The sequence below is a fragment of the Kitasatospora sp. NPDC051853 genome, assembly GCF_044452665.1.
Lineage (GTDB): Bacteria > Actinomycetota > Actinomycetes > Streptomycetales > Streptomycetaceae > Kitasatospora.
Window position 1 is genome coordinate 1 of record NZ_JBITBY010000011.1, and the last position, 115343, is coordinate 115343.

Below are 115343 nucleotides of genomic sequence, written 5' to 3' on the forward strand. Positions count from 1 at the left end.
GGACTCCCCTTCGTCGTCGCCCTCAACGGCTTCGACGGACACCAGCCCCACACCCCCGACGAAGTCCGAGAAGCACTCCAACTCGGCCCCGACACTCCCATCATCACCCTCGACGCACGCCGCCGGGACAGCGCCAAGAGCGCCCTCATCACCCTCGTCGAACACGCCCTCCTCGCCCGACTCCGCTGATGGGGGCACGGAAAAGGGCCCACCACCCCCGTGGCGGGCCCTTTCTGACTCCTTGACGTCCGGCTGACGGCCGGTCAGCCCTCCGGGTCGAGGCCGGCCCGGATCAGGCCGTAGGTGTAGGCGTCCTCCAGGGCCAGCCAGGAGGCGCCGATCACGTTGTCCGCCACGCCCACGGTGGACCAGGTGGCCACCCCGTCGGTGGACTCGATCAGCACCCGGGTGCGCGAGCTGGTGCCGTGCGCGCCCTCCATGATGCGGACCTTGTAGTCCACCAGCTCCATCTTGGCCAGCGGCGGGTAGATGTGCTCCAGCGCCGTACGCAGCGCCTGGTCCAGCGCGTGCACCGGGCCGTTGCCCTCACCGGTGGCGATCCTGCGCTCACCCTGGGCCCAGAGCTTCACGGTGGCCTCGTTGCCCGGGGTGCCGTCCGCCAGCTGCTCGCTGATGGTCCGCCAGGACTCCAGGGTGAAGAACCGCACCTTGGCGCCGCGCACCTCGTCGCGGAGCAGCAGCTCGAAGGAGGCGTCGGCCGCCTCGTAGGTGAAGCCGAGGTTCTCCTGCTCCTTGACCTTGGCCACCACCCGGCCGACCAGGTCGCGGTCGGCGGAGAGGTCGTAGCCCAGTTCCTTGCCCTTGAGCTCGATCGAGGCCCGGCCGGCCATGTCGGAGACCAGCATCCGCATGGTGTTGCCGACCAGCTCGGGGTCGATGTGCTGGTAGAGGTCCGGATCCACCTTGATCGCGGAGGCGTGCAGGCCGGCCTTGTGCGCGAAGGCCGAGAAGCCCACGTACGGCTGGTGGGTGGAGGGCGCGAGGTTGACCACCTCGGCGATCGCGTGCGAGATCCGGGTCATCTCGGCCAGCTTCCCGGCGGGCAGCACCCGGCGGTCGTACTTCAGCTCCAGCGCGCCGACCACCGGGAAGAGGTTGGCGTTGCCGACCCGCTCGCCGTAGCCGTTGGCGGTGCACTGCACGTGGGTGGCGCCGGCGTCCACGGCGGCCAGCGTGTTGGCCACCGCGCAGCCGGTGTCGTCCTGGGCGTGGATGCCGAGGCGGGCGCCGGTCTCGGCGATCACGTCGGCGACGATCTCCCGGACACCGCCGGGCAGCATCCCGCCGTTGGTGTCGCAGAGCACCACCACGTCGGCGCCGGCCTCGTGCGCGGTGCGGACCACGGCGAGCGCGTAGTCGCGGTTGGCCTGGTAGCCGTCGAAGAAGTGCTCGCAGTCGATGAACACCCGGCGGCCCAGGGCCTTGAGGTGCTCGACGCTGTCCCGGACCATCTCCAGGTTCTCGTCCAGGGTGGTGCGCAGGGCCAGCTCGACGTGCCGGTCGTGCGACTTGGCCACCAGGGTGACCACCGGGGCGCCGCTGTTGACCAGCGCGGCCAGCTGCGGGTCGTCGGCGGCCTTGCCGCCCGCGCGGCGGGTCGCGCCGAAGGCGACCAGCTGGGCGTGCCTGAGGTCCAGCTCGGCGGCGGCGCGGGCGAAGAACTCGGTGTCGCGCGGGTTGGCCCCGGGCCAGCCGCCCTCGATGAAGCCGACGCCGAACTCGTCCAGGTGCCGGGCGATGGTCAGCTTGTCGGCCACGCTGAGGTTGATGCCCTCGCGCTGGGCGCCGTCGCGCAGCGTGGTGTCGAAGACGTGGAACTCGTCGTTGGGTCGGCTGCTGGCGTTGCTGGCCTCGGTCATGGCCGTCGGTTCTCCGTTTCGGGGAGGTACTGCTCGGTTGGTTGCCGGGATACGAATCCGGCTCCACTGTCCAGCATCCCGCGCGCCTCCCGGTGTCCCCGAGCCCCCTCGTGAGGGGCCGGTGGCCGGTCCGGGAAAACGAAAAGACCCCTCGCGGGTGCGAGAGGTCTGCGCGCGGGTCTGGACGCTGGTGGGCGCTCCGCGTGGTGGTGGTACGGGAGCGGTCACTGCGGACCGGCGCGCCTGCTGCTAATAATCAGCGAAAGCGAGGACACGTTCGCAGTCTGGCACACCATCCGCGATCCGGCCCCCGCGTCTCGCCATCCGGGACGTGTCAGGTCAGCCGGGGGGGCGGATCGAGGTCACCGGAGCCAGGGCGCCCCGGGGAGGGGCGCCCTGAGGGTGGGTCAGAGGATCTTGTGGAGCCAGTTGTGGGTGTCGGGGAGCTGGCCGCCCTGGAGGGCGAGGAGGGTCTTGCGGAGCTCCATGGTGACGGGGCCGGGCTCGCCCTTGCCGACGGTCCAGTCGGCGCGGGCGGACTTGACCGAGCCGACGGGGGTGATGACGGCGGCGGTGCCGCAGGCGAAGACCTCGGTGAGGGTGCCGTCGGCGTTGGCCTCGCGCCACTCGTCGGTGGAGATCTTCCGCTCCTCGACGGCGTAGCCGAGGTCGGCGGCGAGGGTGAGGAGGGAGGCCCGGGTGATGCCGGGGAGCAGGGCGCCGGAGAGCTCGGGGGTGACGATCTTCGCGTCCTTGCCCTCGCCGAAGACGAAGTAGAGGTTCATGCCGCCCATCTCCTCGATCCACCGGTGCTCGGCGGCGTCGAGCCAGACGACCTGGTCGCAGCCCTTCTCGGCGGCCTGGGCCTGGGCGACCAGCGAGGCGGCGTAGTTGCCGGCGCACTTGGCGGCGCCGGTGCCGCCGGGCGCGGCCCGGACGTACTCCTCGGAGAGCCAGACGGAGACCGGCTTCACGCCGCCGGGGAAGTAGGCGCCGGCCGGGGAGGCGATGACCATGAAGAGGTACTCGTTGGCCGGGCGGACGCCCAGGCCGACCTCGGTGGCGAACATGAAGGGCCGCAGGTAGAGGCTCTGCTCGGCCTCCTCGGGCACCCAGGCCTCGTCCTGGCGGACCAGCAGGTCGACGGCCTCGACGAAGGTCTCGACCGGGAGCTCGGGCATGGCCAGGCGGCGGGCGGAGGCGGCGAAGCGCTCGGCGTTGGCGGTCGGGCGGAAGGAGGCGACCGAGCCGTCGGGCTGGCGGTAGGCCTTCATGCCCTCGAAGATCGCCTGGCCGTAGTGCAGGGTCATGTTGGCCGGGTCGATCTCCAGCGGCGCGTAGGGCGTCAGCTGGGCGTCGTGCCAACCCCGGCCCTCGGTCCACCGGATGGTGACCATGTGGTCGGTGAAGACCCGTCCGAAGCCGGGGCTGGTCAGCCGGGCCGCGCGCTCACCGTCGGAGAGCGGGTGCGCGGAGGGCTTGAGGTCGAACGTGATGGGCGCCTGGGTGGGCGTACTCATGACTGTCTGTCCTTCACCGTGGGGTTGGTCCGGGCCGGTACCCACCACTGTGAATGAACACACGAAGGCACGGCCCACTGTCGATACTCGCATCCAGAGGGCCGTGCCGAACAGCCGGTCGGGCTGTGGTTCGTCTGGTTCCGGCCCGTCAGCCGGATACTCGGGCGGCGAGCGCGTCGCCGACCTCGCTGGTGGAGCGGGCACCCGAGCGCTCGGTGAGGTCGGCGGCGACGGCGGCCTCGACCTTGGCGGCCTCCTCGGCGAAGCCGAGGTGGTCCAGCAGCATGGCGACCGAGAGCACGGTGGCGGTCGGGTCGGCCTTGCCCTGGCCGGCGATGTCCGGGGCGGAGCCGTGCACCGGCTCGAACATCGACGGGAAGGCGCCGGTGGGGTTGATGTTGCCGGAGGCGGCCAGGCCGATGCCGCCGGTGACGGCCGCGGCGAGGTCGGTGAGGATGTCGCCGAACAGGTTGTCGGTGACGATCACGTCGAAGCGCTCGGGCTGGGTGACGAAGAAGATCGTCGCCGCGTCCACGTGCAGGTAGTCGGTGGTGACCTCGGGGAACTCCTGGCCGACCTCGGCGAAGATCCGGGACCAGAGGTGGCCGGCGTGCACCAGCACGTTGTTCTTGTGCACCAGGGTGAGCTTCTTGCGCGGGCGGGCGGCGGCGCGCCTGTAGGCGTCGCGGACCACGCGCTCGATGCCGAACGCGGTGTTCAGGCTGACCTCGGTGGCCACCTCGTGCTCGGTGCCGGTGCGCAGGGTGCCGCCGTTGCCGACGTACGGGCCCTCGGTGCCCTCGCGGACCACCACGAAGTCGATCTCCGGGGCGCCGGCCAGCGGGCCCTGGACACCCGGGAAGAGCTTGCCCGGGCGGAGGTTGATGTGGTGGTCGAAGGCGAAGCGGAGCTTCAGCAGCAGACCGCGCTCCAGCACGCCGGACGGGACGCTCGGGTCGCCGATGGCGCCGAGCAGGATCGCGTCGGCGCCCTTGAGCTCCTCCAGCACGGCGTCCGGGAGGGTCTCACCGGTGCGGTGGTAGAGACGGGCACCGAGGTCGTACTCGGTGGTCTCCACCTTGACGTCGGCGGGGAGGGCGGCGGCGAGCACCTTGAGGCCCTCGGCCACGACTTCCTGGCCGATGCCGTCACCGGGGATCACTGCGAGACGAAGGCTGCGAGACATGCGCTCGACAGTACTCCGCGTCCCAAGCGGTGACATCCGATGTCCACCATTCGGACGGCGCTTGGCGGGCCGGTCCGGGCCCCCGCCGCCCTATGCTCGGATCCGGACAAATCATGACGGAACGTCAGGGGTGCCTGGTCGGTGAGCGGCTGGACATCGGCGCGTGGGCGCCGTGCGGAGCTGGGGGCCTCGGGGCTGACGGCGGCGGCCTACACGGCCGCCGTGGCCGCGCGGCAGGAGTACCCGTTCGGCCCAACGGCGGTGGCCGGGGCGGAGTCGGTGCCGTACCACGCGCACCTGCGGGACCTGCTGCACGGCTCCACCACCGGGGACCTGCTGTTCAACTGGGGCAGCGGCTACGGCGCCCCGTTCCTGCCCGACCTCGCCGCCTACCTGGCCAACCCGTTCTCCTGGCCGGCCGCCGCCCTGCTCCCCCGGGGCTCGATCGCGCTCGCCGCCTTCCTGGTCCCGCTGCTCAGCCTGGGCCTGGCCGCCGCCCTGACGACCCGTCTGCTCGGACGGCTGCACCCCGGGCCCGGCTGGCAGCGGGCCCTGCTCGGCGCCGGGTACGGGCTCTGCGCCTGGGTGGTCCAGGACGGCGTGACCACGCCCGCCTGGCTCTGGGGCACCGTCTCGCTGCCGCTGCTCTGCCTGGCCGGGGACTGGTGCCTGCGCGGCCGCCACCGGCTGGTCGGCATCCTGGCGGTGACCGTCGCCCTGGCCGGGAACCTGCCGACCGGAGTGGCCGCCATGGCGGGCGCCGGGCTGGTGCTGCTGCTCCAGCTGGTGCTGACGGACCGTCCGCCCCGGGCCCGGCTGGGCGCGCTCTGGCGGGCCGGCTCGGCCGGACTGCTCGGGGCGCTGCTGGCCGCGCCGGTGGTGACGGTGGGCCTGAAGGCCGCCCGGGCCGCCCAGCCGGGGCCGCTCACCGGCTACCGGGGCGCGCCCGGCCTCGCCGATTACCTGGGCCAACTGCTGCCCGGCGGGCGCCCCGGGCTGCCGCTGCCGGACGTCTCGGTGGGGATGCTCGGGCTGCTGCTGGCGGCCACCCTGCCGTTCAACCGCGGGCTCGCGCGGCGGGAACGGATCGGCTGGCCGCTGCTGCTGGTGCTCGCCGGGGCCGGGCTGGTCTGGCGGCCGGAGGTGCTGCTCTGGCACGACCCCGGGCTGACCACCGGCACCGGCACCCCGTACCTGGCCGCCTTCGTGCTCAGCGGACTGCTGGTGATGGCGGCCTGGGTCTCGCTCTCCCGGCCGCCCGACCTGCCCGCGCTGGCGGGCGGGGCGGGGGTGGTGGCGGTGGTGGTGACGGTGGCCCAGGTCGGGGGCGGCGGGCTGACCGGGGCCACGTGGGTGCTGGTCACGGCGGGCGGGGCGGTGGTGGCCGCCGGGCTGTGGCTGCTGCGGCGGGGCGGGGCCGAACGGGCGGTGGCGGCCGGGCTGACGGTGGCGGTGGTGGCGGGGGCCTCGTACGCGGCGTACGCGGGCGCTCCGACCGGCGGGGCACAGGTGGACGCGGGGCAGGCGCGGGAGGCGTACCGGGTCCTGCGGGCGGAGCGGACCTGGCCGGACGGGCGGGCCGACCCCGGGCCGCACGCGTTCACCGACAACGACCCGATGCTGCTGGACGGCCAGGGCGGCGGCTACCGCTCCGACCGGCTGCCGCGCGTCACCGCGGAACTGCTGCACGACCTCGGGGCCGGCTGGTACTCCGGCGGGCGGCAGACGCTCAGCCCGGCGGACCCGGTCGGGCGGGCGGTGTTCGGGGTGCGGACCTTCCTGGCGGACGGGGGCGGCGGGTTCGTGGTGGGGCGGGCGGGTGCCGCGGCGCCGCTGGTGACGGTGCGGGCGGGGGTGCCGGTGGTGGACGGGTCCTCGGTGTGGGCCCGTCAGGGATCGCTGCTCGATGCCCGGAACCTGTACGAGGTACCGGAGTTGACGCCGGTGGGGGGTTCCGCCGGGCCGACCCCGCACGGCAGCAGCGGGTGGTCGGTGCCGGCCGGCGGGGCGGGGTTCGAGGCGAGCTGCTCCCCCGGCTCGACGGCGTACTTCCACGGGCCCTGGTACGCGGGGACGGTGAGCGCCCTGGGCACCGAGTACGTCAGCGCGGGGCAGCAGCCCGTGGTCTCGGAACCGGTGCACCCGCTCGGGACCGTCCCGGGTGACGGACGGATCCGGCTCCTCCTGCGGGCCGGGGCGGTGACCCAGGTCCCGGAGCGGCCGCTCGGGTGCCTGGCGCCGGGAGCCCTGGAACGGGCGGTGGCGGGACTGACCGCGGCGGAACGGGTGACGGCCGGCGGGCACACCCTGACGGCCGAGCTGCCGGTCGGGGCCATCGGCACCGCGGTGGTCGCCGCCCCGGCGGTGGAGGGCTGGACCTGCCGCGTGAACGGCGGGCCGGAGCGGGTGCCCGGCTCCTACCTCGGCCTGATCGCCGTCCCCCTCGGCGACGCCGCCACCACCGTCTCGTGCTCCTACCGCCCACCGGGCCTCACCGACGGCCTGGCCATCAGCGCGGCCGCACTGGCCGTGCTGGCCGCGGTCGTCCTGCTCTCCCTGGCCCGGCGGCGCCCGCAGCGGAACCGCCCGGAGGGCGAATAGGGGCGCGGGGAACTGCGCGCTGCGGAAGGACGAAACCCGTGTGCCGGGTACGGACAGCCACTTGCAAGTGAGCCTCCGTACCCGGCACACGGGTCGTCAACTTCCGATTCGCGCAGTTCCTCGCGCCCCTGGGTCGCCGCCTTCCGGCTGCCCGGAGGGTCTCACCAGCGATGCTCCACCTACCGAAGCCGGACCACCTCGGTGCGGCGGCCGTCGGGGTTGAGGTGGTGGAGCAGGAGGAGCCGGTCCGCGGCGGGGTTGCGGCGGCGGATCTCCAGGGCGGTGCCGGGCTGTTCGGGGGTGGCGACGGCGGCGGGGCCGGCCGCGCCCGCGCGGATGTCGAGGGCGGGGGCCAGGACGTCGAGGGCCAGGGTGGGGCGGCCGTCCTTGAGGCCGATCGAGGAGAGGGCCTCGGCCGCGTCGGGCAGGCCGGGGGCGGCGAAGCCGGTCCAGAGGGCGTAGCGGATCCGGGAGGTGGACTGCCGCAGGCCGGGGAGTTTGGCGAGCCGGACGGGGAGGACCAGGGCGTCGGTGTCGAGCAGGTCGGTGTCGGTGTCGCCCCAACGGGCGTTCAGCGGCTGGACGTCGAGCTCCTCCCCGCTCTTGGCGTCGTAGGTCCGGGCGACCAGGACGTCGCTGCCCTTGAGGCGGTCGGCGGCGACCACCACGTCGGTCTGCTGGTCGCCGTCGGTGTCCAGCGAGGCCCGGACGGCGAACTGGCCGACGGGGGTGGGGGCGGCGGCCCAGAGCGCGGCGGCCAGGTAGAGGGTGCCGTTCTCCAGGGGTTCGCCGCCGACCGCGGGGGCGTCGCTGGCGGCCCCGGCGGCCCGGAGGTTGGCCGCCCGGTCGGCGGGTCGGGTGACGCAGAGGTCCGGGCTCACGTCTTGTTTGACCGCAGCCTGCTCGGCGGCGGCCCCGGGCGGGCAGTCCGGCCAGCGGGGGGCCTCGCCGCCGAGGGCGAAGGCGGAGAGCAGGCCGCCGACGGCGGCGGGTGCCGCGGTGCCGGTGAGGGTGAGCAGGGAGCTGGTCCGGCCGAGCCGGGCCTGCTGACCGGCCGTCAGGTCGGAGGCGGCGCGCGGCGCGGCGAACAGCGGCACCCGGAGCTCCGGCGCCGTGCCCTCCGCGGGGGTGAGCAGCAGGCGGCCGGAGAGCTCGCCGCGGTAGCTGCGGGCCTTGCCGCCCTGGATGAGGTCCAGGGTCGGGTCCGGTGCGCGGTCGAGCCGGCCGGGCACCCGGAGGGTGACCTTGACCCGGGCGGTGCCGCCGGCCGGGACGGTCACCCGGGCGGGGGTCAACTCGAAGGCGGTGCCGGGTACTTCGGTGGCGGCGGCGTAGCCGGTGCGGTACTCCAGCGGGCGGTCGGCGAAGCTGTGCAGCTCCACCTCGCGGGTGAGCGCGGTGGGGCCGGTGACCGGGACGGGGCCGAAGGAGAGGCCGACCGCGCCGTCCACCGCCTCGCCGGCCGCGTAGGCGACCACGGGGGTGGCGACGGCCCGGTCGACCCGGACCCGTCCGGCGCCGGTGCGTTCGGGGCCGTGGACCGGGCCCGACTGCCCGTCACCGAGCCAGGTGTCCCCGGCGGTGTTCATCAGGGCGGCCTTGACCTGGGCCACCGTCCAGTCGGGGTGGACGTCGCGGACCAGGGCGGCCAGGCCGGCCACGTGCGGGGAGGCCATCGAGGTGCCGTCCTCGCGCATGCCGCCGGAGCCGGAGCCGACCTTGGCGGACCAGATGGTCTCGCCGGGGGCGGCGAGGTCGGGCTTGACCAGGCCGGGCAGGCCGATGCCGCGGGAGGTGAAGGAGGTCAGGGTGTCCGTGCGCTGCGGCTGCTCCTGGGCCACCGCGCCGTGCAGGGGGTTGCCCGGGGTGGCCAGCTGGACGGTGACCGGGCCGGCCTCGGCGGCCTTGCGCAGGCGCTCGCCGTCGGCCCTGGCCAGGATGGCGGCCGGGATGCGGTCGTTCCCGGCGATCTCGCCGAGGTGGTCGCCGTCGGCGGCGAACAGGGTGCCGACGGCTCCGGCGTCGGCGGCGTTGTTGGCCCGGGGCGCGGAGCCGCAGGCCCGGTCGGGCTCGCGGGTGCTCCAGGCCAGCACGGCGATCCGGTCCTTGAGCCGGGCCGCGTCGGCGGCGGAGAAGGGCTTGCAGCCGTCCGACTGGTCGGCGGGCAGGGCGAGTTGCCCCTGCACCTCGCGGTCGTCCCAGTGCTGGTACTTGGCGCTCCAGTGTGCCGGGACGAGACCGGCCAGGGATTCGGGGGCGAGCACCCGCAGGCCGTCGGCGTCGCCGTGCGGGTCGACCGAGGCGGCCACCGTGAGCACCCGGGGGGCGGTGCCGGGGCTGCCGCCGATGGCGTACACGTCGCCCTCGTTGCCGGCCGCCGCGACCACCACGGTGCCGAGCGCGGCGAGCCGGTCGGCGGTGAGGGCGTCGGCGTCGTCGGGGCCGCCGAACGGGCTGCCGAGCGAGAGGTTGACCACGTCCAGACGGTCCGTCAGGTCGCCGTCCTGGTCCGGGTCGGCGGCCAGGTCGAGCGCCTCGGTGAGCTGGTCGGTGGAGCCGGAGCAGCCGAAGACCCGGATCGGGTAGAGCCGGGCCTCGGGGGCCGCGCCGGGGCCGACCTTGAAGCCGGCCGGGTCCAGGCCGGGCCGGTACGGGCCGTGGTAGGTGGCGCCGGCCGAGGTGACGCCGTAGCCGGCGGCGGTGCCGGCCACGTGGGTGCCGTGGCCGTTGAGGGCGCAGTCCAGCGGGTTGTCGTCGGGCACCGGGTGGCTGCCCTCGTCCGAGGAGGGGTCGTAGGCGTCGCCGACCAGGTCCTTGCCGCCGAAGACCTTCTCGGTCGGGAAGAGCTCCTTCGGTGCGGTCCTGGCGCCGTCGACGGCCTTGAACGCCGCCTCGGTGCCGGGGCCGCCGAAGTCCGCGTGGGTGTAGTCCAGGCCGGAGTCGATGATGCCGATGCTGACGCCGCGTCCGGTGGAGCCGGTGGAGCCCTCCGGGCCGGCCCAGACGGCGGGGGCGCCGGTGAGCGGGACCGAGTGGGAGTTGACCCGTTCCTTGAGTGCGATCGGGTGCACCGCGCGCACCCCGGGCAGCCGGGCCAGGCCGGGCACCGCGGCGGCGGGCACGTTCACCGCGATCCCGGAGAGCAGCGTGTGGGTGCGGTAGAGCTCGTGCGCCGCGGGCACCGACCGCCGTACCGCGTCGGCCAGCCGGCCGGCCGCGCGGTCGGTGGCGCGGCGCCGTTCGGCGCCGGCCTCGGCCCCGGCCCGGCGGACCGCCTCGGGGCCGCGGCGCTGGCGCCGGGCCTCCGCGGTGGCCTGCTGCCAGGCCGCGGCGGCGGACTCGGTGTCGAGCTCCAGCAGGACGCTTCGGCGGCCCGCCGGGTCGTGGTCGGTCGTGGCGCGCTCGGCCGCCGCACCGGAGAGCGGTACGGCGGCGAGGGCGAGCGAGCCGGTCAGCAGCAGGGTGCCGAGCCGGACGAGGGTGGTGGTGCGCAAGGGCCTGTCTCCCCCGGCAGGGGTTGCGGTAGGCCCGCGCCGTGCGGAGCTCGATCACCCTTCCGGAGGCACCAAATTAGGATCATCGCGCCGGGTCCGGCGAGCACCGTCCCTCCTTGGAGTCGCGGTTGCACTCCTGTGGGTGACGGATCGTCAGGCGTTCGGCGCAGCGCCCGTGACCTGCGGCGCGACCCGGCGCTGCGACCGGCTCGCGGGGCTCAGTGCCCGGTCGAGCCGCCGTTGTCGCGGCGGTCCAGCGAGCGCTGCAGGGCGGCGTTGGCGCGGGGGTCGGACTGGGCGCGGCGACGGCGGCGGGGGGCCGTGGTCTCGGCGGCGGAGGCGTGGCGGTCGGTGGTGGTGGGCATACCGAACTCCTTGAGTCGTACGCGTGGGGTGAGGGATTTCGGGTACGCCGGGCAGGGGTCGCCTGCCATGGGTGCGTACGGACACACGGGCCACGCACCCTCGTTGGAGGGGTGGCACACCGTATGACTCCTTCACGGTACGACGCCCGGCGGTTCCTGTCTGCACGGATAGTTGGATTTCCTAGTATCTGAGACGGGACTCACCCGGGAGACGGAAAGGGCCCGGTCCGCCGCAGCGGACCGGGCCCTCTGACGTGCTGTCAGCCGAGGTTCACCGAACGGGCGAAGCGCGCGCCGATCGCCGTGGAGATCTCGGCCAGGACCTCCTGGGAGACCTCGCTGTCCACGGTGATCGAGGCGAGCGCCTCGGAGCCGTCGCGGGCGACCTGCATGCCCGCGATGTTGATGCCGGCGTCGCCGAGGATCTTGCCGAGGGTGCCGACCACGCCGGGGCGGTCCTCGTACTTGAAGAAGGCCATGTGGTCGGTGAGCGCGACGTCCACGTCGAAGGCGTCCACGCCGACGATCTTCTGGGTCTGCTTCGGGCCGGCCAGGGTGCCGGAGATGGCGACCTCCGAGCCGTCGGACAGGGTGCCGCGGACGGTGATCACGTTGCGGTGCTCGGGGGACTCGCTGGAGGTGGTGAGGCGGACCTCGACACCGCGCTCCTGGGCGAACAGCGGGGCGTTGACGTAGGACACCGTCTCGGCCACCACGTCCTCGAACACGCCCTTCAGGGCGGAGAGTTCGAGCACCTTGACGTCGTGCTGGGTGATCTCGCCGCGCACCTCGACGTCGAGGCGGACGGCCACCTCGCCGGCCAGCGCGGTGAAGATCCGGCCGAGCTTCTCGGCCAGCGGCAGGCCCGGACGGACGTCCTCGGCGATCACGCCGCCCTGGACGTTGACCGCGTCCGGCACCAGCTCGCCCGCGAGGGCGAGGCGGACCGACCTGGCGACGGCGATGCCGGCCTTCTCCTGGGCCTCGTCGGTGGAGGCGCCCAGGTGCGGGGTGGCCACCACGTTGTCGAAGCCGAACAGCGGGGAGTCGGTGCACGGCTCCTTGGCGTAGACGTCCAGGCCGGCGCCGGCCACCCGGCCGTCGCGCAGCGCGGAGGCCAGGGCCGCCTCGTCCACGATGCCGCCGCGGGCGGCGTTGACGATGCGCACGCTCGGCTTGACCTTGTGCAGCGCCTCGTCGCCGATCAGGCCGATCGTCTCGGGGGTCTTGGGGAGGTGCACGGTGATGAAGTCGGAGACCTCCAGCAGCTCCTCGAGGGAGAGCAGCTTGACGCCCATCTGGGCCGCGCGGGCGGCCTGGATGTAGGGGTCGTAGGCCACGATCTTCATGCCGAAGGCGGACATCCGCTGGGCGACCAGGACGCCGATCCGGCCGAGGCCGACCACGCCGAGGGTCTTCTCGCTCAGCTCGACGCCGGTGTACTTGTTGCGCTTCCACTCGCCCTGCTTGAGCGCGGCGTTGGCGGGCGCGATGTTGCGGGCGACCGAGATCAGCAGGCCGCAGGCGAGCTCGGCGGCGGTGACGATGTTGGAGGTCGGGGCGTTCACGACCATCACGCCGGCCTTGGTGGCGGCGGAGACGTCCACGTTGTCCAGGCCGACGCCCGCGCGGGCGACCACCTTGAGCTTCTTGGCGGCGGCCAGCGCCTCGGCGTCCACCTTGGTGGCGGAGCGGATCAGGATGGCGTCCACGTCCGCGATGGCGGTCAGCAGCTCGGTGCGGTCCGCGCCGTTGCACTGCCGGATCTCGAAGTCCGGGCCCAGCGCGTCGACGGTGGCGGGAGACAGCTCTTCGGCGATGAGTACTACGGATTTGCTCACGACAGTGTTGTCCTTAACTGTCCGGTTCCCAGGGCCCTCACGAAGGTGGCGTGGCAGGGCGGGGGAAGGTGGCATGCCGCGTAGGTAGACGCACGACGCTGTGGGCCTGACGCGCACTCGGAAGTGTATCGACGGTGATGCGCATCGGCTGCTCCCGTCCGGCGAAATCACCCGGACGGGAACAGCCGTTGTGTACAAGCGGGTTGTGCGGGTTACGCGTTCTCGTCGACCCAGCTCATCAGCTTGCGCAGCTTCTTGCCGGTGGTCTCCAGCAGGTGCTCGGAGTCGGCGTTCTTGTACTCGTTGTACTTCGGCAGGCCCGCCTTGTACTCGGCGATCCAGGTGTTGGCGAAGGTGCCGTCCTGGATCTCCGCGAGGACCTTCTTCATCTCGGCCTTGGTGTCGGCGGTGATGATGCGCGGGCCGGTGACGTAGTCGCCCCACTCGGCGGTCTCCGAGATGGACCAGCGCATCTTCTCCAGGCCGCCCTCGTACATCAGGTCGACGATGAGCTTCAGCTCGTGGAGGCACTCGAAGTAGGCGATCTCTGGCTGGTAGCCGGCCTCGACCAGGGTCTCGAAACCGGCCTTGACCAGGGCGGCGGTGCCACCGCAGAGGACGGCCTGCTCACCGAACAGGTCGGTCTCGGTCTCCTCGGTGAAGGTGGTCTTGATGACGCCGGCCTTGGTGGCGCCGATGCCCTTGGCGTAGGAGAGCGCCAGGTCGAAGGCCTTGCCGGTGGCGTCCTGCTCGACGGCCACGATGGCGGGGACGCCGCGGCCCTCCTGGTACTGGCGGCGGACCAGGTGGCCCGGGCCCTTCGGGGCGACCATGCAGACGTCGACGTCGGCCGGGGGCTTGATGAAGCCGAAGCGGATGTTCAGGCCGTGGCCGAAGAACAGCGCGTCGCCGGCCTTCAGGTGCGGGGCGATGTCCGCCTCGTAGACGTCGGCCTGGATCGGGTCCGGCACCAGGATCATGATGACGTCGGCCTCGGCGGCGGCCTCGGCGGCGGTGACCACGCGCAGGCCCTCCTCCTCCGCCTTCGCCTTGGAGGAGGAGCCCTCCTTGAGGCCGACCCGGACGTCCACGCCGGAGTCGCGCAGCGACAGCGCGTGGGCGTGGCCCTGGCTGCCGTAGCCGATGATCGCGACCTTGCGGCCCTGGATGATCGAGAGGTCGGCGTCGTCTTCGTAGAACAGCTCGGCCACGGGGGCACATCTCCTTGCGTGGTGGTGATGCCGGGTCCTGCAGGTCCTACCGTACGTGGACCCGGCGGGGGTGTGGGGCGGTGCTTCAGGGTGTGAGACGACGGGTCGTCAGAGGTCTTGCGGGGCCGGTCAGGCGCTGCGGTCGAGCGCCCGGAGCGAGCGGTCCGTGATCGAACGGGCGCCGCGGCCGATGGCGACCAGGCCGGACTGCACCAACTCCTTGATGCCGTACGGCTCCAGCATCTTGAGCATGGCCTCCAGCTTGTCCGAACTGCCGGTGGCCTCGATGGTCACCGCGTCCGGCGAGACGTCGACCGTCTTGGCGCGGAACAGCTGGACGATCTCGACGATCTGCGAGCGCGACTCGGCGTCGGCGCGGACCTTCACCAGGACCAGCTCGCGCTGCACGGCGGCGGCCTGGTCGAGTTCGACGATCTTTATCACGTTGACCAGCTTGTTGAGCTGCTTGGTGACCTGCTCCAGCGGGAGGTCCTCCACGTTGACCACGATGGTCATCCGGGAGATGTCCGGGTGCTCGGTCGGGCCGACCGCGAGCGAGTCGATGTTGAAGCCCCGACGGGAGAACAGGGCGGCGATGCGGGCGAGCACGCCGGGCTTGTTCTCGACCAGGACGGAGAGGGTGTGCTTGGACATGGTGGTCATGGACTCTCTATCGGTTGGTCAGGGCAGTCAGTCGAGGTCGTCGCCGAAGTCCGGGCGCACGTCCCGGGCGGCGAGGATCTCGTCGTTGCTGGTGCCGGCGGCCACCATCGGCCAGACCATGGCGTCCTGGTGGACGATGAAGTCGATGACGACCGGGCGGTCGTCGATCGCCATCGCCTGCTCGATCACCTTGTCCAGGTCCTCCGGGCGCTCGCAGCGCAGGCCGACGCAGCCCATCGCCTCGGAGAGCATCACGAAGTCCGGGATGCGGGTGCCCTGGGCCGGCGCCTCGATGCCGTCGTGCTCCGGGCCGGAGTGCAGCACGGTGTTGGAGTAGCGCTGGTTGTAGAAGAGGGTCTGCCACTGGCGGACCATGCCGAGGGAGCCGTTGTTGATGACGGCGACCTTGATCGGGATGTTGTTCAGCGCGCAGGTGACCAGTTCCTGGTTGGTCATCTGGAAGCAGCCGTCACCGTCGATCGCCCAGACCGTGGTGTCCGGCTTGCCCGCCTTGGCGCCCATCGCGGCCGGGACGGCGTAGCCCATGGTGCCCGCGCCGCCCGAGTTGAGCCAGGTGGCCGGCTTCTCGAACCGGATGAACTGCGAGGCCCACATCTGGTGCTGGCCGACGCCCGCCGCGTAGATGGCGTCCGGGCCGACCAGCTGCCCGATCCGCTCGATCACCTGCTGCGGGGACAACCCGCCCTCGGGGGCGGCCTCGTAGCCCAGCGGGAAGGTGGTCTTCCACTCGTTGAGCTTCTCCCACCAGGCGGTGTAGTCGCCCTTGTGGCCGGCGTCGAACTCGGCCTGGACGGCGACGATCAGATCGGCGATCACCTCGCGGGCGTCACCGACGATCGGCACGTCGGCCGGGCGGTTCTTGCCGATCTCGGCCGGGTCGATGTCGGCGTGCACGACCTTCGCGAACGGCGCGAAGCTGTCCAGCTTGCCGGTGACCCGGTCGTCGAAGCGGGCGCCCAGGGTGAAGAGCAGGTCCGACTTCTGCAGCGCGGTGACGGCCGGGACGGAGCCGTGCATGCCGGGCATGCCCAGGTGCTGCGGGTGGCTGTCCGGGAAGACGCCGAGCGCCATCAGGGTGGTGACCACCGGGGCGCCGGTCAGCTCGGCCAGGATCCGCAGCTCGGCGCTGGCCTGCGCCTTGAGCACGCCGCCGCCGACGTAGAGCACCGGGCGCTTGGCGTTGACCAGCAGCTTGGCGGCCTCGCGGATCTGCTTGGCGTGCGGCTTGGTCACCGGGCGGTACCCGGGCAGCGAGGTCTCCACCGGCCAGCGGAAGGTGGTGGTGGCCTGCAGCGCGTCCTTGGCGATGTCGACCAGGACCGGGCCGGGGCGGCCGGTGGCGGCGATGTGGAAGGCCTCGGCGATCACCCGGGGGATCTCGGCCGGGTCGGTCACCAGGAAGTTGTGCTTGGTGATCGGCATCGTGATGCCGCAGATGTCCGCCTCCTGGAAGGCGTCGGTGCCGATCGCCTTGGAGGAGACCTGGCCGGTGATCGCGACCATCGGGACGGAGTCCATGTAGGCGTCGGCGATCGGGGTGACCAGGTTGGTCGCGCCCGGGCCGGAGGTCGCCATGCAGACGCCGACCCGGCCGGTGGCCTGCGCGTAGCCGGTGGCGGCGTGGCCGGCGCCCTGCTCGTGCCGGACCAGGATGTGACGGACCTTCTGGGAGTCCATCAGCGGGTCGTAGGCGGGGAGGATGGCGCCACCCGGGATGCCGAAGACGGTGTCCGCGCCCACGGCCTCGAGCGAGCGGATGAGGGACTGCGCACCGGTCATGGTCTCGACCACGCTGGGCGCGGGAGCGTGGGCGGCCGGGGTGTCCCCGCGGCGGGGGGCGGCGTGCTCGGTCATCTGCCTGTCTCTTCTCGGGTTCTGCCGTCCGCCAGGTGAGGGACCTGGTGGCGGTCGCCGGTCCTGCCTCCATCGTCCACCCGGCCCGTGTGAGGGGCTCGTACGTGGGCGAATCGGCCGGGGTATTGCCTCTTCGAACAGTTCCAGTGCAACAAAAAACCCCTCGTGCCAAGGGCATGCGAGGGGTGGCGCGTCGGTCTCTCCCGAGCGGGGCGTGGTGTGCCCGCTCTAGCCGACGCGCCCGCCAAGTACGAGAATTCGGGTGCGCATGGCACCGACCTTCCTCCTCGGCGGGGTGACGTGTCAAGCAGGTGGGACGGAGGTCTCATCATGCGGACGGGCCCATGGACCGGGCAGCGGGAGGCGTCCGGGCAGGTCGGAGACGTTCTGGTGGTGCGCGGGGCGGCTCCCGGTGATCTCCGGGTGGCCACCCGAACGGGCGTCTGCGGCCAGGTAGGCGCGGCGCGCGGAGAGCGGGCCGAGCGGCTTGGGCAGCGGGTAGACCCGGCGCAGCAGCGCCCGGCGCAGCCGGTGCTCGTCCAGCGGCTGGGAGAAGGCCAGGCCCTGCCCCTGGCGGCAGCCCAACTCCTGGAGCACGGCGACCTGGCGCGGGTGGTCCACCCCCTCGGCGGAGGTGACCAGGCCGAGGTCGCGGCCCAGCCGGAGCGCGTGCCCGGCCAGCGCGCGGGTGAGCGTGGAGTCGGCCACGTCCTGGACCAGCGAGCGGTCCAGCTTGAGCGCGTCCAGCGGCAGCCGGGCCAGCGCGCCGAGCGAGCCGCCGCCGGCGCCGAAGCCGGCCACCGCGGTGGACACCCCGTGCCGGCGCAGCGCGTCGAGCCGGCGGCCCAGCTCGTCGGCCTGCGCGTCGGGCCCGGTGCGGGCCAGCTCGATCACCAACTGCTGGGCGGGCAGGCCGGTTTCGCGGAGCACCGCGACCACCGCCTCGTACATGCCGGGGGCGCACAGCCGTTCGGCCGAGAGCCGGACCGCGACCGGGACCGCGACCATCCGCGGCCCGCCGCGGCGGGCCGCCGCGGTGACCGTCTCGTGCAGCATCCAGCGGGCGAAGCGGGTGGCCGCGTCGCCCTGCTCGGCGGTGCGCAGGAACTCGGCGGGGGTGAGCAGCAGGCCCTGGGCGGAGCGCCACCTGGCCTGGGCCTCGACGCCCGTCACGGCGCCGGTGGCGAGGTCCACCAGGGGCTGGTGGAGCAGGGTGAAGGTGCCCTCCCGGACGGCCAGCCGCAGGCGGTCCTCCAGCTCGGTCCGGCGCTCCAACTCGGCCCGCATGGCCGGGTGGTAGAGCACCACCCGGCCCTTGCCCTCGGACTTGGCCCGGTACATCGCCAGGTCCGCGTCGCGCATCAGCTCGTCGGCCCGCAGCCCGTCCGGCCCGTGCTCGTGGGCACCCGGGGCCGGGGGGGCGAAGGCGATGCCGATGCTGGCCGCCACGCCGAGCTCGGCGCCGCCGATCCAGTACGGCTCGGAGAGCGCCGAGCGCAGCCGGTCGGCCAGCTCCTGCACCTGGACCCGGCCGAGCCGGCCGGAGACCAGCGCGGCGAACTCGTCGCCGCCGAACCGGGCCACGGTGTCCCCGGCCCGGACGGCGCCCTGGAGCCGCCGGGCGGCCTGCACCAGCAGCTCGTCGCCGACCTGGTGCCCGGCGGAGTCGTTGACCGCCTTGAAGCCGTCCAGGTCGAGGAAGAGCACCGCGACCGTCTCGCCGTCCTGGCCGCCGGCCAGGGCGGCTCCCAGGCGCTCGGTGAACAGCGCCCGGTTCGGCAGGTCGGTGAGCGGGTCGTGGAACGCGTTGTGCTGCAACTGGGCCTGGAGCATGACCCGTTCGGTGACGTCCCGGCTGTTCAGGATCAGCCCGTCCCGGTACCGGTTGACGGTGGACTCGACGTGCAGCCACTCGCCGCCGCCGGAGCGGACCCGGCACTCGACCCGGGCCGAGGGCTCGGAGATGCCGTCCGGCAGGCCCTTCATCAGCCGCTTGACCTCGGCCAGCACCCGGTCGACGTCCTCCGGGTGGACCAGGTTGAGCAGGTTCCCGCCGACCAGGTCCTCCGGGTCGCGGCCGTAGACGCCGAGCGCGGCCGGGGAGACGTAGGAGAGCACGCCGGTGCCGCCGGAGATCATGATGACGTCGCTGGAGCCCTGCACCAGGGAGCGGAAGTGCGCCTCCTTCTGGGCCAGCTCCTGGGCCAGCGAGAGGTTGTCCAGCAGGGTGACGCCCTGACGGAGGATCAGCGCCAGGCCGACGGTGCAGGCCGCGGCCACCACCACCCGGTCCAGGTGGTGGCCGCCGAGCGCGTTGTAGAGGATGCCGACGGTGCAGACGGCGGCCGCCACGTACGGGGTGAGCGCGCTGAAGGTGGTGGAGACCCGGCGGCGCGGGGCGCCGCCGACCGAGGGGTGCAGGCGGCTGGGCGCGCCAGCCCCCCGGGGTGCCCAGGGGGCCCAGGCCAGCAGCACGCTGCCGGCGAACCAGCCGGCGTCCAGCAGGCCGCCGGAGTGGTAGGTGCTGCGCAGCTCGGGCGAGGTGAACAGGGCGTCGCAGACCACCGTGAGGGCCAGGCCGACCATCGCGGTGTGCACCGCCGCGCGGTTGCCGTCCCGGCGGCGGAAGCGCAGGCCGACCACCAGGCTGACCAGCAGGATGTCCAGCACGGGGTAGGCCAGGCCGAGGGCCAGCTTGAGCGGGTCGTCCCCCTCCCCCGCCGCGACCCGGCCGAGCGCCAGGCTCCAGCTCAGGGTGAACAGCGAGCCGGCCACCAGCCAGCCGTCCAGCAGCAGGCAGAGCCAGCCGGCCGCGGTGCGCGGGCGCTGGGCCAGTACCAGCAGGCCGGTGATGGCGAGCGGGGCGAAGAGCAGGAAGGCGTACTCCGCCAGCGAGTCCGGCGGCAGGGTGGTGCCGAGCACCACCTCGTACCAGCCCCAGGTGCCGTTCCCGAAGGCGACCATCGAGGAGGAGAGGCCGAACAGCAGCCAGGCCGGGCGGGCCGGGCCGGCCGTGGTGCAGGCGTGCAGCAGGCAGGAGAGCGCGGCGGCCAGCGCGGCCCCGGCGAGGCCGAAGTCCCCCATGAACAGGGCGAGTCGGGGGGAGCCCCAGCCGAGGGCGGCACCCACCGCGTACCCGAGGCAGAGCACCGCCAGCAGGGCGCCGGGGGGACGGACCGCGCGGAAGTTCACTCGACCTCTCCCCCACGCCGTACCGGTGTTCCCGGTCCGGACCCTACACCAATTCCGTCACTCAATGACACGCACACTCCACTTAGAGTAATGGCGGCGGGTGACGACGTGTCGCGTTTCGGGACGGATCGCCCCGGTTGGCCGCAGCGCACGAGGGGCGCACGGGGCTCCGCGCCCCCGTGCGCCCGAGGTCCGGGCCGGCTGTCAGGCGCCCTGGCCGAGGAGTTGGAGCCGGTGCGCCAGGGCGGCGGCCTCGCCCCGGCTGCCGACCGAGAGCTTGGCCAGGATGTTCGAGACGTGCACGCTGGCGGTCTTCGGCGAGATGTAGAGCTCCTCGGCGATCTGACGGTTCGTCCGGCCCAGCGCCAGCCGGTCCAGTACGTCGCGCTCGCGCGGGGTGAGGCCGAACTCCTCGGCGGGATCGGCCGGTTCGGCGGCCCGGGGCACCGGGACCGGGCGGGCGGCGGCCAGGCCGGCCCGGGCGGTGAGCAGGGCCGCGTCCTGCCGCAGGTAGCGCCCGGAGGTGACCAGTTCGTCCACCTCGCGCAGCAGCCCGGCGGCCTCCTCCCGGCGGCCGGCCGCCAGCAGCGCCTCGGCCTGCCGGTAGAGCGCCTGCCCGAGCGGGCAGCCCAGCCCGAGGGCGCGCAGCGAGCCGACCGCCGCCGCCCACTGGCCGGGGCTGTCGGCGCCTTCGGCGCGGGCGAGTTCGGCCGCCAGCAGCTCGCTCCAGGCCCGGTGCAGCTCGGTGCCGGGCCGCAGTCCGGCGGCCACCTCGGCGATCCGCCGCAGCACCACCGGGCGGCCGAGGTCGGCGCTGGGCACCCCGCGCGAGTCCGCCTCGGCGGCCGCGCCCTCGACCAGCACCGGCAGCAGTCCGTTGACGCAGCCGTCGGAGAGCCCGACGTCGCCCGGGCGGTCGGCCAACCCGTCGAGCACCGCGAGCAGTTCGGCCCTGGCGTCGAGCGGGCGCCCGGCCCGCATCGCGAGCCGGATGGCCAGCCGGGCCACCGGAAGGTCGTGCTGCGGCTGCTGGACCACCTTCCCGGCCTGCCGGGCCCGCTGGAAGTACTCCTCGGCAGCCGCCAAGTCGCCCCGGTCCAGGGCGAGTTCGCTGCGCAGCCGGTCCAGGAAGGCGTGGAAGGTGCCGGCCCGGGAGTCGTCCCACTCGGCCAGCAGCTCCTCGGCCTCCTGGCGGCGGCCGAGCACCAGCAGCGCCTCCACCAGGTTCCCCGCCAGGATGGCGCCGGTGTTGGCCAGCAGCCCGTTCCCCTGCGCCACCGCCAGCCCCTCCCGGGCCAGCGCCGCGGCCTCCTCGGCCCGGCCGAGGCTGAGCTCCATGCTGGAGAGGTTGTTGAGCGCCCGGCACAGCACGTCGACCACCCCGGCCGGCCGGGCCCGCTCGACCGCCTCGTGCAGCAGCGCCAGCCCGGCCTCCGGGTCGCCCAGGTTGGCCCGGAGGGTGCCCAGGGTCGTCAGCGCGTGCAGCTCGACCATCGGGGCGTCCACCGCGCGGGCCAGTTCGACGGCCCGCTCGGCCATCGCCATGTCCCCCGCCGACGGGTCCAGCAGCATCACGTGCCCGACCGCCAGCGCCAGCACCTCGGCCTGCACCGGGGACGGCCGCAGGCCCGCCACCAGCTGCTGGGCCCGGTCGATCTCCTCCTGCGCTCCCCCGCGCCGCAGGTGACCGAACATCTGCGCGCGCTGGATCAGGAACCAGGCGGCCCGCTCCGGCTCGGCCTCCTCGTCCACCAGCTTCAGCGCCCGCTTGGCCAGGCTCAGACCGCGGTCCCGGTCCCCGCTGCGGCGCGCGGCGGTGACCGCCTCGGCCAGCACGTCGACCAGGTACAACCCGGCACAGTGCGCGCCGTCGCAGCCGCAGGCCGGGAAGGTGCCGGCCCAGTCGTGCGGCCGGACGGTGGTGTCGCGGATCTCCTCCGGCACCTCGTCCCAGAGCTCCAACGCGCGTTCCAGCATCCGCAGTTGCTCGGCGAAGGCGTTGCGGCGGCGGGCCGCCCGGGCCGCCTCCAGGGCGGTCGGCAGGGCCTTGGCGGGCTCGTGCGCCTGGTACCAGTAGTTGGCCAGCCGGGCGGCCAGCCCGTTCCCGCAGACCAGCTCGCCCTGCTGCTCCAGCACGGTCGCGTACCGGCGGTTGATCCGGTACCGCTCGCCGGGCAGCAGGTCGTCGGAGACCGCCTCGCGGACCAGCGCGTGCCGGAACCGGTACCCCTCGCCGTCGGTGTCCGGGCGCAGCACGTTGGCGCCGACGGCCGTCCGCAGCGCCTCGGTCAGCGACTCCTCGCCCTCGTCCAGCACCGCCTCCAGCAGGCCGTGCTCGACGTAGCTGCCGCCCTCGGCGGCGATCCGCAGCACCCGCTGGGTCTCGTCCGGCAGCGCCTCCACCCGGACCAGCAGCAGGTCGCGCAGCGATTCGGTGAGGCCGGTGTGGCAGCCCTCCTGGTGGGCGGTGGCCAGCTCCTCGACGAAGAACGGGTTCCCCTCGGAGCGTTCGTGGATGCGGTCCACCAGCGACCGGCCGGGGGCCTCGGTGCCGAGGATGCCGGCCAGCTGCGCGGCCACCTCGGCCCGGCCGAACCGGGCCAGCTCCAGCCGCTGCACGGTGCGCAGCCGGTCCAGCTCGGCCAGGAAGGGGCGCAGCGGGTGGCGGCGGTGCAGGTCGTCGGTGCGGTAGGTGGCGACGATCAGGACCCGGGCCCGGTGCAGGGTGCGGATCAGGTAGGCGAGCAGCTCGCGGGTGGAGCGGTCGGACCAGTGCAGGTCCTCGATCGCCAGCACGATGGTCTGCCCGTCGGACAACCGCTCGAACAGCCGGGCGGTGTGCTCGAACAGCCGGGCCCGGCCGAACTCGTCGTTGGGCTCGGCGTCGTCGGCGCCGAAGTCCGGGAGCAGCCGGGTGAGATGGCCCTCCATCCCCTCGGCGGCCCGTTCGAGTTCGGCCCCCAGGCCGCGGTGCAGCCGGCGCAGTGCGGTGGCCAGCGGTGCGAACGGCAGGCCCTCGGCACCGACCTCCAGGCAGCCGCCCAGGGTGGTCACCGCGCCGCCCCGGCAGGCGCTGCCGAGGAACTCCTCGATCAGCCGGGTCTTGCCGACCCCGGCCTCGCCGCCGATCAGCACCGCCTGCGGCTTCCCCTCGTCCGCCCGGCGCAGTGCCGCCTCCAGCGCGCCGACCTCGGGGCCGCGACCGACGAAGACCGGGCTCACCGATGTCTGCTCCATGGCGCTGAGCATGCCACAGGCCGCCGACGCGGTCCGAGCGAGTATCTCGCGGTTCGGACCGGGCGTCGGCGGCCTGTGACGGTCTGTCAGCATTTGCTCTGACTCAGCTGTGCTTGAGCTGCGGGCGCGGACTCAGCGCCCGTACCCGGCGCTGTCGCAGCGCCCTCAGCAGGCCCAGGCGCAGCGCCGGGGCGGCCTCCCGGTCGGCCTCCAGGGCCTCCCGGACCAGCGCGTCGTGGCGGGCCTGGCGCTGCAGCTCCTGCGAGCGGGCCTGGATGAGCTCGTACTCGAACATCGTGGTCTCCCCTGGTTTCCCTTGCGGGCTCTTCGTCCTGGGTAAGAGCTTCCTCCGGTAAGGGGGGTGGCCACATCGGGAGCATGCCGCATCTCCCGGGGCGTCAGGTCCTTAGACGCCGACTGCCCGCCCCGTGGGTACGGAGCGGGCAGTCCTAGGTACTTAGGTACCCGGGGTCACTCGGGCGAGACGCCGAGCTTCTCGAAGATCATGTCCTTGACCTTCGCGGCGTCGGCCTGGCCACGGGTGGCCTTCATGACCGCACCCACCAGGGCGCCGACCGCGGCCACCTTGCCGCCGCGGATCTTGTCCGCGACGCCGGCGTTGTCCGCCAGGGCCTGGTCGATCGCCGCGCTGAGCGCGGAGTCGTCGGACACCACGGCGAGGCCGCGGGCCTCGATCACGGCGTCCGGCTCGCCCTCGCCGGCCAGTACGGCCTCGATCACCTGACGGGCCAGCTTGTCGTTGAGCTTGCCCTCGGCGACCAGCGCGCAGACCCGGGCCACCTGGGCCGGGGTGATCGGCTGGTCGGCCAGCTCGGTGCCGGTCTCGTTGGCCCGGCGGGCCAGCTCGCCCAGCCACCACTTGCGGGCCTGGTCGGCCGGCGCACCGGCCGCGATGGTGTCCAGGATCGGCTCCACCGCACCGGCGTTCAGGATGGACTGCATGTCCTGGTCGGACACGCCCCACTCGGCCTGGAGGCGGGCCCGGCGGACCCGGGGCAGCTCGGGCAGCCCGGCCCGCAGCTCCTCGACCCACTCGCGGCTCGGGGCGATCGGGACCAGGTCGGGCTCCGGGAAGTACCGGTAGTCCTCGGCGTTGTCCTTGATCCGGCCGCTCGTCGTGGTCCCGTTGTCCTCGTGGAAGTGCCGGGTCTCCTGGACGATCGTCCCGCCGTCGGTGAGCACCGTGGCGTGCCGCTGGATCTCGAACCGGGCGGCCCGCTCCACGCTGCGCAGCGAGTTGACGTTCTTGGTCTCCGAGCGGGTGCCGAACTTCTCGGTGCCGTTCGGACGCAGCGACAGGTTCACGTCGCAGCGCATCTGGCCCTTGTCCATCCGGGCCTCGGAGACGCCCAGCGCCCGGATCAGCTCGCGCAGCTCGGCCACGTACGCCTTGGCCACCTCGGGGGCGCGCTCGCCGGCGCCCTCGATCGGCTTGGTGACGATCTCGATCAGCGGGATGCCGGCCCGGTTGTAGTCCAGCAGCGAGTGGGTCGCACCGTGGATGCGGCCGGTCGCGCCACCGACGTGGCTGGACTTGCCGGTGTCCTCCTCCATGTGGGCGCGCTCGATCTCCACCCGGAAGGTCGAGCCGTCCTCCAGCTGCACGTCGAGGTAGCCGTTGAAGGCGATCGGCTCGTCGTACTGCGAGGTCTGGAAGTTCTTCGGCATGTCCGGGTAGAAGTAGTTCTTCCGGGCGAACCGGCACCACTCGGCGATCTCGCAGTTCAGCGCGAGACCGATCTTGACCGCCGACTCCACGCCGATCGCGTTGACCACCGGCAGCGAGCCGGGCAGGCCGAGGCAGGTCGGGCAGGTCTGGGTGTTCGGCTCCGCGCCCAGCTCGGTCGAGCAGCCGCAGAACATCTTGGTCTTGGTACCCAGCTCGACATGGACCTCAAGGCCCATCACCGGGTCGTACGAGGCGAGTGCGTCCTCGTACGAGACCAGGCTAATGACGCTCACAGCGTCCCCTTCACTTGAGTCTTGGCGGTCCGTCAGCCCAGCAGCACGTCGTCGTCGCCGAGCCGCTTGAGCTCACGGACGAGGAGCGCGGTGCCGGTGATCAGCGCGGCGGCACCGACCAGGGCGTTGAGGAGCAGGAGGTTGTCGTTCTCGGTCCGGGCCTTGCGGATGTCCTTGGAGATCGAGATCGCGCCGAACGCGCTGGTCCCGATGGACAGCCAGAGGCCGGGCTTGGACTTCTTCCAGCCCTTGATTGATGAAGACTGGGCCTTGGCCTTCGCGATGCTGCTCACAGTGCCGGTGCCTCCTCGAGCAGGGGGTGTCCCCACTTGTCGTTGAGCGCGGCCTCGACGGCGCCGCCCACGCGGTACAGGCGGTCGTCCGCCATCGCGGGGGCGATGATCTGCAGGCCGACCGGGAGATTGTCCTCCGGGGCCAGGCCGCAGGGCAGCGACATGGCCGCGTTGCCCGCGAGGTTGGACGGGATGGTGCAGAGGTCGGCCAGGTACATCGCCATCGGGTCGTCGGCGCGCTCGCCGATCGGGAAGGCGGTGGTGGGGGTGGTCGGCGAGACCAGCACGTCGACGTCGGCGAAGGCCGTGTCGAAGTCGCGCGAGATCAGGGTGCGGACCTTCTGGGCCGAGCCGTAGTAGGCGTCGTAGTAGCCCGAGGAGAGGGCGTAGGTGCCGAGGATGATGCGGCGCTTCACCTCGGGGCCGAAGCCGGCCTCGCGGGTGAGGGCGGTGACCTCCTCGGCCGAGCGGGTGCCGTCGTCGCCGACCCGCAGGCCGTACCGCATCGCGTCGAAGCGGGCCAGGTTGGAGGAGGCCTCGCTCGGGGCGATCAGGTAGTAGGCGGGCAGCGCGAGGGTGAAGGACGGGCAGGAGACCTCGACCACCTCGGCGCCGAGCTCGCGCAGCAGCTCCACGGACTCGTTGAACCGCTGCATCACGCCGGCCTGGTAGCCCTCGCCGGCGAACTCCTTGACCACGCCGATCCGCATGCCGCGGACGTCGCGCCGCTTGGCGGCCTCGACCACGGCCGGGACCGGGGCGTTGATGGAGGTGGAGTCCAGCGGGTCGTACCCGGCGATGGCCTCGTGCAGCAGCGCCGCGTCCAGCACGGTGCGGGCGCACGGGCCGCCCTGGTCCAGCGAGGAGGAGAACGCGACCAGGCCGTAGCGGGAGACCGAGCCGTAGGTCGGCTTCACGCCGACGGTGCCGGTGACGGCGCCGGGCTGGCGGATCGAGCCGCCGGTGTCGGTGCCGATGGCCAGCGGGGCCTGGTAGGCGGCCAGCGCCGCGGCCGAGCCGCCGCCGGAGCCGCCGGGGATGCGGGACAGGTCCCACGGGTTCCCGGTCACGCCGTAGGCGGAGTTCTCGGTGGAGGAGCCCATCGCGAACTCGTCCATGTTGGTCTTGCCGAGGATGACCACGTCGGCGTTCTTCAGACGGGCCGTCAGGGTGGCGTCGTACGGCGGGACCCAGCCCTCGAGGATCTTCGACCCGCAGGTGGTCGGGATGCCCTCGGTGGTGAAGACGTCCTTGAGCGCCAGCGGCACGCCGGCCAGCGGGCTCAGCTGCTCGCCGGCCGCGCGCTTGGCGTCCACCCGGCGGGCGGCCGCGAGGGCGCCCTCGGTGTCCACGTGCAGGAAGGCGTTGACCTTCTTGTCGGTGGCCTCGATCCGGTCCAGGTGGGCCTGGGCGACCTCGACGGCGGAGACCTCTCCGGCCGCGATGGCGGCGGCGGTCTCGGCGGCGGTCTTCTTGATGAGCTCGGTCATGGGATCAGTCCTCCCCGAGGATCTGGGGGACGCGGAAACGCTGCTCCTCGGCGGCCGGCGCACCGGCCAGGGCCTGCTCCGGGGTGAGCGACGGGCGCACCTCGTCCGCCCGCATGACGTTGGTCAGCGGAAGCGGATGGGAGGTCGGCGGGACGTCCTGTCCGGCGACCTCGGAAACGCGGGCGACCGCGCCGATGATCACGTCGAGCTGCTCGGCGAAGTGGTCCAACTCTTCGGCCCGCAGCTCCAGACGCGACAGCCGGGCGAGGTGGGCGACCTCCTCGCGCGTGATGCCAGGCATGCAGCGATCCTCAAGGGTGAGTTCTGGTCAGACCGCCACGAGACATGTGTGACGGCCCATCTTTCCAGGCCCATCCTATGGGCAGCGCCGGGCGCCTGAGCTCGTCGCGGCTCAGGCGCCGTGCGCCGCTAGAGCAGTTCGACCTCGGGCGCGCCGGTCCGGTGGACCATCAGCCAGGCGGTGGCCTGGTCCGCCGGGAGGGCGGCGGAGACCAGCCAGCCCTGCACCGCGTCCACCCCGAGGGAGTGCAGCCGCTCCCAGGTCTCGTCGTCCTCGACGCCCTCGGCGACCACCGTCAGGCCGAGCGAGTGGGCCAGCTCGACCGAGCAGCGGACCACCGCCGCGTCGTGGTCGTCGGCCACCATCCGGGAGACGAAGGACCGGTCGATCTTCAACTCGCCGACCGGCAGCGAGCGCAGCCGCACCAGCGAGGAGTGCCCGGTGCCGAAGTCGTCCAGCGACATCCCGACCCCGTAGCGGCGCAGCTCGGCCAGGGTGTCGGCGGCCAGCCGGGAGTCGTCCAGCAGCAGCCGCTCGGTGATCTCCAACTGGAGCGCCCCGGCCGGCACCTGGTGCCTGGTCAGGTGGCCGGCCACCCGGTCGGCGAAGCCCGGGTTGAGCACGTCCCGGGGCGAGACGTTGACCGCGACCTGCACCTCCAGGCCCTGCGCGCGCCAGAGCGCCAGCTGGCCGACCGCGGCCTCCAGCACGTAGTCGGTCAGCCGGGGCATCAGCCCGCTGGACTCGGCCAGGCCGATGAACTCGTCCGGGGGCACCCGGCCCTGGCCCGGCCGCTCCCAGCGCAGCAGCGCCTCCAGGCCGACCACCCGGCCGTCGAAGGCCACCTTCGGCTGGTAGTGCAGCTGCACCTCGCGGGTCTCCAGGGCCCGCCGCAGGTCGCCGAGCAGGCCGATCCGGTACGGGGTGTCCAGGTCGCGGGTCTCGTCGTACTGCTCGACCCCGCTGCGGCGGCGCTGGGCGTGGCCCATCGCCACGTCCGCCCGGCGCAGCAGCGCCTCGGCGTCCTGGGCGTGCGCGGGGTAGACGCAGACCCCGGCGCTGGCCTCCAGCACCAGCAGCAGCCCGTCCAGGCGGATGGGCGCGGCGAGTTCGGCGATCAGCGCCTTGGCCATCCGCTCCAGGGTGTCGGCGCGGCCGACCCCGGGCAGCAGCACGGCGAACTCGTCGCCGCCCATCCGGGCCACCACCGGGCGGTGGCTGCGCTGGATGGAGACCGGGAGGGAGGAGAAGACGTCGTCCGGATCGTCCCGCCCCGGGTTGTGCGTGCCGGAGCGCAGCGCCCGGTGCAGGCGGCGGGCGATGTGCACCAGCAGCCGGTCCCCCGCGGTGTGCCCGAGCGCGTCGTTGAGCGAGCGGAAGCGGTCCAGGTCGAGCAGGATCAGCCCGACGTTCCAGTCCTCCTCGCCCTCGCCCTCGGCGATCGCCTCCTGGGCGGCCAGCAGCAGGGCGTGACGGTTCGGCAGGTCGGTCAGCGGGTCGGTCAGCTGGTCCCGGGCCCGGTCCCGGGCGATCCGCCAGGCGGCCACCAGGACCGCCAGCGGCACCGCGAACAGCGGCAGCAGCTCTGGCTCGTGCCGGTAGACCAGGACGGCGAGCGGGATGAGCGGCGCTGCCCCGGCCAACAGCACGCCGAGCAGCAGGACCGCACCCGCCACCCCCTGCGGCGGGCGTGTGGGCGCGCCGCCGGTCGTACGATCCATAAGCCCTGTCCTCCGTCGGGCCCGCCCCGTTCAGGCCGCCTTTCGGTACGACACCCCCGGTGCGGTGGAGGTCAGCGTGCGGGCTTCCCCGTCGGCCCCGGCTGGTGCTCCCGGGGCCGGCCACCCTTGCTGACGCAGTGTCGACCCAAGGGTATGCCCGCCTCCGACCCGTGAGGCGGACTTTCGGACAACCTTGGGCGCCGCACCGGCGGAACATCCTTTCGGACTGCCGCCCAGTGACAGAATGCCCGGTTTCTTTCGGACAGACCCCGCTGACGAGGCATCAGGAAGGTAACGGAGTATCAGCCCTCCTCGGTCGGCTCGGCCGCCGGAGCCTCCTCCGCCACGATCGGCTCGATCCCGAGGTGGGCCCGGGCCGCGTCGGGGCCCTGCTCCAGCAGGACGGTGAAGCCGGCGTCGTCCAGCACCGGCAGGCCGAGCTGGACGGCCTTGTCGTACTTGGAGCCGGGATTGTCACCGGCCACCACGAAGTGGGTCTTCTTGGAGACCGAGCCGGTCACCTTGGCACCGCGCGAGGTGAGCGCCTCCTTGGCACCGTCCCGGGTGTGGCCGGCCAGGGTGCCGGTGACCACCACGGTGAGGCCCTCCAGCGGACGCGGGCCCTCGTCCTCGGCGGCCTCCTCGGTGAAGCGCACGCCGGCCGCCCGCCACTTCTCCAGGATCTCCCGGTGCCACTCCTCCTCGTACCACTCCTTCACCGCCCTGGCGATGATCGGGCCGACGCCCTCGGTGGCGGCCAGCTCCTCCTCGGTGGCGGCGAAGATCCGGTCCAGGTCGCGGAACTCGCGGGCCAGCGCCTGCGCGGAGACCGGGCCGACGTGACGGATCGACAGCCCGTTGAGGTAGCGCCAGAGCGGACGGTCCTTGGCCTTGTCGAGGTTCTCCAGCAGCAGGGTGGCGGACTTCTTGGGCTCGCCCTTGAGGTTGGCGAAGAAGGTGACCACCTTCTCCTTGCCGGTCCGGTCGTCCGGCTTGGGCATGCCGGTCTTCGGGTCCAGCACCTTGGCCTTGATCGGCAGCAGCTGCTCGATGGTCAGGGCGAAGATGTCCCCCTCGTTCCCGACCGGCGGCTCGGCGGGCTCCAGCGGCTGGGTCAGCGCGGTGGCGGCCACGTAGCCGAGGCCCTCGACGTCCAGCGAGGAGCGGCCGCCCAGGTAGGCGATCCGCTCGCGGATCTGGGCCGGGCAGAACTGCGCGTTGGGGCAGCGCAGGTCGATGTCGCCCTCGCTCATGGCGCGCAGCGGGGTGCCGCACTCCGGGCAGTTCTCCGGCATGGTGAAGGCGTAGGCGTCGTCCGGGCGCAGCTCCTCGACCGGGCCGAGGATCTCCGGGATCACGTCACCGGCCTTGCGCAGCACGATGGTGTCGCCGATCAGCACGCCCTTGGCCTTGACCACGTCCTGGTTGTGCAGGGTGGCGTACTGGACCATCGAGCCGGCCACCTTCACCGGCTGCTCCAGCACGGCGTACGGGGTGGCCCGGCCGGTCCGGCCGATGCCGATCTTGATCTCGGCGAGCTTGCCGTTGACCTCCTCCGGCGGGTACTTCCAGGCGATCGCCCAGCGCGGGGACTTGGAGGTGGCGCCGAGCCGGCCCTGCAGGGCGATCTCGTCCACCTTGACCACCACGCCGTCGATCTCGTGCTCGACCGAGTGGCGCTGCTCGCCGTACTGCTTGATGAAGGCCCGCACCTCGTCCAGGGTGCCGACCACCTTGTTGTGCCGGGCGGTGGGCAGGCCCCAGTCGTGCAGCAGCTGGTAGGCGTGCGACTGGCAGTCGATGTCGAAGCCCTCGCGGGCGCCGATGCCGTGCACCACCATGTGCAGCGGGCGGGAGGCGGTGACCTGCCAGTCCTTCTGGCGGAGCGAACCGGCCGCCGCGTTCCGGGGGTTGGCGAAGAGTCTGACCAGGGCCATCGGGCGCTTGCCCTCGGCGGCCCGCTCCTCGTTGATCCTCTCCCGGCGCTCGTTCTCGGCCGCCAGCGAGGCGTTCAGCTCGGCGAACGCCTCGGTCGGCAGGTAGACCTCGCCGCGGATCTCCACCAACGCCGGGATGTTCTCGCCCTGGAGCTGGTGCGGGATCTCCTTGATGGTGCGGACGTTGGGCGTGATGTCCTCGCCCACCCGGCCGTCGCCGCGGGTCGCGGCCTGCGTCAACTGCCCGTTCTCGTAGGTGAGGTTGACGGCCAGGCCGTCCACCTTGAGCTCGCACAGGTAGTGGTACTCGATGCCGTCCAGCTCGCGGGCGACGCGCTCGGCCCAGGCGGCCAGCTCCTCGTCGTCCATCGCGTTGTCCAGGCTGAGCAGCCGCTCGCGGTGCTCGACCGCGGCGAACAGCCCGGTGGGGGCACCGCCGACGTTCTGGGTCGGCGAGTCCGGGGTGACCAGGACCGGGTGCGCGGCCTCGATCGCCTCCAACTCCCGCAGCAGCAGGTCGAACTGGGCGTCGGTGACGATCGGGGCGTCCTGCTCGTAGTACCGCACCCGGTGGCCGACGATCTCGTCCGCCAGCTCGGCGTGCCGCTCGCGCACCTCCGCCGGTACGTCCGCCCAGCCCTCGACCGCCACCGCGACCTCCCAGTCCACTACTCCGGGTTGTCCACCAGACTCTGCGCGGCCCTCGCGCTGAGTGACAGCGCCTTGCGGGCGTACGCGGGCGAAGCACCCGCCAGACCACAGGTCGGTGTCACCAGCACGCGGTGGCCGAGCAGTTCCGGGGACAGCCCCAACCTGCGCCACAACGTCCTGACACCCTGGACACTACCGGCCGGGTCCGTCATTCCCGTGTCCGTGGAGGGCACCACACCGGCCAGGAACACCGTGCCCGCCTCGACCGCCTCACCGATCTCGTCGTCCTCACGCTCCGTCAGCAGACCGAAGTCCAGCGAGATCCCGGCCACCCCGGCCCGGCGCAGCAGCGCCAGCGGCACGTCCGGGGCGCAGCTGTGCACCACCACCGGGGCGTCCAGGCCGCGGACCAGCTCCCGCAGGGTCTCCTCGGCGTGCTGGCGGTCCACCGCGCGCAGCCGCTGGAAGCCGCTGGCGGTCTTCACCGAGCCGGCCAGCACGGCCGGAAGTGACGGTTCGTCGAGCTGGAGCACCAGCTCGGCACCGGGCACCCGCTTGCGGACCTCGGCCAGGTGGCGGCGCAGGCCCTCGGTGAGGGACTCCGCGACGTCCCGGCAGGCGCCCAGGTCGGAGAGCGCCTTCTCGCCGTGCCGGAGCTCGATGGCGGCGGCCAGCGTCCACGGCCCGACCGCCTGCAGCTTGAGCGCGCCGGTGTACCCCTGGGTGAACTCCTCCAGGGCGTCCAGGTCCTCGCCCAGCCAGGAGTGCGCCCGCCGGGTGTCCCGGCCGGGGCGGTCGGCGAACCGCCAGCCGCTCGGCTCGGTCTGGGCGAACAGCTCCACCAGCATCCCGGCCGAGCGCCCGATCATGTCGGCGCCCGGGCCGCGGGCGGGCAGCTCCGGCAGGTGCGGCAGGAACTCCAGCGCCCCCACCGAGGTCTTCGCCGCCTCCCGGGCGTCCGTCCCGGGCAGCGAGCCGACCCCGGTGGCGGCACCGGTCAGCTCGGGAAACACGTGTCCAGTCACGCGACGAGCCTAGTGCCCCCGTCGGCTGCCGGGGTCAGCTGCCGGGACGGACGGTGATCTCGGTGAGGGCGGCGTCCCGGGGCAGGTCGATCGCGGTGACGATCGCGGTGGCGACCGACTCCGGGGCGATCCAGCGGGTGGGGTCGTACTCCTTGCCCTCCTGCTGGTGGACCTTCACCTGCATCGGGGTGGCGGTGCGGCCCGGGTAGACGGTGGTGACCCGGACGCCGTGCGGCTGCTCCTCCAGGCGGAGCGAGTCGGCCAGCGCGCGCAGGCCGAACTTGCTGGCCGCGTAGCCGCCCCAGGTGGCGTCCGCCCGCAGGCCCGCACCGGAGTTGACGAAGACCACGTGGCCCCGGGCCAGCCGGACCGAGGGCAGCAGCAGCCGGGTCAGCTCGGCGGGCGCGACCAGGTTGACGTTCAGCTGCTCCTGCCAGGCCTTGACCGGGAGGTCGCCGATCTCGCCCAGCTGGACCACCCCGGCCACGTGCAGCAGCGAGTCCAGCTCCACCGGCAGCTCCTGGTGGCCGAAGGCCCAGGAGAGCTTGGCCGGGTCGGCCAGGTCGCCGACCAGGGTGCGGGCGCCGGGGAAGCGCTCGCGCAGCTGGGCCGCCCGCTTGGCGTCCCGGGCCAGCAGCCAGAGCTGCTCGCCGCGCGCGGACAGCCGCTCCGCGACCGCCTCGCCGATGCCGGAGCCTGCCCCGGTGATCAGGTGAGCACCCATCAGTTCGTCCTCTCCAGAAGTGCGATCGCCTCGGCCGGGGTGGCGGCGAAGTGCACCAGCTCGGCCAGCGGCCGGGGCAGGAAGCCCTCGGCGTCCATCCGCTCCAGCTGCACCCGCATCCCGGTGTAGAAGCCCTCGGTGTCCAGCACCACGACCGGCTTGTCGTGCCGGGCGTGCTTCTTGAGCTCCAGCACCTCGGTGATCTCGTCGAGCGTGCCGAGGCCGCCGACCAGCACGGCCAGCGCGTCGGCCCGCTCCAGCAGCTGGGCCTTGCGGGTGGCCAGGTCGGGGGTGCTGACCATCTCGTCGGCCCCCTCGTACGCCTTGTGCGCGAGGAAGTCGACCGAGATGCCGACCAGCCGGCCCCCGGCCTCCTTGACCTCGTCGGCCAGCAGGCCCATCAGCCCGGCGTGCGAGCCGCCCCAGACCAGGGTGTGCCCGCGCTCCCCCAGCAGGCGGGCGAACTCGGCGGCGGGGGCGGTGTACCGCTCGTCGAGCGAGTACGCGGAACAGAAGACGGTGATGTTCATAGTGCCCCCAGGTCTACCAGGTCACCGCCGCGGGACGCCCACCGGTTTATCCGGCCCGCACCGCGGTGGCCTCCTCGAACCGGGACACCTCCCGCAGGGCGGCCGGCCCGGTGGCCCGCCAGGCCCACGCCAGCAGACCCGCCGTCAGCAGCGCCCCCGCCCCGACGGAGGGCGGCGTGAGGGCGTCCAGCCAGCAGAGCGGCAGCAGCCAGAGCGCGGTGCCGGCCAGGGCCGCCACGAACGGCCCGGCGGACGGCCGCCGCCGGGTCGGCGGGCGCCGGCGGTGGCGCAGGCAGAGCGTCAGCTGGGCCGCCGAGTACCCGGCCGCCAGCCCGAGGACCGCGGCCGCCACCCGGTCACCGGCGGCCTGCCGGGCCTCCGTCTCGATCCCGGCGATCCAGGCCACGCCCGCGGCGGCGGCGCCCAGCACCAGCAGGTGGACCAGGTACGCCGTCGCGGTGCCCGAGCCGTAGAACCGGCTGACCTCGGAGAGCGCGGCCGGGGCGGGCAGCGGGCCGGAGCCGCGGTGCTGCCGCCAGTACCCGCGCAGCGCCCGGACCTGGCTCTCGAAGTCCTGCCCGCCCGTCTGGTGGGGGCGCGGCTGCGGCAGCAGCAGTTCCCGGCCGTCGGTCAGCACCACCGCCACCCGCAGGAAGTCCCCGCCCCGGAGCTGCTTGACCCGGACCACCCGGAAGTCGGCGAGCTCGTCCCAGGACAGCACCCGTTCGCGGAGCGGGCTGCGCAGCCGCAGGGCGTCGGGCTCCGCCCTGGTCCAGGAGGCGTTGGCGAACGCGGAGTAGAGCAGCACCACCCCGCACACCAGGGCCGTGACGGGCCACGGCCCTGGGCCGGAGGCGACGGCGATCCACCAGCCCAGGCCCCCGACGGTCAGCACCGCCCCCAGGACCAGGGAGACCGGGGTCATGTGGGGGTGGCCGGAGCGGTAGATCAGTTCGTTCACGAACACGAGGATGCCAGCCCGGAGCAGGTGCCCCGGCACCGGAGGTCAGACCGTGACCTGCCGCCGCTCGGTGGTGGCGATGGTGGCCGAACCGACCACCCGGGTCCCGTCGTAGAGCACGACGGCCTGCCCCGGGGCGATGCCGCGGGCCGGGGCGGCGAGCTTCACGTGGAGCTGACCGTCGGTCAGTTCGGCGGTGACGGGCACCTCTTCGCCGTGGGCGCGCAGCTGCGCGGTGTACTCCCCCGGGCCGGCCGGGGGCTCGCCGCACCAGCGGGGGCGGATGGCCGTCAGACCGAGGACGTCCAGGCCCTCGGCCGGGCCGACCGTGACGGTGTTGTTCACCGGCGAGATGTCCAGCACGTAGCGGGGCTTCCCGTCGGCCGCCGGGCGGCCGATCCGCAGGCCCTTGCGCTGGCCGATGGTGAAGCCGTAGGCGCCCTCGTGCTCGCCGAGCTTGGTCCCGTCGGTGTCCAGGATGTCGCCGGTGGCGGTGCCGAGGTGCTTGGCCAGGAAGCCCTGGGTGTCGCCGTCGGCGATGAAGCAGATGTCGTGGCTGTCCGGCTTCTTGGCGACGGCCAGACCGCGGCGCTCCGCCTCCTCGCGGATGACGTCCTTGGTGGTGTCGCCGAGCGGGAAGAGCGAGTGCGCGAGCTGGTCGGCGTCGAGCACGCCGAGCACGTAGGACTGGTCCTTGGCGGCGTCCACCGCGCGGTGCAACTCCCGCTCCCCGGTGGGGAGATCGACGATCCGGGCGTAGTGGCCGGTGCAGACCGCGTCGAAGCCGAGGGCGATCGCCTTGTCCAGCAGCGCGGCGAACTTGATCTTCTCGTTGCAGCGCAGGCAGGGGTTGGGCGTGCGGCCGGCCGCGTACTCGGCGACGAAGTCGTCGATCACGTCCTCGCGGAAGCGCTCGGCCAGGTCCCAGACGTAGAACGGGATGCCGATCACGTCGGCGGCCCGGCGGGCGTCGCGGGAGTCCTCGATGGTGCAGCAGCCGCGGGCGCCGGTCCGGAAGGACTGCGGGTTCGAGGACAGCGCCAGGTGAACGCCCGTCACCTCGTGACCGGCCTCCGCCGCGCGGGCGGCCGCGACGGCCGAGTCGACGCCGCCGGACATCGCGGCGAGCACGCGCAGCCGGCCGCTGCCGGGCGAGGACGGGGCACCAGGGAAGTCAGTCATGATGCGACCAGCGTACAAGGCGAAAGCGGTTACCCCGGGGGCGCGGGGAACTGCGCGCGGGGGAACGGCAACGCGTGCAACTGGCTCGCCTGCCCCGACCTCACGCTGGTCCGCCTTCCGTACTCGCGCAGTTCCCCGCGCCCCCGGCGTGGCCACTAACGTCGCGCAGCAGCTGCCAATCCCGCGTTGCGGGAGCGGTGGACGGCCGGGGCGATGGCGGTGGCGAGGGCGGCGACGTCGGCGGGGGTGGAGGTGTGGCCGAGGGAGAAGCGGAGGGAGGCGCGGGCCAGGAGGGGGTCGGCGCCCATGGCGAGGAGGACGTGGCTGGGCTGGGGGACGCCGGCGGAGCAGGCGGAGCCGGTGGAGCACTCGATGCCCTGGGCGTCGAGCAGCATCAGCAGGGCGTCGCCCTCGCAGCCCGGGAAGGAGAAGTGGGCGTTGGCGGGCAGCCGTCCCTCCCCCGACGGGTCGCCGTTGAGGACGGCGTCCGGCACCTCGGCCAGGACGGCCGCGACCAGCGAGTCCCGCAGGGCGCCGACCTCGGCCGCGTACGGGGCCCGCCGCCCGACGGCCAGTTCGGCCGCCGCCGCGAAGCCGGCCGCGGCCGGGACGTCGAGGGTGCCGGAGCGGACGTCCCGCTCCTGGCCGCCGCCGTGCAGCAGCGGGACGGGGCCGACGCCGCGCCCGAGCAGCAGGGCGCCGACCCCGTACGGGCCGCCGATCTTGTGCCCGGTGACGGTGAGCGCGTCCAGTCCGGAGTCGGCGAAGGAGACCGGGACCTGCCCGAGCGCCTGCACCGCGTCCGCGTGCATCGGGATGCCGAACTCCCTGGCCACGTCGACCAGTTCGCGAATCGGCTGGATCGTGCCGACCTCGTTGTTGGCCCACATCACGGTGATCAGCGCGACCGACGCGGGGTCACGTTCGACGGCCTCGCGCAGCGCGTCGGGGTGCACCCGGCCGTACGCGTCCACCGGCAGGTACTCGACCTGGGCGTCCTCGTGCTCGGAGAGCCAGTGCACGGCGTCCAGCACCGCGTGGTGCTCGACCGGGCTGCACAGCACCCGGCGGCGGGCCGGGTCGGCGTCCCGGCGGGCCCAGTAGAGGCCCTTGACCGCGAGGTTGTCGGACTCGGTGCCGCCGGCGGTGAGCACGATCTCGCTGGGGCGGGCGCCGAGGGAGGCGGCCAGCGATTCACGGGACTCCTCCACCACCCGGCGGGCCCGGCGTCCGGCCGCGTGCAGCGAGGAGGCATTGCCGACCACCCCGAGGTGCGCGCTCATGGCGGCGATCGCCTCGGGCAGCATCGGAGTGGTGGCCGCGTGATCCAGGTATGGCATAGCGGCTCAAGTGTAGGGGCCGGGCGGGCACCGCCTTGCCGATCGGCCGTGCAGTATCACGATTTGGCCATTGCACCCCGTGCAACGCGCCGTTAGCCTCCTGCGGCATCCGGGCACACGCCAGCCCGTTCAGGGAGGGGCTGCCATGTCGCAGACGGTGGACCGGGCACTGACCATCCTGGCCTCGCTCGGCCAGGGTCCTGCCTCGCTGGAGCAGGCCGCGTCCCGGATCGGGGTGCACAAGTCGACCGCGCTGCGGCTGCTGCGCACCCTCCAGGAGCACGGCTTCGTGCACCGCCAGTCCGACCAGCGCTACCGGCTCGGCGGGCGGCTGTTCTCGCTGGCCCAGCAGGCCCTGGACGGGATCGACGTGCGCCAGGTGGCGGCCCCGTACCTGGCGGCGCTGAACGAGCGGTACGGGCACACCGTGCAGCTGGCGGTGCTGGACGAGGGCGAGGTGCTCTACCTGGACAAGGTGGAGAGCCGCCACTCCGACCGGCCCGGCTCCTGGGCGGACCCCTCGGTGCGGATCGGCCGCCGGGTGCCCGCGATGACCACCGCCGTGGGGAAGGTGCTGCTGGCCGATCTGCCGGAGGATCACCTGACGGCCTTTCTGGACGGGCAGGACTTCACCGCCAGGGCCGGCCGTCCGCTGCGCACCGCCGAGGAGCTGCGCACCGAGCTGGCCTCGGTGCGGCGCCTGGGCTGGGCGGTGGACGAGGCCGAGTACCAGGAGACGGTGAACTGCATCGCCGCCCCGATCGTCGGCACCGAGGGCACCGCGATCGCCGCCTTCTCGATCTCCGCCGCGGCGGGCAGCACCCCGGTCACCGAGCTCGGCAAGCTGGTGCCGGAGCTGCTCTGCACCGCCGAGGCGATCTCGCTGGCCTACGGCGGCTCCCCTACTCCTCGCTGGTGCGAGAACCGTTGCGGTGCCAAGCACGCGGCGCCCGCCAGCCGAACTTGAGCGCCAGCATCCGCAGCACGAAGGCGGTCAGCGCGGCGGCCGTGCCGGTCGCGGTGGTGAGCGTGCCGGTGGCGGTGAGCACCGCGACCATGGCCGCGCCGACCAGGGCGGGCACCGCGTAGATCTCCCGGTCCCAGCGCAGCAGCGAGGGCGTCTCGTGCGCCAGGACGTCGCGGATCACCCCGCCGCCGGCCGCGGTCAGCATGCCGAGGGCGACGGAGGAGACCGAGCCGAGGCCGTAGTCGTGGGCCTTGGCCGTGCCGGTCACGCAGAACAGGCCGAGACCGAGCGCGTCCAGGGTCTGCACGCTGCGGTTGATCCGCTCCACCTCGGGGTGGAGGAAGAAGACCACCAGGCCGGCCAGCAGCGGGGTGAGGAAGTACCCGAGGTTGGTGAAGGCCACCACCGGGGTGGCCCCGATCACCAGGTCGCGCATCACGCCGCCGCCCAGCGCGGTGGCCTCGGCCAGCACGCAGATGCCGAAGATGTCCATGTTCTTGCGGACGGCCAGCAGACCCCCGGACAGGGCGAAGACGAAGATGCCGATCAGGTCCAGGGTCTGCTGCACGTCGGGCGGGAAGAGCTGCGAAGTCACCGTCAATTCTTACCGCGCCGTCACCCGTACGAGGACGAGCCGCCCCGTAGGTCAGTCGGCCGCCACCCGGCCGACGGCCAGCAGGGCGGCCACCGGGAGCTCCACGGTGCCGTCCCCGGCCTGGTACTCGGCGGCCAGCCGCAGGTACGCCCGTTCGATCCGGGCGGCCGTCTCCGGGGGCTGACCCTCGATCAGGGAGGAGGTGAGCACGGTGCCCTCCAGTACGTCCTTCCACCAGCGGCCCGGCTCGACCCGGTGGGTCCAGCCGACCCGGTGCACCGCCACCTCGGTGAGCCCGGCCGAGCGGAGCAGCTCCGCGAAGGGCTCCGGCGCGGCGTACGGGGCGAACGGGGCGTCACCCGGCAGACCGGCGGGGCGGGTGGCCCCGGCCTCGGCGAAGGCGTCGAAGAACAGGCCCTGGGCCCGGTTGGCCGCCAGGGAGTCCCAGCAGGACAGGGCGATCCGGCCGCCGGGGGCCACCACCCGGGCCAGGTCGCGGACGGCGGCCGGCGGATCGGGCACGTGGTTGATCACGAAGGCGCCGACCGCGGCCTCGAACTCCCCCGCGCCGAACGGCAGTCCGGGCAGCCCGGCGGTGACCGCCCGGGACAGTACCCGGGCCGCCTCGGCCACCATCTCCTCGACCACGTCGGTGGCCGTCACCTCGGCCCCGAGCCGCATCGCGGCCAGCCCCAGCCGACCGGTCCCGCAACCCACTTCGAGCACCTTCACACCTGCGCCGACGGCGGCCTCGGCGAGCAGGCGGGAGTGCAGTCCCGCCGTCATCACACCGAAGCCGCCGTCGTAGGTACCGCTGCGCCGCGCCCAGCCGCCGCGCTCGAACTCCTGGAAATCCACCACGTGTTGAACAGCCCATCTGTGACCGGAGTGACCCGGCCGTGCCGACGGGCAGTCTAGGCGGAAACGATCAGGAGTTCTCGGGGCTCTACCCGTTGTCCCCTTCGGGGAAGTGGCAAGCCACCTGGTGCCCGGCCTTGGGCGCGACCAGGCGCGGCTCCTCGGTGGCGCAGATGTCCTGGGCCTTCCAGCACCGGGTGCGGAAGCGGCAGCCGCTCGGCGGGTTGATCGGTGACGGCACGTCACCCGTCAGCCGGATCCGCTCGCGCTGCTCCTTGCGCCGGGGGTCCGGCACCGGGACGGCGGACATCAGCGCGTTGGTGTACGGGTGCATCGGCGCCGAGTAGAGCGAGTCCCGGTCGGCGATCTCCACCACCTTGCCGAGGTACATCACCGCGACCCGGTCCGAGACGTGCCGGACCACCGAGAGATCGTGCGCGATGATCAGGTAGGTCAGGCCGAGCTCGTTCTGGAGGTCGTCGAGCAGGTTGACCACCTGGGCCTGGATGGAGACGTCCAGGGCCGAGACCGGCTCGTCCGCCACGATCATCTTCGGCTTGAGGGCCAGCGCGCGGGCGATGCCGATGCGCTGGCGCTGGCCGCCGGAGAACTCGTGCGGGTAGCGGTTGTAGTGCTCCGGGCTGAGGCCGCAGAGCTCCAGCAGGTCCTGCACCGCGCGCTTCACGCCCTGCTCGGTGGAGACCTTCTGGAGCCGGAACGGCGCTCCGACGATGGTGCCCACGGTGTGCCGGGGGTTGAGCGAGGAGTACGGGTCCTGGAAGATCATCTGGATGTCGCGGCGGAGCGGACGCATCGCCGAGACGCCCAGGTGCGTGATGTCCCGGCCCTCGAACTCGATCTTTCCGCCGGTCGGTTCGTCCAGCCGGGTGACCAGGCGGCCCATGGTGGACTTGCCGCAGCCGGACTCGCCGACCACGCCGAGGGTCTCCCCGGCGCGCACCTCGAAGTCGATCCCGTCCACCGCGCGGACGGCGCCGACCTGACGGCGCAGCAGCCCCTTGGTGATCGGGAAGTGCCTGGTCAGACCGGTCACCCGGAGCAGCGGCTCACGGTCGGAGGCCGGCGCGGGAGCGGGCACGGTCGCCGCCGTCGTCGATGAGTCCGTCATGGGGTCTTCTCCTGAGGGGTGGTACGGACGACGCTCACAGCCGGGGCGCGATCTCTTCGGTGAAGATGCGGTGCCGCTCGGCGATCGGCAGGTGGCACGCGGCGTGGTGGCCGGGTGCGGCCTCGGCCAGCTTCGGCACCTCGGACGTGGAGCGGCCGTCGGTGCGGTCCGCGTACGGGCAGCGCGGGTGGAAGGCGCAGCCGGAGGGCACGTTGATCAGGCTGGGCGGGGTGCCCTTGACCGGCACCAGGCGCTCCTGGAGCGGCCGGTCCAGGCGCGGCATCGAGCCCAACAGGCCCCAGGTGTACGGGTGTTCGGGAGACTCGAAGAGGGTCCCGGCCGGCCCGCGCTCCACGCACTTGCCGCCGTACATGACCAGGATGTCGTCGGCCAGCTCGGCCACCACGCCCAGGTCGTGGGTGATGATGATGACCGCGGAGCCGAACTCCTTCTGCAGGTCCCGGATCAGGTCCAGGATCTGCGCCTGGACGGTGACGTCCAGGGCGGTGGTGGGCTCGTCCGCGATCAGCAGCGAGGGGTCGTTGACCAGCGCCATCGCGATCATCGCGCGCTGGCGCATGCCGCCGGAGAACTCGTGCGGGTAGGCGTCCACCCGCTTGTCCGGCTGCGGGATGCCGACCCGGTCGAGCATCTCGATCGCCCGGGTGCGGGCCTGCTTCTTGGAGGTGCCGGGGTGGTGGGCGCGGTAGCCCTCGATGATCTGGGCGCCGACCGTGTAGTACGGGTGCATCGCGGTCAGCGGGTCCTGGAAGATCATCGCCATCTTCTGGCCGCGCAGCTCGCGCACCCGGTCCGGGCCGGCCGCGATCAGGTCCTCGCCGTCCAGCCAGACCTGGCCGGTGATCCGCGGCGCACCGCGCTTGCCCATCCGGTGCAGGCCCATGATGGAGAGCGAGGTGACGGACTTCCCGGAGCCGGACTCGCCGACGATGCCGAGGGTCTTGCCCTTCTCCAGCGAGAAGGTGAGCCCGTCCACCGACTTGACCAGGCCGTCGTCGGTGGGGAAGTGCACCCGGAGGTCCTTGACCTCCAGGTAGGCCGAACCGGGCTTCACCGAGGCGGACTTGTCGATCTGGATCTCGGTCATGCGAGCCTCACCCGGGGGTCGACAGCGGCGTACAGGATGTCAACCAGCAGGTTGGCCAGGATGATGAAGAAGCCCGCGAAGAGCGTCACGCCCATGATCACCGGGAGGTCGCTGGCGGCGATCGAGGAGACCGCCTCGTAGCCCAGGCCACGGAAGTTGAAGGTGGACTCGGTGAGCACCGCGCCGCCGATCAGGCCGCCGAGGTCCATGCCGAAGACGGTCAGGATCGGGGTCAGGGTGGAGCGCATCGCGTGCTTGCGGATGACCGTGCCCTCGCCGAGGCCCTTGGCCCGGGCGGTGCGGACGTAGTCCTCGCCCAGCACCTCCAGCAGCGTGGCCCGGGTGAGACGGGCGTAGTTGGCCGCGTAGAGGAAGGCCAGGGTGACCCAGGGGAGCACCAGGTTCTGGAACCAGGCGACGGGGTCGTCGGCGAACGGCACGTAGTCGTTCGGGAAGACGCCCAGCTGGTACACGAAGACCGCGCTGGCCAGCATGCCGGTGAAGTAGATCGGCAGGGAGACGCCGGCCAGGGCCGTGGTCATGGTGAAGCGGTCGAGCAGCGAGCCGCGCTTGAGCGCGGAGATCATGCCGGTCATGGTGCCGAACAGGACCCAGATGATCGAGGCGCCGAGGGCCAGCGAGGCGGTGACGCCCAGCCGGTCCAGGAGCACCGGGAAGACCTCGCGCTCGGTCTTGAAGGAGTAGCCGAAGCAGGGCGCGGAGCAGTGGGTGACGTCCACGCCGGTGCTGTAGTCGCGTCCGAGGACCAGACCCTTGAGGAAGAGCCAGAACTGCTCGATGACGGACTTGTCGAGGCCCATCTTGTGACGGATGCCCTCGATCGCCGCGGGGTCGGCGATCTTGCCGACGTAGAGCAGCGCCGGGTCGCTCCCGGTCAGTTTCGGCACCATGAAGAAGATGCCGAAGGTGACGGCCGCAACCACCACCAGCATGGCGACGACGTTGACGAGTCGTCGGATGATGTACACGAGCACTGCGGTCGACGCCGCCCCCGGGCCGGGCGCCCTCGTGGGGCGCCCGGCCCGGGCGGCGTCTTCACCTGCCCTTCGGACTAGCTGTGCGAACTACGGGACTGGGCAGGTCACTTGCCGTCGTTGGTACCGAGGGCCTGGAAGTCGACCATGCCGAACGCGTCGTTGATGAACACGTTGGTCAGGCGCGGGTTGCGGTAGTTGAGCGCGCGGTCCGCGACCACCGGCAGGTAGACGGCCATGTCGGTCACCTTGTGGTTGATCTGCTTGTAGATCTCGGCGGCCTTGGCGGCGTCCGGCTCGGCACCGGCCTTGTCGAAGAGCTCGTTGACCGCGGGGTCGTTGGTCTCCGGGTAGTTGCTGTTGCCGTTGGCGGTGATGAAGCGACCGTCCATCAGCGGCTGCATGTAGCCGGCACCGGTCGGGTAGTCGGCACCCCAACCGGCCACGATCAGGCCGTAGTTCTTGTTCTTCACGACCTCCGGCGAACCGGCGACCGAGGCCAGCAGCTTGCCGTCGTACTGGTCGATGGTGACGTCGACGTTGATCGCCTTCAGCGCGGTCTGCAGGGCGACGGCGGACTTGACCTCCTTGTCCTTGTTGCCGCGGACCGCGATGGTGGCCTTGAAGCCCTCCGGCTTGCCACAGGCCGCCAGCTCCTCCTTGGCCTTCGCCAGGTCGGGCTTGCCGTCCACCAGGGTGAAGGGGTCGTAGTTGTCCGAGCCGAGGATGTTCGGGGGCAGCATCGAGCCGTACGGCGAGCCGGCCACCTGACCGCCGCGGGCGGTCTGCAGCGCGGTGGTGTCGGCCGCGAACATGACCGCCTTGCGGCAGTGCTCGTTGTCGAACGGGGCGATCTTCGGGACCATCGCGATGTACCGGATGAACCCGTTGTACGGGTCGTCGGTGTTGGCCTTGAGCTTGTCGTTGGTCAGCACCTGGGCCTGGGCGGCCTGGGAGAGACCGGTCTGCGCGAAGTCGAGGTCGATCGAGCCGTCGAGCAGGCGCTTGTCCATGTCGTCGGCGTTGGTGGTGATGGTCAGCTTCACCACGTCCGGCAGCGCCTTGCGGAACGGGTCGGTGGCCGGGTCCCAGTTCTCGTTGCGGACGAACTCGACGGACTTGCCGGGCTCGATCGACTTGAACTTGTACGGGCCGGAGGAGACCGGCTTCTCGCCGTACTTGGAGCCGGTGTCCGACTTCTGCGGGACGGGCGAGGCGGTGCCCATCGCGAGCAGGTACGGGAAGGCCGAGTCGGGCTTCTCCAGCTTGAAGATGATGGTGGAGTCGTCCGGGGTCTCGACGGTCTTGAGGCCCATCTTGTCCGGGGTGGTGTCCGTGTAGGGACCCTTGTAGCCCTGGCCCTGGTCGAGGGTGTTCACCAGGTAGGTCGGGCCGCCGGAGATGACGTCCTGCGCGAAGACGCGCTCGATGCCGTACTTGATGTCCTTCGAGGTGATGGCCGAGCCGTCCTCGAACTTGATGCCCTTCTTGAGCTTGAAGGTGTAGGTCTTGCCGTCGGCGGAGATCTCCGGCTTGGCGGCGGCGAGGTCCGGCACCAGCTCCAGACCGCCCTTGCCCGGCTTCGCGTCGAAGGCGAGCAGGGTACGGGCGTAGAAGCGCTGCATGTTCCAGATCGACGCGTAGTAGGCGCGGCCCGGGTCCCAGGAGTCGGCGTCGGTGGTGCTCCAGAGGTTGAGCGTGCCGCCCTTCTTCTCGGACGGGTTGAGCACCTTGTCGACGGCCGCGTTGAAGCCGCCGGCCGAGGCCGACTTGGAAGCGCTGTCGCCGCCGTCCTTCTTGTCCGCGCTGCCGCCGCAAGCGGTGAGGGTGACGGCCAGCGTGGCCACCAGGGCGGCGGCGGCGAGCGTCCGGTTTCGCGTCATGGGTACTTTCCTCCTGATGGTCGTACTGGGGTGTAACAGTCTCGAAGTGCCCTGGTACGGCGGGCGGTTCGTGGGGGAACCGAGGGTCAGTTGCCCTTGGGGTCGAGCGCGTCGCGCAGACCGTCGCCGAACAGGTTGAAGGCCAGCACCGTGATGAAGATGGCCAGACCCGGCACCACCATGTAGGTGGGGTCGACCTGGTAGATCCGGGTGGCCTCGGAGAGCATCTGGCCCCAGGACGGGGTCGGGGGCTTCACGCCCGCGCCGAGGAAGCTGAGGGCGGCCTCGCTCAGGATGTTGGTCGGGATGATCAGGGTCGCGTAGACCAGGATCGGGGCGACCAGGTTGGGGAGCAGCTCGCGCAGCAGGATGTGCGGCCAGCCGGCGCCCAGGCTGCGGGCCGCGTCCACGAACTCGCGTTCGCGCAGCGACAGTGCCTGACCTCGCACGATGCGCCCGATGTAGGGCCAGCCGAAGAAGCCGATCACCAGGACCAGGATCGCCATCCGGACGGCGCTGCCCTCCAGCCCCAGAACGGAGTTGGGCATCACCGAGACCAGCGCGATGGAGAACAGCAGCTGCGGGAAGGCCAGCAGGACGTCCATCACCCGGCTGATCACCGCGTCGACCCAGCCACCGAAGTAGCCGGCCGCGATGCCCGCCAGCACGCCGATGACCACCGACACACCGGCGGCCAGGAAGGCCACGGTGAGCGAGATCCGGGCGCCGTAGACGATCCGGCTGAACACGTCGCGACCGAAGGTCGGGTCGACGCCGAGCAGGAAGTCGCTGCTGATGCCGCCGAACGCCCCCTTGGGGAGGCCGAGGTCGGGGTTGATCTGGTCCGGGTGCGGTTCGTCCACGGGGTGCCCGAACAGCGAGGTGAGCACCGGCGCGAAGACCGCGGCCAGGATCAGCAGCAGCACGACGACGCCGCCGGTCAGCGCGATCTTGTCGCGCTTGAGACGGTCCCAGGCGATCCGGCCGGGCGACCGGCCCTCGATCCGCTTGGCCGGGGCCGCGGGGGCCTCCGGAGCGTCGGTGCTCTTGGTGGAAGTGCTCATGTGTCTTTCGTTTCCCCTCGCCGACGGTGGCCGGCCACGGTGCCGTACGTACGCCGAGCACCGGGCCCTGGTAAGGCCCGGGCCAGGATTAGGTCCGGAATCGCGATTGCGAAAGGTGCTGAGAAGCAAGGGAGTTGCCGGGCAGCTCAGGTAAGCCCCGCACTGCACTGCGCAGACTCTCTGGCATCGGGGAGGCCTTACGCCAGACCTGACAACCGAAGGATGCCCAACTGTGATCTGTCCGCATGCACGGCCGTGTCCTGGCGAATAAGGCTCTTCACACAGGGGTTACTCGACTGTCAAGATGCGTGCGAAGGATTGCCCGGACACTCCGTCAACTGCCCCTTCGGGCACGGGCATGGGACCTGGTCAGCGCCAGGGCTGGTGCGGCCAGTAGCCCTGCGGAGGGTGGTTCGCCGACTCGCGGTCGAAGAACGGACGGGCGAAGGCGCGCAGCCACATCGCCACCGGGTCCAGCTCGTCGGCCAGCAGCACGGTGGAGACCGCCAGCCCCGCCGGGGCGTGCGCCACCGCACGCTGCACCAGCGCCCGGGCCGCCTCCACGGACGGCGGCGAGGTGTCGTAGAGGTCCAGGCCGACGGCCAGGTAGGCCTCGCCCACGGCCGGGCGCACCCAGGCCTGCCGGAGCGCCCTCAGCGGGCGCACCGCGGCCGCCTCGCGCTGCAGTTGGGCGTAGAACTGCGGGGCCTGCACGGCCGGCTCGGCCAGCTGGAGCGGCCCGGCCGGCAGCCGGTCCAGCCCGCCCGCGATCCGGCGCAGGTCGGCCCAGGGCACCCCGACCCCGCCACCGGGGACGTGCGGATTGAGCCACAGGCCCCAGCGGGTCCGGTACAGCGCGTTGGCGATCTCCATCCCGGAGATCACCTCGTGGCTCCTGGTCCAGCCGCAGAGCGCCAGCTGCTCGGGCGAGGTGACGGCGGGGGCGTAGCCGTGCCCGCCGATCTCCATGTTCCCGTACTGGGCGTCCGGGCTCCCCGGCTGCCCGTGCCAGAGCAGCATCCAGACCCTGCCGCCCGCGAGCGCCCCCAGCAGCCGCTCGTAGGCGTCGTAGCGCTCCGGCGCGACCTCGCCGAGGGCGCGCTCGATCGCGCCGTCTGCCGCCGCTCCCGCGCTCATGCCGTGCTCCGCCCGCCGTCCCGTCTCGCCCTCGGCCGACCGTGGCCGTACGTGGTCTGTCGGGGGAAGCCTATTGGCCCGGCCCGACAGCCGTCATACCGCCGCCCCGTACCGGCGCGTAACGGTTCGGTGGTCGGTCCGGCCCCCCCACCCGGCTCAGACCGGGACCGCGCCGGACCTGACGTAGAACGGGCGGACCCGGGTGAGCATCCACTCCACCACCGGGTCGGCGACCAGGTCGAGCAGCACCAGGTGGACGCCCCACGGCGGCGGCATGGTTCCGAGCGCCCGGCCGAGCGCCTCGTTGACCTGCCCCGGGTCGGCCGGCCAGGCCGGGTCCAGCTGCACCCCGACGAACAGCACCGGGGCGTCCAGCTCCACCCCGGCCAGCGCCCGACGGGCCGTCAGGACCCCGGGCAGCTCGGCCAGTTCGGTGATCGCGGCACCGAGGAAGGCGTACGGCTCCTCGGCCGGCTCCGGCTCCCGCAGCGCCACCCGGGCACCGCCCTCGGGCTGCTGCTCCCAGCGCTCCGCGAGCGGCCCGCGGCGCAGCTCGCCGACCCCCTCCGGCGGCACCGGGATGCCCACCGGCGCCTCCGGGTTGACCGCGATCCCGACCCCGATCGGCAGGCCCCGGGCGAACTCCCAGGCCGGGGCCACCGCGAACGGCACGCCCGGCGCGATCTGGAGGAAGAGCTCCTGCGAGGAGAACACCGGCACGTACGGGGACCCGGCCAGCTCGATGGTCGGCAGGTCCAGCCCCTCCCCCTGCGGGTCGGCCCCGGCCGGCAGCGGGATCCAGACCTGGCTGCGCGCCAGCACCTCGATCACCCGCGGCGTCGCCCCCGGATCCCCCAGCGCGGCCGTCAGCACCTGCTCCAACTCGTTGACCGGCCAACTCCCCCCGGCCGGCGCACTCCCGGGCTCGGCCCACCCCTGCACTCCGGTATCGCCCGGCTGGTTCATCGGTCGCGCCCCTCTGTAGCTGTGCGGCCCCAAGCCTAGGGCCAGGTGGCGTGCTCCGGGGGCGGACCTGACCCACGGGGCGGACCCCTCTCCCGTCGCGGTCCGGTCTCGTGCCATGATGAGCGCGCTCGACAACTTCACACTGGCCGCTCGAACCCGCGCGGGAGAGTCCGGAGTGCGCCGTGTGCGCTGGGCCGGCGCCGAAGGAGCAAGTCCTCCCCGGAATCTCTCAGGCACCCCTACCGCACGGGCGAGGCAGATCTGGAAAGTGGACACGGCCGCGCCGTGCGCCCACCCACGGTGCAAGCCGCCATCCTTGGATGGGCGGTGAAGCTCTCAGGTTGTGACGACAGACGGGGAGACTCCACCCCCGCATGCCCGTTTCCGGCCAAGGAGTCCCGTCGCCATGTCCCCTCGCCTGACCGCGCTCGACGCACTGCACCGCTCCCTCGGTGCCACCATGACCGACTTCGCCGGCTGGGACATGCCGCTGCGCTACGGCAGCGAGCGCGAGGAGCACCTCGCCGTCCGCACCAAGGCCGGCCTCTTCGACCTCTCGCACATGGGCGAGATCACCGTGACCGGCCCGCAGGCCGGCGAGCTGCTCGACTACGCGCTGGTCGGCCACATCTCCGCGCTCGGCGTGCTGCGCGCCCGCTACACCATGATCTGCCGCGAGGACGGCGGCATCCTGGACGACCTGATCGTCTACCGGACCGGCGAGTCCGAGTACATGGTGGTGGCCAACGCCTCCAACGCCCAGGTCGTGCTGGACGCGCTGACCGAGCGCGCGGCCGGCTTCGACGCCGAGGTCCGCGACGACCGGGACGCCTACGCGCTGCTCGCGGTCCAGGGCCCGGAGGCCAACGGCATCCTCGCCTCCGTCACCGACGCCGACCTGCCCGGCCTCAAGTACTACGCCCTGCTGCCCGCCACCGTCGCGGGCAAGGAGGTCTGGCTGGCCCGCACCGGCTACACCGGTGAGGACGGCTTCGAGGTCTTCTGCGCCCCGGCCGACGCCGAGCACCTGTGGAACGCGCTGACCGAGGCCGGCGCCGACGCGGGCCTGGTGCCCTGCGGCCTCTCCTGCCGCGACACGCTGCGCCTGGAGGCCGGCATGCCGCTGTACGGCCACGAGCTCTCCACCGAGCTGACCCCCTTCGACGCCGGCCTCGGCCGCGTGGTGAAGTTCGAGAAGGAGGGCGACTTCGTCGGCCGCAAGGCCCTGGAGGCCGCCGCGGTGCAGGCCGAGTCCAACCCGCCGCGCAAGCTGGTCGGCCTGGTCTCGGACGGCAAGCGCGTCCCGCGCGCCGAGTACGCGGTCGTCAGCGCGGACGGCACCCCGATCGGGCGGATCACCTCCGGCGCCCCCTCCCCCACCCTGGGCAAGCCGATCGCCATCGCCTACGTGGACGCGGCGCACGCCGCCCCCGGCAGCGCGGTCGCGGTCGACGTGCGCGGCAAGCACGAGCCGGTCGAGGTCGTGGCGCTGCCGTTCTACAAGCGCGCCCGCTGACCCCTCGTCACCTTTCGAAACCCCCGGTCCGCTCAGCGGACGGCTTCGCCCTACCCTCTTGCGATCCTGGAGAATGACGTCATGAGCAACCCCACGAACCTGCAGTACACCGAGGAGCACGAGTGGCTGACCACCGCCGAGAGCGGTGCGGTCGCGACGGTCGGCATCACCAAGCACGCCGCCGACGCCCTGGGTGACATCGTCTACGTCCAGCTGCCCGAGGTCGGCGACGAGATCACCGCCGGTGAGTCCTGTGGCGAGCTCGAGTCCACCAAGTCGGTCAGCGACCTGTTCTCGCCCGTCACCGGCACGGTGACCGAGATCAACCAGGCCGTCATCGACGACCCGGCCTCGGTCAACAGCGACCCGTTCGGCGACGCCTGGCTGTTCAAGGTCGAGGTTGCCGAGACCGGCAAGCTGCTGACCGCTGCGGAGTACGACGCCTTCATCGGCGCCTGACCCACTGGTAGACGAGGTGACGGCCGCAGCGCGGCGGCCGTCACCCTCCCGGTCCACTGCCCGCACCGCCTTACGGGAAGACCCAACATGACTGTCCTGAACCAGTCCCTGCACGCGCTCGACCCGGAGATCGCCGCCGCGGTCGACGCCGAGCTGCACCGCCAGCAGACCACCCTCGAGATGATCGCCTCCGAGAACTTCGCGCCCGTCGCGGTGATGGAGGCCCAGGGTTCGGTCCTGACCAACAAGTACGCCGAGGGCTACCCCGGCCGTCGCTACTACGGCGGCTGCGAGCACGTCGACGTGGCCGAGCAGATCGCGATCGACCGGGTAAAGGAGCTGTTCGGGGCCGAGTACGCCAACGTCCAGCCGCACTCGGGCGCCTCCGCCAACCAGGCCGCGCTGTTCGCCATCGCCCAGCCCGGCGACACCATCCTGGGCCTGGACCTGGCGCACGGCGGCCACCTGACCCACGGCATGCGGCTGAACTTCTCCGGCAAGCAGTTCAACGTGGTCGCGTACCACGTGGACGACGCCGGCCTGGTCGACATGGCCGAGGTCGAGCGCCTGGCCAAGGAGCACCGCCCCAAGGTCATCATCGCGGGCTGGTCCGCCTACCCGCGCCAGCTGGACTTCGCCGAGTTCCGCCGGATCGCCGACGAGGTCGAGGCGTACCTCTGGGTCGACATGGCCCACTTCGCCGGCCTGGTCGCCGCCGGTCTGCACCCGAACCCGGTGCCGTACGCGGACGTGGTCACCTCCACCACGCACAAGACCCTGGGCGGCCCGCGCGGCGGCATCATCCTGGCCAAGCAGGACTTCGCCAAGAAGCTCAACTCCTCGGTCTTCCCCGGCTTCCAGGGCGGCCCGCTGGAGCACGTGATCGCGGCCAAGGCGGTCTCCTTCAAGGTCGCCGCCTCGGACGACTTCAAGGACCGTCAGCAGCGCACCCTGGAGGGCGCGAAGGCGCTCGCCGCGCGCCTGCTCCAGGACGACGCCAAGGCGGCCGGGGTCTCCGTGCTCTCCGGCGGCACCGACGTCCACCTGGTCCTGGTCGACCTGCGCAACAGCGCGCTCGACGGCCAGCAGGCCGAGGACCGCCTGCACGAGGTCGGCATCACGGTGAACCGCAACGCCGTCCCGAACGACCCGCGCCCGCCGATGGTCACCTCCGGCCTGCGGATCGGCACCCCGGCCCTGGCCACCCGCGGCTTCCAGGCCGACGACTTCCGCGAGGTCGCGGACATCATCGCCGAGACCCTGCTGCCCTCCTTCGACGAGGCCAAGGCCGAGTCGCTGAAGGCCCGGGTCACCGCGCTGGCCGTGAAGTACCCGCTCTACCCGGAGCTGTAGTCCGAAGGTGGCCCGACGGCCACCCGTCTTTTCCGGGGCACCGCGCACACTGGAAACGTGGCGCGCGGTGCCCCGTGCCATGCCTGCCCCCGTTCCACCCACGAGACCAGACAAGGACGTCACCTCCGTGGCCATCAGCGTCTTCGACCTCTTCTCCATCGGTATCGGCCCCTCCAGCTCGCACACCGTCGGACCGATGCGCGCGGCCCGGATGTTCGCCCGCCGCCTCAAGTCCGAGAGCCTGCTCGCCCAGACCGTCTCCGTCCGGGCCGAGCTCTTCGGCTCGCTCGGCGCCACCGGCCACGGCCACGGCACCCCGAAGGCCGTCCTGCTCGGCCTGGAGGGCAACTCGCCCCGCACGGTCAACGTGGACCAGGCCGACCTGGACGTGGACCGGATCAAGGCCGAGAAGCGCCTGCACCTGCTCGGTGTCCAGGACATCGCCTTCGACCCGGACACCCAGCTGGTCCTGCACCGCCGCAAGGCCCTCCCGTACCACGCCAACGGCATGACCCTCTGGGCCTTCGACGCCGAGGGCGCCACCCTGCTGGAGAAGACCTACTACTCCGTCGGCGGCGGCTTCGTGGTGGACGAGGACGCGATCGGCGCCGACCGCGTCGTCCCGGACGACACCGCGCTGCGCTACCCCTTCCGCACCGGCGAGGAGCTGCTCCGCCTCACCCGGGAGACCGGCCTGTCGATCTCCGGCCTGATGCTGGAGAACGAGAAGGCCTGGCGCTCCGAGGCCGAGATCCGGGCCGGGCTGCTGGAGATCTGGCGGGTCATGCAGGAGTGCGTCTCGGCCGGCATGAACCGCGAGGGCATCCTGCCGGGCGGCCTGAAGGTCCGCCGCCGGGCCGCCTCCGGCGCCCGCGCGCTGCGCGCCGAGGGCATCGGCCCGGCCAACGCGATGGAGTGGGTCACCCTCTACGCGATGGCCGTCAACGAGGAGAACGCCTCCGGCCAGCGGGTCGTCACCGCCCCGACCAACGGCGCCGCCGGGATCATCCCGGCCGTCCTGCACTACTACCTCAACTTCATCCCGGGCGCCGACGACGACGGCATCGTCCGCTTCCTGCTCGCCGCCGGGGCGATCGGCATGCTCTTCAAGGAGAACGCCTCCATCTCCGGCGCCGAGGTCGGCTGCCAGGGCGAGGTCGGCTCGGCCTGCTCGATGGCGGCCGGCGGTCTGGCCGAGGTGCTCGGCGGCTCCCCCGAGCAGGTGGAGAACGCGGCCGAGATCGGCATCGAGCACAACCTCGGCCTCACCTGCGACCCGGTCGGCGGCCTGGTCCAGATCCCCTGCATCGAGCGCAACGGCATGGCCTCCGTGAAGGCCGTCACGGCCGCCCGGATGGCGCTGCGCGGCGACGGCCGCCACCACGTCTCCCTCGACAAGGCGATCAAGACCATGAAGGAGACCGGCGCAGACATGAAGATCAAGTACAAGGAGACCTCGCGCGGCGGCCTCGCCGTGAACGTCATCGAGTGCTGACCTCGAACTGACCGGAACGGGCACGGACTGTCGGGTCCGGGCCCGTTCCGCTTTTCTACGGTGGAGGCATCAGGGAAGGAGACCCGGGTGCTGGACGGCCTCAACCGCGCGTTGGAGCACATCGAGGAGCAGCCCGAACTGCCGCTCGACGTGCCGGAGTTGGCGCGGATCGCGATGACCTCGGAGTACCACTTCCGGCGGCTGTTCTCGGCGCTGGCGGGCATGCCGCTCTCGGAGTACGTGCGGCGCCGGCGGCTGACGCTGGCCGGGGCCGAGGTGCTGGCCGGGGAGCGGACGCTGCTGGAGGTCGCGGTCCGGTACGGGTACGGCTCGGGCGAGGCGTTCGCGCGCGCGTTCCGGGCGGTGCACGGGGTGGGGCCGGGCGAGGCCCGGCGCCGCGGGGCCGAACTCACGGCCCAGCCCCGGCTCTCCTTCCGACTCGTCGTCGAAGGGAGCAGCAGCATGCGGTACCGGATCGTGCACAAGCCCGAGTTCACCCTGGTGGGGCGGATGGCCCGGGTGCCCCTGGTGCACCGCGGGGAGAACCCGCACATCGCCGAGTTCCTGCGCGGCGTCGGCCGGGCCGAGCTGGAGCGGATCGCCGGGCTGGCGGCGGCCGGGGCGGAGCCGGCCGGGATGCTCTCGGTCTGCGACGGCCTGGACCCGAGCCGGGCCGAGGGGACCGAACTCGACTACTACCAGGCGGTGGTGGCGCCGGCCCCGGTGCCGGAGGGGCTGGACACCCTGGTGGTCCCGGCCGGCGAGTGGGGCGTCTTCGAGACCTCCGGGCCCTTCCCGCAAGCCCTCCAGGAGCTCTGGCGGGACGTCTTCACCCAGTGGTTCCCGTCCGGCCCCTACCGCAGCCGCCCGGGCCCCGAGCTGCTCGCGCTCGGGTCCTTCCCGGACGGCTCGGACACCACGGCCCAGCTCTGGATCCCGGTGGAGCGCTGATGCCCTGACGGACGGGCCGACCGGCGATCGGGGGCCGGGTGAAGGAGCGGCGTTGGGGTGCGTGTCTCGGCGGCGCCGAGGAGGGAGTCCATGCGGAGCATCGGCGACCGACGAGAAGCCGGCGAAGGGCCCCTCCTGCCCGTCGGCGGGCAAGGAGGGCGCGTGCCCCGGCGGCGCGACGCCGGTCCCCGATCGCCGGTCGGCCCAAGTCAGTCGCCGGTGGTGCCGTCGGCGATCTCGCGCAGCAGGTCCAGGTGGCCGTTGTGGCGGGAGATCTCCTCGACCAGGTGGAAGAGGATCCAGCGGAGGTTGACCCGGGTGCCGCTGCGGACGGTGCCGACGGCCCAGGTGTCGAGGTCGAGCCCGGCCACCTGCTCGCGGTGGCGCTCGATCTCCTCCTGGTACTCGGCCACCAGGGTGGCGATCGGCACCTCGGCGCCGATCCGCATCTCCCCGTCCGGGTCGTCCTGGGTCCACGGCCCCCGGTCCTCGCCGCCGAGCAGCACCACGTCGAACCACCAGTGCTCCACCCAGCGCAGGTGGCTGATCAGCCCGCCCAGGGTCATCAGCGGGGACCCGGGCAGCGGCGCCTTCCCGGCGTCCGCCGGGTCCAGCGCTTCGACCTTGGCCAACGCGGTGGCCCGGGCGTAGTCGAGGAAGGTGAGCAGCGTGGTGCGCTCGTCCAGGGTCTGGGGCATATCGGTTCGAGTCATCGCGCCGCATCATGGCGGAGGCCGGACGCGGTGTCGACTGAATAATCAAAGGACAGTGGGCGAATCCATGCGATTAGCGAAGGTGAAGTAGCTTACAAACCTTTCGTTCGATTTTGCCCACATCCTGAGACCGTGCGATAGTCGTTCCATCGACACCCGCGCGGCACGCACCCCCTTGGCCGGCGCGGTGACATCTGCAGGGGCCCCCGCGCCGCACCACGGCCACCCGGGGGCCCCGCACTGTTTTCCGGGCCCTCCGGCGCTACGTGCGCTCGCGGATCTTGAGTTCGAACCAGACGCCCTTGCCCCGCGGCAGCAGGTCGGCGCCCCAGCGCTCGGCCAGGGTGTTGACCAGGAGCATGCCGTGGCCGGTCTCGCTGCCGGGCTCGGCGAGGACCAGGCAGGGGAGCGCGCGGGAGGAGTCGCGGACCTCGACGCGGAGCCAGCCGGGGCGGCGGGTGAGGCGCAGGCCGATGGTGCGGCCGCCGGTGTGGCGGACGGCGTTGGCCATCAGCTCGCCGGTCAGCAGTTCGCCGACTTCCAGTAACTGGTGGAGCCGCCAGCCCTGCAGGACGGTGAGGACCACCCGCCGGGCCGTGCCGACGAGTTCGGGGCGGGAGGGCAGGAACACCTCCTCCTCGGCGGCGACTTGGGCGCAGAGTCGGCCGAAGTGCACGCGCTCGACCTCCTGCGGGCTGAGTCGTTCCAGAGTCTCCAGGGCGAGCACCCCACCTTCCGCGATGTCCGACGGGCCGTCAGCAGTCGCTCCGGCTGCCGGAAGTGATGCCCACTCTGCTTCGCCCCATCCCGCCATGCGCCAATCATTGCGGACTGCGAGCGCCCGCGTACTGACAATGAGTAAACGATCACTATTCAACTGGCATATGACAACCGCGCCGCGCCCGCGACTCGCACAGCAGAACGGCCCGGACCCCCGAAAAGGGGTCCGGGCCGAACAGTTGAGCCCATTTCCGGTGCTCCGGAGGCCTACCAGGCGCTCCACGGCATGGTCCAGCCGCTGAGGCCGTTGTCACCCGCGACCGTCTTGCCCTTGGCGTTCTGGATCTTCACCACGTCGCCGACGATCGAGTCGTTGAAGAACTTGCCGGCCGTGGATCCCTCGCTGCCGCCCTTGGCGTCCTCCAGGCCGATGCAGCCGTGGCTGGCGTTGTACTTGCCGAAGGCCTTGCCCCAGTAGTTGCCGTGCACGTAGGTGCCGGTGTTGGTCAGCCGCATGGCGTGCGGGACGTCGGAGATGTCGTACTCCGAGCCCTTGATGTTGGCGACGGTGGCCGAGTTCATCCGGGTGACCTTCTCCCGGCTGGAGATGACCATCGTGCCGTTCCAGGACGGGTTCTGGTCGTCCCCGGCGGTGATCGGGATGGTCTTGGAGACCTTGCCGTCCCGCTTCACCGTCATCTGGTGGGTGGCCGCGTCGACCACGCTGATCTGCTCCCGGCCGATGGTGAACGGCTCGTCCCGGTCCACGTCGCCGAAGACGCCGGGCGAGACCTCGACGTTCTTCAGCCGGTACTTGATGGTCACCTTGGTGCCCGGCTTCCAGAAGTTCTCCGGGCGGAAGTCCAGCCGCTGGGTGCCGAACCAGTGGCCCTTGACCACGGTGCCGTTGCCGGTCTCGAAGGTGATGCCCTTGACCACGGCCTCCTTGTTCTTCACCGGCTTGGAGAAGTTGACCGAGACGATCATCCCGACGCCGTAGGTGCCGCCGTCCGAGATGTTGTCGTTGCTGGAGACCAGCTTGGCCGGGGTCAGCGTGGTGAAGCTGGAGGTGGTCGCGGAGACCAGGCCGTCGGAGTCCTTGGCCTGGGCGCTCACCTGGTAGACCATGCCGACCTTGAGCGGGCCGTCGGGCTTCCAGCTCTTGCCGTCGGCGGCGGTCTTGCCGGGCACCGCCTTGCCGTTCTTGTCCGTCACCTCGACCGAGGTCAGGGTGCCCTGGGCCACCGCGACGTTCAGCGCCTCGTTCGGGTTGACGTCCTGGGAGCCGTCCTTGGGGGTGACGGTGAGCACCGCGGCGGAGTTCTTCGGCGCGCTCTCGGCGGGGCCGGAGGCGGCCCCCGAGGGCTGGCCGGAGCCGCCGCCGCTGCCGGAGCCGGTCGAACCGTCCGTGCTCGCGGCCTGCCCGCCGGAGCCCCCCGAGCCGGACGACGAGCCGGTGGAGCCGCCGCAGGCGGCCGTCAGCAGCAGCGCGCCTCCGACCAGCACCGCCACGGCTGCCCGTCGGCCTCTGACTATCGCGGCGTCAGCCGCCTGCACCGGCTTCACTCCTGCGCTCCCCTTCGGATGTCCACGCTCTCTACACGCTCCGGCCGGGGTTTCGGTTTCACCCGGGCCGGGTCGTGGCTCGCGAAGGATATCCAGGGGGTTCCGGTGAACGTTCGGCGGGAGGTCAGTGGACGCCGAGCGCGCTGCCCGCCCGCCACTGGTCCCAGCTGAGGTTCCAGCCGTTCAGGCCGTTGTCGGCCGGCACCCGGTCCCCCTGCCGGCCGCGCACCTCGATCACGTCGCCCACGGTGGACTGCTCGAAGAACCAGCCGGCCGGGGAGGTGTCCGAGCCGCCCTTGACGTCGGCCAGGCCGATGCAGCCGTGGCTGGTGTTGGCGGTGCCGAAGACGTCCCTGGAGGCCCAGTAGTTGCCGTGCACGAAGGTGCCGGAGGAGGTCAGCCGCATCGCGTGCGGCACGTCCTTGATGTCGTACTCGTCGCCCAGGCCGACGGTCTGCGAGTTCATCCGGGTGACGGGGAACTTCTCCGAGATCACCATGGCGCCCAGGTAGGTGGAGAACTCCGGGCTGCCGCCGGAGACCTTCAGGGTGCGCAGCACCCGCCCGTCCTGACGGACCGTCATGGTGTGCGCGTCCAGGTCGACGGTGGAGACCACCGAGCGGCCGACGGTGAAGTGCACGTCCTTGGACTGGGTCCCGTAGTCCCCCGGGGCCCCCTGCACGTCCTTCAGGCGCAGCGAGAGGGTCACCTTGGTGCCGGCCGCCCAGTACTTCTCCGGGCGCAGGTCGAGCCGCCGGCCGCCGAACCAGTGCGCGGCCACCGGCACCGGCGGGTCGGCGGTGACCGAGACCGCCCGCTCCACCGCGGCCCGGTCGGTGATCGGGCGGCTGAAGCGGAGCGAGACGGGCATCCCGACGCCGACGGTGGAGCCGTCCTCGGGGGTGAAGAAGGCGGCGAAGGTGTGGTCGGGGGCCAGCGTCGCGAAGGCCACGTGCTGGGCCGCCTTCAGCCCCTCCCGGTCCTCGGCCACCGTGTCCAGGGTGTACGCGGTGGCCAGCGCGAGCCGCCCCTCCGGGGTCCAGGCGCCGTCCGGGCCGATCCTCCCCGGCACCTCGGTGCCCTTCCGGTCGGCCAACCGGACCGAGACCAGCCTGCCCTGGGCCGCCGTCACCTTGACCGGCCCCTCGGCCGGGACCTCCTGCGCCCCGTCGGCCGGGGTGCTGGTGATCACCGCCCGGGAGACCGCCGGGCTGGCCTGCGCGGAGGCGGTGTCCGTGCTCGGCGCCTCCTGCCGCCCGCTGGTGCAGGCGCTGAGCAGACAGAGCCCGACCGCCACCACGACCGCCACCCGGGAGCGCATGCCGTTCCTCCGTACCCACCTGTGCCGTCAACAACCGTCCGGCATAACGACCCTGGTCCCGCCCGGACACGTGGGAGCGGATTCGCGCAGGAGACGTCGGAAGGCATCGGCACACGACAGAATCGTTCGCGACACGATCCGTCACGTGACAGCGACAGCCGATCAGGGAACAAGAGCTAGGCGGGGCCCGGGACGTCCCGCGCTGGGAGAGGTGCGGCCGATGACGGCTTGGCAGCGGCGGGAACGGGCGGAACACGGCGCGATCGACCCCGCGGTGCCCTGGCCCGGCAGCTGGCAACCGCTCGGCGCGCGGTTCCGGACCGACCAGGACGGCAGCCGGGGCACCAACTTCGCGCTCTGGGCGCCGGACGCCGAGGCGGTCGAGCTCTGCCTGTTCGCCGAGGACGGCACCGAGACCAGGCACCCGCTCACCGAGCGGACCTTCCAGACCTGGCACGGCTACCTGCCCGGGGTGCTGCCCGGCACCCGCTACGGCTACCGGGTGCACGGCCGCTGGGACCCGTGGACCGGCGCCCGGTGGAATCCGGCCAAACTCCTCCTCGACCCGTACGCCCGTGCGGTGGACGGGAGTTACACCGCGCACGACGCGGTCTGCGCCGCCGTCCGGGGCTGGCCCGAGCAGGACGTGGCCGACACCGTCCGGGACAACCGGGACTCCGCGCCGTACGTGCCCAAGGCGGTGGTGGTCCACGACGACGACGACTGGTACGACGACCAGCGCCCGAAGACCCCGTGGGCCGAGACCGTGCTGTACGAGCTGCACGTGCGCGGCTTCACCATGAAGCACCCCGGCGTGCCGCGCGAACTCCGGGGCACCTACGCCGGCCTGGCCCACCCGGCGGCCATCGGCCACCTGGTCGACCTCGGCGTCACCGCGGTCGAGCTGCTGCCGGTGCACCAGTACGCCGACGAGGACCACCTCCAGCAGCGCGGGCTGACCAACTACTGGGGCTACAACACCCTCGGCTTCTTCGCCCCGCACGCCGGCTACGCCGCCACCGGCAGCCGGGGCCAGCAGGTCGGCGAGTTCAAGCGGATGGTCCGGGCGCTGCACGCGGCCGGCATCGAGGTGATCCTCGACGTGGTCTACAACCACACCGCCGAGAGCGGGGTGATGGGCCCCTCGCTCTCGCTGCGCGGCATCGACAACGCCGGGTACTACCGGCTGGACCGCAGCCGCCGGGGCTACGCCGACTACACCGGCTGCGGCAACACCCTGGACACCCGCCAGCCGCACACCGTCCGGCTGATCACCGACTCGCTGCGCTACTGGGTCACCGAGATGGGCGTGGACGGCTTCCGCTTCGACCTGGCCGCCGCACTGGCCCGCGGCTCGGACGGGGTGGAGATGCACCACCCCTTCCTCGGCGCGGTCTCCCAGGACCCGCTGCTCAGCCGGGTGAAGCTGATCGCCGAGCCCTGGGACGTCGGCCCCGGCGGCTACCAGGTCGGCGGCTTCCCGCCGCTCTGGGCCGAGTGGAACGACAAGTACCGGGACGCCGTGCGGGACTTCTGGCGCGGTGCCCGGCTGGACGTGCGCGAGCTGGGCTACCGGCTCTCCGGCTCCTCCGACCTCTACCAGCGCGGCGGCCGCCGCCCGTACGCCTCGGTCAACTTCGTCACCGCGCACGACGGCTTCACCCTGCGCGACCTGGTCTCCTACGACCGCAAGCACAACGAGGCCAACGGCGAGGAGAACCGGGACGGCACCGACGACAACCGGTCCTGGAACTGCGGCGTGGAGGGCGAGACCACCGACCCGGCCGTCCGCGAGCTGAGGCTGCGTCAGCTCCGGAACCTGATGAGCACCCTGCTGCTCTCCACCGGCGTCCCGATGATCACCGCCGGGGACGAGCTGGGCCGCACCCAGGGCGGCAACAACAACGCCTACTGCCAGGACAACGGGACCAGCTGGCTGGACTGGTCCCTGCTGGCCCGGCCCGAGTGGCGCGAACTCACCGAGCTCACCGGCCGGTTGATCCGGCTGCGGCGCAGACACCCGGTGCTGCGCCAGCGCGCCTTCTTCTCCGGCCGGGCCGCGGCCCCGGGCGGGCAGCGGGACCTGGTCTGGTTCAACGCGCGCGGCAAGGAGATGACCGAGGGCGACTGGTACGCCCCCGAGGGGGTGCTCGGGATGCTGCTCTCCGGCTCCGCGATGTCCGAACGGGACGAGCACGGCTGCGAGTTGACCGACGACAGCTTCCTGCTGCTGCTCAACGGCGGCTCGGTCGACGTCACCTTCGCACTGCCCGGCGACCCCTGGCCCTGCCGGTACGAGACGGTGGTGGACACCGCCCGCCCCGGGGCCGAGGACCCGGGGCGGGGCGGGTCCGTCACGCTGGCCGCCCGCTCGCTGGTGCTGCTGCGGGCGCCGGCCGGCGGACGCGGTGCCTGATCAGTCCTCCCGGTACTTCGGGCTGGTGCGGTGCCACTCGTGGTTCCCGCCCAGCCAGGCGTACACGCCGGCCAGGTACCGGGCGAGGGCCGGGGAGCCGGCCGGGAGGAGCGCGGCGGCCTCGGCCTCGAAGGTGCGCACCAGTTCGTCGTGCACCTCGACGCTGCGCCGCACCGCCTCCTCCAGCGAGCAGCCGTCCTCGGCGGCGATCAGGGTGGGCAGGTTGAAGTCGAGCGTGCCGGAGCGGCTCTCCTTCGCCATCGAGTAGAGGTCGTTGACCAGCACGCTGGCCAGCGAGGCGGTGGTGACCGCCCGGCGGATCCGGGGGTCGGCGTACTCGGCGGCGGGCAGCTGGTAGCCGCCGACCGGGTCGATCAGGGCGATGCAGGGCAGGAAGCTGTTCGGCTGACGGTTCACCAGGTACTGCCAGACGGGCGGGAGTTCACCGGCCATCCGCCAGGCCGCCTCGGCCCCGAAGGCCACGAAGATGGCCGCCAGCTCGTGCTTGAGCCGGGCCACCTGCTGCGGGGTGGCGTACCGGGCGAGGTGCTCCAGCGCGGTGCGCAGCGCGACCAGCACCGGGTCCTCCCGCATGCCGCGCTCCAGCCGGGGCGCGTACCGCAGCGGCAGGTGGGCCGGGTCGACGGCGGCGTTGGCCAGCAGCAGCCGGGCCCCGGCCAGCTCCGGGTCGGCGCCGTCGTCCTCCTCGTCGCAGTAGTAGTCGTCCACCGCCCACTCGGCCAGCGCGCACTTGGCGGCGGCCAGCAGGCGGTCCGGGTCCTCGGTGTCGGGGTGGGTGAGCATCAGCAGCCGCCCGAAGTTCGCGGCCCGCAGCTTCTCCAGCCGGTCGGCGTAGATGCCGCAGTCGGCGGCCCAGTCCACCAGCCGCTCGTTCACCGCCTCGCCGAGCGCCGGGTCGTCCCGGACCGGGGGCGGGCAGTGCAGCGGCAGGCCCGACCGGTCACCGGCGGCCCCGGGGGCGGCCCGCGGCCGGAACGGGCGGGCGGCCGAAGTGCCGATCCCGGTCGGGCCGCCCAGCCACGGCCGGGACACCCCGCCGAGGCCGGGCGGCGGCGGGAGCAGGGACGGGACGGGGCTCGGGACGGGGCGGGCCAGGACCTCGGCGGCCAGCGCCACCAGCTCCCCGGCGGACGCCCCGGCGAGGACCCGGGCAAGGGGTGACACCATGACGGTCCTCCTCAGCTCCGGGCGCCGTGGACCTGGACGTTCTCCAGGATGCCGAGCGCGTCCGGGACCAGTACGGCGGCGGAGTGGTGGGTGCTGACCGGGTAGGAGACGATCGCCTTCTCGTCGATCCCCGTGAAGCGCAGGTTCAGCCCGGGCTCCAGCTCGTCCGGGATGCCGGTCTTCCGCAGGCCGATCACGCCCTGCTCCTCCTCGCCGACCCGCACGGCCAGGATCGAGGTGGTCCGGCCGGGGCCGATCGGGAGCTTGCCGCAGGGCAGCAGCCGGGACAGCCAGCGGGAGCTGACGTCCTGGTTCTGCGGTTCGGACTTGGTCGTGGTGGCGAGGGTGCGCGCGGCCGCCGTGCTCAGACTGAGCCGGGTTCGCGCCTGAACGGCCGCCGACTCGGAAGCCGGCTCGGTCTCCACCGTCATCGCCTGGTCCTTCCTCTCTCTCACGGAGCGTCACGCTCCCAGGTGATCGAATCGCACCGGCCGGGGGCACCCACAAGAGGCGGCCGGTGTGCGGTCTCCGCGCGGCCCGGCCCGGCCGAGCCGGGCCCTCGCGACCACGCCCGGCGCGCACCACCGCGGCCACGCGCGGCCGCCCGCGCCGGCCCCGCGGCCCGCCCCGGCACGCCCCCGCCCGCGGGTGGCCGGTTCTCACCGACAGGCCCGTAAAACCGGATGAGAAATGTCAGCGGATCGGCTTACCCTCTCGGCCGTGGCCGAGAAACAGCAGCTCAGTACCTCCGACACACCGTCACCACCCACCGCACAGGCCCCGCCGAGACGTTCCACGGTGCGCTCGCTGCTCCGCCTGTGGCCGTACGCGCGAACCGCCCGCTGGCGGATCGCCGGCTCGGTCACCGCCGCCCTGCTCGCCTCCGGCAGCGTGCTGCTGGTGCCGCTGGTGCTCCAGCGGATCGTCGACGGGCCGATCGCCCACCACGACATGGACGCGCTCTGGCCGCTGGCCGGGCTGCTCCTGCTGCTGGGCCTGGCCGAGGCCGGGCTGTTCGGCATCCGCCGGGTGATCGTGGCCCGCCCGCTGGCCGAGGTCGAGAGCGCCATGCGCGGCGACCTCTACGCCAAGCTCCAGCGGCTGCCGGTCTCCTTCCACGACCGCTGGCCGTCCGGGCAGCTGCTCTCCCGGGCCACCTCCGACATGTTCACCATGCGGCTCTTCCTGGCCTTCCCGCTGGTCTTCCTGATCGTCAACTCGCTGGTCTTCCTGACCGGTTCGGTGATGCTCTTCGTGCTGGACTGGCGGCTCGGGCTGATCATGCTGCTGCCGGCCGCCCCGCTGGTGCTGCTGACCAGCCACTTCGAGGGCCGGTACGCCGCCGCCGCGCGGCAGGCCCAGGACCAGACCGGCGACCTGGCCACCGTGATCGAGGAGTCGGTGCTCGGCATCCGCATCCTCAAGGCCTTCGGCCGCCACCGGACCATGGCCGAGCGCTTCAAGCGGCAGACCGAGGAGCTGCGCTCCACCGAGATCCGCAAGGCCGACATGCTGGCCAACCTCTGGGCGGTCATCGTCGGCCTGCCCGAGGTGGCGCTCGGCGTCGCGCTCGCGGTCGGCGCCGTCCTGGTCGCCGACGACCAGCTGACCGTCGGCACCCTGGTCGCCTTCCTCTCCATCGCGCTGGCGCTGCGCTGGCCGGTCGAGTCGCTCGGCTGGCTGCTCGCCTACGCCAACGAGGCCGCCACCGCCACCGACCGCTACTTCGAGGTGATGGACGAACCCGAGGACGACCGGGCACCCACCGGCCCGGAGCACTCCTCCGAGGACCGGGGCATCCGCTTCTCCGGCGTCCGGTTCCGCTACCCCGACGCGCCCGCCGGCTCCCCCGACCTGCTGGACGGGATCGACCTGCACGTGCGGCGCGGCGAGACGATGGCCCTGGTCGGCTCCACCGGCTCCGGCAAGACCACCCTCACCGCCCTGCTCCCCCGGCTCTACGAGACCACCGGCGGCACCGTCACCCTGGACGGCCGGGACATCCGCTCGATCCCGCTGCCGGAGCTGCGCGAACTGGTCAGCGTCGCCTTCGAGGAGCCCACCCTGTTCTCCGCCTCGGTCCGGGAGAACGTCCTGATGGGCCGTCCGGACGCCACCGAGCAGGAGCTCGCCACCGCGCTGGCCACCGCCCAGGCCGGTTTCGTCGACCGGCTGCCCGACCGCACCGCCACCGAGGTCGGCGAGCAGGGCCTCAGCCTCTCCGGCGGCCAGCGCCAGCGCCTGGCCCTGGCCCGCGCCGTGGTCGGCGGCCCCGAGTTCCTGGTGCTGGACGACCCGCTCTCCGCGCTCGACGTGCACACCGAGGCCCTGGTCGAACGGGCCCTGCGCCAGGTGCTGGCCGGGACCACCGCCCTGGTGGTCGCGCACCGCCCCAGCACCGTGCTGCTGGCCGACCGCGTCGCGGTGCTGGCCGACGGCCGGATCACCGACGTCGGCACCCACCAGGAGCTGCTGCACCGCTCCCCCGCCTACCGCGAACTGATGACCGGTCAGGCCCTGGCCGACGACGCTCAGGAACGGAGCCTCGCCCGATGACCACCACCGTGCAGAGCCCGCCCGCCGAGGCCGAGGAGGAGGTGGCGCCGCCGCCCTCCGGCGACCAGGACATCCCCGTCCCGGCCGGCGCCCCCCGCAAGCTGCTCGGCGAACTGCTCGGCCCGCACCGCCGCCGGATCGCCTTCGCCATGCTGGTCATCCTGCTCCAGCAGGCCGCCCTGCAGTCCGGCCCGCTGCTGGTCGCCGTCGCCATCGACCGCGGCGTCCCCGCCCTGCGCGACCACGACGCCGGCCCGCTGGTCGCGGTGATCGCCGCCTACCTCGGCTGCGCCGCGCTCTCCACCGTGCTGCAGCGCGCCTTCATCCGGCTCAGCGGCCGGATCAACAACGACATCCTGCTCACCCTGCGCGGCCGGATCTTCCGCCACGCCCAGCGCCTCGGCCTGGACTTCCACGAGCGCTACACCTCCGGCCGGATCATCTCCCGCGCCACCAGCGACGTGGACGCGCTGCGCGAACTGCTCGCCGAGGGCCTCCAGGAGTTGCTCACCGTCGGCCTCTCGGTCGTCTACATCTCCGCGGTGCTGGTGGTGATGGACTGGCGGCTCGGCCTGGCCGCGCTGCTCTCCTTCCTGCCGATGTACCTCACCGTCCGCTCCTTCCGCCGCCGCTCGCTCAAGGTCTACCGGCGCTCCCGGACGGCGGTCGCCTCGGTGATCGTCCGCTTCACCGAGACCATGAACGGCATCCGCCCGGTCCAGGCCTTCCGCCGCGAGGCCGCCAACCAGCGGGCCTTCGACGTGGTCAACCGGCAGTCCGCCCACGCCACCGCCGACGGCCTGCTGGAGATGGCCCGCTACGTCACCATCTCCCGCGCCACCGCCAACACCTGGATCACCGGCGTCGTCCTGCTCGGCGCCGTACTGGCCGCCGACGGCAGCCTGGAGCTCGGCGTGCTCACCGCCTTCGTGCTCTACCTGCGCCGGCTGTACGACCCGCTCGACCAGCTGGCGATGTTCCTGAACAGCTACCAGTCCGCCGCGGCCGCCCTGGAGAAGATCGCCGGCCTGCTGGCCCACGAACCCAGCGTGGCCGAACCCGCCGAGCCCCGGGCGCTGCCCGCCGGCGAGGGCAAGGGCCGCGAGGTCGCCTTCGACGGCGTCCGCTTCGCCTACCCCTCCGGTGCGGAGGTGCTGCCGCGGTTCGACCTGGTCCTCCCCGCCGGGCAGACCACCGCCGTGGTCGGCGCCACCGGCGCGGGCAAGTCCACCCTGGCCAAGCTGCTGGCCCGCTTCTACGACCCGAGCGAGGGCTCCGTCCGGCTGGACGGCGTCGACCTGCGCGACCTGCCCACCGAGGAGCTGCGCCGGGGCGTGGTGATGGTGACCCAGGAGTCCTTCCTGTTCTCCGGCACCGTCGCCGAGAACATCGCCATCGGCCGGCCCGGCGCCACCCGCGCCGAGGTCGAACGGGCCGCCCGGGAGATCGGGGCCCACGAGTTCATCGCCGCCCTGCCCGACGGCTACGACACCGACGTCCGCAAGCGCGGCGGCCGCATCTCGGCCGGCCAGCGCCAACTGGTCGCCTTCGCCCGGGCCCTGCTCGCCGACCCGGCGGTCCTCGTCCTCGACGAGGCCACCTCCTCCCTGGACGTGCCCGGCGAGCAGGCCGTCCAGCAGGCCATGCGGACCGTCCTGGCCGGACGGACGGCGGTGATCATCGCCCACCGCCTCTCCACCGTCGAGATCGCCGACCGGGTCCTCGTCCTCGACCAGGGCCGCATCGTCGAGGACGGCACCCCGGCCGCCCTGATCTCCGGCCGCGGCCACTTCGCCGACCTCCACCAGGCCTGGCGCGACAGCCTGGTCTAGGCGGAAGCGCCCCGCAGGGGCGCGAGGAACTGCGCGCAGTGGAAAGGCAGCACCTGCAACCGGCTGACGGTGGTTCAGTTGCCGGTGAGCCGCCTTCCGACTCGCGCAGTTCCTCGCGCCCCTGGGTCGCTGCCCTGCCGAAGGCTCAGCACAGGCTCAGCACAGGCTCAGCGAAGCACTCCCGTGTCCATCCCCGCGGTCTCCGCCGGGAGTGCCACCAGGCCCAGTTCGGCCGGGGAGGCGAGCAGGCGGTGGGACGGGAGGACCCGGACGGTGTAGCCGAAGGGGCCGGTGCGGGAGAGTTCGAGGGTGCCCTCGTAGCGGTGGCGGCCGTCGAGGTCGGGGCCTCCGGTGGGCTTGAGGGCGAGGGTGACGGCGTCGGAGATGCCGTCGGTCTCGTCCACCCGGCCGGAGACGACCTGGACCTCCACGTCGGCGGCCTCCAGGGTGCCGAGCGCCACCTGGACCCGCACGGTCAGCGCCGAGCCCAGCTCCTGCGCCTCGGCCGAGCCCTCGGCCTCCACGTGCTCGACCCGGACCGCGGGCCAGGCCTCCCGGACGGCGGCCTTCCAGTCGGCCAGCTCCCGGGCGCCCAGGTGCCCGCCGGCGGCCAGCTCGCGCTGGGCCTCGGCGGCCGGGGCGTACAGCCGCTCGACGTACTCCCGGACCATCCGGCCGGCCAGCACCTTGGGCCCGAGGGTGACCAGGGTGTGCCGGACCATGGCGATCCAGCGGTGCGGCAGCCCGTCCGCGCCCCGGTCGTAGAACCGGGCCGCGACCCGGTGCTCGATCAGGTCGTAGAGGGCGGCCGACTCCAGGTCGTCCCGCCGCTCGGCCTCCGGGCTCTCCGGGTCGAGGGTGGCCGAGGCGCCGTCGGCGGTGGGGATCGCCCAGCCGTTCTCGCCGTCGTACCACTCGTCCCACCAGCCGTCCAGGATGGAGAGGTTGAGGCAGCCGTTGAGGGCGGCCTTCATCCCGGAGGTGCCGCAGGCCTCCAGCGGGCGGAGCGGGTTGTTCAGCCAGACGTCGCAGCCCGGGTAGAGGTGCCGGGCCATCGCCATGTCGTAGTCGGGCAGGAAGACGATCCGGTGCCGCACCTGCGGGTCGTCGGCGAAGGCCACCAGCTGCTGGATCAGCCGCTTGCCGCCCTCGTCGGCCGGGTGGGCCTTGCCGGCCACCACGATCTGCACCGGGGTGGTCGGGTGCAGCAGCAGCGAACGCAGCCGCTCCGGGTCCCGCAGCATCAGGGTGAGCCGCTTGTAGGAGGGCACCCGGCGGGCGAAGCCGATGGTCAGCACGGACGGGTCGAGCACGCTGTCGACCCAGCCCAACTCGGCCTCCCCGGCGCCGCGCTGGCGCCAGGAGGCGCGCAGCCGGAGCCGGGCCTCCTCGACCAGCTGGGTGCGCAGGGTGCGGCGCAGCTCCCAGACCTCGGTGTTGCCGATCCGCTCCAGGCCGGTCCAGCGGCGGGCCTCGCCGGTGGCCATGGCCTCCTCGATCCGCTCCTGGCCGAGCTCACCGGCGGCGAGCCGGACCACCGCCGGGTCGATCCAGGTGGGGGCGTGGACCCCGTTGGTGACCGAGGTGATCGGCACCTCGGTGGCGTCGAATCCCGGCCAGAGTCCGTTGAACATGCCGCGGCTGACCTCGCCGTGCAGGGTGGACACCCCGTTGGCCCGCTGGGCCAGGCGCAGGCCCATGGCGGCCATGTTGAAGAGCTTGGGGTCGCCGCCGAGCCAGCTCTCCACGCCGAGCGCCAGCACCTGCTCCGCCGGGACGCCGGGGAGCGCGGCGTCGCCGCTGAAGTGACGGGCCACCAGCTCCCGGTCGAAGCGGTCGATCCCGGCCGGGACGGGCGTGTGGGTGGTGAAGAGGGTCCCGGCGCGGACCGCCTCCAGGGCCGCCGAGAAGCCCAACCGCTCGGGTCCGTTGACCAGTTCGCGGATGCGTTCGACACCGAGGAAGCCCGCGTGGCCCTCGTTGCTGTGGAACACCTCGGGCGCCGGGTGCCCGGTGAGCCGGCAGTACGTCCGGACCGCCCGGACGCCGCCGATGCCCAGCAGCATCTCCTGGAGCAGCCGGTGCTCGCTGCCGCCGCCGTAGAGGCGGTCGGTGACCTCGCGCTCGGCGGCGGTGTTGCACTCGATGTCGGAGTCGAGCAGCAGCAGCGGCACCCGGCCGACCTGGGCCTTCCAGATCTGCGCGGTGAGGCTGCGGCCCGCGGGGAGCGCGAGCTCGACCCGGCAGGGGGTGCCGTCGGGCTCGCGGAGCAGGCTGACGGCCAGCTCGTCCGGGTCCAGCAGGGGGTAGCGCTCCTGCTGCCAGCCCTCGCGGGAGAGCGACTGGCGGAAGTAGCCGTGCCGGTAGAACAGGCCGACGCCGATCACCGGGACGCCCAGGTCGCTGGCGGCCTTGAGGTGGTCCCCGGCCAGGATGCCGAGGCCGCCGGAGTACTGCGGGAGCGCGGCGGCGATGCCGTACTCCGGGGAGAAGTAGGCGATCGCGGCGGGCAGCGCGCCGGCGCCGTCCCCGGCGGCCGGGGCGGACTGGTACCAGCGCGGTCCGGTCAGGTAGTCGCGGAGCTCGTCGGAGAGGTCGTTCAGCCGGCGTAGGAAGCGCCGGTCTGCGGCCAGTGCGGCCAGCCGCTCGGACGGCACCTCGCCGAGCAGCCGCACGGGGTCCTCACCGACCGCCGCCCAGACCTCCGGATCGACGGAGCGGAAGAGCTCCCTCGTCTCCGGGTGCCAGGACCAGCGGAGGTTGAGCGCGAGCTCGTGCAGCGGCTGGAGTTGTTCGGGCAGGACGGTGCGCACGGTGAATCTGCGGATTGCCTTCACGGCGTGCAGCCTAGACCCGGAGCGCGAGTTGAAGGTCCGTCAACTGTCGTATTGGGCACCCGGATGGACCATTGATGAGATCGCAACGGGCGCATTCGGCGGCATGGGGGCGCACGGGGGCGCATTCAATTCCGCGCCCGCCCCGGGGGCACGTGAACACTCCGCAACGCGCGCGTTTCCGCTGGCCGATTCACCCCTGCATACCGTCCGAAATCACCCGCTTACCCATCCGTAGGTCTTGCCGAGGGTGCCAGGATGGACAAAAGTCGGAGCTGCGGCGGGGAGTGCGATCCGGGTGGCGCCTCCTCCGTCTGCTTCACGTCCGGAAACCCTCCTTGCGACGATCTTTCAATTTCCTTAGCCCATTCGGTCTGTGTGCTCGTGATCAGGCGTGTCCTCGTACACCTGCCCGTCGTTCTCGGTTGGGTTGGGTCGCACGGGAGCGCGCCCGATGCGACGCGCGCCGGGACGCGCGCGGGCAGGTCTCCGGAGCAGGTCCTCTCTCACCCACGCAGTCCCCCCTCGGGCAGGAGTCAGGCATGCACGGTGACACGCGGGATCAACCGACTCACGGCGCGGCGGCCCTCGAACCGCCGTCGGAACCGGATCTCCCCGCCCCTCGGGCGGCCCGGAAGACCACCACCCCGCGCAAGAGCACCACCCCGCGCAAGACCACCACCACGAAGACCGGCACCACGAAGTCGACAGCCACGAAGACCGGCACCGCCGCCAAGAAGACCGCCACCCCTCGGAAGACCACCACCCGCAAGACGACAGAGAGCCCCACCGTGATCGGCCGCATCCCCGTCCTGGACATCTCCCCCCAGATCGACGCCGGGCGCCGCCCGGCCAAGGCGGTGGTGGGCGAACGGTTCCAGGTGACCGCCACCGTCTTCCGCGAGGGCCACGAGGCGGTCAACGCCAACGTGGTGCTCCGCGACCCGCGCGGCCGCAGCGCCCCGTGGACCCCGATGACGGAGCTCGCACCGGGCACCGACCGCTGGGGCGCGTACGTCACCCCGACCGCCCCCGGCCGCTGGTCCTACCTGGTGGAGGCCTGGGGCGACCCGGTGGCCCACTGGCGGAAGACCGCCGCGATCAAGCTCCCGGCCGGGATCGACACCGCGCTGGTGCTGGAGGAGGGCGCCGCCCTGCTGGAGCGGGCCGCCGCCGGCGTCCCCAAGAAGGAGGGCCGGGCGCACGTGCTGGCCGCCGCCGACGCCCTGCGCGACACCGAACTCCCCCCGCTCTCCCGGCTGGCCGCGGCCTTGGCCCCCGAGGTCACCACCCTGCTGGCGCGCTACCCGCTGCGCGAACTGATCAGCTCCACCCGGCCGTTGCCGCTCCAGGTGGACCGGCAGCGGGCGCTCTACGGGTCCTGGTACGAGTTCTTCCCCCGCTCCGAGGGCGCCCTGGTCGACCCGGACGGCAACCACCCGCCGGTCTCCGGCACCTTCCGCACCGCCGCCGAACGGCTCCCGGCGGTGGCCGCGATGGGCTTCGACGTGCTCTACCTGCCACCGGTCCACCCGATCGGCCGGGCCTACCGCAAGGGCCCCGACAACTCCCTGACGGCAGGCCGGCACGACGTCGGCTCCCCCTGGGCGATCGGCTCCCCCGAGGGCGGTCACGACGCCGTCCACCCCGACCTCGGCACCATCGAGGACTTCGACTTCTTCGTCGCCGAGGCCACCGCGCTCGGCATCGAGGTCGCCCTGGACTTCGCCCTCCAGTGCTCCCCGGACCACCCCTGGGTCAACAAGCACCCCGAGTGGTTCAGCCACCGCGCCGACGGCACCATCGCCCACGCCGAGAACCCGCCGAAGAAGTACCAGGACATCTACCCGATCGCCTTCGACCAGGACTTCGACGGCCTGGTCAAGGAGACCCTGCGGGTCCTGCGGCACTGGATGGCGCACGGCGTGCGGATCTTCCGGGTCGACAACCCGCACACCAAGCCGGTGCTGTTCTGGGAGAAGGTGCTCGGCGACATCGCCCGCACCGACCCCGACGTGGTCTTCCTGGCCGAGGCCTTCACCCGCCCGGCGATGATGCACACCCTGGGGAAGGTCGGCTTCCACCAGTCCTACACCTACTTCACCTGGCGCGAGACCAAGGACGAACTCACCGAGTACCTCACCGAACTGACGGGTGAGGCCGCCTCCTACATGCGCCCCAACTTCTTCGCCAACACCCCGGACATCCTGCCCGGCCACCTCCAGGAGGGCGGCCCCGCCGCCTTCGCCCTGCGCGCCGTGCTGGCCGCCACCCTCGCCCCGAGCTGGGGCATCTACGCGGGCTTCGAGCACTACGAGGACCAGCCCGCCAAGCCCGGCTCCGAGGAGTACGCGAGCTCCGAGAAGTACGAGCTGCGCCCGCGCGACTGGTCCCGCACCGACACCCTGGCCCCGCTGATCACCACCCTCAACCGCCTGAGGCGCCGTCACCCCGCGCTCCAGCAACTGCGCGACCTCACCTTCCACCCCACCGACAACGACCACCTGATCGCCTACTCGAAGACCGCCACCACCGAGGACGGCCTCACCGACCACGTGCTCACCGTGGTCAACCTCGACCCGCACCACCCCCAGGAAGCCACCGTCACCCTCCCCTGGGACGGCCCCCTCGCCGTCCACGACGAACTGACCGGAGCCTCCTGGACCTGGCACCGCCACAACTACGTCCGGCTCGACCCCACCACCGGGCCGGCCCACCTCCTCACGGTTCGGAGGAACCCTCAGTGACAGTGAACGATCCCGTGCCCGACACCTTCGCCGAGACCTCGCCGGGGGACCGCGACCCGGAGTGGTTCAAGCGGGCGGTGTTCTACGAGGTCCTGGTGCGCTCGTTCCAGGACAGCAACGGGGACGGGGTGGGCGATCTCAAGGGCCTCACCTCGAAGCTGGACTACCTGCAGTGGCTCGGCGTGGACTGCCTCTGGCTGCCGCCGTTCTTCGCCTCGCCGCTCAGGGACGGCGGGTACGACGTGGCGGACTACAAGTCGGTGCTGCCGGAGTTCGGCGACCTGGCCGACTTCGTGGAGTTCGTGGACGCGGCGCACAAGCGCGGCATGCGGGTGATCATCGACTTCGTGATGAACCACACCAGCGACCAGCACCCGTGGTTCCAGGAGTCCCGCCGCGACCCGGACGGGCCGTACGGCGACTTCTACATGTGGGCCGACGACGACAAGCAGTACCCGGACGCCCGGATCATCTTCGTCGACACCGAGACCTCGAACTGGACCTACGACCCGGTCCGCAAGCAGTACTTCTGGCACCGCTTCTTCTCGCACCAGCCGGACCTGAACTACGACAACCCCCGGGTCCAGGAGGAGATGATCGCGGGGCTGCGGTTCTGGCTGGACCTCGGGATCGACGGCTTCCGGCTGGACGCGGTGCCGTACCTGTTCGCCCGCGAGGGCACCAACTGCGAGAACCTCCCGGAGACCCACGAGTTCCTGCGCCGGGTCCGCAAGGAGATCGACGCGGACTACCCGGACACCGTGCTGCTGGCCGAGGCCAACCAGTGGCCGGAGGACGTGGTCGACTACTTCGGCGACTTCTCCTCCGGCGGCGACGAGTGCCACATGGCGTTCCACTTCCCGGTGATGCCGCGGATCTTCATGGCGGTCCGCCGGGAGTCCCGCTACCCGGTCTCGGAGATCCTGGCCAAGACCCCGACCATCCCCGGCAACTGCCAGTGGGGGATCTTCCTGCGCAACCACGACGAGCTGACCCTGGAGATGGTCACCGACGAGGAGCGCGACTACATGTACGCGGAGTACGCCAAGGACCCGCGGATGCGGGCCAACGTGGGCATCCGCCGCCGGCTCTCCCCGCTGCTGGAGAACGACCGGAACCAGGTCGAGCTGTTCACCGCCCTGCTGCTCTCGCTGCCCGGCTCGCCGGTCCTCTACTACGGGGACGAGATCGGCATGGGCGACAACATCTGGCTGGGCGACCGGGACGGCGTCCGGACCCCGATGCAGTGGACCCCGGACCGCAACGCGGGTTTCTCCTCGGCCGACCCGGGCAGGCTCAGTCTGCCGCCCATCATGGACCCGGTGTACGGCTATCAGGTGACCAACGTCGAGGCGCAGCAGAGCAGTTCGAGCTCGCTGCTGCACTGGACGCGTCGCATGATCGAGATCCGCAAGCTCAATCCGGCGTTCGGCCTCGGCAGCTACACCGAGCTGCCCTCCAGCAACCCCGCGGTGCTGGCCTTCGTGCGCGAGCACGAGGGCGACCTGGTCATGTGCGTGAACAACTTCTCGCGGTTCGCACAGCCGACCGAGTTGGACCTGCGGCGGTACGGGGGACGCTACCCGGTGGAGCTGATCGGCGGTGTGCGCTTCCCGTCCATCGGCGAGTGGCCGTACCTGCTGACCCTGGCCGGGCACGGCTTCTACTGGTTCCAGCTGCGCAACCCTCGCAAGCAGTGAAGTAACGATCAGTCAGATCACCCGCCACAGGCCCCGGGGGCGCGAAGCACGATCTCGCGCCCCCGGGCTCCGCTCTGCACCACCGCGTACGGAGAACAGCCCAACGGCCACCCACACTATGGCGTGACACCCGAGCCCGGCTCGCGTGCCGTCGCCGCCGCGCCGCCGAAATCCGGAAGACTGACGGACCCGGCCAGACCCGTCGGGCAGTCGGCCCGCTTCCGGGGAAAGGGAGTCATGTCCGAAACCTCCCGTTCTCAGGCCCACCTGCACCAAGATCCGACCGGAGCGGCCGCCGCCCCGGTCGGAGCGCGGAGCACCGGGGTCCGGAGAACCGCTGTCGGGGTCAGCGAGCTGGTCCAGTCCGCCCTGCCGCTGATCGCGGCCTGGCTGCCGGGCCAGCGCTGGTACGCGGGCAAGGGGCGCGCGATCACCGGGCTGACACCCCTGGTCGGCACCCCGCTCCAGGTCGGTGACCCGGCCCTGCTGCACCTGCTGCTGCGGGTGGAGTACGCGGGCGACGACTCGCCCGGCGAGATCTACCAGCTGATGCTCGGCATCCGCTCCCAGCACTCCTCCGGCCTGCCGCCGACCGCGGTGCTGGGCCGGCTCTCCGGCGGCCAGCACGACGGCGCCGCGCTCTACGACGCGGTGCACGACCCGGAGCTGACGGGCCGTCTGCTGGAACACCTGGCCACCGGCGACCGGTTCGGCGCGCTCTCCTTCCGCCGTACCCCGGGCCCGGGCCTGCCCGCCCACCTGCCCGGCCGGGCCTCCACCGCCGAGCAGTCCAACAGCTCGGTGATCTACGGCACCGAGTTCATCCTCAAGCTGTTCCGCCGGATCAGCCCCGGCACCAACCCGGACCTGGAGCTCTCGCTCGCGCTCTCCCGGGCCGGCTCCACCCGGATCCCCCGGGTGGCCGCCTGGTTCGAGAGCCGGATGGAGGGGGCCGAACCGGCCACCCTCGGCCTGCTCCAGCGCTACCTGCCGGACGCCGAGGACGGCTGGGAGCTGGCCCTGGACCAGGTCGGCCGGCTCAAGGGCGACCCCTCCCCCGGCAACTTCGCGATCGAGGCGCACCGGCTCGGCCGGGCCACCGCCGAGGTGCACCGGGCGCTGGCCCGCTCCATGCCGGTGGCCCGGCTGGACCGCGCCCAGACCAGCCTGCTGGCGGCCGGGATGGCCGACCGGCTGGACCGGGCGGTCACCGCCGTCCCCGGCCTGGCCCGCTACCGCAGCGCCCTGCGGGCGGCCTTCCGCGCCCTGACGGCCGATCACCTGGACGGCCTGCCGGTCCAGCGCATCCACGGCGACCTGCACCTGGGCCAGGCGATGCGCACCCCGCACGGCTGGGTGCTGCTGGACTTCGAGGGCGAGCCGGCCAAGCCGCTGGCCGAGCGCAGACTGCCGCAGCCCGCGCTGCGCGACGTGGCCGCCATGCTGCGCTCCTTCGACTACGCCGCCGCCCACCTGCTGGCCGGCACCCCGGCCGACCCGGAGCTGGCCCACCTGGCCGCCGCCTGGGCCGGCCGCAACCGCACCGCGTACTGCGCGGGCTACACCGCCGGCGGCGGGATGGACCCGGGCTCGGCGCCCGAGCTGATGCGTGCGCTGGAGATCGACAAGGCGGTCTACGAGGTGGTCTACGAGGCCCGGCACCGGCCGAGCTGGCTCCCCATCCCGCTGGCCGCCATCAACCGCCTGTCCCTCACCGTCTGACGCCGCGTCCGCTTCCCGCGCCACCCCGACCCGCCCAGCCCCGCCCCGACGATCCGCCCGACCCCCCGCAGGAGGACCCCGCCGTGACCCCGCCCGGCCAGAAGCGCGACCGCAGCACACCCGTGCCCGCCACCTTCCTGCCCGAGCGGCCCGGCGATCCGGCCCACCGCCGCGTCAAGCCCCGCCCCGGGCGGACCCACCCGCCGGCCCCGCCCCGCCCCACCGCGGTCGCACCGGCCCCGTCCGCCGCCGACACCGACACCGCCCTCGACACCGACACCGCCCTCGACACCGACACCGACACCAGCACCGACACCGACCCCGGCACCGACAGCACCCCCGAGGCGGCCCCCGTCCCCGCCCCGGCACCCGTCACCGCCCGCCGCCCGGAGGCCGCGCTCCGGCTGCCCGAGGCCCCGCTGCCCCCCGGCGAGATCGACCGGCTGCTCTCCGGCGAGCACCACGACCCGCACTCCCTGCTCGGCGCCCACCTCACCGCCGAAGGCGTGACGATCCGGGTGCTGCGCCCGTTCGCCGAGCGCGTGGTGGTGCTCACCGGGCAGGGGCCGGTGGAGCTGACCCACCTCCAGCGCGGCCTGTTCACCGGCCTGCTGACGGGCCTTCCGGAGATCCCGGCGTACTCGCTCCGGGTCGGCTACCCGGGCGCCGAGCCGCTGGAGCAGCAGGACGGCTACCGACTCCCGCCCACCCTGGGCGAGTTGGACCTGCACCTGATCCAGGAGGGCCGGCACGAGCAGCTCTGGCGGGCGCTCGGCAGCCAGCTCCGCACGGTGGACGGGATCGCCGGCACCTCCTTCGCGGTCTGGGCCCCGAACGCCGCCGGCGTGCGGCTGATCGGCGACTTCAACCACTGGGACGGCACCGGCCACCCGATGCGCTCGCTCGGCTCCTCCGGGGTCTGGGAGCTCTTCGTGCCGGGCCTGGCCGAGGGCACCACGTACAAGTACGAGATCCATACCCGGCACGGCCAGGTGCTGGAGAAGGCCGACCCGATGGCCCGGGCCACCCAGGTGCCGCCGGCCACCGCCTCGGTGGTGACCGCTTCGGAGTACGTCTGGCAGGACGCCGAGTGGATGGCCCGCCGGGAGCGCACGGTGCACCACCGGGCCCCGATGTCGGTCTACGAGCTCCACCTGGCCTCCTGGCGGCCGGAGTTGACCACCTACCGCGAGCTGGCCGCCGAGCTCCCCGGCTACCTGAAGGACCTGGGCTTCACCCACGTGGAGTTCATGCCGGTGATGGAGCACCCCTTCGGCGGCTCCTGGGGCTACCAGGTGACCGGCTTCTACGCGCCGACCTCCCGGCTCGGCTCCCCCGACGACTTCCGCTTCCTGGTGGACGAGCTGCACCGGCACGGCATCGGCGTGATCGTCGACTGGGTGCCCGCGCACTTCCCCAAGGACGCCTTCGCGCTGGCCCGCTTCGACGGCGAGCCGCTCTACGAGCCGGCCGACCCGCTGCGCGCCGAGCACCCGGACTGGGGCACCCTGGAGTTCGACTACGCCCGCACCGAGGTGCGCAACTTCCTGGTGGCCAACGCGGTCTACTGGTGCGAGGAGTTCCACGTCGACGGCCTGCGGGTGGACGCGGTGGCCTCGATGCTCTACCTGGACTACTCCCGCGAGGGCGGGGCCTGGACCCCGAACCAGTACGGCGGCCGGGAGAACCTGGACGCCGTCGCCTTCCTCCAGGAGATGAACGCCACCGTCTACCGGCGCTGCCCCGGCGTGGTCACCATCGCCGAGGAGTCCACCGCCTGGGACGGCGTCACCCGGCCCACCGACACCGGCGGCCTGGGCTTCGGCCTGAAGTGGAACATGGGCTGGATGCACGACTCGCTGGTCTACATGTCCAAGGAGCCGGTGCACCGCAAGCACCACCACAACGAGATCACCTTCTCGCTGGTGTACGCCTGGTCGGAGAACTACGTGCTGCCGATCTCGCACGACGAGGTGGTGCACGGCAAGCACGCCCTGGTCTCCAAGATGCCCGGCGACTGGTGGCAGCAGCGGGCCAACCACCGGGCCTACCTCGGCTTCATGTGGGCCCACCCGGGCAAGCAACTCCTGTTCATGGGACAGGAGTTCGCCCAGGGTGCGGAGTGGGACCACGAGGACGGCCCGCAGTGGTGGGTGCTCGGCGAGGACTGGCCCGCGGCCGGTGACCACCTCGGTGTGCGCCGCCTGGTCGCCGACCTCAACCACACCTACCTGGCCTCCCCCGCCCTCTGGGAGCAGGACACCACCCCGGACGGCTTCCGCTGGCTGGACGGCGGAGCGGCGGAGGACAACCTGCTCTCCTTCGTCCGCTACGCGGCCGACGGCACCCCGCTGGTCGCGGTCTGCAACTTCTCCCCCGTGGTCCGCCACGGCCACCGGATCGGCCTCCCCCAGCTCCCCGGCCACGAGCAGCTCTGGGAGGAGGTGGTGAACACCGACGCCGAGCAGTACGGCGGCAGCGGCGTCGCCAACTCCCACCCCGTCAAGTCCGAGGCCACGCCCTGGAACGACCAGCCCCGCAGCGCCGAACTGGTGCTGCCCCCGCTGTCCACCCTCTGGCTCCGCCCGGCGGTCTGACCGTCCGTCACCCCGGGAGCACGCCTGCTCCCGGGGAGACCGGCCGCTACGGCAGCAGGTCGCCGCCGGGGGTGACGTACATCGCCGGGTCGACGGGCTGCCCCGGGCTCACCAGCTGGTCGCCGAAGCGGGTGTCGGTGACCGCCCGGCTCACCGTGGGCGCGGTCATGACCGGGTCGCAGAGGTTCGCCTCCAGCCAGGCCGCACCCTCCCCGATGCCTTGGCAGGAGGCACCGCCGGCGGGCACCGGGAGCCCGCCCCGGGCCTCGTTGCAGTGGACCTGGCCGTCGGCGTCGACCTGCACCTCGTAGCCGTCGTCGGTGTCGGCCGCCCCCAGGGCGCCCGCGGCCGGGGTCGGGGCGCCGTACTCGGGGGTGCACTCGACGACCTCCGACGGGTCCGTGCAGACGCCGCCCCGGGGCCGGCACCGAGCCCGGTCAGCACGACGGCCGTCAGGCCGAGGGTCGCGGTACGGCGGATCGTCAGCACTGGCTCGTCCCTCGACCTGCTGGTGGGAGCTGATGTTCCCGGCGTACGGCGTCTGCAGCGTGGCGTTGTCCCCGCTGAGCACCACGAACGTGCGGTTCGCCGTGCCGGGGAACTTCACCGCGTGGTCCGCGTCCGCGTAGAAGCAGACGTGCTGGGCGGTGTGGTCGAAGACCGAGGCCGCCTTGTCGTCCCAGTCGCCGTTGTACCGCGCGATCCCGGGGACGCCGGCGGAGGTCATGAAGCCCCGTCTGCCCTCGTCCTGGAACGGGCAGACGAAGCCCTGCGCGCAGCGCTCGTAGCCGGTGAAGCAGCCGGCCTTGGGCTTGGCGAGCTTGAACGACTCGGCCCGGTCGGCGAGCTGCTTGTCCGTCAGGTTCACCACGCCCGTCGAGCGGGGGCGGATCGCCTGGATCTCCCCGCCGTAGACGCAGAAGTACCCGGCCCGGCAGCTCTCCGGGACGAGCGCGGTGGCCCGTGACCCGGTGAGCACCGAGAACACCAGGCCGAGCAGGCAGACGCCCGGGCCGGTGCGCAGGAGTGCCGTTCGCACGTGCAGTTCCCCCTTCAAGATCATGAAGCCGCCGGCCCCAGGGCCTGACCTCACGTCAGGGCCCTGCGACCCGGTGCCCGGTGACCTTGGTCCCTTGCCTCCGACGGGCGTCCGCGCATGCGGACACCCGCCTGCGGTGCGACTGTATGGTCAATATGACCGGACCCCAGCCGACCTGAACAGGAGCCACCAGGTGGCGCGCAGCGTGTACGTGACCGGGATCGACCGGGGGGACGGCCGGCAGGCGGTCGAGCTCGGGGTCATGGAACTGCTCACCCGTCAGGTGGACCGGGTCGGGGTCTTCCGTCCGCTGGTCCACGCGAGCGCGCCGGGCGAGTCCGGCGCGGACCACGTGGTGGAGCTGCTGCGCGACCGGTACCGGCTGGACCTGCCGACCAACGAGCTCTACGGCCTGACCTACGAGGAGGCCGCCGCACTGCAGGCCGCCCAGGGGCAGGACGAGCTGGTCTCCACCCTGGTGGGGCGGTTCCACGCACTGGAGCGCCGCTGCCAGGCCGTCCTGGTGCTGGGCACCGACTTCGCGGACACCAACATCCCGGACGAGCTGGCCTTCAACGCCCGCCTCGCCAACGAGTTCGGCGCCTGGGTGCTCCCGGTGGTCGGCGGCCACGACGAGGACCCGACCGCCGTCGTCGCCGAGGTGCGCAACGCCCACCGGGCCTACCGCGACCTGGGCTGCTCGGTGCTGGCGATGATCGCCAACCGGGTCGCCCCCGGCGCCAAGCAGCAGATCCAGCGGGTGCTGGCCGAGAAGCTCCCCGTGCCGTCCTACGTGCTCCCGGAGGAGCCCGCCCTCGCGGCCCCCACGGTGGCCCAGCTGGTCGAGGCGACCGGCGCCGAGGTGCTGCTCGGCGACGCGGCCGGGCTGGCCCGGGACGTGCGGGGCTTCGTCTTCGGCGGCGCCATGCTGCCGACCTTCCTGAACGCGCTGACCGACGGGGCCCTGGTGGTCACCCCCGGGGACCGGGCCGACCTGGTGATCGGCTCGCTGGCCGCCCACGCGGCCGGCGCCCCGCCGATCGCCGGCGTGCTGCTGACGCTCGGTCAGCACCCCGGCCCGAACGTGATGGCGCTGGCCGGCCGGCTGGCCCCCGGCACCCCCGTCGCCGTGGTCCCCGAGGGCAGCTGGCTGACCGCCGCCGCCCTCACCCACCTGGAGGGCCGGATCGGCCCGGCCAGCCCGCGGAAGGCCGAGATCGCCCTCGGGCTCTTCGAACTCCACGTGGACACCGCCGAGTTGACCAAGCGGATCGAGCTCGGCAAGTCCGATCGGGTCACCCCGATGATGTTCGAGCACGAGCTGCTGGAGCGGGCCCGCGGCGACCGCCGGCACGTGGTGCTCCCCGAGGGCACCGAGGAGCGGGTGCTGCGCGCCGCCGAGGTGCTGTTGCGCCGCAACATCTGCGACCTCACCCTGCTCGGCCCGCCGGACGAGGTGCGCCGCAAGGCCGCCGCGCTGGGCATCGCCGTCCCCGCCGAGGACCTGGACCGGGGCGACGGCGCCCGGCTGCGGATCGTCGACCCGGCCACCAGCCCGCTGCGCCAGCAGTTCGCCGAGCTCTACGCCAAGCTGCGCGCGCACAAGGGGATGACCGTCGAGCTGGCCCTGGACGTGGTCACCGACGTCTCCTACTTCGGCACCCTGATGGTCCAGGAGGGCATCGCCGACGGCATGGTCTCCGGCGCGGTGCACTCCACCGCCGCCACCATCCGCCCGGCCTTCGAGGTGATCAAGACCTCGCCCGGCGCCGCGATCGTCTCCTCGGTCTTCTTCATGTGCCTGGCCGACAAGGTGCTGGTCTACGGCGACTGCGCGGTCAACCCCGACCCGGACGCCCAGCAGCTGGCCGACATCGCGATCCAGTCGGCCGAGACCGCCGCCCAGTTCGGGGTGGAGCCCCGGGTCGCGATGCTCTCCTACTCCACCGGCACCTCCGGCTCCGGCGTGGACGTGGACAAGGTCCGCAAGGCCACCGAGCTGGTCCGCGAGCTGCGCCCGGACATCCTGGTCGAGGGCCCGATCCAGTACGACGCGGCGGTGGACTCCAACGTGGCCGCCACCAAGCTGCCCGGCTCGGAGGTGGCCGGCCGGGCCACCGTGCTGGTCTTCCCCGACCTCAACACCGGCAACAACACCTACAAGGCCGTGCAGCGCTCGGCCGGGGCCGTGGCCGTCGGCCCGGTCCTCCAGGGCCTGCGCAAGCCGGTCAACGACCTGTCCCGGGGGGCGCTGGTCCAGGACATCGTGAACACCGTCGCCATCACCGCCATCCAGGCCCAGGGCCAGGGACCGGCGCAGAGCCAAGGAGCCGCCTCGTGACCGGAGCCACCCGGGTACTCGTCCTCAACGCCGGGTCCTCCTCGGTCAAGTACCAGCTGATCGACATGGTGGACGGCTCCCGGCTCGCCTCCGGCCTGGTCGAGCGGATCGGCGAGAGCGGCGGCCGGCTGGTGCACGCCCCGCACGGCCGGGAGAAGCGCGAGGTCTCGGCGCTGTTCGCCGACCACGCCGCCGCGCTCAAGGCCGTTGCCGAGGAGCTCACCGCCGACGGCCTCGGCCTGGACTCCCCCGAGCTGGCCGCGATCGGCCACCGGGTGGTGCACGGCGGGCTGCGGTTCACCGAGCCGACCCTGGTCACCGAGGAGGTGCTGGCCGAGATCCGCCGGCTGATCCCGGTCGCCCCGCTGCACAACCCCGCCAACATCACCGGCGTCGAGGTGGCCCGGGCGCTGCGCCCCGACCTCCCGCAGGTCGCGGTCTTCGACACCGCCTTCCACGCCACCATGCCGGAGTACGCGGCCCGCTACGCGATCGACCGGCGGACCGCGGACGAGCACCGGGTGCGCCGCTACGGCTTCCACGGCACCTCGCACCAGTACGTCTCCCGGGCCACCGCCCGGCTGCTCGGCAAGGACCCGGCCGAGGTCAACGTGATCGTGCTGCACCTGGGCAACGGCGGCTCGGTCTCGGCCGTCTCCGGCGGGGTCTGCGTGGACACCTCGATGGGCCTGACCCCGCTGGAGGGCCTGGTGATGGGCACTCGTTCGGGTGACATCGACCCGGGCGTGGTCTTCCACCTGCACCGGGTGGGCGGCCTGAGCATCGACCAGATCGACGAGCTGCTGAACCGCCGCTCCGGCCTGCTCGGCCTGTGCGGGGACAACGACATGCGCGAGGTGATGCGCCGCGCGGACGAGGGCGACGCCGAGGCGAAGCTGGCCTTCGACGCGTACGTGCACCGGCTGCGCAAGTACCTGGGCGGCTACTACGCCGTGCTCGGCCGGGTGGACGCGGTGGCCTTCACCGCCGGGGTGGGCGAGAACGCCGCGCCCGTCCGGGCGGCCGCCTGCGCCGGCCTGGAGGAGCTCGGCATCGCGGTGGACCCGGAGCTGAACGCGGTCCGCTCCGGCGAGGCCCGGGTGATCTCGCCCGAGTACTCGCGGGTCACGGTGGCGGTGGTGCCGACCGACGAGGAGCTGGAAATCGCCAGGCAGTCCTTCGCTCTGGTACACCAAACCTGACGAACCATCAGCGTCCCACCCCTCGGGACAGTTCGTTGACGATTCCTCAGCTTTCGGGCCGAATGCACCGATAACACGAACGGATAGACTGACCGATATGCGCCGAGCGAAAATTGTCTGCACCCTGGGTCCGGCCACGGACTCCTACGAACAGCTGAAGGCCATCGTCGAAGCGGGCATGAACGTCGCCCGACTGAACATGAGCCACGGCTCCCACGCCGAGCACGAGGAGCGGTACCGCAAGGTCCGCCAGGTGTCCCAGGACACCGGCCGCACCATCGGTGTGCTGGCCGACCTCCAGGGCCCGAAGATCCGGCTGGCGACCTTCGCCAACGGCCCGGTCACGGTCGACAACGGTGACGAGTTCACCATCACCACCGAGGACGTGCCGGGCGACCAGCACATCTGCGGCACCACCTACAAGGGCCTGCCCGGCGACGTGAAGCCCGGCGACCCGGTCCTGATCAACGACGGCGTCATCGCCCTGGAGGTCGTCAGCGTCGACGGCCCGCGGGTGAAGACGGTGGTGGTCGAGGGCGGCGTGCTCTCGAACAACAAGGGGATCAACCTCCCCGGCGCGGCGGTCAACGTGCCGGCCCTGTCCGAGAAGGACAAGGAGGACCTGCGCTTCGCCCTGGAGCTCGGGGTCGACATGGTCGCGCTGTCCTTCGTGCGGAACGCGGCCGACATCGACGACGTGCACAAGGTCATGGACGAGGTCGGCATTCGTGTGCCGGTCATCGCCAAGATCGAGAAGCCGCAGGCGGTCGAGGCGATGGAGGAGATCGTCCTCGCCTTCGACGCCATCATGGTGGCCCGCGGCGACCTGGCGGTCGAGTACCCGCTGGAGAAGGTGCCGCTGGTCCAGAAGCAGCTGATCACCCTGGCCCGCCGCAACGCCAAGCCGGTCATCGTCGCCACCCAGATGATGGAGTCGATGATCCACGCCTCGCGGCCCACCCGCGCCGAGGTCTCGGACGTCGCCAACGCCATCCTGGACGGCGCGGACGCGATCATGCTCTCCGCCGAGTCCAGCGTCGGCAAGTACCCGGTCGAGACGGTCAAGACCATGAGCCGGATCGCCGAGACGGCCGAGGAGGAGCTGCTCGCGCAGGGCCTCCAGCCGCTCAACCCGGGCCGCAAGCCGCGCACCCAGGGCGGCTCGATCGCCCGCGCCGCCTGCGAGCTGGGCGACTTCCTCAACGCCAAGGCGCTGGTCGCGTTCACCAAGTCCGGTGACACCGCCCGCCGCCTGTCGCGCTACCGCTCGCCGATCCCGGTGATCGCCTTCACCCCGGACGCCGCGACCCGCGCCCAGCTCTCGCTGAGCTGGGGCGTCGAGGCGTACGTCACCGAGCAGGTCGAGACCACCGACGCCATGGTCGCCCAGGTCGACCAGGAGCTGCTCGCCCTGAGCCGGCTGAACGAGGGCGACACCGTCATCGTCACCGCCGGCTCCCCGCCCGGCATCCCCGGCAACACCAACATGGTCCAGGTCCACCACCTGGGCACCCGCGCCTGACCCCGCGGGAACGCCGAACGGGCCGTCACCTCCTCGGAGGTGACGGCCCGTTCGTTTCCGCTAGTACGGCGTCTGGTCGTTGTAGAGCCGCATGCCGGGGATCTTCAGCGTGCCGCCGAACTGCCCGGCCTGCACGGCCTTGGCGTCCCTCAGCTTGAGGTCCAGCGGGATCGGGACGGTGCTGAGCATGTCCCAGAGCCAGCGCGGCAGGGTGTCCGGGGTGAGGGTGATCTCGCCCAGGTCGATCGGGATCGGCAGGCCGATCACCTCGGTGAGGTGGCCGGACAGGCTCTCCACGTACATGGTGATCGGGCCCTGGCGCATCGTCGAGGTGGTGCCCGGCCCGCCCTTCACGTGGAAGGTCCAGCCCGGTATCTCGATCGTCGACATGTCGAGGTTCTCGATGTCCACGCTGGCGGTGGTGAACTTGAGCACCCGCTTGGTGCCGGTCGGCGTCCGGACGTCGTAGACGCCGTTGAAGACCGAGCCGTGCAGGGCCAGCAGGGTGGAGCGCAGGGTCCAGTTCTGCTCCGGCACCACGTGGCCGGGGCCGGCCGCCAGGGCCTTCGCGGAGCTGGTGTCCACCGCGCAGTTGGGATCGGCCGAGGGACTGGCCGAAGCGCTCGGCTTGGCCTTGTCCGTGGCCTTCGCGGACGGGCTCGCCGACGCGGAGGCGGTGGCCGGGGCCGAGGCGGACGGCGCGGCGGACGGCTTCGCGGACGGGCTCTCGGCCGCCGGGCTGCCGGGGGCGCTCGGGGCGGTGCCCGCCGACTGGCTCGGCGTGGCCTGGGCCGCCTTCAGGGTCGGCGCCGGGGTCGGGGTCGGGGACTTCGGCGGGGTGAAGACACCCAGCAGGTCGTCGATGAGCCCGGCCTGGGAGACCTTCGCGGTGCTGTCGCTCCCCAGCGCCACCGCGTTGCTGACGGTCCGTCCGTCGCCGGTCAGACCCGCCGCGGTCGGCGAGGCGGACGGCGCCGACGGGCGCGCCGGAGCGGAGGACGCGCCGGAGGGCTTCGTGGCGGGCTTGGTGGAGGGCACCGCGCTGGGCAGGCCCGGGCCGGGGAGCGGGGTCAACTCGCTCTTCGGGACCGGGGTCTCCTCCAGGATGGTGTCCGGCGCGGTGGCCGCGCCGCAGGAGGTCTTGGGCTCGGCCTGCGCCAGGGTCGGGATCGCGCCCATCAGCAGCGCGGTCGGCACCGCGGCCAGCGCGAACGCCCGTCCGCGCAGCCGCCCGGTGCGGCGCGGCGCGGCGTGCCGGGGGCCGGGCACCTGGGCCGGGCCCGGCTCGACTGCGTCGGTCACCGCTGCTCCCCCTGCTCGGGCTGTGCGGCCTGCGGGGCCGGCGCCTCGGCGGCGCGCTGCTCGGGCAGCGCCTCGGTCTGTGCGGCCGGCTCGGCCTGCTCGGGGGCGGCCTGGAACTGCGCGGCCTGGTACCCGTCCGGCTGCTGTCCCTCGAACTCGGCCCCGATCACCGGCGGTTCGGCCTCGATCGGCGCCCAGGAGACCAGCAGGCCGCCGCCCACCAGGCCGAGCACCAGGCCCATCAGGAAGCCGCCGAAGTTGGCGATCGGGATCGAGACCAGGGCCAGGATGGTGGTGGCGACCCCGGCGAAGATGCGGACCGCGGGCTGGAACCACCCGGTGAGGCCGAGCGCGATCATCAGCAGGCCGATGACCATCGAGCCCGCCCCGGCCGTGGTGGCCATCTGGACCGTCATGCCGTTCAGGTTGAGGTGCGCGTACGGGAAGTACAGGATCGGCACCCCGGCGAGCATGGCCAGCAGGCCTCCCCAGAAGGGCCTGGTACGGCGCCAGTTGCGGAAGGCGAGCCGCACCCGGGTGAAGGTGCTCCCGTTCTCGGGCCACGACTGGGCAGTTGCGCTGGACACGATGCAACTCCTCGGTGCTGTCTACGAGGTGGGTGGAGCGGAGTGGTGCGGCCGGGGGCCGCGGGGGGCCGCCCCCCCCCCGGCGCCGGGCGCTTGGGCTGGATGATGATCGGGACGGGTATCACGGTGGTGTGCTGGCCGGTGGTGGACNNNNCCGGGGGGGGGGGGGGGGCCCCCCCCCCCCCGGGGGGGGGGGGGGGTGGGGGGGGGGGGGGGGGGGGGGGGGGGGGGGGGGGGGGGGCCCCCCCCCCCCCCGGCCGGGTGGGACCGTGGTACTGCTGGGTCCGAACCGGTTCTACTTACTGCTGGGCCGCGTTCGGGTCCAGCACGGAGCCCGGCTTCGGGTCCTCGTAGAAGCACTCCTTGCCCTTGCCGTTGCTGCCCAGGAACAGGTCGAGCGACAGGCCGCGAAGCTTGAAGGTGCCGGCCGAGGTGGCGTAGGCGGTCTGCTTCACGTTGGTGAGCTTGGCGGTCTTGGCGGCCTGCGAGAAGCCGATCGGGCCGCTGGGCTTGCCGGTGCCGAGCGCGCTCTTCCAGTCCTTGGTGGCGGTGCCGTCGAGGGTGGAGGCGTCCTGGCCGATGTTGATGTTCCCGAACTCCGCGTCACCACGCAGGCTGTCCAGGTCGATCAGCAGGTTCTGGGCCTCGACCTGACGGCTCGCGTCGTCACTGTTGCCGGCCTCCAGACGCATGGTGACGTCCGGCAGCGGCAGACCGAGGAGCTTCGGGCTGGTGACGACCGACTGGCACATGTTCTTCAGGCGGGCCGTGTCGAACGCCGAGATGGCGACCGGGTGGACCTTGCCGTTGACCTCGGCGTCGAAGGAGCCGAACTGGGCGAACTTCTCACCGTTCAGCTCGTCGACGGTCACCTTGAAGCGCTGCCCGGAGACGGCGAACGAGGCCGCGAGGGCGCTGTTGGCGATGCCCACGCCGATGGCGGCGGTGGCGGCGATGCTGGGGACCATCACGAGCGCGAAGCGCTTCCAGCGGGTCTTGCCGTGAGTCTGGGACATGCGTGTCCTCCTTCTGGGACGCACATCTCCTGGCAGCGCCGGGCCACCCGTGCCCGGTGCCGACCTGGGATGGGAGAGAGCTGCGTCCTCGGTAGCGGCGACAACCAACGACCGCACGGGGCGTGCAGCCGAAGAAGGACAGGAACCGCGCGTGGGATCTGCGGATACCCCCCTGCCCTCCGACCACCGGTGGGGACCGGCGGCGGCCCGGCGGGGACCTCTGGAGAGAGGACCGGGCGTCGCCGATCGTGCTTGAATCCCAGGCGAAGTACAAGAGGTGCGTTACTGACGGGTAATCCAACATCGGCACCCGTTGATCATGGAATCCAAGGCGCCATCACCCAGGGTGACCGTCGCAGCTCCGAGCTGGTGCGCCGTCCAGTGGAAACACGGACGAAACACCCCCCACCGTCACCAGGGGTGACGAGTGAGAGGTGTGGTCAAGATTTGATAAACGCCTGTGGATTCCTGCGCAATGTCGCCAAATCTCCCACGGCACCGCAGGTCACACGCCGTGCCAGGGTCGTGCTCAGAAGAGCACCCGGGCCAGCGCGGCACGCGCCTTGACGACCCGTTCGTCCTCGACCCCGATCACCTCGAACAGCTCCAGCAGCCGGAGCCGGGCGGTGTCCCGGTCCTCGCCGAAGGTGCGGCCCACGGTGTCCACCAGGCGGCCGAAGGCGTCCTCGACGTGCCCACCGACCAGGTCCAGGTCGGCCGCGTCCAGCTGGGCCGGCACGTCCTTGGGGCCGGCGGCGGCCGCCGAGCGGACCGCTTGCGGGTCCAACTTCTCGACCCGGTGCAGGAGTTCGGCCTGCGCGAGACCGAGCTTGGCCTCGGTGTTGCCCGGCTGGTCGGTCAGCACGTTCTTGTACGCCTGGATCGCACCGCCCAGGTCACCCCGGTCCAGCGCGTCGTGCGCGGCGGACAGCGCCGGGTCCTCCGGACGGGCCACCGGGACGGGGGCGCCGTCCGCGGAGACCGCGCCGCCGACGATGCCGAAGCGCTGCTCGGCGACCGCGATCAGCTGGTCCAGCACCTTGCGGACGTTGGCCTCGTTCTCGGCGCCCTGGAAGAGCGGCACCAGCTGGCCGGCCACCACGGCCATCACGGCCGGGATGCCCTGGATGCCGAACTGCTGGGCGATCAGCTGGTTGGCGTCGACGTCGATCTTGGCGAGCACGATCCGGCCGGCGTACTCCTCGGCCAGGCGCTCCAGGATCGGGCTGAGCTGCTTGCACGGCCCGCACCACTCGGCCCAGAAGTCCACCACCACCGGCACCTCGGCGGAGCGCTGCACCACCTCGGCCTCGAAGGTGTCCTCGCTGACGTCGATCACCAGCGGGTAGGCGGCGGAGGCGGTGTCGTCCGCACCCCCGGCCGCCGCTTGGCGGGCCCGCTCGGCCCTGGCCTGCTCGGCCTTCTGCGCGGCCTCACCGGCCGCCTTCACTGCGGCGAGATCGACCGCACCGCGCAGGGCGGAGCTGTTGAGACGCGAATTCCGTGGCTGCATGGCACCATCCTCCCCCGTCCGCGCCCCCGACGTGTGCCAACCGCCGGGAAAAGCCCCGGTGGAGCTGCCGGTCACCCGGCACCGCCGGGCGTTCCCCCCGGCGTCGGCGGGAGTCGCCTCCCGGCGTAGTCGAAGGAGTGCCGGCGCGGATCCCCATCCGCGCCCCGCGTCCGCCCGATCCCTGGGCCGGACGCGTGGTTGTCGCTCTATTCGCTACGAGTCGTAGCGTATCTGTTCCGAGGGCCGGTGCCGCAAGCCCCACCGGGCCGGTGGGGACGTGAGCTGCCCCACTTTCCCCCGGCCCGCGGATGCCGCTGCCGCCAGTCTGTCGCTACCGTGTGCAGGCCAAGTTACTTGCAGGTAAATCGTAGGAGGCTCGGTGGCCCCCACCACCCGGCAGCCCGCCCCGGAACCGGACGCGGACACCGCCCCGGCCCCCGCCCCGTCCTCCGCGCACCCGCGCGGCAAGGGGCGGCCGCGCAGCGCCGCCGCCGACACCGCCATCCTCGACGCGGCCCGGGCCACCCTCGCCGAGCTCGGCTGGGGCGGGCTCACCATGGGCCACGTGGCCGCCCGGGCCGGCGTCGCCAAGACCACCCTCTACCGGCGCTGGCCCTCAAAGAACGAACTGGTGGTCGACGCCGTCGCCAGCCTCTTCGACGACCTGGAGGTCGCCGACCTCGGCAGCCTGCGCGCCGACATCGAAGCGGTGGTCTTCCGCTTCGCCGAACTCCTCGCCCGCCCCGAGACCCAGGCCGCCCTGCTCGCCCTCTTCGCCGAGGGCACCCGCGACCCGCTGCTGCGGCGGCGCATCCGCGAACGGATCGTCGACCCGCAGAAGCACCTCGTCCAGCAGGGGCGGCTCAACGCGCAGCGCCGCGGCGAACTCGGCCCGGACCTGGACGAGGCCACCGCCTGCGAGGAGATCGCCATCATCTTCGACACCATCGCCGGCACCGTCGAGCACCGCATGCTCGTCAGCGGCGAACCCATCACCCAGGCCTGGATCCACCGCTTCACCACCCTCCTCCTCAACCCCCTCCCGGGCCTGCTGCCCTAGGCCGGGGCCGAGCTCCGGGGCCGGAGGCCCCAGGGGCGCGGGGAACTGCGCGAAGCGGAAGGCGACGACCCGTGTGCCGGGTACGGAGTTCCACGTGCACGCGAGTGTCCGTACCCGGCACACGGGTCAGCCTCTTCCGCCTCGCGCAGTTCCCCGCGCCCCCGGTGCGACCACGTCCGCTGAGGGTGACCGCGCCCCGGGGTGGCCACGTCCGCCGGGCCGGGACGCGGAACGGGCCCCCGGCGGCGGGGCACCCTTCCGGGTACGCCTCGACCGCCGGGGGCCCGTCTGACGGTTGCTCAGAAGCGGGCCGTCTCCTGGTAGATGCCCCACTCGCCGCGCAGCGCGTTGCAGATCTCGCCCAGGGTGGCCTCGGCCCGGATGGCGTCGAGCATCGGCGGGATCATGTTCTCGCCGGAGCGGGCGGCCGCCAGCATGGCGTCCAGACCGGCCCGCACCGCGGCCTCGTCGCGGGCGTCCTTGCGGGCGCCGAGCACCCGGACCTGCTCGCGCTCGACCTCGTGGCTGACCCGGAGGATCTCCAGCTCGGGGGTGACGCTGCGCGGGTGGCAGTTGACGCCGACCACGCGCTTGTCGCCCTTCTCCAGCGACTGCTGGTACTGGAAGGCGGCCTCGGCGATCTCGCCGGTGAACCAGCCGTCCTCGATGCCGCGCAGGATGCCGGAGGTGATCGGCCCGATCGGGTGGTCGGCCGTCCCCTTGTCGAGGATGCGCTGGAAGATCTCCTCGGCCTGCGCCTCGATCCGGTCGGTCAGCGCCTCGACGTACCAGGAACCGCCCAGCGGGTCGGCCACGTTGGCGACGCCGGTCTCCTCCATCAGCACCTGCTGGGTGCGCAGCGCGATCTCGGCGGCCTGCTCGCTGGGCAGCGCCAGCGTCTCGTCCAGCGCGTTGGTGTGCAGCGACTGGGTGCCGCCGAGCACCGCGGAGAGCGCCTCGACGGCGGTGCGCACCACGTTGTTGTACGGCTGCTGGGCGGTCAGCGAGACACCCGCGGTCTGGGTGTGGAAGCGCAGCCACTGCGCCTTCTCGGTCTTCGCGCCGTAGCGGTCGCGCATCCACCGGGCCCAGATCCGGCGCGCGGCACGGAACTTGGCGATCTCCTCGAAGAAGTCCAGGTGGGCGTCGAAGAAGAAGGAGAGGCCGGGGGCGAAGACGTCCACGTCCAGGCCGCGGGAGAGGCCGAGCTCGACGTAGCCGAAACCGTCGGCCAGGGTGTAGGCGAGCTCCTGCGCGGCCGTCGCCCCGGCCTCGCGGATGTGGTAGCCGGAGACCGAGAGCGGCTTGTAGGCCGGGATGCCGGTCGCGCAGTACTCCATCAGGTCGCCGATCAGGCGCAGGTGCGGCTCGGGGGCGAAGAGCCACTCCTTCTGGGCGATGTACTCCTTGAAGATGTCGGTCTGCAGCGTGCCGTTGAGCACCGAGGGGTCGACGCCCTGGCGCTCGGCCGCCACCAGGTACATGCAGAAGACCGGCACGGCCGGGCCGCTGATGGTCATCGAGGTGGTGACGTCGCCGAGCGGGATGCCGTCGAACAGCACCTCCATGTCGGCGGCCGAGTCGATCGCCACGCCGCAGTGGCCGACCTCGCCGAGCGACTTGGCGTCGTCGGAGTCGTAGCCCATCAGGGTCGGCATGTCGAAGGCGACCGAGAGGCCGCCGCCGCCGGCCTCCAGGATCATCCGGTAGCGCTCGTTGGTCTGCTGCGCGTTCCCGAAGCCGGCGAACTGACGGATCGTCCAGGTGCGGCCCCGGTAGCCGGTGGCGTGCAGGCCGCGGGTGAACGGGTACTCGCCCGGCCAGCCGATCCGCTCGAAGCCCTCCACGGGCTGGCCGGGGGCCGGGCCGTAGACCGGCTCCACCTGGTCACCGCTGAGCGTGGTGAAGTCCGCGTCCCGCTTCCGGGCCTTGTCGTAGCGCTGCTGCCAGCGCTGCCGGCCTGCCTCGATGTCCTCGGCGTCCACGTCCGGACTCCACTCAACTCACGGCCGCCGCCCTTGTGGGGCAGGGCACAGCTTCGGCTTGTCCCGACAATTTACTCGGACGTCCTAGTAAATGTCGATGGCTGCCGATGAGCGGGGCCGGGCTGTGTCGGGTCGGAGCGGGCCGGGGCGGCCGACGGTGCGTCAGGCCTGCGCGGGGCCCTCGGCCACGATCAGCGGGGCGATCTCGCGGGAGACCTTGCGCTCGACGAAGAAGGCGGCGGTCGGGATGGTCCCGGCCAGCAGCACCCAGGCCAGCTTGCCCATCGGCCACTTGGCCTTGGAGCCCAGGTCGAAGGCGAACACCAGGTAGACCACGTAGAGCCACCCGTGCGCGATGCTGACCACCGAGGTGAAGGAGGCCGCGCCGTCGATGTCCAGCGCGTACTTCCCGACCATGCCGAGGGTCAGCAGGATCAGGAGGACGCCGGTGACGTAGGCCAGGGCCCGGTAGCGGGTCAGCACACTCTGCTTCATGGCATCGAGGGTAGCCGTCCTCACGGGCACCCCCTCCCGGGGGTCGGACCCCGGTGCTCAGCCCTGGAAGTCCCCGGCGGCGACCCGCAGCGGCAGCAGCACCTCGACGATCTTCCGGCACTGCTCCTCGCTGTAGCCCTCCAGTCCGAAGTCCATCGCCATCAGCTCACGGGTGGCCTGCTCGACCACCTCGCGGCCCCGGTCGGTGATCGAGGCGAGCACGCCGCGGCCGTCCAGCGGGTTGGGGCGGCGGGCCACCAGGCCGGCCCGCTCCAGCCGGTCCACGGTGTTGGTGACGCTGGTCGGATGGACCATCAGCCGCTCGCCGATCTTGGAGAGCGAGAGCTCGCCGGTCCGGCTGAAGGTGAGCAGCACCAGCGCCTCGTAGCGGGCGAAGGTCAGCCCGTACGGCTTGACCACGGCGTCCACCCGCCCGAGCAGGATCTGGTGGGCGCGCATCACCGAGGTGATCGCCGGCATCGCGGGCGCACTGCCCCAACGCTCGGTCCAGTGGGCCTCGGCACGGGCGATCGGGTCGAAGTCGAGAGCTAGCGGCTTGGGCATCGCCCCACCGTACCCGCGAGTCCGCCCGTGGGTAGCGGGTGTCCACGATCGTGGACAAGGGTCACGCCTGGCGGGGTCCCGCCAGCCGGCGACCCCGGCCGCCACCGAGCGTGCAGCCCGTCAACACGGTGCGCAACTGCCGTGGGGTGAACGGGAGTTGCCGATTCTGGCGGTCCGGCGGCGGGCCGCGTCGCGGCTCTGACCGGGAGCGCGGCGGTTCCGCCCCGGTATGTCCGTTCCGTCCGGCGGTGCGATCCGGCCACCGTGCGGCCCCGGTGCACTGGCGAGCCCCGGCCAATACCGGGCGGAGACCTGTCATTTCACCTGATGGATTGTCATGCTTCTGGCCATCCCGTACGGCACGGCCACCCCACCCTCAAGGCCGGTGCCGCCCGCGACCGCGACCCGCGGTCGGCCCCCACGGAAGGAACCCGTACGTGAAGCGAATGCTGACGGTCGGCGCCGCTCTCTCCGCCACCGCGATCCTCGCCAGTGCCATCCAGGTCAGCGCCGTCGCCCAGGCCGCGCCGGTCTCCGTGAGCAGCAAGGGGTCGACCCTCCAGCGCGCCGAGCTCAAGGCGCTGGCCCAGTCGTACGCCCCGGTGGTGGCCAGGGCGCTCGGCCTCGGCTCCTCCGAGGCCCTGGTCGCCAAGGACGCCGTGCTGGAGGCCGACGGCTCCAAGCACCTGCGCTTCGACCGGACCTACGGCGGCCTCGCCGTGCACGGTGGCGACCTGGTGGCCCACCTGAGCGCCAAGGGCAAGGTCCTCTCCGTGGACCGGGCCACCGAGGCCGCCCTCGCGCTGCCCAGCCTGACCCCGGCCGTCCCGGCCGACAACGCCGCCAAGCAGGCCAAGGGCGCCGTGCAGGCCACCGTGGGCCAGACCATCGACGCGGACGAGGCCCCGCTCAAGGAGATCACCGGCACCTCCGCGGCCAAGCTGGTGGTCTGGGCCGTCTCCGGCACCCCGCGGCTGGCCTACGAGACCGTGGTCGAGGGCGTCCGCGAGGGCGGCATCCCGTCCGCCCAGCTGCTGGTCACCGACGCCGCCAGCGGCGAGGTGCTCTCCACCCACGAGCAGTACATGGCGGGCGCCGCCACCGGCTCGGGCAAGGGCGTGCACGTCGGCTCGGTCACGCTGACCACCAACTACACCGGCTCCACCTACGAGTTGAAGGACCCGACCCGGGGCAACACCCGGACCTCCGGCCTGAACGGCGGCACCTCCGGCAACGGCACCCTGTTCACCGACTCCGACAACGTCTGGGGCACCGGCACGGTCTCCAGCAGCCAGTCGGCCGCCGTGGACGCCCAGTACGGCGCCGTGGCCACCTGGGACTACTACAAGAACTCCTTCAACCGCCTCGGCATCCGCAACGACGGCGTCGGCGCGCTGAGCCGGGTGCACTACGGCAACGCGTACGTCAACGCGTTCTGGAGCGACAGCTGCTTCTGCATGACCTACGGCGACGGCTCGGGCAACACCAACCCGCTGACCGCCATCGACGTCTCCGGCCACGAGATGACCCACGGCGTCACCTCCAACACGGCCGGCCTGGTGTACTCCGGCGAGTCCGGCGGCCTGAACGAGGCCACCTCGGACATCTTCGGCACCATGGTCGAGTGGTCCGCCAACCTGTCCGTCGACCCGGGTGACTACCTGATCGGCGAGAAGATCAACATCTTCGGCAACGGCAAGCCGCTGCGCTACATGGACAAGCCCTCCCAGGACGGCAAGTCCAAGGACACCTGGTACGCGGGCATCGGCAACATCGACGTCCACTACTCCTCGGGCGTGGCCAACCACTTCTTCTTCCTGCTGGCCGAGGGCAGCGGCGCCAAGGTCATCAACGGCGTCAGCTACAACAGCCCGACCTCCAACGGCTCCACCATCGTCGGCATCGGCCGCGCCAAGGCCGCCGCGATCTGGTACAAGGCGCTGACCGCCTACATGACCTCCACCACCAACTACAAGGGCGCCCGCACCGCGACCCTGAACGCGGCCTCCTCGCTGTACGGCGGCACCAGCAGCACCGAGTACAAGACCGTCGCCGCCGCCTGGTCGGCGGTGGGCGTCAACTGACGTCCGCTCAGCGGTGCTTCGACGGCCGGCCCCCTCCCGGGGGCCGGCCGTCCGGCTTTTAGCAGGTACACCGACAAGGCGACAAGGCGCGGGAGTGGCGGAGTCCCGCCACTGGCACTTCTGGTACGTACCAGAGTCCCGATTACCCGCAATCTGTCCGCAACACGGGGATTGGTCTGGACAGTTGCCGGATTTCGACCGCCGTTCAGCTTCCGTTCGGGTCGAAACTCCGTACCGGCGCCCGGATTTGACCGATATGTCCCTCTTGTCAGGGCGTCGATCCGGCCATCACGGAGCGTGTGGAACTGGCGGGAGCTGGCCAACTCTCGACTGAGACCTGTCATTTCAGCACCTGCATTAGTCATGCTTCTCGCCAGCCCCGTACGGCACGGCCGCCCCACCACTCCGGCCGTGCCGCGTGACCGCACGGAGCAGCACGTCAGCACCCGTTCCGCCCCACAGGCCGCCAACCCCGGCGCCCCGGAGCGAGGTGCGACCGCGCACACGCGGTTGAACTTCGGAAGGAACCCGCACATGAAGCGCACGCTGACTGTCGGAGCCGCTCTCTCCGCCTCGGTGATCCTCGCCAGCGCCATCCAGGTCAGCGCCGTCGCGCAGGCCGCCCCCGTCACGGCGAGCGGCAAGGGCACCACCGTGACCCAGCGCGCCGACCTCAAGTCGCTCGCGCAGTCGTACGCCCCGGCCGTGGCCAAGGCGCTCGGCCTGGGCAAGGACGAGGCCCTGGTCGCCAAGGACGCCGTGGTGGACGCCAACGGCGCCAAGCACCTGCGCTTCGAGCGCACCCTCGGCGGCCTGTCCGTGCTCGGTGGCGACCTGGTGGCCCACCTGAGCGCCAAGGGCAAGGTCCTCTCCGTGGACAAGGCCACCGAGGCCGCGATCGCGCTGCCCAGCCTGACCCCGGCCCTGCCGGCCGACAACGCCGCCAAGCAGGCCAAGGGCGCCGTGCAGGCGACCGTCGGCGTGACGGTGGACAAGGACGAGGCCCCGATCAAGGAGGTCACCGGCTCCTCCGCGGCCAAGCTGGTCGTCTGGGCCACCTCCGGCACCCCGCGCCTGGCCTACGAGACCGTGGTCGAGGGCATCCGCGAGAACGGCATCCCGTCCGCGCAGAAGCTGGTCACCGACGCCGCCACCGGCGAGGTGCTCTCCACCCACGAGCAGTACCTGGCGGCCGCCGCCACCGGCTCGGGCAAGGGCGTCTTCGTCGGCTCCGTCCCGCTGACCACCAACTACACCGGCTCGACGTACCAACTGAAGGACCCGAGCCGGGGCAACATGTACACCACCACGCTCAACAACAAGACCTCGGGCAACGGCACCCTGCTGACCGACTCGGACAACGTCTGGGGCACCGGCCTGGTCTCCAGCAGCCAGTCGGCCGCCGTGGACGCCCAGTTCGGCGCCGCGGCCACCTGGGACTACTACAAGAACTCCTTCGGCCGCCTCGGCATCCGCAACGACGGCGTCGGCGCCTTCAGCCGCGTCCACTACGGCCGCAACTACGTCAACGCGTTCTGGTCCGACCAGTGCTTCTGCATGACCTACGGCGACGGTGCCTCCAACACCCACCCGCTCACCGAGCTGGACGTGGCCGGCCACGAGATGACCCACGGCGTCACCTCCAACACCGCGGGCCTGAACTACGCGGGCGAGTCCGGCGGTCTGAACGAGGCCACCTCGGACATCTTCGGCACCATGGTCGAGTTCTCGGCGAACCTCGCCGCGGACAAGGGCGACTACCTGGTCGGCGAGCTGATCAACATCAACGGTGACGGCACCCCGCTCCGTTACATGGACAAGCCCTCCAAGGACGGCGGCTCGGCCGACGCCTGGTACTCCGGCATCGGCTCGATCGACGTGCACTACTCGTCCGGCCCGGGCAACCACTTCTTCTACCTGCTGGCCGAGGGCAGCGGCACGAAGACCGTCAACGGCGTCACCTACAACAGCCCGACCTCCAACGGCTCCACCCTGACCGGCATCGGCCGGGACAAGGCCGCGGCCATCTGGTACCGCGCCCTGACCGTGTACTGGACCTCCACCACCAACTACGCGGGCGCCCGCACCGGCACCCTCAAGGCGGCGGCGGACCTGTACGGCACCGGCAGCGCCGAGTACAACGCGGTGGCGGCCGCCTGGTCCGGGGTCAACGTCAACTGACGCCCCGTCACCACCGCTAGCACCTGAGAACACGCGAAGGCCCGGTCCCTCCGGAGGGGAGGACCGGGCCTTCGCGCGCGTCGGGTCAGGCCGTGGCGGGCTGCCCGCCGGCCGGGTACTCGCCGCGCTCCTCCTTGGCCAGCATCCGCTCCGCCGCGAAGCCGCCGAAGGGGAGCACCGAGAGCACGAAGAGCACGATGCCGCGCTTGGCGTCCCAGCGCTGCTTCTGCCAGGCCAGCGCCAGGAAGACCACGTAGAGCACGAACAGCACGCCGTGCACCATGCCCATCACGGGGACCGCGTTGAAGTCGGTGGTGCGCTTCAGCACCGAGCAGATCAGCAGCAGGATGAAGGACAGCCCCTCGGGGGCCGAGACCAGGCGGAGGCGGTGGACGGCACTGCTCTTCACGGTGGGTACCTCGTAACGTCGGCGTTTGTACAGCTAGTTTGTGAACCGGTGCACAAAGCTGCCCGGACATTATGACCCGCCCTTTACCTCCACCCCGAAGCCGGGGGGCCGTGTACCGGATTCGTACCAGTGGCGTGCGGCCCCTCCCGCCGACGCGAACCGGACCGCTATCTTCAGCGCGTGGCACAGTTTCGACTCCAGGGCTCCAAAGTGCTCGCCGTCGACCTGGCGGGCGACTCGGTCAAAGCCCGCAACGGTTGCATGGTCGCGTACACCGGGCAGATGAACTTCAAGAAGCTCAGCGGCGGTGGTGACGGCCTTCGTGGCATGGTCACCCGCCGGCTGACGGGCGAGCAGATGCAGGTCATGGAGGTAAAGGGGCAGGGCACCTGCTACTTCGCCGACCGGGCCACCGAGGTCAACCTCGTCCGGCTGAACGGCGAGACCCTCTACGTGGAGGCGGACAACCTCCTCTGCACCGAGGCGACCCTCAGCACCGGCACCAGCTTCACCGGCCTCAACGGGATGGCCTCCGGCACGGGCCTGTTCACCACCAAGGTGGAGGGCCACGGCTGGGCCGCGCTCACCTCCAAGGGCCCGGCGGTCATCCTGCGGGTCTCCCAGGGGCTGCCGCTGCGGGTGGACCCGGGCGCGTACATCGCGCACACCGGGAACCTCAACCGGGCGCTCAAGTCCGGCGGCGGCTGGACCGCCAACCTGATCGGCGAGGGCGGGGGCGAGGCCGTGCAGGTCGAGTTCAACGGTGAGGGCCTGGTCTACGTCCAGCCCTCCGAGCGGCTCACCATCGGGGGCGACGTCTGATGCCGTTCACCAAGGTCAACTCCAAGCTGATCGAGGCCAAGGTCTTCCCCGGCCAGCGCATCCTCAGCCAGCGCGGCTCGATGATCGCCTACACCGGCGAGGTCTCCTTCACCCCCAACGTGATGGGTGGTCAGGGCGGCGTGATGGGCATGATCGGACGCCGGGTGGCGAACGAGGACACCCCGCTGATGAACGTCGAGGGCCAGGGCTCGGTGCTCTTCGGCCACGGCGGCCACCACGTCCAGATCATCGAACTCACCGGCGACACCCTGCTGGTGGAGGCCGACCGGCTGCTGGCCTTCGACGGCACGCTCCAGCAGTCCACCGTCTTCCTCGGCTCGCAGGGCGGCGTGATGGGCATGGTGCGCGGCCAGATGAGCGGCCAGGGCCTGTTCACCACCCAGCTCAGCGGCCAGGGTTCGGTCGCGGTGATGGCGCACGGCGGCTTCGTCGAGCTCCAGATCCAGCCGGGCCAGCCGGTGCACGTGGACCCGCAGGCCTACGTGGCCCACCGCGGCCAGGTGCAGAACAAGCTGTCCACCTCGCTGGGGTGGCGCGACATGGTGGGCCGCGGCTCCGGCGAGGCGTTCCAGCTGGAGCTCTCGGGCCACGGTGTGGTGTACGTCCAGGCGAGCGAGGAGAAGCTCTGATGTCCTACCCGCCGCAGCAGCCGTACCCCCCGCAGCAGCCCTACGGCCAGCAGCCGGGCTACCCGCCGCCGCCCCAGCAGCCGTACGGCCAGCAGCCCGGGTACCCGCAGCAGCAGCCGGGCTACCCGCCCCCGCAGCAGGCCGGCTACCCGCCGCAGGCGCCCACCCAGCACATGCCGCAGCCGGGCCAGGGCATGCCGGAGCCGCCGCCGGTGCACGACGTGCACAGCCTGCCGGTGAACGACAACGTCAACCCGTACTGCTTCTCGGTCGAGCTGAACGGCCCCTACTACCTGCAGAAGGGGAAGATGATCGCCTACTACGGCGACGTCCGCTTCACGGGTGTGGGCCACGGCTCGATCGACCGCGCGCTGGGCCGCAACTTCAACTCCCCGCTGCACGCCTCCGACTGGGTGGTGGCCGAGGGCCGGGGCAAGCTGCTGCTCGCCGACCGCGCCTTCGACCTGAACTCCTACGACCTGGAGGAGGGGAACCTGACGGTCCGTTCGGGGAACCTGCTGGCCTTCGAGCCGACCCTCCAGCTCAAGCAGTCGATCATCCCGGGCTTCCTCACCCTGATCGGCACCGGCAAGTTCGTGGCCGCCTCCAACGGCCCGGTGCACTTCGTCGAGCCCCCGATCAAGGTGGACCCGCAGGCGCTGGTCGGCTGGGCCGACTGCCCGGCCCCGTGCCACCACTACGACCACGGGTACATGAGCGGCCTGCTCGGCGGGCTGCGCCAGCTGACCGGGATCGGCGGCGCCTCCGGCGAGGAGCACCAGTTCGAGTTCATCGGCGCGGGCACCGTGCTCATCCAGTCCAGCGAGACGCTGATGGCGGAGCGCTCGGTCGGCGTGGTGCACGCCGAGGCCGGCGTCCCCGGCAGCGGGTACGGTGTCCCGAGCCAGGGTCACGGCGGGCAGCAGCTGCCCAACGTCAACGTGCCGGGGCTGGGGAACCTGGGCGACCTCGGCCGGCGGTTCGGACTCTAGGCCCTTCCGTACGATTGTAGAACTTTGAACTATCTCGGTATGCTGTCTGCCATGGACGCCTCTACCGACACCCCCGCAGAGGTCTCCTCCCCGCCGGTGGCGGAGGAGGAGACCCCTTGGCTCACCGCCAAGGAGCAGCAGTTCTGGCGCGCCCACCTGGAGGTCAGCCACCTGCTCGAGTACCAGCTCGGGCGCGAACTGCAGCCCCACGGGCTGGCCAACAACGACTACGAGATCCTGGTCGTGCTCTCCGAGTCCCCCGACCGGCGGATGCGGATGACCGACCTGGCCACCGCCACCCTGCAGTCCAAGAGCCGGCTCTCCCACCAGATCACCCGGATGGAGTCGGCGGGCCTGGTGCTCCGTCAGGAGTGTCCGGGCGACCGCCGCGGCCTCTTCGCCCACCTCACCGAACACGGCTGGGACATCCTGCGCAAGGTCGCCCCCGACCACGTGCGCTCGGTCCGGCACCACTTCATCGACCGCTTCACCCCGGAGCAGATCGACGCCCTGTACGCCGCCCTCGCCCCGGTCGCCGAGCACCTGCGCGGCCTCAAGGGCCGCAGCTGACCACGGCCTGACGCACCGTCGGCCGGACACCCCACGGGTGTCCGGCCGACGTCGTACCCGCTCCGGGTTCAGCTCTCGGTCAGCCCCGCGACCAGCTCGTCGGCGGCGCCGTACGGGTCCAGCTCGCCGGCCGCCACCCGCTCCGCCAGCGCGGACAGGTGCCGGTCCCCGCGCAGGTCGCCGATCCGGGCCCGCAGCGCGGCCAGCGCGATCGCCTCGACCTCGTCCGCCGCCCGGCGGACCCGACGGGCCGTCAGCTCGCCGCTCCCGGCCAGCCAGGCGCGGTGCTTCTCCAGCGCCTCGACCACCTCGTCGACGCCCTCGCCGCGGGCCGCCACCGTCTTCACGATCGGCGGCCGCCAGTCCCCCGCCTCCCGGGCCTCGCCCAGGCCCAGCATGTGGTTGAGCTCCCGGGCGGTGGCGTCCGCGCCGTCCCGGTCCGCCTTGTTCACCACGAAGACGTCGCCGATCTCCAGGATCCCGGCCTTGGCCGCCTGGATCCCGTCCCCCATCCCCGGGGCCAGCAGCACCACCGAGGTGTCCGCCTGCGCCGCGATCTCCACCTCGGACTGGCCGACCCCGACGGTCTCCACCAGGATCACCTCGCAGCCCGCCCCGTCCAGCACCCGCAGCGCCTGCGGAGCGGCCCAGGAGAGCCCGCCCAGGTGCCCCCGGGTGGCCATCGAGCGGATGAACACGTCCGGGTCGGTCGCGTGGTCCTGCATCCGCACCCGGTCGCCCAGCAGCGCCCCGCCGGAGAACGGCGAGGACGGGTCCACCGCGAGCACGCCGACCCGCTTGCCCATCTTCCGGTACGCCGTCACCAGCGCCGAGGTGGACGTCGACTTCCCCACCCCCGGCGACCCGGTCAGCCCGACCGTGTACGCCCGCCCGGTGTACGGGGCCAACGCCGCCATCGCCTCGCGCAGCTGCGGCGCGGCGTTCTCCACCAGGGAGATCAGCCGCGCCACCGCCCGCGGCCTGCCCTCCCGGGCCTGCTCGACCAGCGCCGCAACGTCGACCATGCACTGCTCCTTGAGGAAGTGGGTGGTGCGGAAGGGCAGCGACCCAGGGGCGCGAGGAACTGCGCGAGTACGGAAGGCGGCCCACCGGCAACTGAACCACCGTCAGCCAGTTGCACGTGCTGCCGTTCCCCCGCGCGCAGTTCCTCGCGCCCCTGGGCGCTGCCACTTGAGCGGAGTGCGTCAGCTGCGGGGCACCCGGACGATCAGGGCGTCGCCCTGGCCGCCGCCGCCGCAGAGGGCCGCCGCGCCGGTGCCGCCACCGCGCCGCTGGAGCTCCAGGGCCAGGTGCAGCACCAGGCGGGCGCCCGACATGCCGATCGGGTGGCCCAGCGCGATCGCGCCGCCGTTGACGTTGACCTTGTCCTCGGAGACGCCCAGGTCCAGCATCGACTGGTACGCAACGGCGGCGAAGGCCTCGTTGATCTCGATCAGGTCGAGGTCCTCGGCCCCGATGCCCTCCTTGGAGAGCGCGTGGTTGATCGCGTTGGACGGCTGCGACTGCAGCGAGTTGTCCGGGCCGGCCACGTTGCCGTGGGCGCCGATCTCGGCGATCCAGCTCAGGCCCAGCTCCTCGGCCTTGGCCTTGCTCATCACGATCACCGCGGCGGCACCGTCGGAGATCTGCGAGGCGGAGCCGGCCGTGATGGTGCCGTCCTTGGTGAAGGCCGGGCGCAGCTTGGCCAGGCCCTCGACGGTGGTGTCCGCGCGGATGCCCTCGTCCTGGGAGAAGAGCACCGGGTCGCCCTTGCGCTGCGGGATCTCGACCGGGACGATCTCGGCCTCGAAGACGCCGTTCTTCTGGGCGGCGGCGGCGCGCTGGTGGGACTGCGCGGAGAGCCGGTCCTGCACCTCGCGCTCGATGCCCAGGCGGGTGTTGTGCTTCTCGGTGGACTCGCCCATCGGGATGGACTCGTAGGCGTCAGTGAGGCCGTCGTGGGCCATCGAGTCGAGCATCTCGATCGCGCCGTACTTGAAGCCCTCGCGGGACTTCGGCAGCAGGTGCGGGGCGTTGGTCATGGACTCCTGGCCGCCGGCCACCACGATGTCGAACTCGCCCGCGCGGATCAGCTGGTCGGCCAGCGCGATGGCGTCCAGGCCGGAGAGGCAGACCTTGTTGACGGTCAGCGCCGGGACGTTCATCGGGATGCCGGCCTTGACGGCGGCCTGGCGGGCCGGGATCTGGCCGGCGCCGGCCTGCAGCACCTGGCCCATGATCACGTACTGGACCTGGTCCGGGGTCAGGCCCGCACGCTCCACCGCGGCCTTGATCGCGAAGCCGCCGAGATCGGCGCCGGAGAAGCCCTTGAGCGAACCGAGCAGCCGCCCCATGGGGGTCCGGGCACCGGCGACGATCACTGAAGTAGTCATGAGACGAGCCCCTTCGCGCGTCAGGCATGAGGGTGTGGGGATGCGGCCTCAATGTACTGAGCCGTAACCCGTGCGTCACCGGAGCCGAGGTGTGATCAGCGGCACGTGTCACCCACCGGTCAACACTGTGTCAGCACGGGCCGGTGAATTGTGAGCAGGCTCGCACGTGACGTGCTGGCGCTGCGTCAACTCGGTGCGCTGCACTGGTACCCACCTTTCAAACCCCTCACTCACCCCCGGAGGCCAGCCGTGCTGACCCGCATCGACCACATCGGGATCGCCTGCTTCGACCTCGACAAGACGGTCGAGTTCTACCGCGCCACCTACGGCTTCGAGGTGTTCCACAGCGAGGTCAACGAGGAGCAGGGCGTCCGCGAGGCCATGCTCAAGATCAACGACACCTCGGACGGCGGCGCCTCCTACCTCCAGCTGCTGGAGCCGACCCGCGAGGACTCCACCGTCGCCAAGTGGCTGGCGAAGAACGGCGAGGGCGTGCACCACATCGCCTTCGGCACCGCGGACGTGGACGGCGACGCGGCCGACATCAAGTCCAAGGGCGTCCGGGTGCTCTACGAGGAGCCGCGGATCGGCTCGATGGGCTCCCGGATCACCTTCCTCCACCCCAAGGACTGCGGCGGCGTCCTGACCGAGCTGGTCACCTCCGCCCAGGGCGACGCCCACTGAGGTCCCCCGGGTGCGGCGGCGGGGTCGTGTCCGTACGGCCCCGCACCGTCCGTCGGCCGGCGACCCGTCAGTAACCTCGGAAAAGCGCACCGGGGCCATTCCCTCCACAGGCCGTCCCACTACAATGCCCGGGTGCGCGAAGCTCCGGGGAGGACCGGTCCGGCGGGCACGGCCGATGACGGGGGCAGCTGGCGCTGGCCCCGGCTCAAGGGGAGTCCACCAACCGGGCGCGACGACACGGTCGCAGTTCGGATCTGTCACCATTCTCCACAGGCAAGAGTTCGCTCAGGAGTCCACCCGGACGGCGGAGCGCGGAACGACCGCGCGCCGGACGCCCCCGGACTCCGACCGTGGCACCCGCCACGGCTGCAAGGACCAGCCGGAACGGCCCCACCACGGGGGCCGCGAGGGCCGGGTCGAGGACGCGACCAGGAGATGGATGGGACCGCGGAGTGCGGGGCTACGACCGCTACGAGGCTGACGATCACCTCTCCCAGTTCGAGGCCGAGTTGGACCGGGCTCGGAAGGAGCGGGACAAGACCGTCCAGCATGCCGAGGACCTCGCCTACCAGGTCGAGGTGCTCCGGGCCAAGCTGCACGAATCCCGTCGGCAGCTCGCCCAGCCGCGCGCCTTCGACTCCGTCTCCGGCCAGGCCGAGCAGATGCTCCGCAACGCCGAGATGCAGGCCCAGCAGCTCCGCGCCGAGGCCGAGCGCCAACTGCACGAGTCCCAGCAGGCCACCCAGCGGCTGATGGCCGAGGCGGCCGAGCGCACCGCCCGCATCGAGGCCGAGTACAACGCCCGCCGCCGCCAGCTGGAGGACGAGCTCGCCGAGCTCCGGCACAACGCCGAGCGGCACGTCAACGAGAACGTCGCCTGGGCCGAGCAGACCCGCTCCGGCACCGAGCAGGAGGCCCAGCGCCTGCTCCAGGAGGCCCGCGCCGAGTGCGACCGGCTGGTCGCCGCCGCCCGCGCCGAGGCCGAGGCCCTGGCCGACCAGGCCCGCGCGCAGACCGCCGCCGACGTGGACGCCGCCCGCGGCGAGGCGCAGGCCGCCGCCGAGGCCGCCCTGCTGCGCGCCCAGAACGACGCCGAGCGCCTGCTCCGGGCCGCCTCCGAGCAGGCCCAGCAGGCCAACGCCCAGGCCGAGGCCGTGGCCGGCGAGGCCCAGCAGCAGCTGGCCGGCGCCCAGGCCGCCGCCGAACAGCGCCTGGTGGAGGCCCGAGCGGCCGCCGAGCGCGGGCTGGCCGAGGCCCAGGCCGCCGCCGAGCAGCGGCTCGACGAGGCCCAGGCCGAGATCAGCCAGCTCAAGCTGAAGGCCGCCGAGGACCAGCAGCGCGCCACCGAGGCGCTGGGCACCGCCCAGGCCGAGATAGAGCGGCTCCGGGCCGAGGTGCTGGCCGAGGCCGAGCGCTCCCGCCAGGAGACCGCCGAGCTGCGGGCGCAGGCCGAGGCCGCCGCCGAGCAGCAGCTGGCCGAGGCGGAGGCCGCCGTCCAGCGGCTGGTCGCCGACGGCGAGGCCGCCTCCGACCAGCGCTCGCAGACCGCCAAGGCCGAGATCGCCCGGATGGTGGCCACCGCCACCAAGGAGACCGACCGGATCAAGGCCGAGGCCGCCACCGTCAAGGCCGAGGCCGAGGCCGCCCGGGCCGCCGCCGCCGAGGAGAGCGAGCGGCTGCGCGGCTCCGCCGAGTCGGTCGCGAACGAGCTGCGCGCCGAGGCCGAGGCGGCCATCGCCGAGCAGCGGGCCGAGGCCGAGCGCGCCGTCGCGGAGCTCCGCGCCGAGGCCGAGGCCGCCGTCACCCGGCTGCACGAGGAGGCCCGCGAGGCCGGCCGGGCCGAGGGTGCCAAGGACGCGGCCCTGCACCTGGCCAAGGCCGCCAAGCAGGCCGAGGAGGCCGTCGCCCGGGCCGACCGGGAGGCCGCCGAGACCGTCGCGGCCGGCACCGCCGAGGCGGAACGGTTGCGCGCCGAGGCCGCCGAGGAGGCCGACCGGCTGCTGACGGAGGCTCAGGCCGCCGTCGAGCAGGCGCAGCACGCCGCCCAGGAGGACGCCGCCGCGATCCACGAGCAGCTCACCCGGGCCCACCAGGAGGCCGAGCGGCTGCGCGCCGAGGCCGAGGAGCTGCACGCCCGGGCCACCGCCGAGGCCGAGCGGGTCGAGGGCGAGGCCCGGCGCCAGGCGGTGCTGCGGATCGAGGAGTCGGCGAAGACCGCCGAGGAGCTGCTCACCAAGGCCAAGGCCGACGCGGACGAGCTGCGGGCCGGGGCCGCCGCCGAGCTGGAGCGGCTGCGCACCGAGGCCGAGGAGCGGGCCGCCGAGACCCAGGGCCGGGCCGAGCAGACCCTCACCCGGGCCCGCGAGGAGGCCCGCAAGGTCACCGCCACCGCCGAGCAGCGCGGCCAGGACGCGCTGGCCGCGGCCAAGGCGGCGGCCGCCGAGAACCGTTCCGCCGCCGAGCGGGAGACCGCCGAACTCCGGCGCGAGGCCGTCGAGTTCGACCAGCGGGTCCGCGCCGAGGCGCAGGCCGCGGCCGAGGCGCTGGCCGCCGAGAGCCGGGCCGCCGCCGAGGCCGCCCGCACCGAGGCCTCCGACTGGGCCGACGGCCACCGGGCCGAGGCCGAGACCTGGGCGGTCCGCCGGCGCGGCGAGGCCGAGACCGAGGCCGAGGCGCTGCGCGAGGAGAGCCGCCGCGAACGGGCCCAGGCGCAGACCGCCCTGGACCGCGAGCAGGCCGAGACCGCCGAGCTGCTGGCCGCCGCCCGGGCCGACCGGGAGGCCGCCGCCGCCGAGGCCGACGAGCTCACCGCACGGACCGCCGCCGACACCGAGGCGCTGCGCGCCGCCGTCGAGGCGGAGACCAGCGAACTGCGCGAGCGCACCGCCCGCGGGGCCGCCGAACTCACCGAGCGCACCGCCACCGAGACGGACGCCCTCCGCGCGGCCGCCGAGGCGGAGACCACCGAGCTCCGCGAGCGCACCGCCCGCGAGGCCGCCGAACTCACCGAGCGCACCGCCCGCGAGACCACCGAGCAGCGCGAGCTGGCCACCGCCGAGACCGACGCCCTGCGCGCGGCCGTCGACGCCGAGGTGGCCGGCCTGCGGGCCACCGCCGAGGCGGAGACCACCGAACTGCGCGAGCGCACCGCCCGCGAGGCGGCCGAACTCACCGAGCGCACCGCTGCCGAGACGGACGCCCTGCGCGCCGCCGTCGAGGCCGAGGTGACCGGGCTGCGGACGGAGGCCGAGACCGAGACCACCGAGTTGCGCGAGCGCACCGCGGCCGAGGTGGCCGAGGAGCTGGCCGCCGCCCACCGGGAGGCCGAGGAGCTGCGGGCCGAGGGCGCCCGGGAGCTGACGCAGGCTCAGGAGGAGGCGGCCGCCGCCGTCACCGAGGTCGGCGAGCTGCGCGCCCAGGCCGCCACCGAACTGGCCGACCTGCGCACCGCCGCCGAACGGGAGGCCGCCCAGCTGGTCTCGGCCGCCGAGGACGAGGCCGCCGAGATCCGCCAGTCCGTCGCCGGACTGCACGAAGCCGCCTCGCAGCAGATCGCCGACCTGCGCGCCACCGCCGAGCGGGAGGCCGCCGACACCCGCGAACTGGCCGAGCTGGAGACCGCCGAGCTGCGCGAACTGGCCGCCACCGAGACGGACGCCCTGCGCGCCGCCGTCGACGCCGAGGTGGCCGCGCTGCGCGCCGACGCGGAGCAGGAGACCACCGCGCTGCGCGAGCGGATCGCCGCCGAGCTGGCCGGGGACCGCGAGCGGGCCGCCACCGAGATCGCCCGGGACCGGGCCGAGGCCAGGGCCTACGACGAGCAGCTGCGGGCCGAGGCCGTCACCGAGCGGCAGGACGCGCTGGAGTACGCCGCGCAGACCCGGGCGGACTCCGAGGAGGTCGCCCGCCGCACCGTCGCGGAGGCCGAGGACCAGGCCGCCCGCACCGTCGCGGAGGCCGAGGACTTCGGTGCCGCGCTGCGGGCCGAGGCCGAGGAGTACGCGCTCGCCACCCGCACCCTGGCCGACGACTACGAGACCGCCACCCGGGGACGGGCCGACACCTACGACGCCGAGACCCGCGAGGCCGCCGAGCAGTTCGACCGGGCCACCCGGGACCGCGCCAAGGCCGTGCTGGAGAAGGCCTTCGCCGACGCCGAGTCGCTCGGCGAGGACGCCCAGGCCACCGCCCTGGCCACCACCGCCGCCGCCGAGGAGCAGGCCGACGCGATGGTCGCGGCCGCCCGCAAGGAGGCCGAGCGGCTCACCGCCGCGGGCGAGGCGGCCGGCCAGGCCGAGGTGGAGCGGGCCCGCGCCGACGCGGACGCGCTGCTCTCCGAGGCCCGCCGGGACGCCACCGGCATCCGCGAGCGCGCCGAGGAGCTGCGCGAGCGCACCGACTCCGAGATCGAGGCCCTGCACGAGCGGGCCCGCAAGGAGAACGCGCAGGCCATGAAGTCGGCCGGCGAGCGGGTGGACGCGCTGGTGACGGCCGCTCAGGAACAGCTCACCGAGGCCGAGGAGCAGGCCACCACGGCCGTCGCCGAGGCCGAGGAGAAGGCCGCGAAGCTGGTCGCCGACGCCGAGGAGAAGGCCGCCGAGCTCACCTCGGAGGCCTCCGCCGAGGCGGGCAAGGTGCGCATCTCCGCCGTCCGCAAGGCGGAGGGCCTGCTCAAGGAGGCCGAGCAGAAGCTCGCCGCCTCCACCGAGCGGGCCGACAAGCTGCGCACCGAGGCGGAGGCCGCGCTGGCCGCCGCCGAGCAGGAGGCGGAGCAGAAGCTGACGGCCGCTCAGGAGGAGGCCGAGCAGCAGCTGGAGAACGCCTCCGACCAGGCCGAGAAGCGGCTGAAGCGGGCCGACGAGGCCGCCGAGGAGCAGCTCGCCCTGGCGGCCGAGGAGGCCGAGCGGATGCTGGCCGAGGCGAAGGCCGAGGCGCAGCGCGTGACCGACGAGGGCCGCCGGGAGTTGGACGAACTGGTCCGTCGGCGGAAGGACATCAACACCGAGATCTCTCGGGTGCAGGACGTCCTGTCCGCGTTGGAGGCCTTCGAGGCGCCGTCACCGGTCGCGCAGGCCAACGGGGGAAGCAGTGGCAAGAAGGACGGGGCGGCGAAGGCCGGTGCCGGAGTGGGATCGCCCCGTTCGGGGGGCAATCGCACCGGCAGCGCACCACCCGATTGAGCGGACATTGTCCGCGGAGCAACGGCGTTTCGCCGTAGACACTCCGATAACGTGTCAGGATTCCCTCAACCACCTCAGCGGTTAACGACAGGAAGCCCAGAACCCCATGAGCGACAGTCACTCCCCTCACGGCTTCGACCTGGTGCGCCGTGGGTACGAGCGTGCCCAGGTCGACGAGCGGATCACCAAGCTGGTGGCCGACCGCGACTCCGCCCTGACCAGGATCGGCGCGCTGGAGAAGCGCATCGAGGAGCTCCACCTGGAGACCCAGAGCGCGCAGGCCGCGGTCTCCGAGCAGGAGCCCTCGTACGCCGGCCTGGGCGCCCGGGTCGAGAAGATCCTCCGCCTCGCCGAGGAGGAGGCCAAGGACCTGCGCGACGAGGCGCACCGCGCCGCCGAGCAGCACCGTGAGCTGGCCGAGGCCGCCGCGCAGCAGGTCCGCACCGAGGCGGAGAACTACGCCAAGGACCGCAAGGCCAAGGCCGAGGACGAGGGTCTGCGGATCGTCGACAAGGCCAAGAGCGACAGCGCCCAGCTGCGCGCCGAGGCCAACAAGGACGCGCAGAACAAGCGCGAGGAGGCGGACGCCCTCTTCGAGGAGACCCGCACCAAGGCCGCCCAGGCCGCCCTGGAGTTCGAGACCAACCTGGCCAAGCGCCGCGAGCAGTCCGAGCGCGACCTGGCGGCCCGTCAGGCCAAGGCCGAGAAGCGCCTCGCCGAGATCGAGCACCGCGCCGAGCAGCTCCGCCTGGAGGCCGAGAAGCTCCGCACCGACGCCGAGCGCCGCGCCCGCCAGACCGTCGAGACGGCCCAGCGCCAGTCCGAGGACATCGTCGCCGACGCCAACGCCAAGGCCGACCGCATCCGCAGCGAATCCGAGCGCGAGCTCGCGGCCCTCACCAACCGCCGCGACTCCATCAACGCCCAGCTCACCAACGTCCGCGAGATGCTCGCCACCCTCACGGGCGCGGCCGTCGCGGCCGCCTCGCTGCCGACCGACGACTCCCTCGGCGTCCCGGCCCAGCAGTCCCGCTGACCCACCCTCAGGGCCCGCACACCCCCTCCGGGGAGGGTGCGGGCCCTTTGGCATGCGCGGCGACGCCCGGAAGGGCAGCTGCCCGGGGGCGCGAGGAACTGCGCGAGTCCGGAAGGCGGCCCAGTGCTAGATCGGGGCAGGCGAGCCAGTTGCCCGTGCTGCCGTTCCCCCGCGCGCCGTTCCCCGCGCCCCCGGTGCAACGCCCTGGGAGGCTGCCTGGCGGGCCGTCAGGTCAGACCCGGCGCAGCAGGGCCCGGGCGGCGGCGTTGAAGCTCTCGGGGGCCTCCAGGGAGCTCAGGTGGCCGACGCCCGGGATGACGGTGAGTTCGGCGTCGGGGAGGGCCTCCGCGACGAGCCGGGCCTCGGCCAGCGGGGTGAGGGCGTCGTGCTCGCCGACCACCACCGCGGCCGGCACGTCCAGTGCCCGCAGGGCCGCCAACGACTCCGGCCGCGCCGCCATCGCCCGCTGCGCCCAGGCGACGCCCGCCGGGGAAGCATCCGCGATCATCTCCCGTACCTGGGCGGTGAGTTCGGGCTCCGTCCCGGGTCCGAGCAGCCCGTCCTCGATCTTCTCCTCGGCCAGCAGGGCGACGCTGTCCCGGGCGAGCACCGCGCTCGCGATCCGCTCCCGGTTGGCCTTGGCGGCGGGGGTGTCCACGGTGGCCTTGGTGTCGGCGAGCAGCAGTCCGGCGATCCGCTCGGGGTGGCGCCGGGCCAGCGCCATCGCGACGTAGCCGCCCATCGAGAGGCCGCCGAACACCGCCTGCTCCAGGCCCAGTTCGTCCAGTAGCTCCACCAGGTCGTCGGCCACGGTGTCGAGCGAGGGCGGCGCGTCGCCGACGGGGGTGGCGCCGAAGCCCCGCTGGTCGGGGGTGATCAGGATGGCGACGTCGGCGAGCGGTGCGAGCTGGGGTTGCCACATCCGGGCGGAGAGCGGGAAGGCGTGCAGCAGCACCAGCGGCGTGCCGACGCCGTGGGTGCCGTAGGCGGGGAGAGTCATGGCCCCACCGTATGGCGGCGCACCGACCGGCCGCAGCAGCGCGCTCCGCTGTCCGGTTTGTCATAGCCTGACGGAGAGTGAGGGAGCGCACATGATCGAATTGCACGAGCTGACGAAACGTTACGGCGACACCGTCGCCGTGGACCGGCTGAGCTTCCAGGTGCCCCAGGGCGTGGTCACCGGCTTCCTCGGGCCGAACGGCGCCGGCAAGTCCACCACCATGCGGATGATCCTCGACCTGGACCACCCGACCAGCGGCCGGGTGACCATCGACGGCAAGCGCTACGGGCAGCTCAGCGAGCCGCTCAAGTACATCGGCGCGCTGCTGGAGGCCAAGGCCGTCCACCCCGGCCGGACCGCGTACGACCACCTGCTCTGGCTGGCCCAGAGCAACCGCATCCCGCGCGGCCGGGTGGACGAGGTGCTCGCCCTGGTCGGGCTCACCGGCGTCGCCAAGAAGCGTTCGCGCGGCTTCTCGCTCGGCATGGGCCAACGGCTCGGCATCGCCTCGGCGCTGCTCGGCGACCCGGAGATCGTGATGTTCGACGAGCCGGTGAACGGGCTCGACCCGGAGGGCATCCTCTGGATCCGGAACCTGATGAAGGGGCTGGCCTCCGAGGGCCGCACCGTCTTCGTCTCCTCCCACCTCATGAGCGAGATGGCGCTGACCGCCGACCACCTGGTGGTGATCGGCCGGGGCCGGCTGCTGGCCAACCTCTCGATGGCGGAGTTCATCAAGCAGAACTCCCGCTCGGCGGTGCGGGTCCGCACCCCGCACGTCGAGCAGCTGCTCACCGCCCTGCACAGTGCCGGGCTGAACGCCGTCCCCGGGCCGGCCGCCTCGTACGAGATCGAGGACGGCGACCTCGCCCACATCGGCGAGCTGGCCGCCTCGCACGGGGTGACGCTGCACGAACTGAGCCCGCAGCAGGCCTCCTTGGAGGAGGCCTTCATGCAGATGACCGCCGACTCGGTGCAGTACCAGGCCGGGGGCGGCCCGAGCCCGGCCGGCCCGGGGCCCGACGCGGCCTGGGGCACCGGCTGGAAGGAGAAGAGCTGATGGCGTCGTTCCCCGCCGTGCTGCAGTCCGAGTGGACCAAGATCCGCAGCGTCCGCTCCACCGCCTGGACGCTGGCGCTGGCCTTCGTGGTCACGCTCGGCGTCGGCGTCCTGGCCTCGGTCTTCACCGCCAAGGACTTCAGGGCCCCGGGGCCGGGCGAGACCCCCTTCGACGCCACCGCCGTGTCGTTCGCCGGGATGATGCTCGGTCAGCTGGCCATCATCGTCTTCGGCGTGCTGGCGGTCGGCAACGAGTACAGCAGCGGCATGATCCGGGTCTCGCTGGCCGCCGTGCCGCAGCGGGCCACGCTGCTGCTCGGCAAGTGCGCGGTGCTCGGCGGCCTGGCGCTGGCGGTCTCGCTGGTCACGGCCTTCGTCAGCTTCTTCGCCGGGCAGGCCGCGCTCGGCGACCACGGCACCACGCTGGGCGAGCCGAACGTGCTGCGGGCGGTGTTCGGAGCGGTGCTCTACCTCACCATGCTCTGCCTGTTCGCGGCCGGGGTGACGGCCATGCTGCACAACCAGACGCTCGCGCTCGGGCTGCTGGTGCCGTTCTTCTTCCTGCTCTCGCCGATCCTCTCGATCGTGCCGTACGCCAAGAACGTGGCGCGCTACTTCCCGGACTACGCCGGATCGCGGATGCTCGCGGTCTACGAGCCGGCCGACCAGCCCTACGGCCCCTGGGCGGGCTTCTTCATCTGCCTCGCCTGGACGGTGGCCGCCGTCGCCGGCGGCATCCTGGTGCTGAAGAAGCGCGACGCCTGACGGCCCCTCAGCGCCCCTCGGAACGCCCTCCGCCCTCAGTGGCGGGGGGCGTTCCTGCCGCGCTGGACGTTGGTGGTGCGGCGCTCGCGGGCGCCCCAGCAGGCGCGGTGCCAGTGCCGGCGGTCGTCGACGCCGGCGCCGTACGCGGGCCAGGCGACCACGTGGCCGACGCCGGGCGGGATCTCCTGGTCGCAGCCCGGGCAGCGGTAGAAGCGGCCCGAGGTGCCGGGGATCGTCTGCACCACCCAGTCCTCGCCGTCGTACTCCTCCACCCGCCGGAGCGTGCCGCCGAACGGGACACCTGACGGTTCGTCGGGGGCGGCCTGCTTGCGGGGCGGCTTGCGGCGGGGCGACACGGCGGGCACCTCTCGGACGGAGCGGACGGTCTGGGCTTCCAGGGTACGGGGGCGCACGGGGCGCACCACCCCGCTCCGCAGCCCTACCACGCGGGCCGACGGAGCCTCAGGGTTTCCGGGGAGATCCACCCGATCTTCCGCGAATTGGGGCGTTCCGAGTGCCATTGGCACATGACATCGGTTACTCAACGAGGGACAAGACGGGGCTCGCATCCCCTGCGGCACCCGAGGAGGCCATCCGATGACCGACACCGACCAACTGACCACCCCTCAGCTCGACCTGCCCCCGGCCCCGGCACTGGGCGGCGTGTCGGGGACCGACTCGATCCGGGTCGGCGCGTTCCTGCTGTCGGCCCAGTTCCCGGGCCAGGACCACGGCGCGGTGCTGCGCCGCACCGTCGCCGCCGCCGAGACCGCCGAACGGTCCGGCCTGGACTCGGTCTGGCTGGCCGAGCACCACTTCGTGCCCTACGGCGTCTGCCCGGACGCGGCCACCCTGGCCGCCCTGCTGCTCGGCCGGACCCGCCGGATCGGCGTCGGCACGGCGGTCAGCGTGCTCTCCACCACCCACCCGGTGGCCCTCGGCGAGAAGGCCGCCCTGCTCCACCTGACCTCGGACGGCCGGTTCACCCTGGGCGTGGGCCGGGGCGGGCCGTGGATCGACCTGGCGGTGTTCGGCACCGGGGCGGCCGCGTACGAGGAGGGCTTCGGCGAGCGGCTGGACCTGCTGCTGCGCTGGCTGCGCGGCTCCCGGGTGGGCGCGGAGGGGCCGCAGTTCAACTTCCCGCCGGTGGACGTGGTGCCCCGCGCGACCACGCCGCGCCCCGCCGAACTGGCCGACTGGCTGGACGGCCGCTCGGGCCCGCTGACCCGCTTCCCCCGCCAGCGCCCGAACGGCGAACACTCCGTCAGCTCCGAGGCGGCGCACGGCGGTCCGCCGGTGATCGCCGCCTGCACCTCGCCGGCCGGCGTGCGGGCGGCCGCCGAGCGCGGGCTGCCGATGCTGCTCGGGATGCACTCGGGTGACGAGGACAAGTCGCTGATGCTGGAGGCCTACCGGACCGCCTGGCGGGAGTGCGGCCGGGGCGAGGAGCAGCTGGCCCGGGTGGAGCGGGAGCACATGGCGGCCGGGGTCGCGCAGATCGAGGACCGGACGGCGACGGCCCGGGCCCGGCTGCTGGCCGCGATGCCCGGCTGGTTCGAGCACGGGCTCGGCGCGCACCGCACGGTGGACGGCCGGGAGCGCCGGATGCGCGATCCGCGCGAGTACACCGAACTGCTCTGCGACCTGCACGCGGTCGGCACGCCCCGGCAGGCCGCCGACCGGCTGCTGGCCACCGCCGAACGCACCGGCATCCGGCGCTTCGCCCTGCTGGCCGAGGGCTCGGGCGAGCACGCCGCCACCATGGAGAACATCGCCCGGCTGGGCACCGAGGTGCTCCCCCAGCTGGCCTGAGGACCGCTCCGCGGACGCCGGGACGCCGGGCCATGGTGCAGACGGCCCGGCGTCCCGGCGGTGCGCTGAACGGTCCTCAGCAGTCCCGCAACTCCTCGGACTGGTTGAGCAGTTGGGCCCGAACCGAGGTGAAGCGGTGGTAGCGCTCGTCACTCTGCTCCGAGGGCGCGAAGACCGCGACCCGGTGGCAGTTCTGGAACGCCAGCCGGACGCCGAAGTGCCGCTGCAGGGCCCCCCGGATCGCGTCGCTGGCCATCGCCCGCAGCAGCTGGCCCCGGGCCTGCTCGCTGGGCGGCGGTACCTGGTTGTCGGCGAAGTCGGTGCCGTCCACCTGCACCTGGGCGACCAGCGAGCTGATCAGGTCCCAGGCGTACGGCAGGGAGGTTCGGACGCAGTCGACGAACTCCCTCTCGTCGACCTCTCCTCTCTCGGCCTTCTCCAGCAGGGCCGGTGAGACGTCGAGCGACATGGGTTCTCCTCTCGCGGTCCACCCCGGGCGGACCGCCGGGGTGGTCGTACGTCGTGCCGTTGGTGCCGTTGTGGAAAGCTACGACCGCTCACCACAGAGTGACATCCGGTCGTCAGTACGGCCGGTGAATCCCCCGATTCGAACCGCAATCGCCGCGTGCCCCGTCAGATTGGCCGAATCCCGTCGGATCGTTCATCGAAGTGCTCCGTCCCCGTTGTGTGGCCCCCACCCGCCTGACAACCCGTGGAGCTAGGGCGCGGGGCGGGGTGCAGACTCCATGTTTCGCCGTCCACGCGGGTTCATCACCCGTCCGTCGCGGTTTCGCTTCAACTGGCCCCGCTGGGCTAGCGTGGTCAACCATGCGTCTCGTCATTGCCCGTTGCTCCGTCGACTATGCCGGTCGGCTCTCCGCCCACCTGCCCTCCGCGACCCGCCTGATCCTGGTCAAGGCGGACGGGAGCGTCAGCATCCACGCCGACGACCGGGCCTACAAGCCCCTCAACTGGATGTCGCCCCCCTGCTCCCTGAAGCAGGACGGCGACGTCTGGACGGTGACCAACAAGGCCGGCGAGAAGCTGATCATCACCCTGGAGGAGGTGCAGCACGACTCCTCGCACGAGCTCGGGGTCGACCCCGGCCTGGTGAAGGACGGCGTCGAGGCCCACCTCCAGGAGCTGCTGGCCGACCGCATGGAGGTGCTCGGCACCGGCTGGACCCTGATCCGCCGTGAGTACCCCACCGCCATCGGCCCGGTGGACATCCTCGGCCGGGACGGCGACGGCGCCACGGTCGCCGTCGAGATCAAGCGCCGCGGCGAGATCGACGGCGTCGAGCAGCTCACCCGGTACCTGGAGCTGCTCAACCGCGACCCGCTGCTCGCCCCGGTGAAGGGCGTCTTCGCCGCCCAGGAGATCAAGCCCCAGGCCCGGGTGCTCGCCACCGACCGCGGCATCGGCTGCGTGGTGCTGGACTACGACGAGCTGCGCGGCATCGACGACGACAAGCTGAAGCTCTTCTAGG

The 115343-nt window shown here is 72.6% G+C and carries 84 protein-coding genes, 3 pseudogenes and 1 riboswitch (1 of these 88 running past the window's edge); of the genes and pseudogenes, 32 read left to right on the top strand and 55 right to left on the bottom strand.

Going from position 1 to position 115343, the window contains the following annotated elements; genetic code table 11:
* A pseudogene (locus ACIA8O_RS28940) lies at positions 1 to 189 on the top strand (ATP-binding protein); the annotation flags it as partial.
* Between the two features lie 74 nt (positions 190 to 263).
* Here ACIA8O_RS28940 and cimA read toward each other — a convergent pair.
* The 3 genes from cimA to ACIA8O_RS28955 all read right to left on the bottom strand — a co-directional run bounded on the left by cimA (position 264) and on the right by ACIA8O_RS28955 (position 4586).
* Positions 264 to 1880, bottom strand: coding sequence for a citramalate synthase (gene cimA / locus ACIA8O_RS28945; RefSeq protein ID WP_396296922.1), 1617 nt, complete (start codon positions 1878 to 1880; stop codon positions 264 to 266).
* Between the two features lie 407 nt (positions 1881 to 2287).
* Positions 2288 to 3400 (bottom strand): branched-chain amino acid aminotransferase, encoded by a 1113-nt coding sequence (locus ACIA8O_RS28950; protein ID WP_396296923.1) that lies wholly within the window; start codon positions 3398 to 3400, stop codon positions 2288 to 2290.
* A gap of 148 nt (positions 3401 to 3548) precedes the next feature.
* Positions 3549 to 4586, bottom strand: a complete 1038-nt coding sequence (locus tag ACIA8O_RS28955; RefSeq protein WP_396296924.1) for a 3-isopropylmalate dehydrogenase — start codon at positions 4584 to 4586, stop codon at positions 3549 to 3551.
* A gap of 141 nt (positions 4587 to 4727) precedes the next feature.
* Between ACIA8O_RS28955 and ACIA8O_RS28960 the strand changes: the two genes are divergently transcribed.
* Entirely contained in the window at positions 4728 to 7187 is a 2460-nt protein-coding gene (locus ACIA8O_RS28960; RefSeq protein WP_396296925.1) for a YfhO family protein, read from the top strand.
* 179 nt (positions 7188 to 7366) lie between these two features.
* On the opposite strand, the gene ACIA8O_RS28965 is transcribed toward ACIA8O_RS28960, so the two are convergent.
* The 21 genes and pseudogenes from ACIA8O_RS28965 to ACIA8O_RS29065 form a co-directional block, all read right to left on the bottom strand.
* Positions 7367 to 10681, bottom strand: coding sequence for a S8 family serine peptidase (locus ACIA8O_RS28965; RefSeq protein ID WP_396296926.1), 3315 nt, complete (start codon positions 10679 to 10681; stop codon positions 7367 to 7369).
* A 218-nt stretch (positions 10682 to 10899) separates the two neighbouring features.
* Positions 10900 to 11046 carry a hypothetical protein gene (locus ACIA8O_RS28970; protein ID WP_396296927.1) on the bottom strand — a complete coding sequence of 49 codons (147 nt, stop codon included), beginning with the start codon at positions 11044 to 11046 and terminating at the stop codon, positions 10900 to 10902.
* Between the two features lie 260 nt (positions 11047 to 11306).
* Complete coding sequence (gene serA, locus ACIA8O_RS28975; protein ID WP_396296928.1) at positions 11307 to 12887, bottom strand: phosphoglycerate dehydrogenase; 1581 nt, start codon at positions 12885 to 12887, stop codon at positions 11307 to 11309.
* Between the two features lie 212 nt (positions 12888 to 13099).
* Positions 13100 to 14098, bottom strand: a complete 999-nt coding sequence (gene ilvC, locus ACIA8O_RS28980) for a ketol-acid reductoisomerase (protein ID WP_396296929.1) — start codon at positions 14096 to 14098, stop codon at positions 13100 to 13102.
* A 129-nt stretch (positions 14099 to 14227) separates the two neighbouring features.
* A complete protein-coding gene (ilvN, locus tag ACIA8O_RS28985; protein WP_396297185.1) occupies positions 14228 to 14752 on the bottom strand; it encodes an acetolactate synthase small subunit in 525 nt (174 codons plus the stop codon).
* Between the two features lie 36 nt (positions 14753 to 14788).
* Complete coding sequence (locus ACIA8O_RS28990) at positions 14789 to 16636, bottom strand: acetolactate synthase large subunit (protein ID WP_396296930.1); 1848 nt, start codon at positions 16634 to 16636, stop codon at positions 14789 to 14791.
* A gap of 303 nt (positions 16637 to 16939) precedes the next feature.
* Entirely contained in the window at positions 16940 to 19828 is a 2889-nt protein-coding gene (locus ACIA8O_RS28995; protein ID WP_396296931.1) for a putative bifunctional diguanylate cyclase/phosphodiesterase, read from the bottom strand.
* A gap of 204 nt (positions 19829 to 20032) precedes the next feature.
* The gene (locus ACIA8O_RS29000; RefSeq protein WP_396296932.1) at positions 20033 to 23065 is read right to left on the bottom strand and encodes an AAA family ATPase; all 3033 of its coding nucleotides are present in this window, start codon (positions 23063 to 23065) and stop codon (positions 20033 to 20035) included.
* 103 nt (positions 23066 to 23168) lie between these two features.
* A complete protein-coding gene (locus ACIA8O_RS29005) occupies positions 23169 to 23360 on the bottom strand; it encodes a hypothetical protein (RefSeq protein ID WP_345290221.1) in 192 nt (63 codons plus the stop codon).
* A 176-nt stretch (positions 23361 to 23536) separates the two neighbouring features.
* Complete coding sequence (gene gatB, locus ACIA8O_RS29010; RefSeq protein ID WP_396296933.1) at positions 23537 to 25048, bottom strand: Asp-tRNA(Asn)/Glu-tRNA(Gln) amidotransferase subunit GatB; 1512 nt, start codon at positions 25046 to 25048, stop codon at positions 23537 to 23539.
* Positions 25049 to 25080: 32 nt separating this feature from the next.
* Positions 25081 to 25341 (bottom strand): hypothetical protein, encoded by a 261-nt coding sequence (locus tag ACIA8O_RS29015; RefSeq protein WP_396296934.1) that lies wholly within the window; start codon positions 25339 to 25341, stop codon positions 25081 to 25083.
* Entirely contained in the window at positions 25338 to 26831 is a 1494-nt protein-coding gene (gene gatA, locus ACIA8O_RS29020) for an Asp-tRNA(Asn)/Glu-tRNA(Gln) amidotransferase subunit GatA (RefSeq protein WP_396296935.1), read from the bottom strand. The genes ACIA8O_RS29015 and gatA overlap by 4 nt, the downstream gene beginning before the upstream one ends.
* Positions 26832 to 26835: 4 nt before the next feature.
* Positions 26836 to 27132 carry an Asp-tRNA(Asn)/Glu-tRNA(Gln) amidotransferase subunit GatC gene (gatC, locus tag ACIA8O_RS29025; protein ID WP_396296936.1) on the bottom strand — a complete coding sequence of 99 codons (297 nt, stop codon included), beginning with the start codon at positions 27130 to 27132 and terminating at the stop codon, positions 26836 to 26838.
* A gap of 170 nt (positions 27133 to 27302) precedes the next feature.
* Positions 27303 to 28790: pseudogene (locus tag ACIA8O_RS29030) on the bottom strand (putative bifunctional diguanylate cyclase/phosphodiesterase); the annotation flags it as partial.
* A gap of 365 nt (positions 28791 to 29155) precedes the next feature.
* Positions 29156 to 31459 carry an NAD-dependent DNA ligase LigA gene (gene ligA, locus ACIA8O_RS29035; RefSeq protein ID WP_396296937.1) on the bottom strand — a complete coding sequence of 768 codons (2304 nt, stop codon included), beginning with the start codon at positions 31457 to 31459 and terminating at the stop codon, positions 29156 to 29158.
* Positions 31459 to 32466 carry a methionine synthase gene (locus ACIA8O_RS29040; RefSeq protein ID WP_396296938.1) on the bottom strand — a complete coding sequence of 336 codons (1008 nt, stop codon included), beginning with the start codon at positions 32464 to 32466 and terminating at the stop codon, positions 31459 to 31461. Before ACIA8O_RS29040 ends, ligA begins: the two co-directional genes overlap by 1 nt.
* A gap of 34 nt (positions 32467 to 32500) precedes the next feature.
* A complete protein-coding gene (locus ACIA8O_RS29045; protein WP_396296939.1) occupies positions 32501 to 33190 on the bottom strand; it encodes an SDR family oxidoreductase in 690 nt (229 codons plus the stop codon).
* The gene (locus ACIA8O_RS29050; RefSeq protein WP_396296940.1) at positions 33190 to 33720 is read right to left on the bottom strand and encodes a TIGR00730 family Rossman fold protein; all 531 of its coding nucleotides are present in this window, start codon (positions 33718 to 33720) and stop codon (positions 33190 to 33192) included. Before ACIA8O_RS29050 ends, ACIA8O_RS29045 begins: the two co-directional genes overlap by 1 nt.
* A 46-nt stretch (positions 33721 to 33766) precedes the next feature.
* Positions 33767 to 34681 carry a PH domain-containing protein gene (locus tag ACIA8O_RS29055; RefSeq protein ID WP_396296941.1) on the bottom strand — a complete coding sequence of 305 codons (915 nt, stop codon included), beginning with the start codon at positions 34679 to 34681 and terminating at the stop codon, positions 33767 to 33769.
* A gap of 45 nt (positions 34682 to 34726) precedes the next feature.
* Complete coding sequence (mnmA, locus tag ACIA8O_RS29060; protein ID WP_396296942.1) at positions 34727 to 35863, bottom strand: tRNA 2-thiouridine(34) synthase MnmA; 1137 nt, start codon at positions 35861 to 35863, stop codon at positions 34727 to 34729.
* Between the two features lie 155 nt (positions 35864 to 36018).
* The gene (locus ACIA8O_RS29065) at positions 36019 to 37203 is read right to left on the bottom strand and encodes a cysteine desulfurase family protein (protein WP_396296943.1); all 1185 of its coding nucleotides are present in this window, start codon (positions 37201 to 37203) and stop codon (positions 36019 to 36021) included.
* A 145-nt stretch (positions 37204 to 37348) separates the two neighbouring features.
* Between ACIA8O_RS29065 and ACIA8O_RS29070 the strand changes: the two genes are divergently transcribed.
* Positions 37349 to 38170, top strand: coding sequence for an IclR family transcriptional regulator (locus tag ACIA8O_RS29070; protein ID WP_396296944.1), 822 nt, complete (start codon positions 37349 to 37351; stop codon positions 38168 to 38170).
* Here ACIA8O_RS29070 and ACIA8O_RS29075 read toward each other — a convergent pair.
* From ACIA8O_RS29075 to ACIA8O_RS29115, 9 genes are all read right to left on the bottom strand, one after another.
* Positions 38106 to 38765, bottom strand: a complete 660-nt coding sequence (locus ACIA8O_RS29075) for a trimeric intracellular cation channel family protein (protein WP_396296945.1) — start codon at positions 38763 to 38765, stop codon at positions 38106 to 38108. The genes ACIA8O_RS29070 and ACIA8O_RS29075 overlap by 65 nt on opposite strands.
* Before the next feature lie 51 nt (positions 38766 to 38816).
* Positions 38817 to 39626, bottom strand: coding sequence for a class I SAM-dependent methyltransferase (locus ACIA8O_RS29080; protein ID WP_396296946.1), 810 nt, complete (start codon positions 39624 to 39626; stop codon positions 38817 to 38819).
* 85 nt (positions 39627 to 39711) lie between these two features.
* Complete coding sequence (locus ACIA8O_RS29085) at positions 39712 to 40752, bottom strand: ABC transporter ATP-binding protein (RefSeq protein WP_396296947.1); 1041 nt, start codon at positions 40750 to 40752, stop codon at positions 39712 to 39714.
* Between the two features lie 34 nt (positions 40753 to 40786).
* Positions 40787 to 41860: an ABC transporter ATP-binding protein gene (locus ACIA8O_RS29090; RefSeq protein ID WP_396296948.1), complete on the bottom strand. Its 1074-nt coding sequence runs from the start codon at positions 41858 to 41860 to the stop codon at positions 40787 to 40789.
* Entirely contained in the window at positions 41857 to 42855 is a 999-nt protein-coding gene (locus ACIA8O_RS29095; RefSeq protein ID WP_396296949.1) for an ABC transporter permease, read from the bottom strand. Before ACIA8O_RS29095 ends, ACIA8O_RS29090 begins: the two co-directional genes overlap by 4 nt.
* A gap of 107 nt (positions 42856 to 42962) precedes the next feature.
* The gene (locus ACIA8O_RS29100; RefSeq protein ID WP_396296950.1) at positions 42963 to 44738 is read right to left on the bottom strand and encodes an ABC transporter substrate-binding protein; all 1776 of its coding nucleotides are present in this window, start codon (positions 44736 to 44738) and stop codon (positions 42963 to 42965) included.
* Between the two features lie 86 nt (positions 44739 to 44824).
* Positions 44825 to 45802 carry an ABC transporter permease gene (locus ACIA8O_RS29105; protein WP_396296951.1) on the bottom strand — a complete coding sequence of 326 codons (978 nt, stop codon included), beginning with the start codon at positions 45800 to 45802 and terminating at the stop codon, positions 44825 to 44827.
* A gap of 369 nt (positions 45803 to 46171) precedes the next feature.
* Entirely contained in the window at positions 46172 to 46939 is a 768-nt protein-coding gene (locus ACIA8O_RS29110; protein ID WP_396296952.1) for an enhanced serine sensitivity protein SseB C-terminal domain-containing protein, read from the bottom strand.
* 156 nt (positions 46940 to 47095) lie between these two features.
* Positions 47096 to 47905, bottom strand: coding sequence for an enhanced serine sensitivity protein SseB (locus ACIA8O_RS29115; RefSeq protein WP_396296953.1), 810 nt, complete (start codon positions 47903 to 47905; stop codon positions 47096 to 47098).
* Between the two features lie 151 nt (positions 47906 to 48056).
* Positions 48057 to 48160: riboswitch (glycine riboswitch) on the top strand.
* 151 nt (positions 48161 to 48311) lie between these two features.
* Between ACIA8O_RS29115 and gcvT the strand changes: the two genes are divergently transcribed.
* The 5 genes from gcvT (at position 48312) to ACIA8O_RS29140 (ending at position 53679) form a co-directional block, all read left to right on the top strand.
* Entirely contained in the window at positions 48312 to 49421 is a 1110-nt protein-coding gene (gcvT, locus tag ACIA8O_RS29120; RefSeq protein ID WP_396296954.1) for a glycine cleavage system aminomethyltransferase GcvT, read from the top strand.
* Positions 49422 to 49502: 81 nt separating this feature from the next.
* Complete coding sequence (gene gcvH / locus ACIA8O_RS29125; RefSeq protein ID WP_396296955.1) at positions 49503 to 49880, top strand: glycine cleavage system protein GcvH; 378 nt, start codon at positions 49503 to 49505, stop codon at positions 49878 to 49880.
* An 87-nt stretch (positions 49881 to 49967) separates the two neighbouring features.
* A complete protein-coding gene (glyA, locus tag ACIA8O_RS29130) occupies positions 49968 to 51233 on the top strand; it encodes a serine hydroxymethyltransferase (RefSeq protein WP_396296956.1) in 1266 nt (421 codons plus the stop codon).
* 127 nt (positions 51234 to 51360) lie between these two features.
* On the top strand, positions 51361 to 52728 hold the full coding sequence (locus tag ACIA8O_RS29135; RefSeq protein WP_396296957.1) for an L-serine ammonia-lyase: 1368 nt from the start codon (positions 51361 to 51363) through the stop codon (positions 52726 to 52728).
* An 87-nt stretch (positions 52729 to 52815) separates the two neighbouring features.
* Positions 52816 to 53679, top strand: coding sequence for a helix-turn-helix domain-containing protein (locus ACIA8O_RS29140; RefSeq protein WP_396296958.1), 864 nt, complete (start codon positions 52816 to 52818; stop codon positions 53677 to 53679).
* A gap of 209 nt (positions 53680 to 53888) precedes the next feature.
* Here ACIA8O_RS29140 and ACIA8O_RS29145 read toward each other — a convergent pair whose 3' ends face one another.
* From ACIA8O_RS29145 to ACIA8O_RS29160, 4 genes are all read right to left on the bottom strand, one after another.
* Positions 53889 to 54392: a DinB family protein gene (locus tag ACIA8O_RS29145; RefSeq protein ID WP_396296959.1), complete on the bottom strand. Its 504-nt coding sequence runs from the start codon at positions 54390 to 54392 to the stop codon at positions 53889 to 53891.
* A 262-nt stretch (positions 54393 to 54654) separates the two neighbouring features.
* Positions 54655 to 55068: an ATP-binding protein gene (locus ACIA8O_RS29150; protein ID WP_396296960.1), complete on the bottom strand. Its 414-nt coding sequence runs from the start codon at positions 55066 to 55068 to the stop codon at positions 54655 to 54657.
* A 311-nt stretch (positions 55069 to 55379) separates the two neighbouring features.
* Positions 55380 to 56669, bottom strand: coding sequence for an Ig-like domain-containing protein (locus ACIA8O_RS29155; RefSeq protein ID WP_396296961.1), 1290 nt, complete (start codon positions 56667 to 56669; stop codon positions 55380 to 55382).
* Between the two features lie 133 nt (positions 56670 to 56802).
* A complete protein-coding gene (locus tag ACIA8O_RS29160; RefSeq protein ID WP_396296962.1) occupies positions 56803 to 57999 on the bottom strand; it encodes an Ig-like domain-containing protein in 1197 nt (398 codons plus the stop codon).
* A 220-nt stretch (positions 58000 to 58219) separates the two neighbouring features.
* Here ACIA8O_RS29160 and glgX point away from each other — a divergent pair, with 220 nt between their 5' ends.
* Positions 58220 to 60415, top strand: a complete 2196-nt coding sequence (glgX, locus tag ACIA8O_RS29165; RefSeq protein ID WP_396296963.1) for a glycogen debranching protein GlgX — start codon at positions 58220 to 58222, stop codon at positions 60413 to 60415.
* Here glgX and ACIA8O_RS29170 read toward each other — a convergent pair whose 3' ends face one another.
* Positions 60416 to 61603 (bottom strand): family 2 encapsulin nanocompartment cargo protein terpene cyclase, encoded by a 1188-nt coding sequence (locus tag ACIA8O_RS29170; protein ID WP_396296964.1) that lies wholly within the window; start codon positions 61601 to 61603, stop codon positions 60416 to 60418.
* A gap of 11 nt (positions 61604 to 61614) precedes the next feature.
* A pseudogene (locus ACIA8O_RS29175) lies at positions 61615 to 61884 on the bottom strand (Crp/Fnr family transcriptional regulator); the annotation flags it as partial.
* 409 nt (positions 61885 to 62293) lie between these two features.
* Between ACIA8O_RS29175 and ACIA8O_RS29180 the strand changes: the two are divergent.
* Both ACIA8O_RS29180 and ACIA8O_RS29185 read left to right on the top strand, forming a co-directional pair.
* Positions 62294 to 64159: an ABC transporter ATP-binding protein gene (locus ACIA8O_RS29180; protein WP_396296965.1), complete on the top strand. Its 1866-nt coding sequence runs from the start codon at positions 62294 to 62296 to the stop codon at positions 64157 to 64159.
* On the top strand, positions 64156 to 65991 hold the full coding sequence (locus ACIA8O_RS29185) for an ABC transporter ATP-binding protein (RefSeq protein WP_396296966.1): 1836 nt from the start codon (positions 64156 to 64158) through the stop codon (positions 65989 to 65991). Before ACIA8O_RS29180 ends, ACIA8O_RS29185 begins: the two co-directional genes overlap by 4 nt.
* Positions 65992 to 66158: 167 nt before the next feature.
* On the opposite strand, the gene glgP is transcribed toward ACIA8O_RS29185, so the two are convergent.
* Positions 66159 to 68828 (bottom strand): alpha-glucan family phosphorylase, encoded by a 2670-nt coding sequence (glgP, locus tag ACIA8O_RS29190; RefSeq protein WP_396296967.1) that lies wholly within the window; start codon positions 68826 to 68828, stop codon positions 66159 to 66161.
* A gap of 788 nt (positions 68829 to 69616) precedes the next feature.
* On the opposite strand from glgP, the gene ACIA8O_RS29195 reads away from it, so the two are divergent.
* The 4 genes from ACIA8O_RS29195 (at position 69617) to glgB (ending at position 77591) form a co-directional block, all read left to right on the top strand.
* Positions 69617 to 71572, top strand: a complete 1956-nt coding sequence (locus ACIA8O_RS29195; protein WP_396297186.1) for an alpha-1,4-glucan--maltose-1-phosphate maltosyltransferase — start codon at positions 69617 to 69619, stop codon at positions 71570 to 71572.
* Positions 71569 to 73272: a maltose alpha-D-glucosyltransferase gene (gene treS, locus ACIA8O_RS29200; protein WP_396296968.1), complete on the top strand. Its 1704-nt coding sequence runs from the start codon at positions 71569 to 71571 to the stop codon at positions 73270 to 73272. The genes ACIA8O_RS29195 and treS overlap by 4 nt, the downstream gene beginning before the upstream one ends.
* Before the next feature lie 237 nt (positions 73273 to 73509).
* Entirely contained in the window at positions 73510 to 74994 is a 1485-nt protein-coding gene (locus tag ACIA8O_RS29205; RefSeq protein ID WP_396296969.1) for a maltokinase, read from the top strand.
* A gap of 83 nt (positions 74995 to 75077) precedes the next feature.
* On the top strand, positions 75078 to 77591 hold the full coding sequence (glgB, locus tag ACIA8O_RS29210) for a 1,4-alpha-glucan branching enzyme (RefSeq protein ID WP_396296970.1): 2514 nt from the start codon (positions 75078 to 75080) through the stop codon (positions 77589 to 77591).
* 46 nt (positions 77592 to 77637) lie between these two features.
* Here glgB and ACIA8O_RS29215 read toward each other — a convergent pair whose 3' ends face one another.
* Positions 77638 to 78630, bottom strand: a complete 993-nt coding sequence (locus ACIA8O_RS29215) for a peptidase inhibitor family I36 protein (RefSeq protein ID WP_396296971.1) — start codon at positions 78628 to 78630, stop codon at positions 77638 to 77640.
* A gap of 193 nt (positions 78631 to 78823) precedes the next feature.
* On the opposite strand from ACIA8O_RS29215, the gene pta reads away from it, so the two are divergent.
* From pta to pyk, 3 genes are all read left to right on the top strand, one after another.
* The gene (gene pta, locus ACIA8O_RS29220) at positions 78824 to 80971 is read left to right on the top strand and encodes a phosphate acetyltransferase (RefSeq protein WP_396296972.1); all 2148 of its coding nucleotides are present in this window, start codon (positions 78824 to 78826) and stop codon (positions 80969 to 80971) included.
* Positions 80968 to 82173 carry an acetate kinase gene (locus tag ACIA8O_RS29225; protein ID WP_396296973.1) on the top strand — a complete coding sequence of 402 codons (1206 nt, stop codon included), beginning with the start codon at positions 80968 to 80970 and terminating at the stop codon, positions 82171 to 82173. The genes pta and ACIA8O_RS29225 overlap by 4 nt, the downstream gene beginning before the upstream one ends.
* 97 nt (positions 82174 to 82270) lie before the next feature.
* Positions 82271 to 83695, top strand: a complete 1425-nt coding sequence (gene pyk, locus ACIA8O_RS29230) for a pyruvate kinase (protein WP_396296974.1) — start codon at positions 82271 to 82273, stop codon at positions 83693 to 83695.
* Between the two features lie 60 nt (positions 83696 to 83755).
* Here pyk and ACIA8O_RS29235 read toward each other — a convergent pair whose 3' ends face one another.
* The 4 genes from ACIA8O_RS29235 to trxA form a co-directional block, all read right to left on the bottom strand.
* Positions 83756 to 84997 carry a hypothetical protein gene (locus ACIA8O_RS29235; protein WP_396296975.1) on the bottom strand — a complete coding sequence of 414 codons (1242 nt, stop codon included), beginning with the start codon at positions 84995 to 84997 and terminating at the stop codon, positions 83756 to 83758.
* Positions 84994 to 85584, bottom strand: a complete 591-nt coding sequence (locus tag ACIA8O_RS29240; RefSeq protein WP_396296976.1) for a DUF6114 domain-containing protein — start codon at positions 85582 to 85584, stop codon at positions 84994 to 84996. Before ACIA8O_RS29240 ends, ACIA8O_RS29235 begins: the two co-directional genes overlap by 4 nt.
* A 299-nt stretch (positions 85585 to 85883) precedes the next feature.
* Positions 85884 to 86600, bottom strand: a complete 717-nt coding sequence (locus ACIA8O_RS29245) for a DUF6230 family protein (RefSeq protein ID WP_396296977.1) — start codon at positions 86598 to 86600, stop codon at positions 85884 to 85886.
* Between the two features lie 529 nt (positions 86601 to 87129).
* Positions 87130 to 88113: a thioredoxin gene (gene trxA / locus ACIA8O_RS29250; protein ID WP_396296978.1), complete on the bottom strand. Its 984-nt coding sequence runs from the start codon at positions 88111 to 88113 to the stop codon at positions 87130 to 87132.
* Between the two features lie 379 nt (positions 88114 to 88492).
* On the opposite strand from trxA, the gene ACIA8O_RS29255 reads away from it, so the two are divergent.
* Positions 88493 to 89173 carry a TetR/AcrR family transcriptional regulator gene (locus tag ACIA8O_RS29255; protein WP_396296979.1) on the top strand — a complete coding sequence of 227 codons (681 nt, stop codon included), beginning with the start codon at positions 88493 to 88495 and terminating at the stop codon, positions 89171 to 89173.
* A 299-nt stretch (positions 89174 to 89472) separates the two neighbouring features.
* On the opposite strand, the gene ACIA8O_RS29260 is transcribed toward ACIA8O_RS29255, so the two are convergent.
* The 3 genes from ACIA8O_RS29260 to ACIA8O_RS29270 form a co-directional block, all read right to left on the bottom strand.
* The gene (locus tag ACIA8O_RS29260) at positions 89473 to 91158 is read right to left on the bottom strand and encodes a methylmalonyl-CoA mutase family protein (protein WP_345290150.1); all 1686 of its coding nucleotides are present in this window, start codon (positions 91156 to 91158) and stop codon (positions 89473 to 89475) included.
* Between the two features lie 162 nt (positions 91159 to 91320).
* The gene (locus ACIA8O_RS29265; protein ID WP_396296980.1) at positions 91321 to 91653 is read right to left on the bottom strand and encodes a DUF3817 domain-containing protein; all 333 of its coding nucleotides are present in this window, start codon (positions 91651 to 91653) and stop codon (positions 91321 to 91323) included.
* A gap of 57 nt (positions 91654 to 91710) precedes the next feature.
* Positions 91711 to 92217, bottom strand: coding sequence for a MarR family transcriptional regulator (locus ACIA8O_RS29270; protein WP_396296981.1), 507 nt, complete (start codon positions 92215 to 92217; stop codon positions 91711 to 91713).
* A gap of 446 nt (positions 92218 to 92663) precedes the next feature.
* On the opposite strand from ACIA8O_RS29270, the gene ACIA8O_RS29275 reads away from it, so the two are divergent.
* Both ACIA8O_RS29275 and ACIA8O_RS29280 read left to right on the top strand, forming a co-directional pair.
* A complete protein-coding gene (locus ACIA8O_RS29275) occupies positions 92664 to 94301 on the top strand; it encodes a M4 family metallopeptidase (protein ID WP_396297187.1) in 1638 nt (545 codons plus the stop codon).
* A gap of 534 nt (positions 94302 to 94835) precedes the next feature.
* Entirely contained in the window at positions 94836 to 96482 is a 1647-nt protein-coding gene (locus tag ACIA8O_RS29280) for a M4 family metallopeptidase (protein ID WP_396296982.1), read from the top strand.
* An 85-nt stretch (positions 96483 to 96567) separates the two neighbouring features.
* Here the strand turns inward: ACIA8O_RS29280 and ACIA8O_RS29285 are convergent, their stop codons facing one another.
* Positions 96568 to 96891 carry a DUF3817 domain-containing protein gene (locus tag ACIA8O_RS29285; protein WP_396296983.1) on the bottom strand — a complete coding sequence of 108 codons (324 nt, stop codon included), beginning with the start codon at positions 96889 to 96891 and terminating at the stop codon, positions 96568 to 96570.
* A gap of 180 nt (positions 96892 to 97071) precedes the next feature.
* Here ACIA8O_RS29285 and ACIA8O_RS29290 point away from each other — a divergent pair, with 180 nt between their 5' ends.
* The 4 genes from ACIA8O_RS29290 to ACIA8O_RS29305 all read left to right on the top strand — a co-directional run bounded on the left by ACIA8O_RS29290 (position 97072) and on the right by ACIA8O_RS29305 (position 99925).
* A complete protein-coding gene (locus tag ACIA8O_RS29290) occupies positions 97072 to 97713 on the top strand; it encodes an AIM24 family protein (protein WP_396296984.1) in 642 nt (213 codons plus the stop codon).
* Complete coding sequence (locus tag ACIA8O_RS29295; RefSeq protein WP_396296985.1) at positions 97713 to 98363, top strand: AIM24 family protein; 651 nt, start codon at positions 97713 to 97715, stop codon at positions 98361 to 98363. Before ACIA8O_RS29290 ends, ACIA8O_RS29295 begins: the two co-directional genes overlap by 1 nt.
* 173 nt (positions 98364 to 98536) lie before the next feature.
* Positions 98537 to 99355: an AIM24 family protein gene (locus ACIA8O_RS29300; protein ID WP_396297188.1), complete on the top strand. Its 819-nt coding sequence runs from the start codon at positions 98537 to 98539 to the stop codon at positions 99353 to 99355.
* Positions 99356 to 99406: 51 nt separating this feature from the next.
* Positions 99407 to 99925, top strand: coding sequence for a MarR family winged helix-turn-helix transcriptional regulator (locus tag ACIA8O_RS29305; RefSeq protein WP_396296986.1), 519 nt, complete (start codon positions 99407 to 99409; stop codon positions 99923 to 99925).
* A 68-nt stretch (positions 99926 to 99993) separates the two neighbouring features.
* On the opposite strand, the gene meaB is transcribed toward ACIA8O_RS29305, so the two are convergent.
* Both meaB and ACIA8O_RS29315 read right to left on the bottom strand, forming a co-directional pair.
* Positions 99994 to 100950 carry a methylmalonyl Co-A mutase-associated GTPase MeaB gene (gene meaB / locus ACIA8O_RS29310; RefSeq protein WP_396296987.1) on the bottom strand — a complete coding sequence of 319 codons (957 nt, stop codon included), beginning with the start codon at positions 100948 to 100950 and terminating at the stop codon, positions 99994 to 99996.
* 180 nt (positions 100951 to 101130) lie between these two features.
* Complete coding sequence (locus ACIA8O_RS29315) at positions 101131 to 102318, bottom strand: acetyl-CoA C-acetyltransferase (protein ID WP_396296988.1); 1188 nt, start codon at positions 102316 to 102318, stop codon at positions 101131 to 101133.
* A 249-nt stretch (positions 102319 to 102567) separates the two neighbouring features.
* On the opposite strand from ACIA8O_RS29315, the gene mce reads away from it, so the two are divergent.
* The 3 genes from mce to ACIA8O_RS29330 all read left to right on the top strand — a co-directional run bounded on the left by mce (position 102568) and on the right by ACIA8O_RS29330 (position 109218).
* On the top strand, positions 102568 to 103002 hold the full coding sequence (mce, locus tag ACIA8O_RS29320; protein ID WP_396296989.1) for a methylmalonyl-CoA epimerase: 435 nt from the start codon (positions 102568 to 102570) through the stop codon (positions 103000 to 103002).
* A gap of 452 nt (positions 103003 to 103454) precedes the next feature.
* A complete protein-coding gene (locus tag ACIA8O_RS29325; protein WP_396296990.1) occupies positions 103455 to 108182 on the top strand; it encodes a hypothetical protein in 4728 nt (1575 codons plus the stop codon).
* 106 nt (positions 108183 to 108288) lie between these two features.
* Positions 108289 to 109218 (top strand): cellulose-binding protein, encoded by a 930-nt coding sequence (locus ACIA8O_RS29330; protein ID WP_345290136.1) that lies wholly within the window; start codon positions 108289 to 108291, stop codon positions 109216 to 109218.
* Positions 109219 to 109450: 232 nt separating this feature from the next.
* Here ACIA8O_RS29330 and ACIA8O_RS29335 read toward each other — a convergent pair whose 3' ends face one another.
* A complete protein-coding gene (locus tag ACIA8O_RS29335) occupies positions 109451 to 110218 on the bottom strand; it encodes an alpha/beta fold hydrolase (protein ID WP_396296991.1) in 768 nt (255 codons plus the stop codon).
* A gap of 91 nt (positions 110219 to 110309) precedes the next feature.
* Between ACIA8O_RS29335 and ACIA8O_RS29340 the strand changes: the two genes are divergently transcribed.
* Complete coding sequence (locus tag ACIA8O_RS29340; protein WP_396296992.1) at positions 110310 to 111278, top strand: ABC transporter ATP-binding protein; 969 nt, start codon at positions 110310 to 110312, stop codon at positions 111276 to 111278.
* Positions 111278 to 112042 (top strand): ABC transporter permease subunit, encoded by a 765-nt coding sequence (locus tag ACIA8O_RS29345; RefSeq protein ID WP_396296993.1) that lies wholly within the window; start codon positions 111278 to 111280, stop codon positions 112040 to 112042. Before ACIA8O_RS29340 ends, ACIA8O_RS29345 begins: the two co-directional genes overlap by 1 nt.
* Positions 112043 to 112077: 35 nt before the next feature.
* On the opposite strand, the gene ACIA8O_RS29350 is transcribed toward ACIA8O_RS29345, so the two are convergent.
* Positions 112078 to 112398 (bottom strand): ATP/GTP-binding protein, encoded by a 321-nt coding sequence (locus ACIA8O_RS29350; protein ID WP_396297189.1) that lies wholly within the window; start codon positions 112396 to 112398, stop codon positions 112078 to 112080.
* 325 nt (positions 112399 to 112723) lie between these two features.
* Between ACIA8O_RS29350 and ACIA8O_RS29355 the strand changes: the two genes are divergently transcribed.
* Complete coding sequence (locus ACIA8O_RS29355; RefSeq protein WP_396297190.1) at positions 112724 to 113854, top strand: LLM class flavin-dependent oxidoreductase; 1131 nt, start codon at positions 112724 to 112726, stop codon at positions 113852 to 113854.
* A gap of 76 nt (positions 113855 to 113930) precedes the next feature.
* Here ACIA8O_RS29355 and ACIA8O_RS29360 read toward each other — a convergent pair whose 3' ends face one another.
* Positions 113931 to 114323 (bottom strand): SCO5389 family protein, encoded by a 393-nt coding sequence (locus ACIA8O_RS29360; RefSeq protein WP_396296994.1) that lies wholly within the window; start codon positions 114321 to 114323, stop codon positions 113931 to 113933.
* Between the two features lie 359 nt (positions 114324 to 114682).
* On the opposite strand from ACIA8O_RS29360, the gene nucS reads away from it, so the two are divergent.
* A complete protein-coding gene (gene nucS / locus ACIA8O_RS29365) occupies positions 114683 to 115342 on the top strand; it encodes an endonuclease NucS (protein ID WP_396296995.1) in 660 nt (219 codons plus the stop codon).
* Here nucS and ACIA8O_RS29370 read toward each other — a convergent pair.
* Positions 115339 to 115343, bottom strand: partial view of an ATP-binding protein gene (locus ACIA8O_RS29370; protein ID WP_396296996.1) — the final stretch only. Its footprint extends 2203 nt past the window's final position; 5 of the gene's 2208 nt are visible here — the last part of the coding sequence; its start codon lies off the right edge, out of view — the gene reads right to left on this strand; its stop codon occupies positions 115339 to 115341. The two genes, nucS and ACIA8O_RS29370, sit on opposite strands and share 4 nt — an antisense overlap.

What these genes read in the sequence shown, in the direction of transcription:
- cimA (WP_396296922.1), bottom strand. Translation starts at nt 1,880, where the DNA reads ATGACCGAGGCCAGCAACGCCAGCAGCCGACCCAACGACGAGTTCCAC.
- ACIA8O_RS28950 (WP_396296923.1), bottom strand. Translation starts at nt 3,400, where the DNA reads ATGAGTACGCCCACCCAGGCGCCCATCACGTTCGACCTCAAGCCCTCC.
- ACIA8O_RS28955 (WP_396296924.1), bottom strand. Translation starts at nt 4,586, where the DNA reads ATGTCTCGCAGCCTTCGTCTCGCAGTGATCCCCGGTGACGGCATCGGC.
- ACIA8O_RS28970 (WP_396296927.1), bottom strand. Translation starts at nt 11,046, where the DNA reads ATGCCCACCACCACCGACCGCCACGCCTCCGCCGCCGAGACCACGGCC.
- ilvN (WP_396297185.1), bottom strand. Translation starts at nt 14,752, where the DNA reads ATGTCCAAGCACACCCTCTCCGTCCTGGTCGAGAACAAGCCCGGCGTG.
- ACIA8O_RS28990 (WP_396296930.1), bottom strand. Translation starts at nt 16,636, where the DNA reads ATGACCGAGCACGCCGCCCCCCGCCGCGGGGACACCCCGGCCGCCCAC.
- ACIA8O_RS29000 (WP_396296932.1), bottom strand. Translation starts at nt 23,065, where the DNA reads ATGGAGCAGACATCGGTGAGCCCGGTCTTCGTCGGTCGCGGCCCCGAG.
- ACIA8O_RS29005 (WP_345290221.1), bottom strand. Translation starts at nt 23,360, where the DNA reads ATGTTCGAGTACGAGCTCATCCAGGCCCGCTCGCAGGAGCTGCAGCGC.
- gatA (WP_396296935.1), bottom strand. Translation starts at nt 26,831, where the DNA reads ATGACCGAGCTCATCAAGAAGACCGCCGCCGAGACCGCCGCCGCCATC.
- gatC (WP_396296936.1), bottom strand. Translation starts at nt 27,132, where the DNA reads ATGCCTGGCATCACGCGCGAGGAGGTCGCCCACCTCGCCCGGCTGTCG.
- ACIA8O_RS29045 (WP_396296939.1), bottom strand. Translation starts at nt 33,190, where the DNA reads ATGGGTGCTCACCTGATCACCGGGGCAGGCTCCGGCATCGGCGAGGCG.
- ACIA8O_RS29050 (WP_396296940.1), bottom strand. Translation starts at nt 33,720, where the DNA reads ATGAACATCACCGTCTTCTGTTCCGCGTACTCGCTCGACGAGCGGTAC.
- mnmA (WP_396296942.1), bottom strand. Translation starts at nt 35,863, where the DNA reads ATGACTGACTTCCCTGGTGCCCCGTCCTCGCCCGGCAGCGGCCGGCTG.
- ACIA8O_RS29065 (WP_396296943.1), bottom strand. Translation starts at nt 37,203, where the DNA reads ATGCCATACCTGGATCACGCGGCCACCACTCCGATGCTGCCCGAGGCG.
- ACIA8O_RS29070 (WP_396296944.1), top strand. Translation starts at nt 37,349, where the DNA reads ATGTCGCAGACGGTGGACCGGGCACTGACCATCCTGGCCTCGCTCGGC.
- ACIA8O_RS29085 (WP_396296947.1), bottom strand. Translation starts at nt 40,752, where the DNA reads ATGACGGACTCATCGACGACGGCGGCGACCGTGCCCGCTCCCGCGCCG.
- ACIA8O_RS29090 (WP_396296948.1), bottom strand. Translation starts at nt 41,860, where the DNA reads ATGACCGAGATCCAGATCGACAAGTCCGCCTCGGTGAAGCCCGGTTCG.
- ACIA8O_RS29100 (WP_396296950.1), bottom strand. Translation starts at nt 44,738, where the DNA reads ATGACGCGAAACCGGACGCTCGCCGCCGCCGCCCTGGTGGCCACGCTG.
- ACIA8O_RS29105 (WP_396296951.1), bottom strand. Translation starts at nt 45,802, where the DNA reads ATGAGCACTTCCACCAAGAGCACCGACGCTCCGGAGGCCCCCGCGGCC.
- ACIA8O_RS29110 (WP_396296952.1), bottom strand. Translation starts at nt 46,939, where the DNA reads ATGAGCGCGGGAGCGGCGGCAGACGGCGCGATCGAGCGCGCCCTCGGC.
- ACIA8O_RS29115 (WP_396296953.1), bottom strand. Translation starts at nt 47,905, where the DNA reads ATGAACCAGCCGGGCGATACCGGAGTGCAGGGGTGGGCCGAGCCCGGG.
- gcvT (WP_396296954.1), top strand. Translation starts at nt 48,312, where the DNA reads ATGTCCCCTCGCCTGACCGCGCTCGACGCACTGCACCGCTCCCTCGGT.
- gcvH (WP_396296955.1), top strand. Translation starts at nt 49,503, where the DNA reads ATGAGCAACCCCACGAACCTGCAGTACACCGAGGAGCACGAGTGGCTG.
- glyA (WP_396296956.1), top strand. Translation starts at nt 49,968, where the DNA reads ATGACTGTCCTGAACCAGTCCCTGCACGCGCTCGACCCGGAGATCGCC.
- ACIA8O_RS29145 (WP_396296959.1), bottom strand. Translation starts at nt 54,392, where the DNA reads ATGACTCGAACCGATATGCCCCAGACCCTGGACGAGCGCACCACGCTG.
- ACIA8O_RS29160 (WP_396296962.1), bottom strand. Translation starts at nt 57,999, where the DNA reads ATGCGCTCCCGGGTGGCGGTCGTGGTGGCGGTCGGGCTCTGTCTGCTC.
- glgX (WP_396296963.1), top strand. Translation starts at nt 58,220, where the DNA reads ATGACGGCTTGGCAGCGGCGGGAACGGGCGGAACACGGCGCGATCGAC.
- ACIA8O_RS29170 (WP_396296964.1), bottom strand. Translation starts at nt 61,603, where the DNA reads ATGGTGTCACCCCTTGCCCGGGTCCTCGCCGGGGCGTCCGCCGGGGAG.
- ACIA8O_RS29180 (WP_396296965.1), top strand. Translation starts at nt 62,294, where the DNA reads ATGTCAGCGGATCGGCTTACCCTCTCGGCCGTGGCCGAGAAACAGCAG.
- ACIA8O_RS29185 (WP_396296966.1), top strand. Translation starts at nt 64,156, where the DNA reads ATGACCACCACCGTGCAGAGCCCGCCCGCCGAGGCCGAGGAGGAGGTG.
- ACIA8O_RS29205 (WP_396296969.1), top strand. Translation starts at nt 73,510, where the DNA reads ATGTCCGAAACCTCCCGTTCTCAGGCCCACCTGCACCAAGATCCGACC.
- pyk (WP_396296974.1), top strand. Translation starts at nt 82,271, where the DNA reads ATGCGCCGAGCGAAAATTGTCTGCACCCTGGGTCCGGCCACGGACTCC.
- ACIA8O_RS29245 (WP_396296977.1), bottom strand. Translation starts at nt 86,600, where the DNA reads ATGTCCCAGACTCACGGCAAGACCCGCTGGAAGCGCTTCGCGCTCGTG.
- trxA (WP_396296978.1), bottom strand. Translation starts at nt 88,113, where the DNA reads ATGCAGCCACGGAATTCGCGTCTCAACAGCTCCGCCCTGCGCGGTGCG.
- ACIA8O_RS29265 (WP_396296980.1), bottom strand. Translation starts at nt 91,653, where the DNA reads ATGAAGCAGAGTGTGCTGACCCGCTACCGGGCCCTGGCCTACGTCACC.
- ACIA8O_RS29270 (WP_396296981.1), bottom strand. Translation starts at nt 92,217, where the DNA reads ATGCCCAAGCCGCTAGCTCTCGACTTCGACCCGATCGCCCGTGCCGAG.
- ACIA8O_RS29275 (WP_396297187.1), top strand. Translation starts at nt 92,664, where the DNA reads ATGCTGACGGTCGGCGCCGCTCTCTCCGCCACCGCGATCCTCGCCAGT.
- ACIA8O_RS29280 (WP_396296982.1), top strand. Translation starts at nt 94,836, where the DNA reads ATGAAGCGCACGCTGACTGTCGGAGCCGCTCTCTCCGCCTCGGTGATC.
- ACIA8O_RS29295 (WP_396296985.1), top strand. Translation starts at nt 97,713, where the DNA reads ATGCCGTTCACCAAGGTCAACTCCAAGCTGATCGAGGCCAAGGTCTTC.
- ACIA8O_RS29300 (WP_396297188.1), top strand. Translation starts at nt 98,537, where the DNA reads ATGCCGCAGCCGGGCCAGGGCATGCCGGAGCCGCCGCCGGTGCACGAC.
- ACIA8O_RS29305 (WP_396296986.1), top strand. Translation starts at nt 99,407, where the DNA reads ATGGACGCCTCTACCGACACCCCCGCAGAGGTCTCCTCCCCGCCGGTG.
- meaB (WP_396296987.1), bottom strand. Translation starts at nt 100,950, where the DNA reads ATGGTCGACGTTGCGGCGCTGGTCGAGCAGGCCCGGGAGGGCAGGCCG.
- ACIA8O_RS29315 (WP_396296988.1), bottom strand. Translation starts at nt 102,318, where the DNA reads ATGACTACTTCAGTGATCGTCGCCGGTGCCCGGACCCCCATGGGGCGG.
- ACIA8O_RS29330 (WP_345290136.1), top strand. Translation starts at nt 108,289, where the DNA reads ATGAGCGACAGTCACTCCCCTCACGGCTTCGACCTGGTGCGCCGTGGG.
- ACIA8O_RS29335 (WP_396296991.1), bottom strand. Translation starts at nt 110,218, where the DNA reads ATGACTCTCCCCGCCTACGGCACCCACGGCGTCGGCACGCCGCTGGTG.
- ACIA8O_RS29340 (WP_396296992.1), top strand. Translation starts at nt 110,310, where the DNA reads ATGATCGAATTGCACGAGCTGACGAAACGTTACGGCGACACCGTCGCC.
- ACIA8O_RS29345 (WP_396296993.1), top strand. Translation starts at nt 111,278, where the DNA reads ATGGCGTCGTTCCCCGCCGTGCTGCAGTCCGAGTGGACCAAGATCCGC.
- ACIA8O_RS29360 (WP_396296994.1), bottom strand. Translation starts at nt 114,323, where the DNA reads ATGTCGCTCGACGTCTCACCGGCCCTGCTGGAGAAGGCCGAGAGAGGA.
- nucS (WP_396296995.1), top strand. Translation starts at nt 114,683, where the DNA reads ATGCGTCTCGTCATTGCCCGTTGCTCCGTCGACTATGCCGGTCGGCTC.